Here is a 115,343-nt window from a genome sequence, read left to right as displayed (position 1 = left end):
ACGGCGGCTTTATCCCGTACGACGCCACCTTCCTCGTGTTCTCCGATTATGCGCGCAACGCGGTGCGCATGTCGGCGCTGATCCCGACGCGCGCGATCCACGTCTACACGCACGACTCTATCGGCCTCGGCGAGGACGGCCCGACGCACCAGCCGGTCGAGCATATTTCAAGCCTGCGGTTGATCCCGAACAACCGCGTCTGGCGTCCGTGCGATGCGGTCGAGAGCGCGGTCGCGTGGAAGGCGGCGATCGAGCGCGCGGAAGGGCCGTCGTGCCTCGTGTTCTCGCGCCAGAATCTGCCGCACCAGCAACGCGACGACGAGCAGGTAGGCTTGATCGGCCTCGGCGGCTACGTGCTCAGCGATCCGGCCAGCGCGAAGTTCGACGCGATCCTGATCGCGACGGGCTCGGAAGTCGGCGTCGCGATGGACGCGATGCGCATGCTCGCGCAGGCGAACATCCACGTGCGCGTGGTCTCGATGCCGTGCGCCGAGGTGTTCGATCGCCAGCCGCTCGCCTATCGCGAAGGCGTGCTGCCGTCGTGGTGCCGCAAGCGCGTCGCGGTCGAGGCGGGCGTCACCTCGTATTGGCGTAAATATGTCGGCCTCGACGGTGCGGTGGTCGGCCTCGACCGCTTCGGCGCGTCGGCGCCGGCCGAGGCGCTGTATGCGTATTTCGACATCACCGCGATCGCGGTGGCCGATACGGTGAAAAACCTGAAGTAAGGCAAAGGCGCGGTTTGCACGTACGCGCCGGTAGAAGCTCTCCCTGCGGTCGCTTCACGATAGCTTCCCCCGTGTTGCGCGCAGGGGAAACGAAGAAAATGCGCTGCGCCGCCGGAACCGGCCGGATTCGCGCCGTTCCCGTCGCGGGGAACCGTGTACCATCGCGGCGGCTTTCCAATCCTCGATCCTCGCAGGGAGGCGCTTTGATGAAATCCGTTGTCCGTTTCGCGTTCGCCGCTTCGACGCTGTGCCTCGCCGCCGTCGCGCAGGCCGCGAGCGATCCCGTGCTCGACGCGATGGGCGCGGAACTCGCACGCTCGCAGGCCGCGTATTTCAAGGCCGCGATGCCGGCGTATTTCATCGCTTACCGCATCAACGACGACGAACAGATCGGCGTCAACGCCGAATTCGGCACGCTGACCAATTCGTCCTCGATGCACGTGCGCTCGCTCAACGTCGAATTGCGCACCGGCAGCTACGCCTTCGACAACACGCACGCGGGCGCATCCGACAACCAGCCCGGCAACCTGCCGGGTTACGCGCGCGGCAATGCGACCGCGCGCATCGGCCTCGACGACGACGTGCGCGCGATGCGCGCGGAAATCTGGAGCGCGACCGACGGCGCCTACTGGCGCACGGTCGAGGAATTGTCGAAAGCCAGGGCCGACGCCGCGGTGCAGACCGCGGCCGAGGACAAGTCCGACGATTTCAGCCGCGAAGGCAAGCTCGAACTGATCGAGCCCAAGCTCGACTACGCGATCGATCTCGACCGCTGGCGCGAGAAGGTGAAGGCCTATAGCGCCCCGTTCAAGCGCGATGCGAAGATCTACAACGCGCGCGCCGGCCTCACCGTCGCGCGCACCACGCGCTGGCTCGCCAACAGCGAAGGCACGCGCGTGCGCCACGCGGAGCTGACCTACCTGCTCGACGTCGCCGCCGCGACCAAGGCCGCCGATGGCATGGACTTGCCGGGCATGGTGCGTTTCGTCGCCAGCCGGCCCGACGCGCTGCCCGACGACGCGACCGTGCTCGCCGCGGTCGAGAAGCTCATGGCCGACCTCAAGGCGCTGCGCGACGCGCCCGTGATCCCGGCCTACGAAGGCCCGGCCATCCTCGACAACCGCGCGGCCGGCGTGTTCTTCCACGAAGTCGTCGGCCATCGCCTCGAAGCGCATCGCCTGCGCGACGAGAACGACGCGCAGACGTTCAAGAAGAAACTCGGCGAACGCATCCTGCCCGAATCGATCTCGATCGCGTTCGATCCGACCCGCGCCGAATTCGCGGGACAGGCGCTGATGGGCGGCTACGCGGCCGACGACGAAGGCGTGCGCGCGCGGCCGGTGGCCGTGGTCCAACACGGCGTGCTGAAGAATTTCCTGCTCGGGCGCACGCCGGTCGACGGCTTCGCCCACTCGAACGGCCACGGCCGTTCGCAGTCCGGGTTCCGGCCCGTGTCGCGGCAATCGAACATGATCGTCGACGTGGAAAATCCGATCGACTACGACGCGCTCAAGAAAAAACTGCTTGCCGAAATCGCCGAACAGGGCAAACCCTGGGGCCTCATCATCCGCGATCTCGACGGCGGCTTCACCGAAACCGCGCGCGCCGGCACCGGCGGCGCCAAGCTGCTGCCGACGATGGTCTACCGCCTGTACCCCGACGGCCGCGAGGAGCTCGTGCGCGGCGTCGACCTCGTCGGCACGCCGCTGACCTTGCTCGCCGAGCTCGAGGCCGGCGACGGGCGTTTCGGCGTGTTCCACGGCTGGTGCGGCGCCGAGTCCGGCTTCGTGCCCGTGTCGACCGTGGCGCCCGACCTGCTGATCCGCCGCGTCGAAGTGCAGCGCAAGCCGAAGTCGCAGGATCGCCCGCCGATCCTGCCGGCGCCGGACGCGGAGGGGCGCTGAGATGAAAAGGTCGTTTCTTGCCTTTGCCGTCCTTTTCGTCTGCGCCGGGCTCGCGCGGGCCGACGCCGTGCAGCGCGCGATGAGCGACGAAATGCAGCGCTCGATGCGAAGCCTGCAGCTGCCCGGCGAGGCCAGGCCGTATTTCATCGCCTATCAGGTCGAGCGGGTCGAAATGCTCGACGTGCAGGCCTCGCTCGGCGCGGTCGGCTTTTCCGGCGAGCGCGGCTGGCGTTATGCGCGCGTCGACGTGCGCGTCGGCGACGCGCATCTCGATTCCAGCCGCATGGCCGGACGTGCGCCGATCTACGTCGAATTGCCGGTCGAGGACGACTATGAAGGCATTCGCCGAGCGCTGTGGCTCGCCACCGACGCGGCCTACAAGCGCGCGGTCGAGGACCTCGCCGCCAAGCGCGGCGTGCTCGCCGCGCACGACGAGCCCGACCGCCAGAGCGACCAGACGCCGGTGCCGGCGCTGCACGAAGTCGATGCCGCCGCCGCGCCCGTGCGCTTCGACCGCGCCGCCGCCGAAGCGAAGCTGCGCGAACTCTCGCGCGTGTTCGCCGAGTGCAGCGACCTCGAACAATCGCAGGTGTGGCTGTCGCAGCGCGTGCGCCACAGCTGGTTCGCCAACAGCGAAGGCACGCGCGTCGCCAAGCGCGTGCCCGAAGTGCAGTTCGGCGCCGCCGCGCGCGCCCGCGCGGACGATGGCCTGTCGGTGTGGGATTACGACATGTTGTCCGCGAGCGATCTCGCCGCACTGCCCGCGCAGGCCGACCTCGCCGCGCGCCTGCGCGCGCTCGCCCGGCGCGTCGGCGAACAGCGCCGCGCCGTGCGCCTGAGCGACGACTACACCGGCCCCGTGCTGTTCACCGGCGACGCCGCGGGCAACCTGTTCGGCGGTTATTTCGCGCCGCAGCTCTGGCCCGCGCCGCGCCAGTATTCCAATCAGGCGATCAGCGCGGTCGGCGGCAGCTTCGAACGCCGCATCGGCTCGCCCGTGCTGCCGCCCGGCGTGTCGGTCGACGACGATCCGCTGCGCATGCAGTTCGACGGTCAGGCGTTGCTGTCCGCGTTCCGCGTCGACGACGAAGGCGTGGCCGCGACGAAGAAACCGCTCATCGTCAACGGTCGCCTCAAGCAACTGCTCTGCACGCGCGCGCCGGTCGGCAAGCACTGCAGCGCGGGCAACAGCCGCGGCGGCATCGCCGCCGGCTCGACGCTGGAACTGGCGAGCGAACGTCCGAAGACCGAAGCCGCGCTGCGCGGCGAACTCGCGCGCGCCGCGCACGACGCCGAACTGCCGTATGCGCTCGAAGTCGAGCGCCTGCTGAGCAACGACGCGCTGCAGCGCCTCGTCGCCGGCAGCCCGCCGACGTGGCTCGGCAGCGGCGGCCAGGGCGAGATCGTGCTGCGCGCCACGCTGCACTATGCCGACGGGCACAGCGTGCCGGTGCGCAATGTGCGCCTCGGCAACGTCGACCTGCGCGATTTCCGCACTGTCGTCGGCGTCGGCGATACGCCCGCGCTGTATGCGCGAAGCTTCGGCGACAAGCAGATCACGTTCCTCATCCCGCCGCTGCTGTTCGAGGAACTCACCGCCAGCGACGACCGCAGCAGCACGGTGAAGCCGCCGTTGCTGAAAAGCCCGTTGGTGAAATAGCAGCAGCGGTTCATCGCTGGTTCTTTAGCTCGTCATTCCAGCGAAAGCTGGAATGACGACAAGAGCAAAAAAGCTTGATGAGTCGTGCTCCTGCGGCGCCGCATTCACACGCGGCTGCACGCCCAGCCCAGCATGCGCCCGTCGCGATACGGCATCACGCCATGAAACGCGCGCGCATCGGTATCGAACACCAGCGGCAGGAAATGGCGATCGCCCTCCCATAACGGCAGGTCGAGAATTTTCTCGACGTCCACCCATTCCAGCGTGCCTTCGGCATTGCGCTCCAGCGGCGTGCCCGTGTAGCGCGTGACGACGAAGACGAAGCCGAACCAGTCCTCGCCGTGCTTGCCGAAGCCGGGCCAGCTGATCGTGCCGCGCAGGTGCATGTCGAGGCAGTCGATGCCGGCTTCCTCCATGATCTCGCGGCGCATGCCGGCGACGACGTCCTCGTCCGCTTCGAGCTTGCCGCCGAGGCCGTTGTACTTGCCGAGATGATGGTCGCCCGCGCGCGCGTTGCGGTGGATCATCAGCACGCGCCTGCGGTCCGGCGAAAGCACGTAGCCGAGCGTGGCGAGGATCGGAGTGTATGGCATGGACGCTTTCCCGTGGCAGGCCGCGATTGTAACCGCACATGGCTTGTCGCGCCGGGACTTGACTTCTCCATTTACGCATGTAATCTTTATATCAATTACGAATGTAATTGGAGAGTGCAATGCCGATCAGCGATGCCGAAAGCGTGGTGATGGACGTGCTCTGGCGCAGCCGCGCGCCGCTCAGCGCGGAAGAGGTCGTCGCCGCGCTCGCCGATACGACCGACTGGCAGGAAGCGACGATCAAGACCCTGCTCAATCGCCTGCTCAAGAAACGTGCGGTCGGCGCCGTGCGCGACGGCAAGCGCTATCTCTACAGCGCCCGGCTCAAGCGCGCCGACTACGTGCACAGCGAAAGCAAAGGCCTGATCGACCGCCTGTTCGGCGGTCGCGTCGCGCCGCTGGTCGCGCACTTCTCCGAGAGCGGCAAGCTGAGCAAGAAGGATCTCGCCGAACTCAAGCGGCTGATCGAGGAGCTCGACGATGACGCATGACCTGCTCATGGCTCTCGGCCGCGGCGCGCTCGCCGCGGGTCTCGCCCTCGCTCTCGTGCTGGCCGTGCGCGTGCCGGCGCGACGCCGGCTCGGCGCCGCGTTTGCGTATCGGTTATGGGTGCTCGTGCCGGTCGCCATGCTGGCGACGCTGCTGCCGGCGCCGGTGCGGCCGCTGATTCCGGCGCTGCGGATTGCGCCGTCTGCGCCATCGTCTTCCGCGACGATCGAACTGCAGGCCGCGGTTGCGCAAGCTGCCTCCTTCGATTGGCAGCCGTGGCTGCTCGCGCTGTGGGCCGCCGGCGCGCTCGCGCTCGTCGCCGTGTTCGTGCGCCAGCAGCGCCGCTACCTGAAGAATCTCGGCGCGCTCAGCATCGACGACCACGGTGCGCTGCGCGCGCAGGCGACGGACGGATGTCCGGCGCTGGTCGGCGCCTTGCGCCCGCGCATCGTCGTGCCCAGCGATTTCGAATCGCGCTACACGCGGCAGGAGCGCGAACTCGTGCTCGCCCACGAGCGCACGCATCTCGTGCGCGGCGATGCGCAGATCAATGCGCTCGCCGCGCTGTTGCGTTGCCTCAACTGGTTCAATCCACTTTTCCACTTTGCCGCATCGCGCTTCCGTTTCGACCAGGAAATCGCCTGCGACGCGGCCGTGATGTCCCGTTTTCCGGAAGCGCGCCGGTGCTATGCCGTCGCGATGTTGAAGGCGCAACGGGTCGGCGAGTCGCGGCAGGAGCTGCGACTCCCGGTCGGTTGTCATTGGCCCTCGAGCCATCCCTTGAAGGAGCGAATTGCGATGTTGAAGTTTCCGGCAATGACAGGTGCGCGACGCGCGTTGGCAAGCGCGGCGATCGTCGCGTTGGTGTTCGGTGCGGGCTATGCGAGCTGGGCGGCGCAGCCGGGCAGTGCTCCCGCAACGCAGGCCCGGGCGACGAAAATGCCGGACCAGGTGTCGGCTTCCGCAATGGTGCAAACCGATTTCGTGCTGGTCATCGATGGTGTGCGCGTCGCTGCTACCAAGGCGGCCGGTCAACAAAGCGCCGACTCGACGAGCGACGGTTGGACCACCACTTTCGACGGCGATGTCATTGTTCATAGCGCGCAGGACAGGAGCTTTACGGTTCTCAACCGATTTGGCGAGGTATTCGGGGTTTCCGCTCGCCGCGGCAACGAAACCTACGATCTGGAAGGCGTTGCCAAAGATCTGGGCGACGGCACGATCGAATTCGACGGCACGATCAAGCATAACGGTGCGGTGATCGGCAAACCCAGCCTTGTCGTGGTCGACGGTAAGCAGGCCGCTGTGCGGGTGGGCGGAAGTGCTGCAATGAATCTCCCGGGCGTTGGTGTGTCTCCCACCGGGCTCGCGGCAGTCAAGGTAGGCAACGATGGCTTTGCACAGGGCTTCGAGCTCGAGCTCACGATGCACAAGGTTCCCGATACGGCGCCCTCGGAGAATCTGAGTTATCGCCGCATGTATCCGCCCAAGTATCCGCCCGAGGCCGTGCGCAACCATGTTACCGGCAAGGTGATCTTGAAGGTTGCGGTCGACGAGCACGGCATGCCGACTTCGGCGGAAGTGCAGAGCGTGAAGCCCGAAGAAACCGCGCACGTGCTCGCCGACGCGGCCATCGCCACGGCCATGCAATGGCGCTACAACCCCGGTATGAAAGACGGCATGCCCGTCGGCGGCGAAGTGCTCGTACCGGTGGATTTCGTGCTCACCGACGAGGGCGACGCTCCGGTACCGCAGTCGCAGCAGGCTCCTGCGGATGCCGGCGTCAGTTATCGCAAGATACGGCCGCCGGCGTATCCGCGGGAAGCCATCGCCGCGAAGATCGCGGGCACCTTGTACCTCCCGCACGCATCGATGCGAACGGCAATGTGGCCGATGCCTACGTCGATCAGGCCATGCCAGTTTCGGCGCTGGGATTGAAGGAGACCGCGATTTCTGCGCTGAAATCGTGGCAGTTCAACCCGGCGACGCAGAACGGAAGGCCGGTCGAGAGCGAAGCGCTCGTGCCGATGCAGTTCCGCATCGAAGGCGACGCGACGGAGGTGTCTTCCGGACGTATCCCGCCGTCGCCGACGGCCTATCCTGAAACCGTGCACAAGCTCGAAGCGATCGTCGTTACCGGTGCTGCGAGCTGAGCGGTGCCGATTGCAGGAAGGATATTGTCGCAGCACTCGCGCACATCGCTTTTGCTGGCGTATGCGCTGGTCGCCGCATGCCACCAGGCCGTTCGTCCCGTCGATACGCCACCCGAAACCCGGGTGGCGTATCGCGCCGTCGCCACGCCGGGCGAGGCGCGGTACGAGGAGAAAAACGACGAGGAAAACTATTCGACGCCGACGCTGCTGGACACTCCTTCGCCGCAATATCCGCCGGGTTTGATCGCGCAGCATTTACCGCCTGTGTTCGTGCGCGCGAAGCTGATCGTGGACAAGCAAGGCAAGGTTGGCGAGGTGCGCGTTCAGCCGGACGGCTCACGTGCGCCCGAGTTCGATTCGGCGGTTCGGGGCGCGGTATCGCATTGGCGCTATTCGCCGCTGCGGCACGTGGCATGGAAAGAGGTGAAGGACGCGGAAGGCAGCATCACCGATTCGCAGCAAACACTCGATGAAACCTTGCCTTTCAGCCTCGACTACGAGTTCCGCTTCGAGTTGCGCGACGGCAAGCCCGTGGTCGGAAGCGCGACGCTGCACGAATAGCATCGGTTCGGCGCAGCTCAGCGCAAGTTTCTCGTCTGTATGGGATTCGAATTGGCACGTTCCCGTTCTTCGCGATACGGGTTGGACTTCAGCCAGCCGTCGGTCAGCGTCTTCAGAAAGGCGACGACATCGTCGATTTCGCTGTCGCTCATGCGCGGCGTTGCACCGGGGTGCTGGTCGTCGAACGGTGGGTCGCGATTGATGTTGGCGTGGTATCGCGCGGGCAGGTCGTCGTAAGGCACGGTCTTGCCGCTCGCGTCCTTGCCGTACCAGCGTTCCGGCGTGATGTCGCGCGTGAGGTAGAGCTCGACGACGTCGCGCAAGTCGTGGAATTTCCCATTGTGGAAAAATGTACTCCGCAGTGCGACGTTGCGCAGCGTCGGCGTGCGGAACAGGCCGCAGTAGTCGGCTTGGCCGATTTTGTCCTTGCGCTCGGGGCCGCAGGCGCCGAGGTCGAAGAAGGCCGGGTCGCGGTTGCGCATGATGTTGGCGTTGCGCGGCACGGCGAGCGCGATCAGGCCGTAGTCGGAGAACGCGGGCGGCGTGCCGTCGAGTCCGCGTTGGGAGAGATGGCATTGCGCGCAGTTGCCTTTGCGTTCGTCGTTGAACAGGGCGAGGCCGCGTTGCTCCTGCGCGCTCAGTTGCGCATGGCCGGTCAGGTAGGCATCGTACTTGCTCGTGTAGGGCGCGAATTCGTCGGCGTCTTCCTCGAATGCGCCGAGGGCGCGCGCGATCGCGGCGAAGGCGCGTTCGTCGTCGTCGAGAGCGCCCTTGCCGAGCGCTTTGCGCAGCAGTGCGCCCCACGGCGCGTGGCGCGCGGTGCGCGCGACGCCGGCCTGCGTGTTCGCCATTTCGAACGCCGAAGTCAGAGGAATCGCCGCCTGCGCGGCGCCGGTGTCGACGCGGCCGTCCCAGGTCAGGCCGCCGGTGGGGCCGTTGTCGATCGAGTTGTCGGCTTCGTCTTCCGAATCGTAGTGATGGTTGTCGTAAGGCGGCGCGCGGTCGAGATAGGTCAGCGTCGGCGGCGCGCGCAGGCCCGGGTCGCGCAGCGCGGGGCCGCCCATCTGCACGTCGCGCGCGTTCGGCGGGTTGTAGCGGCGCGCGGGATCGTGGCAGCTCGCGCAGGACTGTCTGCCGGAGGCGGAGAGGGCGGGATCGAAGAAGATCGCGCGTCCCGCCGCGCGCAGCAGGCTGGCGCGTTCGCGCGCCTGCGCCCAGGCCATCGCTGCACCGGCGTCGGCGCGCAAGGCGGTTGTTGCGCTCGCGATTGTGGCAAGAAGTACACAAACAAGTCGGCACATGCGACCATTTTGCCGCAGAACGATCGAACCGAGGTGACGTCCCATGTTCAAGATCCAGAAACTTCCACTCGCCGTCGCGCTGGTCGCGCTGACGGCCTGCCAGACGACTTCGGTGCCGAAAGCGATTGCGCCTGTGTCTGCGGCGAAGCACGAATCCGCGTTCACCGATCCGCGCCTCGCGGCGATCGACACCATCGTCGTGATCTACGCCGAGAACCGCAGCTTCGACAACCTCTATGGCTACTTCCCTGGCGCGAACGGATTGCAGAACCTGAAGCCCGAGCAGTACCTGCAGCGCGACCGCGACGGCAGCGTGTTGAAGGAGTTGCCGCCCGTGCCGAACGCGCTGACGACGGCGTCCGACCCCAGGCATATTCCGTCCGAGGCGACGCGCGGCCGGCCCAACCGGCCGTATGCGCTCGACGATCCGAACGGTTACGCCGTCACGCTCGACTATCAGCTGCACGATCTGATCCACGCGTTCTACAACCAGCAGATGCAGATCGACGGCGGCAAGAACGACATGTTCGCCGCGATCAGCGACGCCGGCGGCGAGACGATGGGCCATTTCGACGGCTCGAAGATGGCGATGTGGAAGATTGCGCAAAAGTATACTCTGGCCGACGATTTCTTCCATGGCGCGTTCGGTTCGTCGTTCCTCAATCACCAGTACCTGATCTGCGCCTGCGCGCCGTTCGGTTTCAAGACCCAGGCCGATCCGGAGAGCTACCGCGGCAACGTGTCCGAAGTGAACGATGCCGGTACGGCGTTGCGCATGGATCCGCGCAGTCCCAAATCCGCGCTCGACGGCCCGCCGAAATACGTGCGCTACGCCACCTTGACGCCGGACTTCTACGCGGTCAACACGATGCAGCCGCCGTACCAGCCCTCGGGCAACACGGCGGCCAAGGGCGGCGATCCGCGTTTCGCCGATGCGGACAAGCGCAACACGCTGAGTCCGCAGGTCGCGGAAACGATCGGCGAGCGGCTGAGCGCGGCGAACGTGAGCTGGGCCTGGTATTCTGGCGCATGGCAGGTCGCGCTCGACGAGGGCAAGGAACTCGCGAAGATCGCGTTCCAGTACCACCATCAGCCGTTCAACTATTACGCGAACTATGCGCCCGGCAAACCGGCGCGCGCCGAACATCTGCGCGACGGCGGCATGGACGGCGCGAAGTTCCTCGCCGACATCGATGCCGGCAGGCTGCCGCAGGTGGCGTTCTACAAGCCGCAGGGCAATCTCAACCAGCACGCGGGCTACGCGACTGTCAGCGCCGGCGACGGGCACATCGCCGACGTGATCGCGCATCTGGAAAAAAGTCCGCAGTGGAAGAACATGGTCGTCGTCGTCACCTACGACGAGAACGGCGGCTGGTGGGACCACGTCGCACCGCCGAAGGGCGATCGTTGGGGACCGGGCCTGCGCATTCCGGCGATCATCGTCTCGCCGTTCGCCAAGCGCGGCTATGTCGATCACACGCAATACGACACCGGTTCGATCCAGCGCCTGATCAACCATCGCTTCGGGCTTAAACCGCTGCCGGGCATCGAACTGCGCGATGCGTCGCTGAAAGCCAACGGCATGGCGCCGATGGGTGACCTGACTGCGGCCCTGGATCTGCCGCGCTAGTTTTCTGCGGCTTGGCGAGTCGCCGCGTCGAGAAAATCCTCGAGCGCGGCGACGACGCCGTTGTCCTCGAACAGCACGGCATTGCGTGCGAGGATCTGCGCGCGCAGCGCTGCGCGATGCGATTCGTCGGCGAGCAGCGCGACGGCCTTGTCGACGTAGTCGTCGTCGTCCGCGGCGATGAGTCCGTCGACGCCCATGAGCGCGAGCATGCCTTGGGTCTGCCGACCGCGCGCCATTGCCCCCTTCCAGGTCAGCACCGGCGCGCCTGCGCTGAACGCGTCGAGGCTGGTCGCGCCGCCGGAAAAGCCGGGCGTGTCGAGGATCAGTGTCGCGCGCGCAACGGCGCCGAGATAGTCCTCGTGCTTCTTCGCCGGCAGAAACGCCAGCGCGCGTGCCGGATCGAGGCCGTGCGCCGCGAACGTCGCCTCGATGCGCCGGCGGAAGCGTTGGGCGACGCCGGTATTGCGTACGAAGAAGCCGATGCGCGCACCGCTGCGCTGCGCGATGCGCGCGAGCACCGCATCGAACGACGGCGCAAGCTTGAGATGATTCTGCAGGCACAGCGTGATCGGCCCGGCGCCTGCGAAAGCGTCGAGCCAGGCGCCGTCGCCCGCTGCGGGCGGTCGCTCGGGCACGGTGCCGAGCGCGGGCAGGCGCACCAGCTTCTCGCAGTAGTGCGCCTGCGCGTTTTCCGGTTCGAGCGCGTCGGCACCGAGGAAGTAGTCGATGTTCGCCAGCCCGCTCGTCGCCGGATGTCCATACAGCACGGCCTGCACCGGCGCGAGCCGCAGCGCGCCGAGTACGTGATGGCGCGGGTCCATGCCGATCTCCGCATATATCAGCGCATCGAGCTGCACGGCGCGAATGCGCTGCGCGCTGGACAGGACATCTTCGCCGACCTGCTCGAACGCGGCGACGCGCGCGCCGATGTACTCGGTGCTGAAATCGCGCGTCTCGCCGCTGTACCACACGCGCACCTCGAAACGCGCGGGATTGAGTCCGGCGATGAGCTTGCGGAAATAGCGCGATACGGTGTGGTGCATCAGGTGGCTGCTGACGATGCCGACGCGGATGCGGCCGGCGTGCGCGCGCGCGCGCCACTCGCATGGCTGTGCGAGCCGCGGCGCGGCTGCGTGCATGACCCGCGTGACGATGTCGCCGAAGCGGCCATGCAGCGCCGTGTTGTCGCGCGCCTGGTAGTCCAGCTGAAACGGCGCGACGCCGCAGGCGGCTTCGCAGGCGTAGTGACGCTGCGCGGGCGTGTCGAGGCGCAGATTCGCGTCGATCTCGTCGAGGCCGCGCGCATAGCGCTCGCGCTCCGCGCCGATCCCGGCCTCGTCGGCATAGACGGACGGCAGCGACAACAGCACGGTCCAACGCAGTCGTTCCGCAACCTGTTCGCCGACCTGCATCGTCGTCAGCAGCGTGCGCGATTCCTCGATCTCGCCCGCTTCGGCGAGGGCGAGGCCGAGTTCGCAGCGCGAGATCCAGTCGTCCGGAGCCAGTTCGATCGCGCGGCGCAGCGAGACGATCGCGGCGCCGACGTCGTGCACGAGGCGTTCGGCCCTGCCGCGCACCGCCCACCACGGCGCGAAGACGGGTTCGAGCGCCGTCGCCGTCTGCGCATGGCCGAGCGCCTCGCGCGCGCGCGCGCGCTCGATCAGCGCTTGCGCCAGCGTGCCGTTCGCGTGCGCATTGTCCGGCTGCAACTGGCGCGCGAGCCGCAGCAGTGGCAGCGCTTCTTCCGATCGTCCCGTGCGATGCAGCAGGCTGCCGAGCGCGTTGGCGGCATTGAAGTCGTTCGCCCTCGTGCGCAACGCCTGCCGGTACATTTTTTCGGCTTCGCCGGGTACGTTGAGCGCTTCGAGGCTGAGGCCGAGGTTGTAGGATGCGCTGGCGTGGTCGGGGCGTATCGCAAGAGCCGCACGGAACGATTCGATCGCTTCCGCGTGCCGGCCGAGCCGGCGCAGGACGACGCCGAGGTTGTTGTGCGTTTCGGCCGAGCCGGGCTCGAGTTTCAGGCAGGTGCGGAAGTGCTTCGCCGCGAGCGCCGGGTTGCCGGTCTGCAGGGCGCAGACGCCGAGCAGGTGCCAGGTCTGCGCATTGGCCGGATCGAGCTTGGCCGCGCGCTGGAAATGGCTCAGCGCGGCGGCGCTTTGCCCGGTCCGCTGTCTGGCGATGCCCTGCTGCAATTGTTCGGCGGCAAGGCGTTTGGGGTCCGCGTTCATCGATGGTCTTGAACCGCGCCGTCCCGCTTTCGCGGGAATGACGACGGGATGGGGCGTTCTAGTCGATGCCGAGCTTCTTCAGCTTGTAGCGCATGGCACGGAAGGTGATGCCGAGTTTCTTCGCCGCCGCGGTCTTGTTGTAGCGCGTTTCCTGCAACACCTTCATGATCGCCTCGCGCTCGATGTTCGAGATGTAGCTGTCGAGGTCGCCCTCGGCGACATTGTCGTTGGGGTCGTCGTCCTCTTCCTCGGGTGCGGCGATCGCCGCGGGCGGCGCAACCGTTGCCGGCGCGCGCGTGACGAGATGCAGGTCGTCGTCGGTGATCGTGTTGTTTTCGCACAGTGCGACGGCGCGCTCGAGCACGTTCTCCAACTCGCGCACGTTGCCGGGGAACGCGTACCTGAGCAGCGCATCGAGCGCGGTCGGGGTGAGCCGCGCAGGCGGGCCGCCGGAGTTTTTCGCGAGCCGTTCGAGGATACGCGCGGCGAGCTTGGGCACGTCTTCGCGGCGCTCGCGCAGCGGCGGCACGCGCAGCTCGATCACGTTGATGCGGTAGTAGAGGTCCTGGCGGAACTGGCCGGCCTCGACGAGGCGGGCCAGATCCTTGTGCGTCGCGCAGAGGATGCGCACGTCGACCGGCAGTTCGGCGCGGCCGCCGATCGGGCGCACGGCTTTTTCCTGGATCACGCGCAGCAGCTTCACCTGCATGTGCGTCGGCAGGTCGGCGACCTCGTCGAGGAACAGCGTGCCGCCCGCGGCGGCCTGGAACAGGCCGATCTTGTCGCTCGCCGCGCCGGTGAAGCTGCCCTTCACGTGGCCGAAGAATTCGCTCTCCATCAGTTCGGAGGGAATCGCGCCGCAGTTGACCGGCACGAACGGCGCCGCGGAACGCGGGCCCTGTTCGTGGATCAGGCGCGCGACGAGCTCCTTGCCGACGCCCGATTCGCCCGAGATGTAGACCGGCGCTTGGCTGCGCGCGAGCTTGGCGATCGTCGCGCGCAGTTGGGTCATCGCGGGGGAGTCGCCGAGCAGGCGCGAGGCGTCGGTCTTCGGCGCGTCGGCGCTCTTTTCCTCGGCGAGCTTGAGCGCGGCCTGGACGAGACGGCGCAGGATGGCGATGTCGACCGGCTTGGAGACGAAATCGAACGCGCCGGCCTTGAGCGCGGTGACCGCCGCGTCGACGTTGCCGTGCGCGGTGATCATCGCCACCGGCGTCTGCGGGTATTTCGCCGCGATCCATTCGACGACCTCGAGGCCCGAGCCGTCGGGCAGCATCATGTCGGTGAAGCAGAGCGTGTAGCGCGTCTCGGCGAGGCGCGCCTTGGCCTGGCTCACGTCGGCGGCGGCGTCCACGACGAGGCCCATGCGGCCGAGCGTGATCGAGAGCAGTTCGCGGATATCGCGTTCGTCGTCGACGATGAGGGCGGCGGGTTGGCTCATGGGGTCGGTCGTTCGGAAATGAGGCGGACGAATCGCGCCGGCGTTCAGGCCGGCATGGGCGGCGGCGGGAAGGTGACGCGGAAACAGCTGCCGCCGCCGGCGAGCGGAAGATATTCCAGCGTGGCGAGGTTGGCCACGCACATCTCGCGCGCCAGGTACAGGCCCAGGCCGGTGCCGAGTTCGTGAGTGGTGAAGAACGGCTCGAAGATCTGCGCCGCGACCTTGGCCGGGATGCCCGGGCCGCGGTCGACGACGTCGAGCATCGGCAGGCCGCGGTCGGTGGACTGGCGCACGGTCAGGCTCACGCGTGCCGGTTCGCCCGGCGCGTGGCCGTAGCGCAGCGCGTTCTGCACGAGGTTCCAGACGACCTGATGCAACTGCTTCGGATCGACCAGCGTCTCCACCTTCGCCTGCTGCGGCTTGCACGCGACGGTGTTCGCGCCGACGTCGATCGTCGCCTTGAAGTCGGCGATGAAGCGTTCGGCCCAGGCGACGAGGTCGACGATCTCCGGCATCGAGCGCTCGCGCCGGGCGAGGTGGAGGATGTTCTCGACGATCTCGTTCACGCGGCCGGCATGGTTGCGGATGATCTCGATCATGCGCCGGTCGGCCTGGTCCAGCGATTCGGATTCGGAGAGCAATTGCGCCGAATAGCTGATCGCCGCGAGCGGATTGCGGATCTCGTGCGCGATCGAGCCGGCGAGACGGCCCATCGAAGCGAGCGTGAGCTGCTCGGCGCGGCGCGAGACGAGCGAGGTGTCGTCGAGGAAGACTAGCACGTTCTCGTCGTCGTTCGCGGCCATGCGCGTGAAGCGCGGGATCACCTCGGGCGCGCCCTCGGCGAGCGAGATCGCGGTGTTGTCGATCTTGCGCGAGGTGCGCCAGTGGTAGAGGCGGCGCGACAGCTCGGGCGCGATGCGGGCGAGATCGTTGCGGCCGTCGGTGGGGTTGCCGATCAGCGCGGCGGCGGATTCGTTCCAGCGATGCACGATGTTGGCGCCGTCGACCACGAGCACGCCGGTCTTCATGCGCCGGATGATCAGTTCGTTGATCTGGGCGAGGTTGCGCAAGTCGCTGCCGCGGCGGCTCGCCAGCGCCTCCGAGTCGCGCATGCGCCGGCCGAGGAACACGCACAGGCCGGTGACGCAGAAATACGCCAGGCCGCAGATGCCCGCCTCGAGGATCTCGCGGTTGTCCTGGTTGATCAGGTTGCCGAAGACGTTCTGCGCGAACACGCCGAACGTCGCCAGCGCGGCGAAGAAGAACGACATGCGCCTTGGCAGCAACGTTGCCGCGCCGCCGATGTTGACCAGCAGCAGCAGCGCCAGACTGATGAACTGGTGGTGGATCGCGAACATCGCCAGCGCGCAGGCGAGGATGTCGACGACGAGCGAAAGGTCTATCCATGCGCGGAAGTAGCGCGTTTCGCGCGTGGCGAACACGGCCGCGAAAATGGCGAAGATCAGGTAGAAGACCGCCGTTTCGCGGCCGAGCAGCGGATGCACGAGGCTCACCCATTCCACCGCGTAGGCGCTGAACATCAAGGCGACGATGATGAACGCCTCGAGCACGCGGAACAGGTTGAAGAAATAGAACTCGCGCGCGACCACTTCGGAGCCGCCCGCGGAACGGGCGGCGATGCGGGTTTGGACGGCAGCAACGGCCACGATCGGGAGTTTCCTTATATTTTGCGCAATGCGCTCCCTGGCGCGAGTATACAAGCGGTTGGGCCCGCTTGGGAGCGTGGGCCGGGCCCGCCGGCGTCTTTGCGTGGGAATGGACCCAAAGGCCCGGCGGACTTTTTTTTGCCACGGCGATTCATCACAATACGCGCCCCACCGGCGTTCGGCGCCGCGTTTTTCCTCACTCCCCCGAGGTGGTTGCATGAATTTCCACGAGTATCAGGCCAAGCAGTTGTTCGCCGATTACGGCATCCCGGTGCCGCCCGGCAAGATCGCGAAGACGCCCGAAGAGGCCGTCGAAGCCGCGCGCGCGCTCGGCGGCGACGAGTGGGTGGTCAAGGCGCAGATCCATGCGGGCGGCCGCGGCAAGGCCGGCGGCGTCAAACTGGTGAAGACGCTCGACGAGGTCAAGGCCGCTTCGGCCAAGATGCTCGGCACGAAGATGGAGACCTACCAGTCGGGTGGCCGCGCGCTGCCGGTCAACGTCGTGCTGGTGACCGAGGCCAGCGACATCGCCAAGGAACTGTACCTGTCGGTGCTAGTCGATCGCGGTACGAAGTCGGTGGCGTTCATCGCCTCGGCGCGCGGCGGTGTCGATATCGAGCAGGTCGCGCGCGAAAATCCCGAGGACATCCACACGCTCGAAGTGAACTTCGTCGAAGGCCTGCAGCCGTACAAGTGCCGCCAACTCGCGTTCGCGATGGGCCTCAACGCCAAGCAGGCGAACCAGCTGACCAAGATCATGCTCGGCCTGTACAAGCTGTTCAACGAGAAGGATCTCGCGCTCGTCGAGCTCAATCCGCTCGCGATCAACAAGGCGGGCGACCTCGTCGCGCTCGACGGCAAGGTCAATTCCGACGACAACGCCGAGTTCCGCCACGCCGACCTCGCCGCGATGCGCGACGAGTCGCAGGAAGACCCGGCCGAGGCGGTGGCGGTCAAGCACAACCTCAACTACGTCACCATGGACGGCAACATCGGCTGCATGGTCAACGGCGCCGGCCTCGCGATGGCGACGATGGACGTGATCAAGCTGAACGGCGCGGAGCCGGCGAACTTCCTCGACGTCGGCGGCGGCGCGACCAAGGAGCGCGTGACCGAGGCGTTCAAGCTGATCCTGTCGTCCGACAAGGTCAAGTGCATCCTGGTCAACATCTTCGGCGGCATCGTGCGTTGCGACCTGATCGCCGAGGGCATCATCGGCGCGGTCAAGGAAGTGGGCCTGACGATCCCGGTCGTCGCGCGCCTCGAGGGCACGAACGTCGAGGCCGGGCGCGAACTGCTCGCCAACTCCGGCTTGAAAATCACTCCGGCGCTCGACCTGAATGATGCGGCGCAGAAAGCCGTGGCCGCCGTCAAATAAACCTGTCCCAGCAAAAACCCGTGTCGTCATTCCCGCGAAAGCGGGAATCCAGTTTTTTCTTTTGATGCTTTTCGACAAGCACGATCAAAATGGATTCCTGCTTTCGCGGGAATGACGAGCAAAAAAGGAATCGCCATGAGCGTTTTGGTCAACAAGAATACGAAAGTCATCACCCAGGGCTTCACCGGCCAGCAGGGCACGTTCCACTCCGATCAGTCGCTAGACTACGGCACCAAGGTCGTCGGCGGAGTCACCCCGGGCAAGGGCGGCACGCAGCACATCGGCCTGCCCGTGTTCAACACGGTACAAGATGCCGTCGACGAGACCGGCGCCGACGCCTCGATGATCTTCGTGCCGCCGCCGTTCGCGGCCGATGCGATTCTCGAAGCGGCCGATGCGGGCATCAAGGTCATCGTCGCGATCACCGAGGGCATCCCGGTGCTCGACATGCTGCGCGTGAAGAACCGCCTCAAGGACTATCCCGACACCGTGCTGATCGGCCCGAACTGCCCCGGCATCATCACCCCGGGCGAGTGCAAGATCGGCATCATGCCGGGCCACATCCACAAGCCGGGCAAGGTCGGCATCGTCTCGCGCTCGGGCACGCTCACCTACGAAGCCGTGTTCCAGACCACGAACGAAGGCCTCGGCCAGTCCACCTGCATCGGCATCGGCGGCGACCCGATCAACGGCCTCAACTTTATCGATTGCCTGAAACTCTTCCAAGATGACCCGCAAACGGAGGGCATCATCATGGTCGGCGAAATCGGCGGCAGCGCCGAGGAAGAGGCGGCCGAGTTCATCAGCGAATACGTCAAGAAGCCGGTCGTCGCCTTCATCGCCGGTGCTTCCGCTCCGGCCGGCAAGCGCATGGGCCATGCCGGCGCGATCATCTCCGGCGGCAAGGGCACGGCCGCGGCCAAGTTCGCCGCGCTCGAGAAGGCTGGCGTCACCACGGTCAAGTCGCCAGCCGATCTCGGCAAGGCGATCGCGGCGCGCCTGCGCAAGTAAGCGCGGCGCCGTTTTGCTACTATCGCGCGCCACGCAAGGCGCGCGGGTGAAGCGATGACGCCGGAAGCAAGGGCACGGGAAGAAATCGATCGCAAGCTCGATGCGGCCGGATGGATTCTGCAGGACGTAGGCCGGATCAATCTCGCTGCCGGCGCTGGCATTGCCGTCCGCGAATATCCGACCGACACCGGCCCCGCCGACTACGTGCTGTTCGTCAACCGCAAGGCCGTCGGCGTGATCGAGGCCAAGCGCGACAGCGCGGGCGAAAACCTGTCCGTGGCCGAAGGCCAATCCGAGCGCTACGCCAGCGCCATGCTGAAATGGCGCAAGGATACCGTCCCGCTACGCTTCCTGTACGTGGCCACCGGGCAGATCGTCTGGTTCACCGACGCCGCCGACCCGCTGCCGCGCGCACGCGAACTGTTCCATTTCTTCAAACCGGAAACGCTGGCCGAATGGGCCGCGCAACCGGATACCCTGCGCGAGCGCTTGCGGCACATGCCCGCGCTGCCAACGGCGAACTTGCGCGACTGCCAGATCAGCGCCGTCACCGGGCTGGAACAATCGCTGGTGAAGAACAAGCCGCGCGCCCTCATCCACATGGCCACAGGCGCGGGCAAGACCTTTATTTGCCGGGCCGATGATGGCCAAGTGTATTTCGTAAAAGGCCGCTTTGCTGGCGTACGCAGCTTGGTTTGCGAATGGTTGGCTGGTTCGTTGGCGAAAACATTCGGGCTGCCTATCGCGCCCTTCGCCATTCTTGATGTTCCGGAGGCGTTGGTGCGGCTGGGCCATGCTGCGGGCGAGCCGCTTTCCGATCTTGGCGCAGGCGCGGTGTTCGGTTCGCAGCGCTGCGAATTTTCCGAGCTGACCATGATCTCGGCCGAGTTGGTCCCGGAGCAGACGCGGGCCGACGTGGCCGTGTTCGATTGGTGGGTGCACAATGAAGACAGAACGCTCAGCGCTCGCGGCGGCAATCCGAATCTGTTCTGGGAAGCGGGCGGTTCGAAACTCTGGGTGATCGATCACAATCTTGCATTCGACGCGGATTTCTCCCGAGAGCGTTTTCTCGACCATCATGTGTTCGCCGATGCCCTGCGCGGTGTGGCTAGCGATTTCGTCGCCCGCAAGCAATATGCCAATCGCCTGTCTGCGACATTGACGGAGTGGCATTCTATGGTCGCTGCGCTGCCAGCGATGTGGCAGACTATCGACCCCGAGCAATCAATACCTCTGGATTTCGATTTCGCTGCCGTACGGACGCAACTTGAGCATTGTACCAGCGATGCTTTCTGGAACTTGAGCTGATGGAAGCTCCCTGTCGCTACGCCATCCTGCGCTTTCTGCCTTATGCGGAAACGGGCGAGTTTGCGAATGTAGGGGTCGTGCTGATCAGCACGACCAAGCGATTTTTCGGTTTCCGTTTGCTTAAGCGCCGGATTGCTCGCGTTACGCATTTCTTCGATCTGCATGAGCACCGGCATTTGCGCGAAGGGCTGACCTTGATGCGTGAGGAACTTGAGCGCATTGCGCAAGAACTGAAACGATTCGGCATGGACCGTCGCCTGAAGAATGTCGACGAGCCAGCGCTTGAGGCGTTCTTCACCGAACTCACACGTCCGCGCGAAACGCTGTTTCGTTTCGATGCCCCGCGAGTTATTTTGACTGACAGCCCGAACGCGACGCTCGATGAATTGTTTGGTAGGTATGTCGAACGGGATTTCGCCACGCGTGAATATCAGGAAACAGTGCTCGAGCGTGGCTTGCGACGCTTGTTGTCAGCCCATCATCTAGGCGATCGGTTCACGCCGCGCACGGTTGGCGACGAGCAGTTCAATGTGAAATTCCCTTTCGTCACGGCGGGAAGCGAGCGTATTCGCATTATCAAGCCACTGCACTTGACCCATGCCGAGCCGGCCAAGGCAATCGATCACGGCTTGCAATGGGCAGGTCGAATTGCCCAATTGCGCAAGCGCAAATTGCTTGCCGGAGAAATACTCGTCACCGTGCAACGCAAGCAAGACAAGGCCCCGTATGAGCAAGCCGCACAAGACGTGAGGGCCATGCTGATCGAGGCGGGTGCCATGGTCGTCGACTACGCGGCCGACAACCAGATCATCGAATTTGCACAAGCTTCTTGAACGAAGCTTGATTCTTCGATGAGCGCATCTACCCTTGTCCAGAAACTCTGGAACTCTGTCACACCCTGCGCGATGGCGGGGGCTATGGCGATTATCTGGAACAGCTCACCTATCTGCTGTTCCTGAAAGTGGCGCACGAATTATGCGCAGTCGCCGTACAACCGCGACACCCGCGTGCCGAAAAGCTGTGACTGGCCAAGCCTGTGCGGCAAGGCCATCGGGTTGCTGGAGCACATCCGCGGCAGCAACCAGCGCGGGCGAGACAAGGCGCAGCCCGCGGCGCGGGCGCTTGTCGTCAAGCAAGGGCCGATTTGCCAACGACAAGCGGCACTGACCTTCATGGATGAGTAACAAGCCGACTTGTCGCTCATGGAAGGGAAATTGCTTGACGACAAAACCAGTTCACCTCCATGCATGGACAACAAACCTCTTTGTTGTTAATATTTTAAATTATTTTATTATCAAAGTTAGTCAGCTCTACAGTTCAGGAATATGGCTCTCGATCTCAGCCAAGCCGTCCGTTACCACCTGGGCAAGTTCCCGCCGTCCGGGCTGGACCATGCCCGCCTGATGCCGGGCCTGCTTGCGGCAACCGCCGCGCTGGCCCGCTACGACCAGATGCTGCGCACCCTGCACAACAGCGAGATCTTTCTGGCGCCGCTGCGCGGGCAGGAAGCGGTGATTTCCTCGCGCATGGAAGGAACGATCAGCACGCTGGACGAAATCCTGCAATTGCAGGCCGAGTTCGACGACGACGACGCGGGCGCCGCGTCGCAATACCGCGCCGATGTCATCGAAACCTCGCTGTATCGGCGGGCTTTGAACACGGCCCAGGTGCGGCTGGAACAGGGGCAGCCGCTATCGGAGTCGCTGCTCAAGAGCATTCATCGCCAATTGCTGTCCTTCGGGCGCGGTGCCAACAAGTCGCCCGGTGCTTACAAGCACGAGCAGAACTACGTCGGCGAACGCGGCAGCCGCAAGGTGAGTTTCGTGCCCATCGCCCCCGAGCATCTGGCCAGCGGCATGGATGCGCTGTTCAATCTGGCGGATGACGCATCCATGCCTGTGCTGCTGCGCACGGCGCTGGCGCATGTGGAGTTCGAGGCATTGCATCCCTTCGAGGACGGCAATGGCCGCGTGGGCCGGATGCTGATTACCTTGATGTTGTGGCGTGGCGGCGTCATCGGCGCGCCGCATTTCTATATCAGTCGCTACTTCGAGGATCACAAGGACGAATATCGCGACCGGTTGCGCGCCGTGTCCGCACAGGACGACTGGGATGGGTGGTGCGAGTTCTTCATGGCGGCGGTGGCGGAGCAAGCCACCCGCAACCTGGAGACGGCGCAGTCCATCCGCCATCTCTACGACGAAATGAAGCCGCGCTTTGCCGAACTGTTGGCCTCCAAGTACGCGGTGGCGGCCCTGGATTACTTGTTCACCAATCCCGTGTTCGCCAATAGCCGCTTCACCCGTGCGGCAGGCATTCCGGTGCAGACCGCGGCACGCTTCACGCGCGTGTTGTCGCAAGCAGGTTTGCTGCAAATCGTGATCGAGGCGTCGGGACGGCGCTCGGCGATTTATCGTTTCGAGCCGCTGATGCAAAGGGTGCGTGTATGAACACCTCCACCCTCGTCCAGAAACTCTGGAACTTCTGCCACACCCTGCGCGATGACGGGGTAAGTTATGGCGACTATCTGGAACAGCTCACCTACCTGCTGTTCCTGAAAATGGCACACGAGTATTCGGGCGAGCCATACAACCGCGACACCCATGTGCCGAAAAGCTGCGACTGGCCCAGCCTGCGCGGCAAGGTCGGCGAGCCGCTGGAGGCGCATTACCTCAAGGTGCTGCATCGGCTCGGCGAGGAGCCGGGTATGCTCGGCGCGATCTTCTTCAAGGCGCAGAACAAGATTCAGGATCCGGCCAAGCTGGCGCGGCTGGTGCAGATGATCGATGCGGAGAACTGGATCGGCCTCGACACGGATGTCAAAGGCGATCTGTACGAAGGGCTGTTGCAGAAGAACGCCGAAGACACCAAGAGCGGAGCGGGCCAGTATTTCACCCCGCGCGTGCTGATCGAGGCGATGGTGGAATGCGTGCAACCGCAGCCGGGCAAGACCATCGGCGACCCGGCCTGCGGCACCGGCGGTTTTTTTCTCGGCGCGTACAACTGGCTGAACCGCGACGGCGCGAGGCTGGACAAGAAGCAGCAGAAATTCCTACGCCACCAGACGTTCTTCGGCAATGAAATCGTCGCCGCCACGCGCCGCTTGTGCCTGATGAACCTGTTCCTGCACAACGTCGGCGACATGGACGGCGAGCCGACCGTGGATCGCGCCGACGCGCTGATTTCCGCACCGACACAAACTTTCGACTACGTGCTGGCCAATCCGCCGTTCGGCAAGAAATCCAGCATGACCATCACCAACGAGGATGGCGAGGAAGACCGCGACGCGCTGACCTACGAGCGGCAGGATTTCTGGCAGAGCACGTCCAACAAGCAGCTCAACTTCCTGCAGCACATCGTGGCCATGCTCAAGACCACCGGACAGGCGGCGGTGGTGCTGCCGGACAACGTACTGTTCGAGGGCGGCGCGGGCGAGAAGATTCGGCGCAAGTTGCTGGAAACCTGCGACGTACACACGCTGCTGCGCTTGCCGACCGGCATTTTCTACGCGCAGGGCGTGAAGGCGAACGTGCTGTTCTTCGACGCCAAACCGAAGGACGGCAACGTGCAGACGAAGGGCGTGTGGATTTACGACCTGCGCACCAACAAGCATTTCACCCTGAAAACGCAGCAATTGCGCAAGGACGATCTACAGGATTTCATCGCCGCGTACAAACCGGGCCATCGGCACAAGCGCGAGGAGGACGAGCGCTTCCGCTACTTTGATTACAAAACGCTGATCGCACGCGACAAGGCCAGTCTCGACATCTTCTGGCTCAAGGACGACAGCTTGGACGATCTGGACAACCTGCCCGCGCCGGACGTGCTGGCGCAGGAAATCGTCGAACATATGGAAGCGGCGCTGACGGCGTTTCGCGAAGTCGCGGCTGGCTTGGCTGCCCCTGCATTGCATGGGAAAGGTTGAGGACGTGGCAATGAGAATCGCCTTGGCACAATTCGATTTCCCCGTCGGGGCGGTCGCGCGCAACGCGGAGCGCATCGCGGCGATGATCGCCGAGGCGCGCGACGTGCACCACGCCGACCTCGTCATATTCCCAGAGTTGGCGATCAGCGGTTATCCGCCCGAAGACCTGCTGATGCGGCCGAGCTTCCTCGCCGAATGTGAAACTGCCTTGAAAAAAGTCGCGGGCGCGACGCGAGATATCGTCGCCGTGGTCGGCTGGCCGCAGGCGGACGGCGCCGTCGTGTTCAATGCTGCCTCGGTGTTGCGCGACGGCGCGATCGCGTCGATCTACCGCAAGCGCCAGTTGCCGAACTATGCCGTGTTCGACGAGCGGCGCTATTTCGAAGTCGATCCGGCGGGCGGATCGTGCGTGTTCGAGGTGAACGGCGTGCCGGTCGGCGTGATCATCTGCGAAGACCTGTGGTTCGCGGAGCCGCTCGCCGACACGGTGAAGGCCGGCGCGCAGCTCGTCGTCGTGCCGAACGCCTCGCCGTTCGAGCGCGACAAGCATGCGCAGCGCGATGCGCTGCTGGCGACGCGCGTGAAGGAAACGCATCGATATGGATCGGGCGCGGCGCTCGCCTATCTCAATGTCGTCGGCGGCCAGGACGCGCTCGTGTTCGACGGCGCCTCGGTGCTTGCCGACGGCGACGGATGCATTCATCCTGCCGCGCGTGCGTTCGAGGATCACTGGTGCGTGGCCGACTACGACGCGGCGGCGCGCAGGTTCACCCCGGTCGCATGGCCCGTCGACGGCGACGAGAGCCGCGACGCGCTGGCCTGGCGCGCGATCGTGCGCGGCACGCGCGACTACTGCACGAAGAACGGCTTCAGGAAAGTCTGGGTCGGCCTTTCGGGCGGCATCGACTCCGCTCTCGTGCTCGCGCTCGCGGTCGACGCGCTCGGCGCGGAAAACGTAACCGGCGTGCGCCTGCCGTCGAAGTACACTTCCGCGTTGAGCAACGATCTCGCCGACGAGCAGGCGCGCTCGCTCGGCGTGAAGCTGCTCACCATTCCGATCGAGGCGCCGTTCGAGGGTTTCGTCGAGGCATTGAGCGCGATCCCGAGTCTCGAGTCTCGAGTCCCGGGCCCCGATCTTTCGCTGGAAAACCTGCAATCGCGCAGCCGCGGCGCGTTGCTGATGGCGTTGTCGAACAAGTTCGGCGGCCTCGTGCTGACCACGGGCAACAAGAGCGAATACGCGGTCGGCTACGCGACGATCTACGGCGACATGTGCGGCGGCTACGCGCCGATCAAGGACCTGTACAAGACCGAAGTCTATGCGCTTGCGAACTGGCGCAACACGGTCGGCGGCGCGCCGGTGATTCCGCCGGAGGTCATCGCGCGCGCGCCGACCGCCGAGTTGCGCGAGAACCAGACCGACCAGGATTCGCTGCCGCCGTACGACGTGCTCGACGCGATCCTTTATCGCTACGTCGATCAGGAGCAGTCGCGCGACGACATCGTTCGCGCCGGCTACGATGCGGCGACCGTCGATCATGTGCTGCGTTTCGTGCGCATCAACGAATGGAAGCGCCACCAAGCCGCGCCAGGGCCGAAGGTGTCGCGGCGCGCGTTCGGGCGCGAGCGGCGCTATCCGATCACATCGGGCTGGCGCTAGCCCGTACGCAGGCTAGACCGCATCGAACGCGTTGCGCGTCCATTCAAACTCGGGCCGCTGCGGCGTGCCGGCGCAGCCGACGACGTCGAAGCGGCAGGGCAACGCGGCGAAGTGTGGATGCGTCTGCAGGAAGATCTGCGCGGTCCGCACGAGCTTGCGCCGTTTCGACGCGCCGACCGACGCGGTGCCGTCGCCTTGCGCGGCATCGTGCCGGTAACGCACCTCGACGAAGACCAGCGCGTCGCCATCGCGCACGACGAGGTCGATCTCGCCGTAGCGGCTGCGGAAGTTGCGCGCGACGAGGCGCAGTCCGGCGTGCCGCAAGTGTACGAGCGCGGCGTCCTCCCACAGTTCGCCGGTCGCACGCGCGGTCATCGCCGATGTAGTTCCGGTTACTGCGCCGGCGCGTTGCTGATGCGCAAGCTGCCGCTGGCTGGCACGGCGACGCCATCGGCGAAGCGTGCCCAGGTCAGCACGCGTTGGATGCGGCCGGCGCCATCGGTGCCGAGCTGGCCGGTCGCGCCGGGCAGGTAGGCATCGCGGTGCTGGCCCATCCAGTCGAGATACGGCCCGAGGGCGTAGGCGTCCATGCCCATCGCGAACAGGCGCGCGCCGGCGCCGCGCGCGCTTTCGAGCGAGTTGGTCACGTCGTCGTGGCGCGGCAGGCCGACGACGGCATCGAACAGCCACGGCGCGTCGCAGAATTCCACGCCGTCGAGATCGCGGTCCATGCCCGGATTGGTCAGCGCGCCGAAGATGTGCGAGGTGGCGAATACCGGCAGGTTCAAGTAACCCGCGAGCTTGAGTTGCGGCACGAACAGGCGCGCTTGCTGCGGCAGCATGCTGATGAACACGCCGGCATTCGCCGTGTCGGGCGCCTTCGACGCGTCGGCCGTCGGCGCGTTCTGCGGCGGCAGGGCGTCGAGTGCGCCATGGATCGCGGCCGAGAAATTCAGCTCGCCGGCCTTGATGCGCGATTCGCCGATCACGACGCCTTGTCCCGCCTCGAACTGCGCGCGAAATGCCGCGGCGGCGCGTTCGGCCCAGTCGGTGTCCGCGGCAACGATCGCCGCGCGCGTGATGCCGCGCTCGAGCAGATGTTGCGCGGCCTGCGCGCCCTCGGTATCGGGATTGAGGCCGAATGCGGCACTGCCCGGCGGCGGCGCCTCGCCGCGCTCGGGCAGGTTCAGCGCGAGCACGGGCGTGGGCAGTGGATCTTGCGCGAACACGGCCGAAACCGCGTCGCGGCGCAGCGGCCCGATGACGCGGTCCGCGCCGTCGGCGACCGCGTGCTGGTAAGCCGCGATCGCATCGGCCGCGCTGTTGCCGGCGTCGTAGACGCGCAGTTGCGGGCGTGGTGCGTGATCGTCGGAAAAGTAGGCGGCGAACACGCCGTCGCGCACGGCCTGGGCGACGCCCTTGAGTTGTCCTTCGATCGGCAGCAGCAGCGCGATCGCGTGCGCCGGGCGATAGCCCTCGCCGCCCACCGCGTTCTGTCCCGCGCCGAGCGTGCCGACCAGCGAACCCGGTTGGGCGAGGATTTGCGGCAGCGCCTCGCCGGAGCGACGCAGCGTCTGGTCGATGTATGGGCGCAGCGCATCGCCCGGCAGCAGCGAGGCGCCCTGCTGCTTGAGCGCGTTCGTGTCGAGGCGGGCGAGCGTGTCGATGATCTGTGCCTCGTTGCGCTCGCGGTCGTGGCCCTGCAGCATGGGATCGAGCGCTACGCGCGTGCGCGCGCTGCCGAACGCATCGCCGCCCGCCAATTGCGCGCGCGCGCGCAGCTCGAGCGCGCGTAGGCGCAGCGGGCGCGGCAGCTTGCCTTCGTCGAGCGTCAACAGGGTCAATGCGCGTTGCGGGTCTTTTTTCGACAGCGCGACTTCGGCTTCGAGCAGGTCGAGCCGCGGCTGCTCGGCCTCGGGCAGGCGGCGTGCCTTGACGCCGTCGAGCGCCCAGGCGACGGCGTTGAGGTTGCCATCCTCACGGAACGCCTCGGCCGCGCGCAGGCGATAGTGGTCGCGGTAGTCGCGGTCGCTGTCGGCGATGTCCATGAAGGCCTGGCCGGCGCGATCGAACTCGCCGTTCTTGAACCACTGCTCGGCATCGGCCGCCGCCGGCACGTCGCCGTGCTGGCCGAACGTCCCAAGTTCGGCGCAGCCGGCGAGCGAGAGGATGAGGCAGATGATGGCGAGAACATGGCGCATCGTGTGCATGGACAAATCCTTCCTGAACATGCGCGCATGATAGCGGATGCACGAACGGCGCAAGCGTGCCGCTACACTATCGACCCCTTTCATTCAGGCGCCGGCATGAGCAGGCAGCACGACAAACCGGCTGTGGCGGTCCCCAAGCTGTTCGTCGTCGCCACGCCGATCGGCAATCTCGACGATTTGAGTCCGCGCGCGCGCGCGACGCTTGCGCAGGTCGATTTGATCGCCGCCGAGGACACGCGCCACAGCGCCGCATTGCTGCGCCACCACGGCATCGCCACGCGCACGATCGCCCTGCATGAGTACAACGAGCGCGAGGCGAGCGCCGAACTCGTGCGCCGCATGCAGGCCGGCGAGAACATTGCGCTGATCAGCGATGCCGGCACGCCGCTGGTCAGCGATCCGGGCTTTCGCCTCGTGCGCGCGGCGCGCGCGGCGGGTGTCGTCGTCTCGCCGATTCCGGGCGCGTGCGCGGCGATCGCGGCGCTGTCGGCCGCGGGCCTGCCGTCCGACCGCTTCGTCTTCGAAGGATTCCTGCCGCCCAAATCCGCCGCGCGCCGCGCGCGCCTGCGTGAGCTTGCGGGCGAGGCGCGCACGCTCGTGTTCTACGAGTCGAGTCACCGCATCGTCGAGGCGCTGGCCGATTTCGCCGCGGAGTTCGGCGGCGAGCGCCGCCTCGTCGTCGCGCGCGAACTGACCAAGCAGTTCGAGACGCTGCTCGACGGCCGCATCGCCGACGTCGCCGCGCGCGTCGCCGCCGACGCCGACCAGCAGCGCGGCGAATTCGTGTTGCTGGTCGAAGGTGTCGGCGACGCAGCCGACGGCGCGAAGCTCGCCGAAGGCCGCCGCGTGTTCGAACGGCTGCGCCGCGAACTGCCGCCGAGCCGCGCGGCGAAGCTCGCCAGCGAAATCACCGGCGCGCCGCGGCGCTTGCTCTACGAAGGATTGGAGGCGTCACATGAGTGATGCGACGGCGACATTGTTGCGCGATACGGCCGAGCGCGCGGCTGCGTATCTCTCGGGCCTGCAGGAACGCAAGGTCGCGCCCGATGCCGACGCGGTCGCCGCACTCGCGGCGCTCGACACCGAGTTGCCGCGCGCGGCCACCGAGCCGGTCGAGGTGCTCGCGCTGCTCGACCGCGCGTCGCCGGCGACGATGGGCATCGCGGGGCCGCGCTTCTTCGGTTTCGTCATGGGCGGCGGCCTGCCGGCTGCGCTCGCGGCGAACTGGCTCGCCTCGGCCTGGGACCAGAACACCGGCTACTACAACATCACGCCGCTGACCGCGCGCCTCGAGCAGATCGCGCTGCGCTGGCTGCTCGAACTGCTGGACCTGCCGCGCGACTGCGGCGGTGCGTTCGTCACCGGCGCGAACGTCGCGAATCTCGTCGGCCTCGCCGCGGCGCGCCATGCGGTACTCGCGCGCGCCGGCTGGAAGGTCGAGGCCGACGGCCTGTTCGGCGCGCCGCCGATCACGGTCGTCGTCGGCGCCGAGGCGCATCCCACGCTGATCAAGTCGCTCGGCATCCTCGGCCTCGGCCGCAACCGCGTCGTGCGCGTACCGGTCGATGCGCAGGGACGCATGCGCGCCGATGCGCTGCCGTCGCCGGCGGGACCGGCGATAGTTTGTGCGCAAGTCGGCAACGTCAACACGGGCGCCTGCGACGACGTTGCCGCGATCCGTGCGCGCATCGGCGGCGCGGCGTGGCTGCACGTCGACGGCGCGTTCGGGCTGTGGGCGCGTGCCGCGCCGTCGCGTGCACCACTCGTGCACGGCCTCGAGTCGGCCGATTCGTGGGCGACCGACGCGCACAAGTGGCTCAACGTGCCTTACGACAGCGGCCTTGCGTTCGTGCGCGACGCGAACGCGCTGAGCGCGGCGATGGCGATCACCGCCGAATACCTGCCGACCGACAGCCCGTGGCGCAATCCATCGGACTTCACGCCCGAGCTGTCGCGGCGCGCGCGCGGCGTCGACGTCTGGGCCGCGTTGCGCAGCCTCGGCCGCGACGGCGTCGCCGAACTGGTCGAACGCAACTGTCGCCAGGCGCGGCGTTTCGGTGAGGCGCTGCGCGCCGCGGGTTTCGACGTGCTCAACGAGATCGCGTTGAACCAGGTGCTCGTCGCGTTCGGCGACGCCGCGCGCACGCAGCGCGTCGTCGCCGCGCTGCAGGCCGAGGGCACGTGCTGGTGCGGCGGCACGGTCTGGCAGGGACGCAGCGCGATGCGCATCAGCGTGTGTTCGTGGGCGACGACCGACGCCGCGTCGACGCCGTAGCGCATGGTCCGCGGACACAACCGCCGGTTCGCGGTAGAATGGCCACGGAGTCGGCCAGACAGTCGCGCGGCGCGATGAGCGTCTCGAGGAAAGTCCGGGCTCCACAGGGCAGGGTGCCAGGTAACGCCTGGGCGGCGCGAGCCGACGACCAGTGCAACAGAGAGCAGACCGCCGATGGCCCGCAAGGGATCAGGTAAGGGTGAAACGGTGCGGTAAGAGCGCACCGCGCGCGGGGACAACGTCGCGTGGCACGGTAAACTCCACCCGGAGCAAGACCGAATAGGGGAGCATGGCGTGGCCCGCGTCGCTCCCGGGTAGGTTGCTTGAGCCATGCGGCGACGCAGGGCCTAGAGGAATGACTGTCCAACGACAGAACCCGGCTTACCGGCCGACTCTTTAGCTTTTCCGCTCTTCCCTGATCGGGAAGATCAAAAAGCGGCCATCCTTGGCCGCACTTCTCAACAAGAGTTCTTGCGTTCATCCCTGAACGCGAAAGTCAAAAAGCGGCCATCCGTGGCCGCACTTTTCAATCAACATCCGTTTCTTTTGCGGCGAATGGGTTGGCTCGGGCGGAGAGCCATGAGCAAGTAGCCGAAAGTGGTGAAACTTGGGGTAGTGCGCGGCGGGAACTATTTCCCGCCGTGGCCGTCCAAGAGCGGTCGATTTTGTTCGTTCGCGTACGCTCGCCTGAAAGTGGAAAAAAATCCTCGCTTCCCATTGCGCCGTTCGTGGCTGATTAATCCTGAGGTAAACCCCCGGATCTGCCGGGGGACTAGTCAAGGTTTGACCGTTCCCACGGTCGGCTTCACCCAATAGATGTCTTGAATGAGGCGAGAAGAAGTAAGAGGACGCAGGTTACGAGGCTTGTGATTTTCGATCGCGAAAAGGCCCCTTTGAGGGGCCAGCGATCGCTAAAGCCCCCGGCTTTGCCGGGGGATACTTACTTTCGGTTCCTGCGCGCTTGCCGTAGCCATGGCGGGGATCGTTGCCGTGCCGTTCGTGTGGAAGCGTGCGCCGGAGACCGTATCTGTTCTGCGGCGCAATCTCGCAACGATTCTCGTGCAGAAGGGCGACCTCGTCGTTCCGGTCTCCGCATCGGGCATCTTCGTCGAGAAGGCGAAGAAACTGCTCGCCTCGCCGTCCTCGGGCACGGTAGAGGAAATTCTCGTTGCGCCAGGGGCGCTGGTGAAGAAGGGCGACGTCGTGTTTCGGCTCAGCAACAGCCGCCTCGACGAGCAGGCGCAGGCGGCGCGCGTCGCGGTCGAGAAAGCGAGCCTGGATCTCAAGGAAGCGGTGCTGAGCGGCAGGATCGACGCGATGGCGCAGTCGAGCCGGCAGAAGGAACTCGAACGCGAATTGGCGATCGAGTCGCGCGAGCGCGACGCGCTGCGCCCGCTGATGGAGCGCGGCATCATCTCCAAGCTCGATATGGCGCGCGCGGACGCGAAAGTCGCCGGTTTGCGCTCGCAGATCGCGGAACAGGCCGATCGCGCCACGCTGGCCGACGACCTCGGCGCGTCACGCATTGCGATCAAGGAGGAGGCCTTGAAGCAGGCCAAGGACAATCTCGCGATGGCGCAGGACAAGGTCGACGAGCTGAAAGTGCGCAGTTCGGTCGACGGCCCGGTGCAGGACGTGTTCGTCGAACTCGGCCAGTCGGTCGCACCGGGCGAGAAGCTCGCGCTCGTGTCGAGCAGCAACGATCTGATCGCGGAACTGAAGATTCCGCAGAACAAGGCGGCGTCGATCGCGCACGGCGACGCCGCGACGTTGTACGTGCTGGGCCGGGCCGTGCACGGCACTGTCGTGCGCATCGATCCGAAGGTGCGCGACGATTCCGTTCAAGTCGATGTCGCGCCGGGCGAGCCGCTGCCGTTCGGTGTGCGTGCGGCGCAGTCGCTGACCGGGGACATCGAAGGCGCGCCGACCAGCGAAGCGCTCTATGTCGAGCGTTCGGACGGCATCGTGCCGTTCAAGGAAAGCGATCTCTATCTGCTCAGCGGCAACGAGCTGCATCGCCATCGCGTGCAGTTCGGCGCGCTCGCCGGCAAGTACGTCGAGATCCGCTCGGGCGCGCGTCCGGGCGACCGTTTCGCGGTCGGTCTCGACCACTCCCTGGACGACAAGGCGACGCTGGTCGTCGCGGATTGACCGCGTTCTCGCGTAGTCGCGGGAATCCATAACTGCATTTCTATACTTTTATACTTTCCGCGCAAACCGGTTTGCGCGGAAGGCGCGCGCGGCTGAATTCAGGCCGGGAACCGGACCGAGGGCGCAAGAATGCTTCTGGGAAAACTTGCGTGAATTCAATCACCTTTTGTCGCTTCCTCAGAAAGCGCACGAAATAGACGCAAATCCCTGCGCTTGTCCTTGATCTGCAAAGCAATTTTTCCTTGACAGCCCGGAATGCCGTCGATATTGTGGCGACTAGTGGGATTTTGTGGTTTTTAGTGGGAATACGCAGATCATGTTTCAGGGCGAAACCGCCGTCACGCTGGATGACAAGGGTCGATTGGCGTTGCCTACCGCCTATCGCGACCTCGTCGCGTCCGCGTGCGCCAATCGCCTCGTGTTCACCTACAACCCGTTCGAGCACGGCTGCCTCTGGCTGTTTCCGCAGGCCGAGTGGGAAAAGGTGCGCGACCAGGTCAACGCATTGTCGAGCGTGAAGCGCGTCCATCGCGACCTGCAACTGAAGCTGGTCGGCGCGGCCGCGCAGGTCGAGCCCGACGGCAGTGCGCGCGTGCTCGTTCCGGCGAGCCAGCGCTCGGCGGCCGGCATCGAGAAGCGCGCGATCCTGCTCGGCATGAACGCGAAGTTCGAGTTGTGGAGCGAGCAAGCGCATCTGAACAAGATTCGCCAGACGATTGGCGAGGGCGACCTCAGCGACGAAATGCTGGATTCTGAAGTTGTGAGCGTAACGACCGCATGCGCCCGAACGACGATGAGTGACGAAGGCGCAGCGGCGGGGGCGGCCCATCGGCCGGTGATGTTGAACGAAGCGGTGCAGGGACTGCGTGTGCGCATCGACGGAATTTATCTCGACGGAACGTTCGGCCGCGGCGGCCATGCGCGCGCCGTGCTCGCGCAGCTCGGCCCGCACGGCAGGCTGCTGTTGATGGATCGCGATCCGGCTGCCGTCGCGCATGCGCGCAGCGAGTTCGGCGGCGATGCGCGCGTCGCGATCCGCCACGGCAACTTCGCCGACCTCGCCGAATGGGAGGCGACGGCGCAGGGACTCGACGGCGTGCTGCTCGATCTTGGCGTGTCCTCGCCGCAGCTCGACGAGGCGCAACGCGGGTTCAGCTTCCGCGCCGACGCGCCGCTCGACATGCGCATGGACACGAGTTCGGGAATCGGCGCGGCCGAGTTTCTCGCGACCGCGGACGAGAAGGAGATTGCGGACGTGTTGTGGCAGTTCGGCGAAGAACGCATGAGCCGGCGCATCGCGCGCGCGATCGTCGCGCGCCGCGCCGAGGCGCCGATCGCGCGCACGCTCGAACTGGCCGAACTGGTCGAACGCACGCTCGGCCGCCGCGAGGGCAACAAGCATCCGGCCACGCGCACGTTCCAGGCGCTGCGCATCCGCGTCAACGGCGAACTCGACGCGGTCGATCGCGGTTTGTGCGCGGCGACTGAGCGGCTCAAGTCCGGCGGTCGCCTCGCCGTGATCAGCTTCCATTCGCTCGAAGATCGCGCGGTGAAGCATTTCCTGCGCGCCGAATCGCAATTGCCGCCGGCGCGCCGCGGCCTGCCGCCGCCGGCGGCGAAGCTGCGCCTGAAGACGATCGGCGCAGCGCAACTGCCGGGCGACGAAGAGATCGCGGCGAACCCGCGCGCCCGCAGCGCGGTGCTGCGCGTGGCGGAGAAGCTCTGATGGCCACGTTCATGGGCGTCGCGCGCGGGGTCGGCTATTTCATCATTCTCGTGCTGCTCGCGGGCGTAGTCGGCTGCGCGTTCGGCATCGTCTGGGCGCGCCAGGAGAGTCGCCGCCTGTTCAGCGAATACAACGAGCTGACGAAGGACCGCGACCGCCTCAACTACGAGTTCGGCCGGCTCGAACTCGAACGCGCGACCAAGGCGGAGATCAACGGCATCGAGAAGGTCGCGCGAGCCGATCTCGGCATGATTTCGCCGAGCGCGGCCAATACTGTGGTGATCAAACGATGACCAAGCGCGAACTGTTCCAATTCGACCTGCCGACGCTGCGCGCGCAGCGCGAAACGCCGCCGGCGGGTGCGGTGCCGAAGGCCGCCCCGGCGCGTGGCGCGAAACGCTGGTTCCCGATCCAGTGGGGCGCGGTCGTCGGCGCCGACGCACCGCGGCTGAAGCCGCGCCAGGCCGTGGTCAACCTCAAGCGCCGCCTCGCCCTGGTGCTGATGGTGCTCGCGCTGGCCGGCGCGGCGTTGATGGTGCGCGCGATCGACCTGCAATGGGTCAGCAAGGACTTCTACCTGGACCAGGGCGACCAGCGCTACGTGCGCGACCTCCGGATCGACGCGCCGCGCGGCACGATCTTCGATCGCAACGGCAATCCGCTCGCCGTGTCCACGCCGGTCGCCTCGATCTGGGCCGATCCGTCGACGCTGAAGGACCACATGGACCGGATTCCCGAGCTGGCCCGCGCGCTCGGCGTCGATGCGGATTCGCTCGCGCAGAAGATCACGCAGCGCTCCGAAAAGCAGTTCGTCTACCTCGTGCGCCATCTCAACCCCGACGCGGCCGAAGCCATCCTCAAGCTCGGCATTCCCGGCGTGGACAAGCAGCCCGAGTTCCGTCGCTTCTATCCGAACGGCGAAGTGACCGCGCACATTCTCGGCAAGACCAACGTCGACGATGTCGGCTCCGAAGGGCTCGAGCTCGCGTTCAACGAATACCTCACCGGCAAGCCCGGCAGCAAGAGCGTGATCCGCGACCTGCACGGGCGTGCGGTCGAAAGCTACGACGTCGACCTCGACGTGCCGCCGAAGCCGGGCCGCGACCTGAACCTGTCGATCGACAAGAACATCCAGTATCTCGCCTACCGCGAGCTGATGGCCGCGATCAAGGACCACAAGGCGGCTTACGGCTCCATCGTCGTGATGGACGCGACCAACGGCGAGATCCTCGCGATGGTCAACCAGCCCTCGTTCAATCCGAATTCGCAGAATCTCAACATCCCGCCGAAGGAATTGCTCGATCGCATGCGCAACCGCGCGGCGACCGACGTGGTCGAGCCGGGTTCGGTGGCGAAGGCGATCACGATTTCGGCTGCGCTCGAAAGCGGCAAGTGGAAGCCGGATTCGAAGATCGACACCAATCCGGGCACGTGGCAGCACTACGACCACATCGTCCACGACACGCACAACCACGGCCTGTTGACCGTGACCGGCGTGATCACGGATTCGTCCAACGTCGGTGCGGCGAAAATCGGCTCGACCCTACAGCGCGACCAGTTATGGGACATGTTCCATCGCTTCGGTTTCGGCGAGACCACCGGCTCGGGGTTTACCGGCGAATCGCCGGGCAACCTGCCGATCGCCAAGCGCTGGGGGCCGGTCGAGCAGGACACGATTTCCTACGGCTACGGTTTTTCGGTCACGCCCCTGCAACTCGCGCGCGCCTACGCGGCGATCGCCAATGGCGGCGTTCTTTACGAGCCGACTTTCGTCAAGGACGGCGGTGGCCAGGGCAAGCGCATCATCGACAAGAAGATCGCCGATGAAGTCCTCGCGATGTTGCGCACCGTCGTCTCGCCGACCTCGACGGCGCCGAAGGCCGCGGTACCGAATTATTTCGCCGCCGGCAAGACCGGCACCTCGCACATCGCGCACAACGGTGGCTATCGCAACGTGTACAACTCGGTGTTCGTCGGCATCGTGCCGGCGACGAATCCGCGGCTCGTCGCCGCCGTCGTCATCTCCGGCGCGACCGGCACCGACATCGTGCAGTACATGGGCGGCACCGTCGCCGCGCCGGCGTTCAGCGGCGTGATGCAGGGCGCATTGCGCCTGCTCGACGTTCCGCCGGACAACGTCAAGAACTGGTATGTCGGCGGTCCCGGCCCCGATCCGCTCGCGCTGCCCACATTGCAGCCGGAACCGGCGCCCGATGGCAACGTGGTCGGCGAAACCGAAACCGCCGATCCATGAGCCCGATCGCGCGCCCGCTCTCGAACCTGCTCGCCGGCATCGCGCCGGCGGATGCGCTTGCCGCGTCCGGCGACATCGTCGTGCGCGGCCTCGCGCTCGACTCGCGGCGCGTGCGCGAGGGCGATGCGTTTTTCGCGCTGTCGGGCACGACGGCGCACGGGATCGCGTTCGCGCCGAAAGCCGTGGCCCAGGGCGCGGTCGTCGTGTTGGCGGAAAGAACGGAAGCCGCGAGTCGCGCATCCGGCATCGGCGTCGTGCCGGAGATCTGGATCGACGATCTGCACGACCGGGTCGGCGAAATCGCCGCGCGCTTTTTCGACCGCCCGTCCGAATCGATGCGCGTGATCGGCGTGACCGGCACGAACGGCAAGACCTCGATCGTGCAATTGCTCGCTGCCGCGCTGCAGGATCTCGGCGCGCGCGCGGCGACGATCGGCACGCTCGGCGCGGGCCTCGTCGGCGCGATCCGCGAAGGCGAGCGCACGACGCCGGATGCGATCAGCGTGCAGGCGCTGCTCGCCGAATTCCGCGATGTCGGCGCGAGCCACGTCGCGATGGAAGTATCCTCGCATGCGATAGAGCAGGGCCGCGTGAATGCGGTGGCGTTCGAGGTTGCCGCGTTCACCAATCTCACGCGCGACCACCTCGACTACCACGGCACGATGGACGCCTACGGCGCGGCCAAGGCCCGGCTGTTCGTGTGGCCGGGCCTGCGCGCGGCGGTCATCAATGTCGACGATGCGTTCGGGCGCGGATTGGTGAAGGATTTGCCGGCGTCAGTGCAAGGCTTGAAGTACGGCGTCGACAACGTTGCTGCCGATATCGTCGCAACGAACGTGGTCACGAGCGGCGACGGATTGCAGTTCCACCTGCGCACGCCGTGGGGCGAAGGCGACGTCGCAACGAGCCTGCTCGGCCGTTTCAACGTATCGAACCTGCTTGCCGTCGCCGGCTGCCTCGGCGCGCTCGGTTTCGATTTCGCGCAGATCCGCGCCGCGTTGACGGACGCGAAGCCGGTCGTCGGCCGCATGAATCGCCTCGGTGGCGGTGCCGCGCCGCTTGTCGTCGTCGACTACGCGCACACGCCCGATGCGCTCGAGCAGGCGCTGACGAACCTGCGTGCGCACTGCGAGGGCCGGCTGATCTGCGTGTTCGGGGCGGGCGGCGAGCGCGACCGCGGCAAGCGCCCGCAGATGGCGGCGATCGTCGAACGCCTCGCCGACCGCGTCATCGTCACCGACGACAATCCGCGCAACGAAAATGGCGACTTCATCGTCGCGCAGATTCTCGAAGGTTTCGCGCATCGCGGTGCCGCCACCGTGCAGCGCGACCGCGCGCGGGCGATCGCGCTCGCGCTGCGCGAGGCCAAGGCCGGCGACGTCGTGCTGATCGCCGGCAAGGGTCACGAACCGTATCAGGAAATCGCCGGCGTCATGCACCCGTTCGACGACCTCGCCGTCGCGCGCGCGGCGCTGGAGGCGAACGCATGATCCTGCGCCTTTCCGAAATCGCCCTGTGGACGCGCGGCACGCTGCAAGGCCGCGACCTGATGGTGCGCGGCGTCGCCACCGACACGCGCGAGGCGATGCCGGGCGCGCTGTTCGTCGCGCTCAAGGGCGAGAATTTCGACGGCCACGATTTCGTCGGTAAGGCGAAGGAAGCGGGGGCGATCGCGCTGCTCGTCGCCAAACCCGTGGCCAGCGACCTGCCCCAGGTCGTCGTCGCCAATACGCTGCTCGCGCTCGGCGATCTCGCCAGCCATGCGCGCGCGCAGCGTCGCGCGCGCGTCGTCGGCATCACCGGCTCGAACGGCAAGACCACGGTCAAGACGCTCGTCGCCTCGATCCTGTCGCTGCACGGCAAGACCCACGTCAACGCCGGCAATTTCAACAACGAAATCGGCCTGCCGTTGTCGTTGCTGGCGATGCCCGAGGACACGCAGTACGCGGTGTTCGAGATGGGCGCTGGCAAGCCGGGCGACATCGACTATCTCGCCGCCATCGCGCGACCCGAAATCGGCCTCGTCAACAACATCGGTCCCGCGCATCTTGAGCGCATGGGCTCGCTCGAAGGCATCGCCGAGACCAAGGGCGCGCTGTACGCCGCGCTGCCGGCGCACGGCGTGGCGGTCATCAACGCGGACGATGCGTTCGCCGGCCTGTTCGAACGAATGAACCGCGCGCAGCGCGTGATCCGCTTCGGCCTCGACGACGCATCGATCAAGAGCGGCGCCGATGTCGGTGCGGAGATTCGCAAGCTCGGCGCCGAGTCCCACTTCGCGCTGCGCACGCCGGCCGGCGGCATCGACGTCGCGCTGCCGCTGGCAGGCCGCCACAACGTCGCCAACGCGCTGGCCGCGGCCTCGGTCGCGCTTGCTCTCGACGTGCCGCTGGCGACGGTCAAGCAGGGGCTGGAGACCGCGCCCGCGGTCAAGGGTCGCCTCGTGCGCCATGCGATGGCGGGCGGCTGGACGCTGATCGACGACAGCTACAACGCCAATCCCGCTTCGACCGCGGCCGCGATCGCGACGCTGGTCGAAGAACCCGCCGAAGCGTGGCTCGTGCTCGGCGACATGCGCGAACTCGGGCCCCGGGCGCGCGAGCTGCACGCGCAGGTCGGCGCGTTGGCGAAAAAGAACGGCATCGCCTGGCTGTACACGGTCGGCGAGCTGTCGCGCGCGGCGGCCGCGGCGTTCGGCGAAGGCGCGCAGCATTTCGCCGACCAGCAGGCGTTGACGCGTGCGCTGGCGGCACAGGTGCGTCCCGGCATCAACGTGCTGGTCAAGGGCTCGCGCGGCTCGGCGATGGACCGCATCGTCAAGGCGCTCCTCGACGCCGCCGGCGGCAACGGAGGGACGCGCCATGCTGCTTGAACTTGCCGAACTTTTCCGCGGCAACCTCAATGCGCTGCACCTGTTCCAGTACCTGACCTTCCGCACGATCATGGCGACGCTGACTGCGCTCGCGTTCTCGCTGCTCGCGGGGCCCGCGGTGATCCGCAAGCTCGCCGAAATCAAGGCCGGCCAGGTCATCCGCAGCGACGGCCCGCAGACGCATCTTGCCAAGGCCGGCACGCCGACGATGGGCGGCGCGTTGATCCTGCTCGCGGTCGCGCTGTCCACGCTGCTGTGGATGGACTTCGCCAACCGCTACGTCTGGATCGTGCTCGGCGTGACGCTCGCGTTCGGCGCGATCGGCTTCTACGACGACTACAAGAAAATCGTGCTCAGGAACAGCGCCGGCCTCGCCGCGCGCTGGAAATATTTCTGGCAGTCGGTGTTCGCGCTGCTCGTCGCGGTCGCGCTGTATCGCACCGCGCAGACGCCGGCCGAAACCTCGCTCTACGTGCCGCTGTTCAAGCAGGTCGCGGTTCCGCTCGGCATGGTCTTCGTCGCGATCGCCTACTTCATGATCGCCGGCTTCTCGAATGCGGTAAACCTGACCGACGGCCTCGACGGCCTCGCGATCATGCCGAGCGTGCTCGTCGTCACCGCGCTCGGCGCGTTCGCCTACCTCGCCGGCAACAAGGTGTTCTCCGAATACCTCGGCATTCCGTCGATTCCCGGCGCGGGGGAGCTTGCGATCTTCTGCGGCGCGCTGGCCGGCGCGGGGCTGGGCTTCCTCTGGTTCAACGCCTATCCGGCGCAGGTGTTCATGGGCGACGTCGGCGCGCTCGCGATCGGCGCGGCGCTCGGCACGCTCGCGGTGATCGTGCGCCAGGAAATCGTGCTGCTCGTGATGGGCGGCGTGTTCGTGATGGAAACCGCCTCGGTGATGCTGCAGGTCGCGAGTTTCAAGCTCACCGGCAAGCGCATCTTCCGCATGGCGCCGATCCACCACCACTTCGAACTCAAGGGCTGGCCCGAGTCGCGCGTGATCGTCCGTTTCTGGATCGTCAGCGTCGTGCTCGTGCTGATCGGGCTTGCCACGTTGAAGGTGCGCTGACCATGTCCCAGGCGAAACGCATCGACGAAACCCTCGGCAACTACGACATCGGCCTGATCGTGCTCGCCGGCGCGCTGGCCGCGTTCGGTCTCGTCATGGTGGCGTCGAGTTCGATCGCGATCAGCCCGGGCGGGCCGTTCTACTACGCGATCCGCCACGCCGTCTTCCTCGCGCTCGGCCTGGCGCTCGCGCTCGTCGTCATGCGCACGGAACTCGAATGGTTCGAGCGCAATGCGTTCCTGCTGCTGCTCGTCGCCGTGCTGCTGCTGCTGCTCGTGTTCGTGCCGGGGCTCGGCGTGCGCATCAACGGCGCGCGGCGCTGGATCCGCCTCGGCATCTCGAACTTCCAGTCCGTGGAGGCGGTGAAGCTGTGCTTCATCGTCTATCTGTCGAGCTACCTCGTGCGCCATCAGGAAGCCGTGCAGACGAAACTGTTCGGCGTGATCAAGCCGATCGGCGTGGCCTGCGCGCTCGTCGGGTTGCTGCTGGCGCAGCCGGATTTCGGTTCGTCCGCGCTGATCATCGCGGTCACCGTCGGCATGATCTGGCTCGGCGGCGCGCGCATGCGCAATCTCGTCTACCTGTCGATCCCGCTGCTGCCGCTGATCGCCTGGGCGGCGACGACGTCGAACTATCGCGTCAAGCGCCTGACCTCGTTCCTCAATCCATGGGAAGACCCGTTCAACCAGGGCTTCCAGCTCACCCAGGCGCTGATCGCGATCGGCCGCGGCGAATGGTTCGGCGTCGGCCTCGGCGGTTCGGTGCAGAAGCTCTATTACCTGCCCGAGGCGCACACCGACTTCATCCTCGCGGTGATCGGCGAGGAGTTCGGCTTCGTCGGCATCGCGCTCGTGCTGACCGTGTTCGCATTGCTCGTCGGGCGCGGGCTGATGCTCGGCATGAAGGCGATCGAGCTGCGCCAGCGCTTCGCCGGCTACTGCGCGTTCGGCATTTCGTTGTGCATCGGCCTGCAGGCGCTGGTTTCGGTCGGCGTCAACATGGGCGTGCTGCCGACCAAGGGCCTGACCTTGCCGCTCATCAGTTCGGGCGGTTCGAGCGTGATGATGACCTGCGTGATGGTGGGCTTCCTGCTGCGCATCAGCTACGAGGTCAGCCGCGCCGAACGCATCCGCGAGGCGAGCCTGATCGAGCCGCGCGACCTGATCGGAGCACCCGCATGAGCGCCGCGCCCGTGCTCATCATGGCCGGCGGCACCGGCGGCCATATCTTCCCCGGCATCGCCGTGGCGAAGGAATTGATGGCGCGCGCCGTGCCCGTGCTCTGGCTCGGCAGCGAAGGCGGCCTCGAGACGAAGCTCGTGCCCCAGGTCGGCATCGAATTGAAGACGATCGCGATTTCGGGCGTGCGCGGCAAAGGCATCGCCAGTCTGCTCGCGGCGCCGTTGAAGATTGTCCGCGCCGTGATCGCGGCGTGGAAGCTGATCGGCGCGGCGCACCCGCGCAGCGTGCTGTCGATGGGCGGCTACGTCGCCGGCCCCGGCGGCATCGCCGCGTGGCTGCGCGGCGTGCCGCTGGTCGTGCACGAGCAGAACGGCATCGCCGGCACGACCAATCGCATCCTCGCGAAATTCGCGAAACGCAGCCTCTGCGGATTCGACGGTGCGTTGCCGCACGGCGAATGGATCGGCAATCCGGTGCGCGCCGACATCGCCGCGCTGCCGGCGCCGCGCGAGCGCTTCGCCGCGCGTTCCGCATCGGCCAACCTGCTCGTGCTCGGCGGCAGCCAGGGCGCGCGTGCGCTCAACAAGCTGCTGCCCGCCGCGCTGGCGACGATGCCCGCGTCGGCGCGGCCGCGGGTTCGCCACCAGTGCGGCGCGAAGTTCGCCGACGAGACGCGCGCCGCGTACGCGCAAGCGGGCATCGAGGCGAGCGTCGAGCCGTTCATCGAGAACATGGCCGAAGCCTACGCCTGGGCCGATTTCGTCGTCTGCCGCGCCGGCGCGCTGACGATCGCCGAGCTGTGCGCGGCGGGCGTCGGTTCGCTGCTCGTGCCGTTTCCGTTCGCGGTGGACGACCACCAGACGCGCAACGCGCAAAGCCTGGTCGCGGTGAACGCGGCGGTGCTGTTGCCCGAGTCCGACGCGAGCGCGGAACGCATCCGCGCCGAACTGGATCGCGTACTGCCGGATCGCGCGCGCATGCTCGGCATGGCCGAGGCGGCGCGCACGCTCGCCAAGCCGCAGGCGACGGCGCAGATCGCCGACGTCTGTCTGCGGGTGGCCGCATGACCCCGCGGATCGCCCACGCCACCTCGGACTGGATTCGCGAAAGCTCCAGGCGGGTGCATTTCGTCGGCATCGGCGGCGCCGGCATGAGCGGCATCGCCGAAGTGCTGCACAACCTCGGTTACAAAGTCACCGGTTCCGACAAGGCCGATTCGGCGGTGACCCGGCACCTGTCCGCGCTCGGCATCAAGATCCACAAGTCGCACAAGGCGACCAACGTCGACAAGGCCGACGCGGTGGTCGTCTCGAGCGCGATCAAGGCCGACAATCCCGAAGTGCTCGCCGCGCGCGAGCGGCGCGTGCCGGTGATGCCGCGCGCCGAAATGCTCGGCGAGCTGATGCGCTTCCGCCGCGGCATCGCCGTCGCCGGCACGCACGGCAAGACGACGACGACGAGCCTCGTCGCCTCGGTGCTCGCCGAGGGCGGCCTCGACCCGACCTTCGTCATCGGCGGCCAATTGCTCGCCGCGGGCACGCACGCGCGGCTCGGCACGGGCGACTACCTCGTCGCCGAGGCGGACGAGAGCGACGGTTCGTTTCTCATGCTCAATCCGGTCATCGCGATCGTCACCAACATCGACGCCGATCATCTGGAGAATTACGGCGGCGACTTCGCCCAGGTCAAGAAGGCGTTCGACGATTTCCTCCATCGCCTGCCGTTCTACGGCGTCGCCGTGCTCTGCATCGACGACGCCGAAGTAGCGCGGCTCGCGAGGACGACGACGCGGCGCATGCTGACCTACGGCACGCACAAGGCCGCCGACGTGCGCGCGAGCCGCATCGTGCAGGACGGCCGGCGCATGCGCTTCGACCTGCATTTGCCGACGGAGCCGCGAATCGGGAAAGGCAACGGAAAAGAACCGAAGCCGATTGCGGTGACGTTGAATCTGCCCGGGCTGCACAACGTCAAAAACGCGCTCGCGGCGGCGGCGGTCGGCTGGCAGCTCGGTGTCGATGCGAAGTCGATCGCGGCGGCGCTCGAGAAATTCCAGGGCGTCGGCCGGCGCTTCCAGATGCGCGGCGAGATTGTATTGGACGGCGCCGGAAAGAATCGGGGCAGGGCGCTGCTCGTCGACGACTACGGCCATCATCCGCGCGAACTTGCCGCCGTCTTTGCCGCGGCGCGCGGCGGCTGGCCGGAACGCCGGCTCGTCGTCGCGTTCCAGCCGCATCGCTACACGCGCACGCGCGACCTGCTCGACGATTTCGCCAACGTGCTCAGCGAGGCCGACGTGCTCGTGCTGACCGAGGTTTATCCGGCCGGCGAGGCGCCGATCGCGGACGCCGACGGGCGCGCGCTGGCGCGCGCGGTACGTGCGCGCAACAAGGTCGTGCCGGTGCTCGTCGAGCACCCGCGCGAGTTGAAAACCATGCTGCCCGGCCTGCTGCGCGACGGCGATCTGGTCCTCGTCATGGGCGCGGGCGACATCGGCGCGGCGGCGGGCGAACTGCTCCACGCGGCGCAGCCGAAGGCCAAAGGGCAGCGGAAATGAACCTGCGCCGCGTTTCCGAATCCCGAATCCCGATTGCCGATTCCCGGCTGTTCGGCCGCGTCGCCGTCGTCATGGGCGGCGTCAGCGCCGAGCGCGAGGTCTCGTTGGATTCCGGGCGCAATGTGTTGGCGGCGTTGCGCGCGCGAGGTGTCGATGCGCAGGCGATCGACGGCATCCCGGCGCTGCTCGATGCGCTGCGCGCCGGCCATTTCGCGCGCGTGTTCAACATCCTGCACGGCGGCGACGGCGAGGACGGCGTGCTGCAGGGCGCGCTGAAGTCGCTGCGCGTGCCGGTGACCGGCTCGGGCGTGCTCGGCTCGGCGTTGGCGATGGACAAGATCCGCACCAAGCAGGTGTGGCTGGCGGTCGGCCTGCCGACGCCGCGCTACGTGCGCTTCACCCAGGGCGACGACGTCCACGCGGCGATCGGCCAGCTCGGTCTGCCCGTGGTGGTGAAGCCTTCGCACGAAGGTTCGAGCGTCGGCATCACGCGCGTGCGCAACCCGGCCGATCTGGTCGCGGCGGTGGAACTGGCCGCGCGCTACGACGGCGAACTCGTCGTCGAGGAGTTGATCGAGGGCGACGAACTCACGGTCGGCATTTTGCAGGGCGAGGCGCTGCCGTCGATCCGCATCGTGCCGAAAGGCGAGTTCTACGACTACCACGCCAAGTACGTCGCCGAGGACACGCAGTACCTCTGCCCCGGTCTCGAAGGCGACGCGGAGAAGGAAATCCGCGCTCTCGCATTGCGCGCGTTCCATGCCGCCGGCTGCTCGGGCTGGGGCCGCGTCGACGTCATGCGCGACCGCACCGGAAAATGCTTCCTGCTCGAAGTCAACACGACGCCGGGCATGACCAGCCATTCGCTCGTGCCGAAGGCCGCGCGCGCGGTCGGCATCGAGTTCGAGGAGTTGTGCTGGCGCATTCTCGAAACCAGTTTCGACGGCGAGGCGGGGCGGCACGCATGAACCGCACCGTCCTCAAGCTGTTCGCCTGGGCGATCGCGCTGAGCCTGATCGGCCTGCCGATCGTCGGCGTGCTCAATGGCTGGTTCGCGCAGGATCGCTGGCCGATCCGCAACCTGCAGGTCGAGGCCGAGTTCAAACACGTCAATGCCGACCAGATCCGCGCGGCGACGAAGAACTATCTGGGCACCGGTTTCTTCGCGGTCCGGCTCGAGGACGTGCGCGCCGCGGTGGCGACGCTGCCGTGGGTCGAGCATGTCGAGGTGCGCAAGCGCTGGCCCGACACGATCGAGATGCGCGTGCTCGAGCAGCAGCCGTTCGCACGCTGGGGCGACAAGCGCCTGGTCGGCCGCACCGGCCAATTGTTCGACGCGCCGGGCGGCGAGGCGATCCCGGACCTGCCGCAGTTGTCCGGTCCCGATGCCGCGCTCGCCGACGTGATCGGCTTCTACCAGAAGGCGCTGGACACGCTCAGCGGCAGCGGTCTCGCGCTCGGCGGCGTAACCCTGTCCAAGCGCGGAAGCTGGACGATCAGCCTCGCCGACGGCGCGGAAATCCTGCTCGGCCAGCGCGACGTCGACGACCACTTGCAGCGCTTCCTCGACGTCTTTCCGCGCCTCGCCGCCGGCCGCGGCACGAACACGTTCGCGCGCGCGGACCTGCGCTACGCGAACGGTTTCGCGATCCGCTGGCTGCCCGCCGTGGCGCCGGCCGGCGCACCGCCCGCGGACAAGCCCGCCGCGCCGGCAAAGCCGTCGCAAGCCAATGCACAGGCCGCATCGCCGGATGGCTTTTCGCCCCTCGTCCCCCACCCCTCGTCTCTCGGGAGCAACGCATGACCCGCCCAGAGTACTTCACGATGAAACACAGAGCCGAAAAATCGCTGATCGTCGGGCTCGACGTCGGCACTTCGAAAGTGGTCGCGATCGTCGGCGAATACGCGCCGGGCGAGCCGGTCGAAATCATCGGCATCGGTTCGCACGCCTCGCACGGCCTCAAGCGCGGCGTCGTCGTCGACATCGAATCGACCGTGCAGTCGATCCAGCGCGCGGTCGAGGAAGCCGAACTGATGGCCGGCTGCGAGATTCGTTCGGTTTACGCCGGCATCAGCGGCAGCCACATCCTCGGCCGCAACTCGCACGGCACCGCGCCGATCCGCGAGCGCGAAGTGACTCAGGGCGATATCGACCACGTGCTCGACGCGGCCTGCGCCGTGGCGATCCCGGCCGACCAGCGCGTTCTGTACAAGGAACCGCAGGAATTCGTCATCGACGGCCAGGAGGACATCCGCCATCCGATCGGCATGAGCGGCGTGCGCCTCGAAGCCAACGTGCACATCGTCACCGGCGCGGTCAGCGCGGCGCAGAACATCACCAAGTGCGTGAACCGCTGCGGCCTGCAGGTGGACGATCTGATTCCGGGTGCGATCGCCTCGAGCAAGGCGATCCTCGTGCAGGACGAGCGCGAGCTCGGCGTCTGCCTCGTCGACATCGGCGCGGGCACGACCGACATTTCGATCTTCACCCAGGGCGCGATCCGCCACACCGCGAGCCTGCCGATCGGCGGCGACCAGGTGACCAACGACATCGCCCAGGGCTTCCGCACGCCGACCGCGCACGCCGAGGAGATCAAGGTCAAGTACGCCTGCGCGCTCGCCCAGCTCGCGCACGCCGAGGAGACGATCCAGGTGCCGAGCGTCGGCGACCGTCCGCCGCGCCGTCTCGCGCGGCAGACGCTGGCCGAGTGGGTGCAGCCGCGCTACGAGGAACTGTTCGGCATGGTCCAGGCCGAGCTGCGCCGCTCGGGCTACGAGTCGCTCGTCGCCGCCGGCATCGTGCTGACCGGAGGCGGCGCGAAGATGGAAGGCGTCATCGAACTGGCCGAAGAAGTGTTCCACCTGCCCGTGCGCGTCGGCCTGCCGCAGCACGTGACCGGGCTCGCCGACGTGGTCAGCAATCCGATCCATGCGACCGGCGTGGGCCTGCTGCTCTACGGCAGCCGGCAGGACGGCATGGCACGCGGTGGTGGCAGTTCCGTCGTCGGCAACGTCGGCAGCTTCTGGGGCAAGGTGAAGCACTGGGTGAAGGGCGAGTTTTAGCTTCCCTTCTCCCATCGGGAGAAGCCGCGTCACTAAAGCGCCGGATGAGGGAAGAGCGTTGCACTGATGAACGAGGTTGATGGTCCGCAAAGCCTTTCCCTCGTCCGCCCTTCGGGCACCTTCTCCCGATGGGAGAAGGGAAGAAAAAGCCAAGCGGTGCGCCGGGATGCGTGCCGCGGATCCGAAACGGATCCAACGTTGCGGCGGGCGTGTGCCTGCACGCCGCAAGGCCGGGTCGGCGCGGAGCGCCGTAGCCGGTGATCGACAACGACATCCAGCAACACTACTCGCGGAGGTAAGGGAAATGTTCGAACTCGTGGAAAAACTTGCGCCGAATGCGGTCATCAAGGTCATCGGCGTCGGCGGCGGCGGCGGCAACGCGGTCAGCCACATGGTCAATTCGCAGATCGAGGGCGTCGATTTCGTCTGTGCGAACACCGATGCGCAGGCGCTGAAGAAAACCGGCGCAAAGTTGACGTTGCAGCTCGGCGGCAACGTGACCAAAGGCCTCGGCGCGGGCGCGAATCCGGAAGTCGGCCGTCAGGCCGCGCTGGAAGATCGCGAGCGCATCGTCGAGCTGCTGCAGGGCGCCGACATGGTGTTCATCACCGCCGGCATGGGCGGCGGCACCGGTACCGGCGCGGCGCCGGTCGTGGCGCAGCTCGCCAAGGAACTCGGCATCCTCACGGTGGCCGTGGTGACCAAGCCGTTCCCGTTCGAAGGCCGCCGCCGCATGCAGGTGGCGATGAAGGGCATCGAGGATCTCTCCCAGTACGTCGACTCGCTGATCACGGTGCCGAACGAGAAGCTGCTGAGCGTGCTCGGCCACGACGTGACGATGGTTTCGGCGCTCAAATCGGCGGACGACGTGCTGCTCGGCGCGGTGCAGGGCATTTCCGACCTGATCACGCGTCCGGGCTTGATCAACGTCGATTTCGCCGACGTGCGCACGGTCATGAGCGAGATGGGCTTCGCGATGATGGGCACGGGCATCGCGCGCGGCGACGACCGCGCGGTCGCGGCGGCCGAGGGTGCGATCAACAATCCGCTGCTCGAAGACGTGAATCTTTCCGGCGCCTGCGGCATCCTCGTCAACGTCACCGCCGGTCCGAACCTGACCATGCGCGAGTTCGACGAGATCGGCCAGGTCGTGCACCAGTTCGCCTCGGAAGACGCGACCGTCGTCATCGGCACGGCGATCGACCAGGAAATGCAGGACAACGTGCGCGTCACCGTCGTCGCCACGGGCCTCAACCGCAACGCGGCACGCCAGCACGCGCGGCGCGAGGAAGCCGTCGTCGTCCAGCGTCCGACCCTCGTCAAGCGCACGGGCACCGATAACCTGCCGATCCACGATGACTACCTCCAGCCGGTGCGCAGCGTCTCCGTGCGGGCGGCGCTGAGCGAGGCGGCACCCGCCGCCGACGCGCAGGTCGACTATCTGGACATTCCGGCCTTCCTGCGGCGTCAGGCGGACTGACTGACCGCAACCACCAGCCGGCTGGGTGCGGTGTGGCGGCGGGGCAGCCGCCCGCCGCCGACGGCCTGTCCCGGGCGGCCATGCGCAAGATGGCGCTCGATCACCGCCTGTCTCCCGGCTTCCGCGATCCCCGGGCTCGTTACGCGACGGCACAGTCGCGTAACGAATCCTTAATGAGATTCCGCAGATCCCCGTTGTGTCGGAGTGACGCTGCTACCATCTCCGGCAAGACGTAGACTTGACGTTGTATTTTTACAACGCCCGTCGGATTTTTACGTCGCTTTGACTTTGCGCGGCAACATCCCTGTGTTAGGATTCTTGCCGTTTTTGTCCGCTCCTGCCCCAGGGGTCATAAGAAAAATGATCAGACAACGTACGCTCAAAAACATCATCCGGGCGACGGGCGTTGGTCTGCATACGGGCGAGAAGGTTTACATGACGCTGCGTCCTGCAGCCGTCGACACCGGCATCGTATTTCGCCGCGTGGACCTTGCGCAACCGGTGGAGATACGCTCGCGCAGCGAAAACATCGGCGACACACGCCTCTCCAGCACCCTCGTCAAGGACGGGGTGCGCATCGCGACCATCGAACATCTTCTTTCCGCTTTCGCCGGACTGGGCATCGACAACGCCTATGTCGACCTGTCCGCGCCGGAAGTGCCGATCATGGACGGCAGCGCCGGTCCGTTCGTATTCCTGCTGCAATCGGCGGGCATCGAGGAACAGGCCGCCGCCAAGCGTTTCATCCGCATCAAGAAGCCCGTCGTCGTGCGCGAAGGCGACAAGTGGGCGAGCTTCGAGCCGTTCGACGGATTCAAGGTCGGTTTCTCGATCGACTTCGATCATCCCATCTTCACGCGCCGCACCTCCAAGGCCGAGATCGACTTTTCCACGACCTCGTTCGTGAAGGAAGTCTCGCGCGCCCGCACGTTCGGCTTCATGCGCGACATCGAAATGCTGCGCGAGAAGAACCTCGCGCTCGGCGGCTCGATGGACAACGCGATCGTGCTCGACGACTACCGCGTGCTCAACGAGGACGGCCTGCGCTACGAGGACGAATTCGTCAAGCACAAGATCCTCGATGCGATCGGCGATTTGTATCTGCTCGGCCACAGCCTGATCGGCGCGTTCTACGGCCACAAGTCCGGTCATGAATTGAACAACAAGCTGCTGCGCACGCTGATGGCGGATGTGAAGGCGTGGGAAGAGGTCAGTTTTCCGGATCAGGCCAAGGCGCCGATCTCGTACGCACACCCCGCGCAGGCTGTATGAATGCAATCGTCCGTGATTGCGAAAGTCAAAAAGCGGCCATCCATGGCCGCACTTTTCAATAACAGCAGCCTGCTAATGAGGTTGCTCCAGTTTGGAAAAAGCTACTCGGCGAGGGATGCCAGTTTGAGGTAAGCGGCCCGGAGTTCCGGGTCGGAAAGGGACCGAGCCACCTGCCGCAGATGTTCGGCGCTGGCTTTGGAAAGAGGTTTGGGTTTTGCCGGTTCTCGGGGAACGGGAGGCAGGGCCGCCACTTTCACCGCGAATTTCTCGATGGGTAGGCCCGAAGTGGTACGGGCATGGGCAAGAATCGCGTTCTGATGAAGACGCAGTTTCGCCGCCCAGGTCGGGGAACTCGCCAGAAAGACAATCCGCCCGGATTGCACGGTCGCCAGACGGCATTGGCGGCGCAGCGCATCCGGCAGCGGTTGGCGCAGTTGACGATCGAGCGCATCCAGGGCGCGCGCCCGCGCGAGCAGGGCGGCGACGGGGGCGGATTCGCTTATGGCACGGGCGGTAGGCCCGGCCTTGGCGGATCGTGCGGTGGCGGCCTTGTCGCGGGCCGGCGATCGATGGTCTGGCTGCATGGCGTAAACGAAGCGCGACGGGCGAAATGCCCGGCTGTCGCTCCCCAAGACATTCTGCGAAACGATGAACATCATAATCGTCGCAAGCTCCAACGCAACGCCGACCACGTTCGACCTCAAGAGCTGGCGCGTGCGCAGCCCCATCGCCGCCGCCGTGGCGGGGTTCGCGATCCTCTGCATCGGCATCGGCGTCGTCGCCACCTGCGCCGTTTCCAGCAGCCGCGACGCGGCGCTGCGCAAGCTCGCCGCGCTGCACGAAACGATTGCCGTGCAGAAAACCGCACTGGACGGCCTCGAAACGGCCTCGCGCCGCGACATGGACGCGCTGGCGCTGCAACTCGGCTCGCTGCAGGCGCAGGCGACGAGGCTCAACGCGCTCGGCGAACGCCTCGCCGAAATCGGTAAGCTCGGCGACGGCGAATTCGATTTCACCAAGGCGCCCGCGCTCGGCGGCCCGGAGGACGCGTCCGCGGCCCCGCACCCGCTCGATTTCGACCTGGCCGGCAACATCGGTGCGCTACGCGATCAATTCGCCCAGCAGGAAACCGAGCTGACCGTACTCGAAAACCTGTTGCTCGACCGCAAGGCGCGCAACGAACTCGTGCCGAGCGGTTATCCGGTCTCGACCAGTTACATCGGTTCGCCGTTCGGCACGCGCGTCGATCCGATCAATGGCCAGATCGAAACCCATCTGGGCCTCGACTTCGCCGCCGAGATAGGCAGCGAGATCAAGGCCGTCGCTCCTGGCGTGGTCGTCTTCGCCGGCGACAGGCCGGGTTACGGGCACGTCGTCGAGATCGACCACGGCAACGGCTACATGACGCGCTATGCGCACAATTCGGCCAATCTCGTGCAGGTCGGCGACCGCGTGAAGTTCGGCCAGGTCGTCGCCAAGGTCGGATCGAGCGGCCGCTCGACCGGCCCGCACTGCCACTTCGAGGTCTGGCTCGGCGGCAAGCCGGTCAACCCCTATGCCTACGTGAAGGGCAAGATCAAGCCGGTGTAGCTCTGCTTCCCTTCTCCCCGTGGGAGAAGGTGCCCGAAGGGCGGATGAGGGAGAGACGCAGAGATTTGCGGAAACGTTGCGAAAATTCGCGATGCTTTCCCTTCATCCGGTGCCATGCGTCACCCTCCCCCGCCGGGAGAAGGGAAGCAAGAGCTTGAAAGCGCCCCTCCGACGCCCAATTCCACTATAATGCGCGCAGGCCGCCTGTAGGCGGCTTTTGTTTTCCAGGGTTTGTTTTTTGCGCTCATCCGTGAGCGCGGGAGCAAAAAGCGGCCATTCGTGGCCGCACTTATCGATAAAGCTTCCAATTCACCAGCTCACAGTATTTCTCGCATGTTCAACCGCATCCTCACCGGCATTTTCGGCAGCCGCAACGAACGTCTGATCAAGCAGATGCAGAAGACGGTCGCGAAGATCAACGCGCTCGAGCCTTCGCTGCAGGCGCTGTCCGACGAGGCATTGCGCGCGCGCACCGACGCGCTGAAGGCACGCCTCGCGGCCGGCGAAACGGTGGACGATATCCTGCCCGACGCCTTCGCCACGGTGCGCGAGGCGTCGAAGCGGGTGCTCGGCATGCGCCATTACGACGTGCAGCTGATCGGCGGCATGGTGCTCAACTCGGGCCGCATCGCCGAGATGCGCACGGGCGAGGGCAAGACCCTCGTCGCCACGCTGCCGGTCTACCTCAACGCGCTCGAAGGCAAGGGCGTGCACGTCGTCACCGTCAACGACTACCTCGCGCGCCGCGACGCGGCGTGGATGGGCAAGGTCTACAACTTCCTCGGCCTCACGGTCGGCGTCGTCTATCCGGGTATGGACCATGCCGACAAGCACGCCGCCTACGCCGCCGACATCACCTACGGCACGAACAACGAATACGGCTTCGACTACCTGCGCGACAACATGGCGCTGTCGAAGGAACAACGCTACCAGCGCGGCCTGCACTACGCGATCGTCGACGAGGTCGACTCGATCCTGATCGACGAGGCGCGCACGCCGCTGATCATCTCCGGCCCGTCGGACGATTCGCCGCAGCTTTACGCGCGCATCAACCGCATCGTGCCGAAGCTGACCCGGCAGGAGACCGAAGAAGGCGCCGGCGACTATTTCGTCGACGAAAAGCAGAAGCAGGTGCACCTGTCCGAAGAGGGCATGGAGCACGCGGAGGAAGTGCTGCGCGCCGACGGCATCATCGGTGCGGACGAATCGCTCTACGACTCCAAGCACCTCGCCGTCGTCCACCACCTCAACGCCGCGCTGCGCGCGAACGCGCTGTACCGCCGCGACCAGGAATACATCGTGCGCGACGGCGAAGTCATCATCGTCGACGAGTTCACCGGCCGCACGCTGGCCGGGCGGCGCTGGTCCGACGGCCTGCACCAGGCGGTCGAGGCCAAGGAGGGCGTGCCGATCCAGCGCGAGAACCAGACCCTCGCCTCGATCACGTTCCAGAACTACTTCCGCATGTACAAGAAGCTGTCCGGCATGACCGGCACCGCCGACACGGAAGCCTACGAATTCCAGCAGATCTACGGCCTCGAGGTCGTCGTCATCCCGACGCACAAGCCGATGGTCCGCAAGGACAACCAGGACATCGTCTTCCTCAAGCAGCCGTACAAGTTCGAGGCCGTCATCGAGGACATCAAGGACTGCTTCGGGCGCGGCCAGCCCGTGCTCGTCGGCACGACCTCGATCGAGACCTCCGAACTGCTGTCGAGCCTGCTCGACAAGCAGAAGCCGCCGATTCCGCACGAAGTGCTCAACGCCAAGCAGCACGAGCGCGAGGCGCAGATCGTCGCCCAGGCCGGCCGCCCGGGCGCGGTGACGATCGCGACGAACATGGCCGGCCGCGGCACCGACATCGTGCTCGGCGGCTCGCTCGAGGCAGAGCTCGCCGCGCTGCCCGAAGAGGCGACCGAGGCCGACCGCGAAAAGCTCAAGGCCGACTGGAAGCAGCGCCACGACCAGGTGCTCGCTGCCGGCGGCCTCCACATCATCGGCACCGAGCGCCACGAGTCGCGCCGCATCGACAACCAGCTGCGCGGCCGCTCCGGCCGCCAGGGCGACCCGGGTTCGAGCCGCTTCTATCTCTCGCTCGAAGACCAGCTCATGCGCATCTTCGCGCCCGACTGGGTCACGCGCTGGATGCAGTTGTTCGGCATGAAGGAGCACGAGGCGCTCGAGGACAAGATGATCACGCGCGTGATCGAGAAGTCGCAGCGCAAGGTCGAAGCGCACAACTTCGACATCCGCAAGAACCTGCTCGAGTTCGACGACACCTCGAACGACCAGCGCAAGGTCGTCTACCAGCAGCGCAACGAGCTGCTCGACGCCAACGACGTCAACGAGAACATCGTCAACATCCGCTACGACGTCATGAGCGACCTCGTGCGCCGTTTCGTGCCGGCCGACAGCGTCGACGAGCAGTGGGATCTCGCCGGCCTCGACCGCGCGCTGCAATCCGAATTCGGCATCCCGCTCGACGTCAAGCATTGGGCCGAGAGCCAGCACGACCTCAGCGCCGACGGCATCCGCGACCACGTCATCGACGAGGTCGACCGTTTTTTCCGCGAGAAGGAAGCGCAGTACGGTTCGGAAATCATGCGCGCGGCCGAGAAGTTCTTCCTCTTGCAGGTGCTCGACCAGCACTGGAAGGAACACCTCGCGAGCATGGACTACCTGCGCCAGGGCATCTACCTGCGCGGCTATGCGCAGAAGCAGCCGAAGCAGGAGTACAAGAGCGAAGGCTTCACCCTGTTCCAGGCCATGCTCGAGCGCGTCAAGACCGAGGTGATCCAGCGCCTCGCCATGTTGCGCATCCGCAGCGAGCAAGAAGTCGCCGCGCTCGAGGAGCAGCAGCGCCGCGAACAGGAGCGCCGCGCGCTGGAATTCCAGCACGCCGAGGCGGCTTCGCTCGCGGCGGAAAGCGCGGCGGCGCAGCCGGGCGAAGGCGTGCCGCCGCCGCCGAGCCAGGTCGTGCGCGACACGCCCAAGATCGGCCGCAACGATCCGTGTCCTTGCGGTTCGGGCAAGAAATTCAAGCAGTGCCACGGGCGCTTGGCTTGATCTTTCCCTTCTCCCACCGGGTCGAAGTCGGCGACAGCCGACTGAGGGTGAGGCAGGATGCCGAACGGGGCGGGTGCCCGAAGGGCGGATGAGGGAAAGGACAAACACGCCGTCATGTCGCACCAATCTTGCGACGCTTCTCCCTCACCCGGCGCGCGGCGCGCGCCGACCTCTCCCGAGGGGAGAGGTGAAGATCGCATCCACGTCGTCGCCGCAGTATTGAGCGATCGCGATGGCCGCGTGCTGATCGCGCAGCGACCGTCCGGCAAGCATTCCGCCGGTCTGTGGGAATTCCCCGGCGGCAAGGTCGAACCGGGCGAAACCGCGCATGCGGCGCTGAGCCGCGAGTTGCACGAGGAAATCGGCGTGCATGTCGGCGCGATCGAGCCGTTGATCGGCATACCTTGGGATTTCGCGACAAAATCCATTTTTCTCGACGTGTACCGGGTACTCGATTTTGCGGGCGAACCGCACGGGCGCGAAGGTCAGGCGCTGGCCTGGCATCGCATCGACGAGCTTGCGGATATCGCGATGCCGCCGCCCGACCGGCCGGTCGTCGCCGCGCTCCGGCTGCCAACCGGCTACGCGATCACGCCCGAGCCGGCAAGCGACGATGCGGCTTTCCACGCCCGCATGGACGCCGCGCTCGCGAACGGCGTGCGCTTGCTGCAATTGCGGGCGAAGGCCGTTTCGGCCTCGCGCCTGTGTGCGCTCGCGCGAGCCGCGCAGGCGCGGGTGCGTGAGGCAGGCGCCGCATTGGTGATCAACTCGAACCTCGCGCTTGCGCGCGAGCTCGATCTCGACGGCGTGCACCTTCCGGCATCCGAACTGATGGGGCTGAACGATCGTCCTTTGCCGCGCAGCCGTTGGCTCGCCGCTTCCTGCCACGATGCGCGCGAGCTTGCGCATGCGGCGTCGATCGGCGTCGATTTCGCCGTGCTCGGCCCGGTGCTGGCCACGCGCAGCCATCCCGGTGCCGCGGCGCTGGGCTGGCGGCGCTTCGCCGAACTCTGCGCCGCGGCGCCGTTGCCGGTCTATGCGCTCGGCGGGCTCGCCGCCGCCGATCTGCCCGCCGCGAAAGCCGCCGGTGCGCAAGGCATCGCCGGCATCTCGGCGTTTTTCGGAGCGTAAGCGGGCTACGCGCGAAGGCGCGATGCGAGCGCGAGATAACGCGCGTGCAGCCGTGCGACGATGCGCGGCAGGGCGTCGATGGCGCCCGTGTTGTCGATCACGTCGTCCGCGAGCGCGAGGCGCTGCGCGCGCGTCGCCTGCGCGGCCAGCGCGCGCTGCGCGTCGTCTTCGGTCATGCCGTCGCGCTGCATCAGCCTGGCCAACTGGACCGCGCGAGCCACGTCGACGACGAGCACGCGGTCGGTCCAGTCGTAGGCGGTCCGCGGCGACTCGGCGAACAGCGGAATCGCGAGCAGGCAATACGGCACCGCGCAGGCGCGTGCGCGCGCCTGCAACGCTTCGCGCACGCGCGGATGCAGGATCGCCTCGAGCCGCCGCCGCGCCGCGTCGTCGCCGAAGATGTGCTCGCGCATGCGGCGGCGGTCGAGTCCGCCGTCCGACGTGAGCAAATCCGGGCCGAACGCGGCGCCGATTTCCGCGAGCGCCGGCTGTCCCGGCGCGACGAGCTCGCGCGCGATCGCATCGGCGTCGAACACCGGCACGCCGAGTTCGAGGAAACCATTCGTCACCGTCGTCTTGCCGGAGGCGATCCCCCCTGTGACGACGACGGCAAGGCTGCGATTGAAGGCGGTAGGCATTCGCGAAGCGTACGGTTTCCGTCATTATTCCCGCCGCGACGGGCAAAGAGAACTACGGGAACGCGAACAGGTGCCGATACAGCGCCAGTATCTGCGAGCCGAACACGAACTGCACCCAGCCCGCCGCGGCGAGGAACGGACCGAACGGAATCGGCGTGGCGCGGTCGCGGCCTTGCACAGCGAGCAGGCCGCCGCCGACCACGGCACCGATCAGCGAGGACAGCAGGATGATCGGCAGCAGCGCCCACGGCCCCATCCACGCGCCGAGCGCGCCAAGCAGCTTGAAGTCGCCGTAGCCCATGCCTTCCTTGCCGGTCAGCAGCTTGAAGCCCCAATACACCGACCACAGCGCAAGGTAGCCGATCGCCGCGCCGAGGATGGCCGACGGCGCATCGACGAAGAAAGGCACGAGCGCGATCAGCAGGCCGAGCCAGAGCAGCGGCAGGGTGATCTGGTCGGGCAGCAACTGCGTGCGCACGTCGATGCCGGCCAGCGCGACCAGCGCCCAGGTGAACAGCAGTCCCGCCGCCGCCGGCCAAGTCGCACCGAATTTCCATACGACCAGCAGCGAGCAAACGCCGGTCAGCAGTTCGACCAGCGGATACTGCACGGAAATCCTCGTGCCGCAATGCTTGCAGCGGCCGCGCAAAGCCAGCCAGCTCACGAGCGGGATGTTCTCCAGCGCGCCGAGCGCGTGCTTGCATTGGGGGCAATGCGACGCCTGCCAGACCAGCCCCGGCGGCGCGGGTTCGGCGGCAGGGCCGAGTTCGAGCACCTCGCGGCTCTGCTCGCGCCACTGGTGCATCAACCGCGCCGGCAGGCGCAGGATGACCACATTGAGAAAGCTGCCGACCAGCAGGCCGAGCAGGCCGGCCAGCGCCATGGCCACGCCGGGAATCGCGAGCAGTTCACCCATCCGGCGGTGCGCTCAGCCGACCACGTTGCCGAGCTGGAAGATCGGCAGGTACATCGCCACCACCATGCCGCCGACGACGATGCCGATGATCACCATGATGAACGGTTCGAGCAGGCTCGACAGCGCGTCCACCGCGTTGTTCACCTCCTGCTCGTAGAACTCGGCGACCTTGAACAGCATCGTGTCGAGCGCGCCGGCTTCCTCCCCGATGCCGACCATCTGCACGACCATGTTCGGAAACAATCCGGTCTGCTTCATGGCGAACTGCAATTGATGGCCCACGGCGACGTCGTCGCGAATCTTCTTCACCGCCTCGTTGTAGATCGGGCTGCCGGTGGCCGTGGACACCGAATCCAGCGCCTCGACCAGCGGCACGCCGGCCTTGAAGGTCACGCCGAGCGTGCGCGCGAAGCGCGCGATCGCCGACTGGGTGAGAATCTGCCCGACGATGGGAATCTTGAGCGACGCGCGCGCGATGAAGCGGGCGAATTTCGGCGAACGCTTGTACACGAGCATGATCCCGCCGATCGTGCCGGCCATGATGACGAGCATGATCAGCCAGTGCTGGGTGACGAAGCGCGACAGGTTCACGTACAGCAACGTGAACGCCGGCAGCTTGGCGCCGAAGTTGGCGAACACCGATTCGAACTGCGGAATGACGAAGATCAGCAGGATCAGCGTGACGATGAAGGCGACCGCGAGGACGGCGGCCGGGTAGAACATCGCCTTCTTGACCTTGCCCTTGATCGCCTCGATGTTCTCCTTGTAGGTGGCCACCGTGTCGAGCACGGTATCGAGTACGCCCGCGGTTTCGCCGGCCTTGACCAGATTGGTGTACAGCTCGTCGAACTGCACCGGGTACTTGCGCATCGACTCGGCCAGCGAAGCGCCGCCCTCGATGTTGGTCTTGACGTCGAGCAACATGTTCTTCATGCGCGGATTGGCCTGGCCGTTGGCGATGATGTCGAGGCCCTGCACCATCGGCACGCCGGCCGACATCATCACCGCGATCTGGCGGCTGAACACCGCGATCTCGCGCGGCTTGATCGTGCGCCCGGCCGATCCGAACAGCGGCTTGGGCTTGGGCTTGATCGTGGTCGCGTTGATGCCGCGGCGGCGCAGGTCGGCCTTGAGCAGGGTGGCCGACTTGGCCACCTCTTCGCCCTTGAGCTTCTTGCCGCGCGCGTCGGTGCCGTACCAGACGAAGGTCACGGTCTGGTTCACCTCGGCGCGCGCGCGGCCCACCTGGGCAGCGTTCGGCTTGTTGCGGGCGGTGGTTGCGGCTGGGGCCATGGTCGGTGCTCGAGCTTGCCGAAAGTCGGTTAAGAGTACATTAGGAACGGCGGAAAAAATGCGCGCAAGTACGTAAAATTCCGGCACGTCTTCCCCTCTCCCACCGGGAGAAGGGAAGAGCATCAATCCTTGGTCACGCGGTTGATCTCGGCCAGGCTGGTGACGCGCTGTTTTACCTTGAGCAGGGCCGATGCGCGCAAGTCGCGCACGCCCGAAGCCTTGGACGCCGCGGCGATGTCGAGCATGTTGCCGCCCTTCAAGATGATCTTGGTGATCGGCTCGTTGATCGGCATCACCTGGTAGATGCCGGTGCGGCCCTTGTAGCCCTCGTTGCACATCGCGCAGCCGATCGCGTCGAAAACCTGCATGTCCTTGATGTCGTCCTGAGTGAAGCCCTCGGCGAGCAGGGTTTCCGGCGGCAACGCGATCGGCTTCTTGCACTCGTGCAGGCGCCGCGCAAGGCGCTGGGCGACGACCAGCGACAGCGCCGAAGTGATGTTGTAAGGCGCAATGCCCATGTTCATGAGGCGCGACACCGTCTGCGGCGCGTCGTTGGTGTGCAGCGTCGACAGCACCATGTGGCCGGTCTGCGCCGCCTTGACCGCGATCTCGGCGGTTTCGAGGTCGCGAATCTCGCCGACCATGATCACGTCCGGGTCCTGGCGCAGGAACGAGCGCAGCGCGACGGCGAACGTCATGCCGCGCTTCGCGTTCTGCTGCACCTGGTTGACGCCCTGCAGGCGGATTTCGACCGGGTCCTCGACCGTGGAGATGTTGCGCCCCTCGACGTTGAGGATGTTGAGCGCGGTGTACAGCGAGACGGTCTTGCCCGAGCCGGTGGGGCCGGTGACGACGACCATGCCGTAGGGCTTCTGGATCGCGTTGAGGAACAGTTCCTTCTGGTCTTCCTCGTAGCCGAGCTTGTCGATACCGAGCCTCGCCACCGAGGCGTCGAGGATGCGCAGCACGACTTTCTCGCCGAACAGCGTCGGACAGGTGGACACGCGGAAATCCACCGACTTGGTCTTGGACAGGTTGAGCTTGATGCGCCCGTCCTGCGGAATGCGGCGCTCGGAGATGTCCAGGCCCGACATCACCTTGAGGCGCGAGGAGATGCGCGCGGCCATGCGCGGCGGCGGCGAGGTGACCGCGCGCAGCATGCCGTCCATGCGGAAGCGCACGCGGTAGGTGTTCTCGAACGGCTCGAAATGGATGTCCGAGGCGCCGCGCTTGATCGCGTCCACCAGCACCTTGTTGACGAACTTGACCACGGGCGTGTCGTTGCCCTTGGCGTCGATGCCGGTGTCGGTCTCTTCGTCGCCGTCGCCGATGACGAGCTTTTCCAAGCCGCCCGCCACGTCGTCGAGCGCGTCGAAGCTCGACGTGCCCATGCTGTAGACCTGGTCGATCAGGCGCGACAGCTGGTCGGAGTCGATCAGCACCGCTTCCACCGCGCTCTTGGAGTGGAACTTCACGTCGTCGAGCGCGCGCGTATTGGTCGGGTCGGAGATGGCCACGTACACGCGCGGCCCGCGCTTGTAGATCGGCAGCGCCTGATGCCGGTTGGCGAGGTCTTCGCTGATCAGGTTCTGCGGCACCTGGGCGAGATCGATCGCCTCGGCATCGAGCAGCGGCACGCCGAATTCCTCAGCGTTGGCAAAGGCAAGTTGCTGGCTGTCGACCAGATTGCGCTCGATCAGCAGGCTGGAGACCGGAATCTTCTGCTTCAGCGCCGCGTCGCTGGCGCGCCGCGCGTCGTTCTCGGACAGCAAGCCTTGCATCACCAGGCGCTTGACGACGCCGCTCAACCCGGTCAGGGATGAGCTGGTGGCGGCATCGGGTGCGCTCATCGTCGTAGTCATTCAGGCCCCTGAAGGGTTTTGCTGAGTATACAGCATGCGCGATCCCGACGAGGCCGCAGGGGTACGCCTTCCCCCCGCGCCTCGCGGGGGGAAGGGTAAATATACTGTCCGCGCCTCGCGCGGGGGGAAGCACAAACAACGTGCGCCGTTTGCCCTTGATGCCGTTTCAGCCGATGCGCGCGGAGAGCGCGCTCGCGAATTGTTTTTTGCGCTCGACGATCAGCCGATCCATGCCCGCTTCCTTTCGTGCAGTATGCGCCGGGCGTAAGGCAGAAAATCTTCTGCGTCGAACAGGTGGCGGCGGATGAGCGCTGCGTAATCCGTGTTGCTGCCCAGAACGCGCTGGCCGTATTGCGGTATCTGGCCGAGCAGGGGTTCGCCCACGGTTTTCAGATCGATCAGGTCGACCGGCCGTCCGATTGCGGCCGCAAGGTCTTCGATGAGCCGCATCTTTTCCGCTGCGGACAACGGGCGCTCGGCTTCGATGGCGATGTCGAGATCGCTCCGGCGAAAAACGAATCGGCCGCCTTGGTTGGCGTGCTTCAACGGGCGCGAACCGATGCCACATCGAATCCGCGCAATTGCAGCCATGCGACATCGGCCGTGACCGCTCGTGCACCGCGCAAGCGCGCCAGCGCCAAGCAACAGCGGTCGCCTAGGGAAAGGCCGAGCTTGCTCGTGACCGGGCGCAGCGCCGCCGCCAAGGCCGCCTGCGCCGCGTCGAACGGAACAACATCGAGGCCGAAGGCGGCCAGTTCCCGCGAGAACTCCGCTTCCTTGAGTCCGCGTTCGGCGAGCTTGGCGCCGACTTCGGACCAGTTCACCGCACTCACCTCGCCGCCGGGGCGGGCGAGATATTCCATCGCCTCGCTCGCGCCGGGTTCGTCGAAAATCACCGCGAGCAGCGCGGACGCATCGTAAACGAGCGCACTCATTCCCTTGCCGCGGCGGCACGCCGTTCGCGCAGCAAAGACTCGACGGCCGGATGCTTGGGATCGCGCAGGCGTGCGAGCCGCTTCTGCATGCTGCGGATCGCGTTCAATCGGCGCGTGATTCGTACCTCGCCGTTGACCACGGACAACGTCAATGCCTCTCCTGCATTGAGATCCAATTCGTTGCGGATCGCCGCCGGAATGAGGATACGGCCTTCCTTGCTCAGGCTGGTCGTGTGTTCGAGCATGTCAGGTTTCTTGAGATTGACAATTCTTTGAATTTTGTCCTTTATTGTGCTGTTTGTCAACTCCAAGCGGGCATTGCGCCGCAAGCCAGCCAACGAAACCCGCCGGATTTCCGCTACTATCGAAAAAGCTGGCGCAGGCGAACAATCGATGGGGCAATCGCCCGCCACGTCTCAACTCCAGGAGGTCGTCTTGCTCAGCATCATCCTGCCGGCGAAAAACGAATCGGCCGCCCTGGCCGATCTGCTTCCCGAATTGCGCGCCGCGCAGTCGCAGGCGGAAATCATCGTCGTCAACGACGGCTCGACCGACGACACGGCCGCAGTTTGCGCCGCGAACGGCGTCAAAATGCTTACGCAGCCCTATTCGATGGGCAACGGCGCGGCGATCAAGCGCGGAGCCCGCGAGGCGCAGGGCGATGTATTGGTGTTCATGGACGGCGACGGCCAGCACGACCCCGCCGACATTGCGCGCCTCGTGGCCAAGCTCGACGAAGGCTACGATATGGCCGTCGGCGCGCGCGACTGGGAAGGGCAGGCCGGCGTCGGTCGCGGCGTCGCCAACACGATCTACAACTGGCTTGCCAGCCGCATGACCGGTTTCAAGGTAGCCGACCTGACCTCGGGATTCCGCGCTGCCCGCGCCGACAAGTTTCGCGAATTCCTGCACCTGCTGCCGAACGGATTCTCGTATCCGACCACGAGCACGATGGCATTCTTCCGCAGCGCCTATGCGGTGGCTTATGTGCCGATCAAGGCTGCGCAGCGCATTGGGAAAAGCCATATCCGACCGTTGCGCGACGGCGTTCGCTTCCTATTGATCATCTTCAAGATTGCCACGCTCTATTCGCCTCTCAAGCTGTTTGCGCCGGCGAGCGTCGTCTTCTTCGTGCTCGGGCTTGCGCGCTACCTGTACACCTTCATCAACGACCACCGACTTACCAACATGAGTGTGCTGCTGTTTTCCGCATCGGTTATCGTGTTCCTGATCGGGTTGATCTCCGAACAGATCACGGCGTTGATGTACAAAGCGCAGGCTTGAGGATGGTTTCGGTAGCCGTAATGCGTCGCTGGCTGCAGCCGTTGCGTAATACGGTTCTGCACCCGCAATGGTTTGCTTTGCGGGACGAGCGTCAAGTCCGACGATGGGTGAAGGCGAATGCCAACGGTCGCGTCCTGGACATTGGTTGCGCGGATGAATGGGCTCGCCAAGTGATATCCGCACAATGCGAATACATTGGTCTTGATTATCCGCTTACCGCACAGGGTGCCTACGGAACGCGTCCCGATGTATTCGCCGATGGTGGATTGCTGCCGTTTCGCGACGGCACATTCGATACGGTTCTATTGCTTGAAGTTCTGGAGCATGTCGCCGAGCCTGCGCGGGTACTCTCCGAAATCGAACGCGTGTTGAAATCGGGTGGGGTACTCTTACTCAGCATGCCTTTCCTTTACCCCTTGCATGATGCTCCTCACGACTATCAGCGTTATACGGCGCCTGGCCTGAAATACGCCGTCGTTCGTGCCGGCTTGGATTGCATCGAACCGTTACCACGCAACACCGGATTTCGTACCGCTGCATTGTTGTTGGCCATTGCCTGCGCGGACTGCGTACTGAGTGCCACGCGAACGCGACATTGGCGCTTGGCCTTTGCCCCATTTCTCATGGTGTGCATCCCGATCATCAATGGGTTGGGTTGGTTGCTCGGGTGGCTTGGGGATTCGGGAATGATCGCGTCAGGCCATTCCATTGAGGCACGCAAGCCTTGAATTCGCTTCCAGCCACGCAAGACACCTTCACGCAAGACACCTTGTTGTTGATTACGACATCCTACCCGCGCAGCGGAGACGGGAGCGAAGCGGCAGGCTCGTTCATGGCTGACTTGGCAATGGAACTTGCTCACCGCGTTCCGGTTCGGATTCTTGCGCCAGGTAACGCTGCATCGATGGAGAACGCAGCGCCGAATGTATCGGTTTGGCGTTTCCCGGCTCCGCAAGGCGGTTTATCGAACTTGCGGCTTGGCAATCCCCTTGATGTATTGCGCATTTTCGCCGTGTTGCGATCAGGCCGCCGGGCTGCCATGCGTGCGACCCAGGATGGCCGCGTGAAACATGCCATGGCATGTTGGGCGCTACCGTCCGGAGCTTGGGCGAATCGCTTGCTGCGCAAACGCCGCATTCCGTATTCGATATGGGTGCTGGGCAGTGACGTTTGGTCGTTGGGGCGTGTTCCAATTATTCGAAGAGTTCTGGCGTTCGTCATGCGCGCAGCAAGCCACCGCTATGCCGATGGCTTGAAGTTGGCACAAGATAGCAAGCAAATCTGCGGGCGACCCGTCGAGTTCTTGCCGACCACCCGCAAGTTGGAAACCACCGATCCGCCTCCGCCTGCTGTTGTGCCCCCATACAATCTGGTGTTCATCGGTCGCTGGCATCCGAATAAGGGTATCGACCTGCTTCTCGATGCCTTGATGATGCTGGACGATGCGGATTGGAAGCGTATCGACCGAGTGGCGATTTATGGGGGCGGTCCCATGCAGAATCTTGTGCATGCAAAATCCAAGGCGTTGGTCTTCGCTGGCCGGCCGCTCGATGTGGGAGGTTTCATTCCAAAACTACAGGCCGAACAAGCCATCATGCGCGCGGACTACCTGATCATTCCCTCACGTATCGAAAGCATACCGGTAGTTTTTTCTGATGCGATGAAGCTCGGTCGACCCGTCATCGCCACGCCCGTAGGCGACTTGCCGAAATTATTGGGGCAATCTGAAGAATGCGGCATTCTGGCGGCGAGTGTCGATGCGGACGGTATCGCAAATGCGTTGCGCAAAGCGCTTGCAACGAAGCCCGACACCTTTGCAAATGGAGTGCGGCGGCAGGCAGCGAATTTCGATCTTTCGCGTATTGCTGATCGCATCGTTAATGAGGTGATGGGTAACTGACGCGATGCACAACCCGAACGATCCGCGCTGGGGGCAGGAAGGACGCGAGTCCAAGGCCGAAGCAATCCTCAAGACCATGCAGATGCATACCGGGCAGAATTTGACGGATGCGGTGTGGCTGGATATCGGTTGCGGCAGCGGGGGTATCGCTGCGACCCTGGCCGAGCACGTCAGGCAGGTGGTTGCTGTGGATCCTGAGAGCTGGGCGCGTTGGGAGGCGTTTCGCAATGCGCATCCCAATCTCGTTTTTCATAAAGGTACATATTGCAGCCTCGGCCGATTGCTGAAATCCAATTCAGTCGACGTCGTGGTATGCAATCAGGTTTACGAGCATGTCGACGACCCGGTTGCCTTGCTCCGCGCGATACATGTTGCATTGAAGCCGGGCGGCTTGTGCTATTTCGCCGGCCCCAACCTGCTTTGGCCGATCGAGCCTCACGTTTTCTGGCCGTTCGTACACTGGTTCCCACGCCAGTTCGCACAACGCGTGATGCATTTTTTCGGATCAAAACGCGCGCACGAGTTGGATGCGTGGTCGTGGTCGTACTGGAGACTCACACGGGCATTCGCAAAGACTAGCTTCAGTTGGAAATTGGTAGTGGTGGAACGCATTCGCGCCGAAGCGGCCTTGCATGATTCGTGGCTCTTGCGGCTGGCTGCACGGGTCCCTGCCTCCCTCATCGTCTGGCTGATGCCGTTGGTGCCTGCGTTCATATTCGTCTTAACCAAGCCGAGTGCTGCTTCGCTCTCGGGCAACGTATGACCGTCCTTGGCTGGCGCAGGCATCTCCATTGGTTGCTTGCGCTGGTTTGCGCTGGCACGCTGGCTTGGACGATCCATCTGCTCTGGCAGGCATGGCCGACGTTGCAAGCGAACCTGCTCCAGATGCGGTCGAAGTGGCTGGCGTTTGTCTTCGCCGGCAACCTGCTTGCGGCGTACCTCGCATTCGAGGCATTCCGCGCCTTGTTCGTCCATGTATTACCAGGGCGCTATGGAAGGTTGCGCCTTGCGCACCTGTATTTCGTTGGCCAGTTGATGAAGCACCTTCCCGGGCGTATATGGGGCACGGCCTACCAGTCGGCCAGCGGCAACGAAGCGAGCATGGCGCAATGGGTCGGCGTGAATTCGGTGTTCATGGTGCTCAGCACGGCAGTGGCGATCTGGATTGCGGCTATCGTGCTCGGTTTTTTCCATGCTTGGCTCACGGGGTTTGCGGCGACTGCGGGCGGTTTGTTGGTCTATTTCGTTACCTGGCGGAAAACCGCCTTATCGCCATTGCTTGGGTTGCTGCGGCGCCTACCGATGCGCGCGGCGGGCAGACTTGCCGACGCGCTTGCCGGATTCGCCGATGCAAGCTCGGGATTCAAGCTCGAAGTGCTCGGCTGGCTTGTACTGGTCTGGCTTTGTTACCTGGCTGCATGGGCCGGATACGGGCTTGCATGGCCCGGATTGCGTGTAACCGATGCGGTCGTTTTGTGTGCAATCTATACTTTTTCCTGGTTCGTCGGATATATCAGCCTCATCTCGCCGTCCGGCATGGGTGTGCGCGAATTGGTGTTCGTACTGCTTGCACGCGATTTTCCGCCGGATGCTGTTGCCGGCTTGGCCGTCATGGGCAGGATGGCGTTGCTGGCAGTGGACGTGGTTCTCGGCGTGGCGTTCGTGCCATTCCGGCGTTGACGGCTGTTCAGTCCGGTCTGTCAGACACGACAATCGTTTTTTTCACTACGGCGGGCGATCCGGCCACGACCGAGGCGGCCGGCACGTCCGTTGTCACTACTGCGCCAGCTGCCACCACGGCCAGATTACCAATCTTGGTTCCCGCGAGCAGCACGGCATGGGCTCCGATCCAGCAGTCTTCGCCGACCGCCGTCGGCGCTGCGTGGGGTGCATAGTGTTCGATCATGGCGGAGTTCTGCGAGGCACCCGGGTCGGCATGCGTGAGCACGGTGACGCCTGGGGAAAGGGTGCTGCGCGCGCCGATGGTCAGGACCTCTTTAAGATCGAGACGGCAACCGGTTCCGACATGTACGCCATCGGCGAGATACAAGTGGCGGAAACCCTGTTGCAGGTTGAAGAACTGCGTTTCATAGACGCGCACATTGCTTCCTATGTGCGCGCCAAGTAAACCCAGCAGCCGCGCGCGCAGCCGCGGATGGATGCACCAGCGCAGTAATTTCTCGATCAGCAGGAATAGGCCGTGGCGTAACGCAGGCAACAGGCTGTCCCTATGGGGCTCGGATGGCCGTGATTCGTTCATTGGGCGCTATGTCCGTGGATGCCCAGTGAGGTTGCGTCATGGCAGTGACCACTATCAGCTCGCATGTACGATCTGCCTCACAGCATCTATGACACGCCGGACATCTGCGTCGGTGAGCTTAGGCGACAACGGCAGACTGGCCGTCTGTCGGCCAATGCGCATCGCGTTCGGCCACTGCTCAGGCCGCCAACCGAAGCGCTGCTGATAGTAAGGATGCTCAGCTACCGAAAGATAATGCACACCAGTACCGATGCGGCGGGTGTTCATCGCATCAAGAAAAGCGTCACGTGAAATACCGCAGCGTGTTTCGTCGAGCATGATCGTGAACAGATGGTACGCATGTCGGGTATCCAGAGCCGGTGGCTCGGGCAGTCCGATCGGCAGCTCTGCGAAAGCATCCATGTATTGGTTCCAGATCGCCTCGCGGCGTGCCCAATTCGCTTCGACACGGGCAAGTTGATGAATGCCGATGGCTGCCTGCAAATCCATCATGTTGTACTTGAAGCCTGCCTCGACCACGTGATAGTGCTTGTAGCCCTTGTCGCCGAAGCGATGCCAGGCGTCTTTGCTCATGCCGTGCAGCGCCAGTACCTTGGCGCGTGCGATCATTGCCTCGTCGCGCCCGACGATCATGCCACCTTCGCCGGTGACTACGTTCTTGGTGGCATAGAAGCTGAAGCAGCCGAAATCGCCGAAGCTACCTGCCCTGCGTCCCTGAAATTTGGTTTCGATCGCATGCGCGCAATCCTCGATCACGATGAGTCCGTATTTTTCGGCGATTGCCATGATGCGGTCCATCGCACAGGGTCGCCCCGCGAAATGCACGGGCAGGATCGCACGCGTGCGCGGCGTGATCGCGGCTTCGATTGCGTCGGGGTCGATGTTCTGCGTGAGGGGATCGACGTCGGCCAGTACCGGCGTTAGTCCGGCATGGATGATCGCATTAGCCGTCGCACAGAACGTCAGTGGTGTGGTGATGACTTCGCTGCCAGGCTCGAGCCGCGCGGCGACCATACTCACGTGCAACGCCGCGGTGCAGGAATTGACTGCCGCCACCTGCGTCGTCGCTAGGTGCTGGTAAGCGGCGAAGTCGCGCTCGAACCGTGCCACACGAGGGCCGGTGCCGAGCCATGACGATTGCATGCAGGCGACGACTTCGTCGATTTCAGCTTGCTCGATCAAAGGCGAGCCAAAAATCAGGAAGGGCTCTTCGTTATAGTCTGGAAGTGAGGTCATGGAGAAGAAGACGTATCGTTTTTCAGATTGGGTGGTTGTTGTAACCTGACCGTGAAAGCACGAATGGGGACCAACAGGCTGTCGAGACCGCAGTTGATCGAGGAAAGGCCTCGACAGGGCGAGCGTTTCAATCGCGAGTTCAAGTCTTAAGGACAACAAGGTTGAGTATACGAAGCTGCATGATCTTCGTCATGTTGCTTCGGCCTGGAATTTCTTCTTCTTTTTTTCTCCTTTTCACGCATCGCAATGAGCGACTCCTCGAATACCTCGCATGGGGTGCAGTATCCCAGTACCTTGCTCGGCGCGTACTGCCGGATCAGTCCGTTGGTATTCTCATTTGTATCCCGCTTCCCAGCTTGTGTACGCGCACGCGAAGTAGATAGTGCTGCCCAGCCCCTGGAAGGACACTCTGATGCGATTGCGGCGCACCTGATCTACCTTCCTTTCGTATGCTTTCTCATTGTTGCGCTTGCAGCCTGCGTTCGGCTTCGGTGATGTCTGCAGCAAACCGGCCCAGGTGGTCATGTTGCTTGAGAATAGAAAGTTGAGTAATGGCGGCGTCTTTTTTCTTCAGGTCGATGAGGTAGTTGGCGAGGTTCAGTCGATATTGCGGATCGTGCGACTGATTCGCCGCGTCTTCTGCAAGGCGCAGGGCTAGCTCCGCGTCGTGCAGACGGTTGAAGGCGAATATCGCGTAACTGTAAAGGATCGCAGGTGTTGCGGCGCCGGTGCCGACGGCGGCGAGAAACGATTGCAGCATTTCGTCGTCGTCGACCGGGCACAACCCTCGCACGACGCAATCGGTCAGTGTCTTAATCGCCGCATCGTTTTCGGCGGATGGAACGCCAGTGGCCAGTTTGGCTCTTACCGATGCCCACCATTCAGGATTGACAATGTGACGCGTGCGCGAAGCAAACATGATCTGGGCAACATCCGCAAGCACATCGGTACGTTTGACGAGAACAGCTTTTTGCAGGGCATCGAGGGCTTTGGACGTGAAGGGCGAATCGGTCTCGTAGTTACTCATCACGACAAGCGTACGTGCATATTCGTATGTCGCACGGGGCGAATCGGGATGTCGGGTTGCTTCGACGAGAGCCAAGGAAAGGGGGTTGCTCCATTCCTCCGCCCGTAAAAAAAGTGAGAAGCAGCAAAGGCCGAGAAATGCCGCCAAGACGCCCTTTCTCGGCAACGCGAGAAAGGCTACAGTTTGCTGCGGCAAAATCAGGTCCGTGGTGGTGAGCAGCAATCCGGTCGATGCAAAATAATTGCGATGCTCGAATGCGAGTTCCAGCGGAATGATCGTGGCCGTCATGGCATGCGCCGCGAGGAACCAAAGAATTCCAAGCGCGACGAGCGGACGTGATCGACGCACCATCATCGCGGCGATGGCTATGAGCAGCACCATCGACAGTGCAGGCAGGGTTGTCCAGGGCGACAAGGGGGAAGTCGAAACCGGAATCGTGTCGTGATAGAAGCTGAACGCACTAGGCAAAGGAGCGAGGATCCAGCCGATGTAGTCGATCAGAACTCTTGGTTCGGTCAACAGCCGTTGCGTGAGCGTAAAGGGTCTGCTTGCATAGGCGCCTGGCGACAGGACATGCGGGAGGAGCCAAGCCAAGCCGACAACGGAGGGCAGAAGCAGGAATACTCCAAAAAAGGCTGCGAGGCTACGTGGGCGCGGTTTCGATATCCCGGGTCGAGGAAGAACCAACTCCAGGATGAAAGCGTAGAGCGGCAGCATCGCGGCAGATTCTTTCGTCGACATTCCCAGAAGCAGCATGAGTGGGAAAGCCACCCACAAGCGCCAGCCACTGCCGCGTGTATTCGCGTCTTGGCGAGCTCGCGCCTCGACATAGAACAACAATCCCGCGAGCACGAAGACCTGGGCCAGGCTTTCCATGCGTTGCACAACGTACAACACGGGTGTCAGGTTGATCGGGTGCAGCAGCCATATCGCGCTGACGATTGCAGCGAGCAACCTGTTGCGCGACGAATGCGTTTGTTCAGTCGGCAAGCGCGCGATGATGCGCAGCATAAGCAGGTACAGCAGGCAACCGTTGAGCAGATGGATGCCGAGATTGACGGCCTTCATTGGCCACGGGGCGAGACCACTCGTGAAATAGTTGAGTGCGAAACTCAACGAGGCGAGTGGGCGCTGCAAATCGCTCGACGGCGATGACCAGATCGCTTGGGCCCACCGTTGCCAGTTCATCGAATCGACGTGCAGGCGGCTGTTGTCGACGATATTCGGATAGTCGTCGAAAAAGTAGCCGCCACTGAGCCCGGGGAAGTACAGGGCTACAGTGATGAGTATGGCAACGAGAAAAACCGCGCTTCCGCGGAAGTGCCCGAAGATAGTTCCTGTTCGCTTCGGCGAATTCATTGGGTAAAGGCTTCAAAATGGACGGAGTGTGATTTCAGGAGTTTGGCCGGCTGATCAAGTCTGGTTTGGGAGAGTTGCTCTCATGTTCGTCTTTCTCCAGCGCAGCCCGGAGATGAGCGAATTCCTTGTCCCAATATCCGTCGTGAATCAGCAACCACGCATGCACATCCTGCATATTGCGGATTGGCCGGGGCGTTTCTCGCGGAATCAGCTGCCTGTAGTGGTCGAGATGCTCGATGCCTGCTTGTGGCAGTCCATTGGATCCAAGTGTCGCTGCCTGCCGCAAAGCAATATCCGGATTGGGGTCGCGCTCAAGGGCTTCGTCGAATTTTCTCCGCGCAAGTGCCGCGTCGTTCTTGAGTAAGGCAATTCGTCCATAGAGATCTAGGAGATTTTGTTGATAAGACTTGTCATCTCTCGCCTGCGCATTCTCGTTTGCCGCATCGATCAGCCGCTGGAGCGTATCGGCATCCAGCCCTCTGCAACGACCGCTATGCACCAGCGCCATCGCATCATTGACCCACTTGAACGTCAGTGGGCCCGGGCTCGTCCCATCACGCAAAGCGGTCTCCGCGAGAGAAAGATCGTTTTTGTCAACCGAACCCTGTGCGCAGCGCACGCCGATCAGATTGATTGCAAGTTGAACTTCCGAAGGCTGACTGGCCAAGGCCTTGCGCAAGCGGGCTTCCGCTTCCGCATATCGGCCCATTGAGCGTTCCATGCTCGCAGCAAGAGCTTGCGCTCGTGCAGACGTCGGATTTTTCTCGGCCCAGACCAAGGCCTGCGACGCGGAGTCGCCCCACAGTTTGGCTGCGAAGAACGTTTCCGTAGCGAGCAACGTCATCGCGCCGAATGCGAGGAATGGTTTGGTGCGGGCGTAGGTTTCGGTATTCGTCATCCAGATGGCCAACGGCCAAAACAGCAGCATTGCCGGTACGTAGTTTCGATGCTCGAAATACAATTCGAGCGGTATGGTTGTCGATTCCATGCAGTGTCCGGCGAAATAGAACAGGATCGCCAGCGCGAAGTAGCGATTACGCTTGCGGCGCATGATTGCGGCGGCGATCAGCGCGGCCACGACCAGCAGCGCGGGAATAGTGCTCCACGGATGGAGCCAATCGCGCGATACCACGAGACTGTCGTTGAACAACCCGATCGAATAGGGGCGAGGGGAAATCAGGAGTTGCAGGTACTCGACCAACACCCTCGGCTCGGTAAGCAGGCGTTGCCGCAGCGTCCAGGAACGGTGCGGCATGGGAGTGCCGAGCAGGATGCCATGGATGCCCCAATAGATGAGATACGTGAGTATGGCGATGACGGCGGGATACACCGCGATGGCGAGGCACCGTGCCAGCGTGCGGGATGCGTGTGGTGAAGTCGGCGTGCCGCGTAAGTAAAACCACTCGACGACAAGCACGTACACGGGAAGAAGGATTCCATTCGCCTTTGCCAGCAGCCCGAGGATGTTGCATAGGCCGATGCCGCCGATGATCCAGAAAGTGCCGCTACGTGGGCGATGGGCCAGTTGTCGCCGCCCATGAACATAGCAAAGCAAACCGAGCAAGACGAAGGTGCCGCTCAGCATGGTTTCGCGCTGCACGATGTACAGAGTAGTGGACGCCCAGAGCGGATGCAGCAGCCACAAACCGGTGCCGAGCAATGCGGCCATGGCCGTCTGTTTCCGTGACAATGCGCCAGCTGCCCCGAGCTGCAGCAGGAGACCGCACAACAGCACGCCGTTGAGCAGGTGCATGAGCACATTGGTGCGCTTGAACGGAGCCGGGTCTGCCGGCCAATTTCTGGCATCGACAAGAAAGGTCAGCATCGATAGCGGCCGGCCGGTCGGGTCGGCGAATCCCGAAGTGATATAGCGCAGGAATGCAGTCCAATTATCCACGCTACCATAGTCGCCCAGTGGCGGCAGGCTGCCGAAATCATCGAACACGAAACCGCCGCGCAGGCCCGGGGCGTAGACGATCCAGCCGATTGCCAGAAGCGTGACGATGCCGCATACCAGCAGGGACGATCTACTAAGCATGTCGATAGGGTGGTGGGGGAGGAGACGACGGCCGACCGGCAGCCATTATCGGATGATGACCCCGGCAAAGAAAAAGGCCACCCGAAGGTGGCCTTTCCCATGCAAACGCTTTGTGCTTAATTGCGGCAGCTGGTCGGCAAATACTTTTCGGGGGTGGTCGCTTTTTTGCACGTCCACTTGACCGAGCCGGTGGTCGTATAGGCCGACAACTGAATGGTGTCGGTCGCAACCGCGGCATTGACCTTGTTGCCCAAAGTCACAGTGATCAAGCCAGCAACGTTATCGACGCTGGTGACATAATTGCCCTGAATGCTGGCAGCGGTAGCGAGACCCGCTGAACCGTTGTTGGCGGGCCAAGTGCCGTTGTTCGCTTCGAACTCGGCAACCGAGGTCTTCGCGCCGTCCGCGAGAACGAGGCCTTCGGAGACCTGTGAGCGGATCAGGTAATCCTGGTACGCCGGAAGCGCGATGGCGGCCAGGATGGCGATGATCGCGATGACGATCATCAACTCGATCAGGGTAAAGCCTTTCTGCATGGTTTTCATGGAATGTTCCTTGGGTTTGGGTCGAGAAGTCCGCATTCGATCGTACTCGGCTCGGCCGTTGGTCCTTGGCCCCCGGCCAAGAGCGATCGAATGCGCAGGATTTGTTCAGCAAGCGTCGTGCCAAGCGATGCCGTGAGGCTTGGATTGTTTGGAATAACAGGCAGTTGGCGGTTTTTTGCCGTTGCGCGTCGCGAATCGCACACCGCGTCGGCGAAAGCCTGCGTCGCCGCGCGGGGTGACGTATTGCGTCACAAACCGCCGCTGCGGGGCAGGTGGGGTGCGTGACTCCGTCGCCCGGTCCTCGCTGATCGTGTTGCGGGAGGCCGCATCCAACGCCGGAAACGCGCTGATTTCGTGAAGCCGCGTCGCTCAGGCGCCGGATGAGGGAAGAGCCTTGCACGGATGCGGGCCGATCCAATCTGCAAGGTCTTTCCCTCATCCGCCCTTCGGGCACCTTCTCCCGGTGGGAGAAGGGAAGCATGGTCGGGGTTCGCTGCGCTCACCGCCAACCTGTGTGCTGTCTTGCGCAATGTGGCACATTGCCACATACTCGCCGCATGGCTAAGAATGTCCGCATCTCCGATGAGCTTTATGCTCTGGCCCAATGGGAGTCCATGCTGCAAGACCGCAGCATTGCCCAGCAGTTGGAGCATTGGGCCAAGCTCGGCATTGCGGCGGCAGAGGGCGTGGAGGCGAACACCGGCCGCGTCAGCGAGGTGGAGGCCGCGGTGGCCATGACCCGCAAGCTGGATGCGCTCGATGTCTTGAGCGGCAAGCGAAGTCCCGATTATTTTTATTTCATTCCTCGGTGGATGGCGCAGCAGAGCAAGCGGGTTTTCCCGCTCAAGTATCGGTCGTGAGCCGGAAGAACGAAGCCTACATGCCGCCGGAGCTGGTTCAACGCGTGTTGGATCATGCACCGCCCGACGTGATGCTGATCGGCGGCCAGGCCTTGGCGTATTGGATGCAGGTCTATGATGTCGGCATGCCGGCGGACAGTGGCGCACCGGCCATTTCCCGCGACGTGGATCTTTTCACGCCCAACGCTGCCAACAGTGGCCCGCTCAGGCAATTCGCACGTGCTCTGCGAGGCCGTGCAGAAATTTCACATGCCCGATCCTTGTCTGCCCTCATCGGAAGCGCGGTGGCTCCCGCAGAGGACGGACGCGTCTACAACGTGGACCTGCTGCATAGCGTCGTCGGATTGCAGCGTGATCGCCTCGAAGCCAACGCAGTTGTCGTGTCCTTGCCCGGCACCGGCAAGGTGCTCCGGGTGATGCATCCGCTCGATGTGCTGCAGAGCCGAAATGCCAATCTGCATACGCTGATCGAGAAGCAGGACGAAACCGGTCGACTCCAACTGCGTCTCGCGATCGAGGTGGCGAGGGCGTATCTGGAAGAACAGATCGAAGCGATCGCGCAGGGCAATGAGGGCTCCGAACCAGTGCGTCGACGCGCCATTCTCGATCTGATCGGTACCGTAAGCGACATGTCGGCGAAAGATGCGGCCAGGAAAAATGCCGAGCGCTATGGCATCCACTTGGCCGATGCGATTCCCGCGTGGCGAATCGAGTCCGACACGTTCTGGAAAAAGCAGTGGCCCCGCTTGCGCGAACGCATGTCGCCTGAATATGCGGACCGATGCGAGCAGCGGGCGCGTCGAAATTCCGCGCCAAGGTCGTAGTTGCGGTTGCCTCGGTCGCTATAGCAAAGGTTGGGGAGCCTCTGAAAATGTCGTCATCCCGCGATGAACTGCGCGGAGCGAACTGACGTCAGCACGTTAGATGTCCAGATCCTTGAACAGGGCGTCGGCTTTCTTGAACCTCTTGCCTTTGCCGCCTTCGAGTTCCGCCATTGCCTTGCGCGTGGTGCGGTTTGGCACCTCGACGGCGAATGGCAAGCGGCCTTCTTCGGCTACACGCAAGAACGTCAGTCGGATCAGGTCCGACGCACTCAAACCCATACGCGCCAGGGCATCCATGGCACGATCTTTCATCTCCGCCGGGATGCGCGCGCGGACAACGGAATCGGCTCTCATGATGGTGGTTCCTTGGGGTTCATCGTGGCCTTATTTTGGCCACAAGAGGTCACGGAGAAATCTGCTTCGATGTGAAGTTCAGCATAGTTTTCCCTTCTCCCACCGGGAGAAGGTGGCGCGAAGCGCCGGATGAGGGAAGAGCCTTGCACGGATACGGGCCGATCCAACCTGCAAGGTCTTTCCCTCATCCGCCCTTCGGGCACCTTCTCCCGGCGGGAGAAGGGAAGCATGGTTGGGGTTCGCTGCGCTCACCGCCAAGCCGTCATGCGGTCGACAAGCGCGCCGCGGTTCAGCGAGTGAAGGTTGTCAGGATGTATTGACAATATAAATACGATTGCGTACCCTGTCCTAGATGGATATTCATTACGAACTCAACGGTGTCGCGTTCGTCTGGAACGACGAAAAAGCCCGGTTGAACGTGGTGAATCACGAGGGCATCGCCTTCGAGCAGGCGGCAGCGGTGTTCTTCGTCCGTTCTTCCGGCTGGTGGACGCCAGTCGCGACGACGAGGCCCGCGATGCCGTGATCGGCTACGATGCGGCGGCCGGTCGCCTGCTGTTCGTCGTCCACGTCGTTTTCGAAGACGAAACCATCCGCCTCATTTCGGCCCGCAAGGCCACTGCACAGGAGCGCCGCGATCATGATTCCTGACAAGCTGAAAACCCGGTTGAACAAAGACCGCGAGATGACCGTCATCACCGTGCGCATGCCGGTGGACGTGGTGGATTCGCTCAAGGCCATTGCGCCGCTCAAGGGTATGAGCGGATACCAGGCATTGCTCAAGATGTACGTGGGCGAAGGTCTGCGTCGCGATGAAGCCGCCCATGTGTTCGGCCCTGCCGCACGCCTGGCCGAAGCCCTGCGCAAGCGCGGCGTGCCTGTTGAATTGATCGAGGCGGCGGCGCAAGAAGCGGCGGCGGCATAGTGGAGATGCGAATCGTAGCCTTGAAGACGACGCGGTTCGATGTGCAGCCAGCAGGGCGCAACAAGCGCAACGCACATTACGCCGCAAGCCGTCGCGCGGTCGACAAGCGCGACGCGGTTCAGTAGCTCGCGCCGCCCGCCTTGCGATAGCGCACGAACACCTCGCGCGAGGAATCGCGCAGGATGTCGCGCTTGACGCGCACGCCGCGCTTTTCCAGTTCGCCGATCCAGTCGGCGGGCAGCGGGCCTTCGTCGAATTCGGAGAGTTCCTCGACGTCTTCGGAGCGCGCGCCGATCAGCAGTTCGTCGATGCCGGCCCAGATCGTCGCGCCGTAGCATTGGCAGCACGGCTGCGCGCTGGTGGCGAGCGCGAATCGTTCGCGCGTTCCATCGGGCGCGGCTTCGTTGAGGCGGAAGCGGCCGAGCTTCGATTGCGCGAGCATGTAGGCCATCATTTCGGCATGCGCGACCGAGCAGTGGTGCGGCACGACGCGATTGACGCCGGCCGAGACGAGCCGGCCTTCGTGCGTGAACACGGCGGCGCCGAACGGGCCGCCGCTGTTCTCCTCGACGTTGCGGTTGGCGAGTCGGACGGCCAGTGCAACGCGCTCTTCGTCGCTCGGGTAGAGTTTGGCCGAATCGACTTCGCGGAATACCCATTCGGGCAGCGAGAGATTGACGAGCGAGGGAAGTGCATTCATGGGGCGATCGGACTTTCGTGAGGAGATCCTTCTCCCCGCGGGAGAAGGGAAGAACATTACTTCGCCGCTTTCGCGAACGAATCGCGCAGCGTGACGATGCGGTTGAACACGGGCCGGCCCGCTGTGTGGTCGCGGCTGTCGGCGACGAAATAGCCCAGGCGCTCGAACTGGAATGCGGTGCCCGCCGGCGCGGCGGCGGCCGGCTCGACGAAGCCGCGCACGACGCGGCGCGAGTTCGGGTTGAGGCAGTCGCGAAAGGTCTTGCCGGCGCTGTCGTCGTTGGGATCGGCGACGGTGAACAGGCGCTCGTACAGGCGCACTTCGGCCTCGATGGCATCGCGCGCGCCGACCCAGTGGATGGTGCCCTTGACCTTGCGTTCGGCGCCTTCGCGCCCCGGCCGCGAGGCGAGGTCGAGCGTGCAGTGTACTTCGCTCACTTTTCCACTCGTATCCTTTTTCGTCTCGATGCACTCGACGATGCCGACGCCGCGCAGGCGCACCTCGCCGCCCGGCACGAGGCGATGGAAGCCCTTGACCGGTTCTTCGAGGAAATCCTCGCGCTCGATCCACAGTTCGCGCGCGAACGGCACGGCGCGCGTGCCGAAGACCTCGTTCTTCGGATGATTGGGGAACGTCAGCGTTTCGGCGTGGTCGCCGGGCAGGTTGGCGATGACGAGCTTGAGCGGGTCGATCACGGCAAGGCGCCGCGGCGCGCTCGCGTCGAGTTCCTCGCGCACGCAGGCTTCGAGTACGGAATATTCGATCGTCGAGACCTGCTTGGAAATGCCGGCGCGTTCCCAGAAATTGCGGATCGCCGCGGCCGGGTAGCCGCGCCGGCGCACGCCCGCGAGCGTGGGCATGCGCGGGTCGTCCCAGCCGTCGACGAGGCCGTCCTCGACGAGCGCGGCGAGCTTGCGCTTGCTCGTCACCGTGTAGTCGAGGTTGCCGCGCGCGAACTCGATCTGCTGCGGCGTGCTGACCGGCATGTGCAGGCCGGCGTCGACGAGCGGCTGCACGAGTTCGGGATGGTTGGGCAGGTCGATCTGCGCGAGGCACCAGTCGTAGAGCGGGCGATGGTCCTCGAATTCGAGCGTGCACAGCGAATGGGTGATGCCTTCGACCGCGTCGGAAATGCAGTGCGCGTAGTCGTACATCGGATAGATGGGCCAGGCGTCGCCGGTGTTCTGGTGCGCGGTCTTGCGGATGCGGTACAGCGCCGGGTCGCGCAGGTTGATGTTGCCCGAGGCCATGTCGATCTTGGCGCGCAGCGTCTTGGCGCCGTCGGGAAACTCGCCCGCGCGCATGCGCTGGAACAGGTCGAGGTTCTCTTCGACGCTGCGCTCGCGGTACGGCGAGTTGCGCCCGGCTTCCGTCAGCGTGCCGCGGTATTCGCGCACTTCGTCGGCCGACAGGTCGCAGACGAACGCCTTGCCGTCGCGGATCAGCTTCAGCGCGCAGAGATAGAAGACTTCGAAGTAGTCCGAGGCGTGGCGCAGCGCGTCCCAGTCGAAGCCGAGCCAGCGCACGTCGGCCTTGATCGCTTCGACGAATTCCGGGTCTTCGCGGGTCGGATTGGTGTCGTCCAGGCGCAGGTGGCAGACGCCGCCGTAGTCGCGCGCGACGCCGAAATTCAGGCAGATCGACTTGGCGTGGCCGAGGTGCAGGTAACCGTTCGGTTCGGGCGGAAAACGCGTGACGACGCGGCCGCCGTGCTTGCCGCTTTCCCGGTCGCCGGTGACGATCTGGCGGATGAAATTGTTCGGAATCGGGGGATTGCTGCTCATTTATATACCGGCTGGATGCGGCTCTGCGGCCGTTTCTCGGGCAGGGTTCTGGAGTATACCGATCCGGCGCCGGAATTCGACAGGCTTTGCCCGCGCCGGGCGAATGCGCTAGCGTGCCCTCGTATGCAGATCGTCTACCGGGCCGAAAACATCATCGACGCGAATCTCGTCGGGAACGCGCTGGCGGATGCGGGCATCGGCGCCTTTGTCAGCGGTCATTACCTGACCGGCGCGGCAGGCGAATTGCCGGTATCTGGCTTGGTCAATGTCATGGTGACGGAATCCGAGTGGCGGCGGGCGCGGGCGATCGCCGAGCGCATCGACGTCGAGCTGGCCGAGCGGCGCGCCGCACCCGAATTCGACGGCGACTGGGCCGCCGACGCGGTGTGAAAGCGGTACTTTGAGTTTTGCCGTCATTCCCGCATGCTTCCAAGGAGCCTTTGCTTAATCTGCTCTTGACGTCATTCCCGCGAAAGCGGAAATCCATCTTGATCTTGGAGCCTTGAAAGCAAAGCAAAAATGGATTCCCGCTTTCGCGGGAATGACGGCTTTTTCAGAGGTTTCCTGGAAGCGTGCGGGAATGACGAGCAAGAGCGATCCGTGCGGCCGAGTTGTTTTTCATCACCATAGATATCCATGAACGCCAAACCGACACTCGTCTGGGTCGATGCGCTGCTCGCATTGCCCGCCCTGCGCGAATGGCCGGCCGAGGCGGCCACGGAAGAACTCGCGCCGGAACACGAGCAAGACACGCCGTGAGCGCCGCCGCCATGGCGGGGGCTGCGGCTTATCGCACCGCTTTCCTGAAAATGCTTGCGGGCGCCGCGCTGATCTCGACCACGAGCATCTTCGTCCGCTACGCGCACGTCGCGCCGACCGTGTCGGCGTTCTATCGCCTCGCCTTCGGCGGCGCGATGCTGGCCGCATTGCTGATCGTCCGCGGCGAGTGGCGTGCCTGGAATTGGCGCGACGCCGCGTGGCTCGTCGTGCCGGCGCTGGCCTTCGCCGTCGATTTGACCATCTGGCACCGGAGCATCCATTACGTGGGGCCGGGGCTGGCGACGTTGATCGCCAATTTCCAGGTGTTCGTGATGGCGCTGGCCGGCGTCGTGCTCCATCGCGAGAAGCTGGGCTGGCGCTTCGCGTCCGGCCTCGCACTCTCGATCTTCGGCCTGTGGCTGATCGTCGGGCGCGGCTGGGCGGCGCTGAGCGACGATTATCGCCTCGGCGTCCTGTTCGGCGTGCTTTCCGGCATCGCCTATGCGGTGTACATGCTCACCCAGCGGCGCGCGCAACTGCGCCGGCCCGCGTTGACGCCGCAACGCGCGCTGTGCGGCGTCACGTTGATTTGCGCGGCGATGCTCGCGGTTTCGGTCGTCGTCGAAGGCCAGAGCTTCGCGATTCCCGACGTCCAGTCCTGGGCCGCGCTGCTTGCGCTCGCGTTCGTCGGCCAGGTGCTGGGCTGGGTGCTGATTTCGCAGGCGATGCCGGCGCTGCCCGCGTCGCTGGTCGGCCTGTTGCTGCTGTTGCAGCCGGCGCTGTCGTTCGTGCTCGACGTGATTCTGTTCGCGCGGCCCACCGCGGCGGCGGACTGGATCGGCCTTGTGCTTTCGCTGCTCGGCATTTTTGTCGCCAGTCAACGGAGTCGCGGGTAGGTGCGGTCGCTACCGCTCGTCATTCCCGCGAAGGCGGGAATCCAGCGACTTGTTCTTTAATTGGCATCGACGACACGAAGCGAAAGACACTGGATTCCCGCCAGAAGCACGCGGGAATGACAGAAAAAAACTTGCGGCTATTTAGCCGTCTATACGCCTAAACGTCTTGACATCCAAATTTTCCCCCCTTAACATATGCCCGTACTCATCGAGACCGGCTGAGGGACAGGCCCAGCGACGCCGGGGCAACCGTTGCGGAATCCGATCGAATCGGGCTTCGCGATTGGTGCCAAATCCTGCGAGGTCCGCGGAAGCTTCGATCCGCGGTGGACCCCGTAAAGATGAGGCGAGCGCAAGGTTTCCGCTGCATTCGTCTCGTTGGGGCTGTAGATGAAAGACGAGACCGAAATGAGCGCCGAACCGAAACTCCACTTCGCCCCCGAGGCCGCGGCGCCGGCCGTGCAGTGGCTCGAAGGCGAACTCGCGCTACCACACTCCTTCACGCTCGAATCGGGCGCGACGCTGGACGATGCCAGGCTCGCATGGACTTGCGTCGGCCCGGCCGAGGCGCCGGTCGTCGTCGTGCTCGGCGGCATTTCCGCGCATCGCCGTCCGGTTGCGCGCGACGGCCGCGGCTGGTGGGAATCGCAATGCGGCGCCGGCAAGGCGCTCGACACGAACCGCTATCGCCTCGTCGGCATCGACTGGCTGGGCGGTTGCGATGCCTCAACCGGTCCGCGTTCCAGCGGAACCGAAGCATTTCCCGAGGTTTCCACGGGCGACCAGGCCCGCGCGCTGCTCCTGCTGCTCAACCGCCTCGGCGTGCGCCGCGTGCATCTCGTCGTCGGCGCGTCCTACGGCGGCAACGTCGCGCAGCATCTCGCCGCGCTGCTCGGCGAGCGCCTGCGCCATCTCGTCCTGCTGAGCGCGGCGCACAAGGCCGCGCAGTTCGGCCTCGCGCTGCGTCACGTGCAGCGCGCGATCCTCGATCTCGGCAGCGATTCGGCCGAAGCGCTCGCGCTGGCCCGCTCGCTCGCCGTGCTCGGCTACCGCACGGCCGAAGGCGTCGAGCGGCGCTTCGGCGGCGAGTCGCCGGTGGATGCGCACGACGACGGCGTGATCGGCTGGGTCGAACATCACGGCCGCAAGTTCGTGCGCCGCTTCGACGCCGACGCCTACCGCTGCCTGGGCCGCTCGCTCGACAGGCACGAGATCGATCCCGCCGCGGTGCGCGTGCCGACCACGCTGTTCGCCGTGCGCGAAGACCTGACCGTGCCGCTGTCGCTGTCGCGCGAATACGTCGCGCATGCCGGTGCGCCGTGCGAACTCGTCGAAATTTCCTCGGACTTCGGCCACGATGCCTTCCTCAAGGAAGAGGCGGTCGTGAGCGCGTTGTTCGAACGCTGTCTGCAAGCCTGAAGTCCGGAGAAGTACCGTGAGTCACGCCGCCGAGAACAACGCCCGCCACGCCGCCACGATCGCCGCCCGCGCCGGCGTCGACCGGGACGCCGCGCACGGCGCCGTGATGCCGCCGTTGTATCTGTCGACGAACTACAGCTTCGAGGGCTTCGGCAAGAAGCGCGCCTACGACTATTCGCGCTCGGGCAATCCGACGCGCGACGTGCTCGCCGGCGCGCTCGCCGAACTCGAAGGCGGTGCGGGCGCGGTCGTCACCGCGACCGGCATGGCCGCGGTGACGCTGGTCACCTCGCAGCTCGGGCCCGACGACCTCATCGTCGTGCCGCACGACTGCTACGGCGGCAGCTACCGCCTGTTCGTCAACCAGGCGAAGCGCGGGCTGTATCGTTGCGCAGTCGTCGATTTCAACGATACCGTCGCGCTCGCGACCGCGCTCGCCTGCCGGCCGAAGATCGTCTGGATCGAGACGCCGAGCAATCCGCTGCTGCGCATCGTCGACGTCGCCGCCGTGTCGCGCCTCGCCCATGCGGTCGGCGCGCTCGTCGTGGTCGACAACACGTTCCTGTCGCCGGCGCTGCAGCAGCCGATCGCGCTCGGCGCCGATATCGTCGTGCATTCGACGACCAAGTACCTCAACGGCCACTCCGACGTCGTCGGCGGCGCGGTGGTGTGGAAGGACGCGGCGGTCGGCGAACAGCTCGCCTGGTGGTGCAACTGCCTCGGCGTGTCGGGCGGCGCGTTCGACAGCTATCTCACGCTGCGCGGCCTGCGCACGCTGCAGCCGCGCCTGCGCGCGCACCAGGAGAACGCCGCCGCGATCGTCGAATTGCTCGATGGCCACGTGGCCGTGGAAAAAGTATACTTTCCTGGCCTGGTCAGCCATCCGCAGCATGCGCTCGCCGCGCGCCAGCAGAAGGGATTCGGCGCGATGGTCAGCTTCGATCTCGCGGGCGGCGTGCCTGCGGTCGAGGCGTTCGTCAACGGCCTGCAAAGCTTCACGCTGGCCGAGTCGCTCGGCGGCGTCGAGAGCCTGGTCGCGCATCCGGCGTCGATGACGCACGCGGCGATGGATGTCGAGGCGCGCCGCGTCGCCGGCCTCGGCGACGGCCTGCTGCGCCTGTCGGTCGGCATCGAAGCGATCGAGGATCTGAGCGCGGACATCGCCGGTGCGCTGGAGCGCGCCGCGTCCGTGGTGGATACGCGCGCGGTCGCCAACGCGCGTTGATCGCTTCGCGTCGTTACAGCAGTGTCGGCGGCGAATGCGCCGAGATCACCTTCGCCATCGCCGCGGCGACGAAGTGGTTGCCGGCGATGAGGTTGCCGTTCTCCGGCATGCCCCCCTTGCCGGCGAAGTCGCTGCACTGGCCGCCCGCTTCGCGCACGAGCAGCACGCCGGCGGCCATGTCCCAGGGATTCAGGCCGATCTCGAAGAAACCGTCCAGGCGTCCGGCCGCGACGTAGGCGAGGTCGAGCGCGGCCGAGCCGGTGCGGCGGATGTCCTCGGCTTCCGCGAGCAGGGCGCGCGTCATTTCGAGCTGCGCGTCTAGGTGGCGGCGCTGGCGGTACGGGAAGCCGGTGCAGAGCAGCGCGCCGGCGAGGCTTTCGCGCTTGGTCACGCGGATGCGGCGGTCGTTGAGGAACGCGCCGTCGCCCTTGCTTGCGGTGAACATCTCGTCGCGCAGCGGATCGTAGACGACGCCGTAGACGAGGTCGCCGTGGTCGCGGAAGCCGATCGACACGCAGAAATGCGGGAAGCCGCGCAGGTAGTTGTGCGTGCCGTCGAGCGGATCGATGATCCAGACCTTGTCCTTGCCCTTGCCGGTGGCGCCGGATTCCTCGCCGAGGAAGCCGTGGTCGGGATAGGCGCGGCGCAGTTCCTTGATGATCTCGGCTTCGGCCAGCTTGTCCACTTCGCTGACGTAGTCGTGGCGCGATTTTTCCTCGACGGCGAGTCCCTCGACGCGATTGAGATGGCGCAGGATGACATTGCCGGCGGCGCGTGCGGCCTTGACCGCGACATTGACGGCGGGGCGGGGCATGGTGGAACTCCGGGTATGGCTGGTAAAGAGCATTCCGCCGTGCGGCGGGCGCGCAGGGTAGCACGAGAGCCGGGAATCGGGAATTCGGCTGCTTCCCTTCTCCCACCGGAGAAGGGGGCGCGGCAGCGCCGGATGAGCGAAGAGCGTTGCAGGGATGCAATGTCTTTCGGGCTGGCGAGGCTTTTCCCTCATCCGCCCTTCGGGCACCTTCTCCCGGCGGGAGAAGGGAAGCTATGCTTTCCCGATTCCCGATTCCCGATTCCCGATTCCCGATGCAGCCGATCCGCTTCGTCCTCGTCCGCACCTCGCATCCCGGCAACATCGGCGCCGCGGCGCGCGCGATCCGCACGATGGGCTTTACGCGGCTCGTGCTGGTCGCGCCGCACAAGTATCCGCATGCCGAGGCCACGGCGATGGCCGCGGGTGCGGACGACGTGCTCGAGAACATCGTCGTCGTGCCGACGCTGGCCGACGCGATCGCCGATTGCCGTTTCGTGCTCGGCTGCACGGCGCGGCGGCGCGGCGTGTCGTTGCCCGAGATTGCGCCGCGCGAGGCAGCGGCGCGCGTGCGCGAGGTACCGGGCGAGGTCGCCGTCGTGTTCGGCAACGAGCGTACGGGCCTGGAGAACGACGAGCTGATGCGTTGTCAGGTCGCCGTGCACATTCCGGCCGATCCGACTTATTCTTCGCTCAATCTCGCCCAGGCGGTGCAGGTGCTCGCCTACGAACTGCGCCTTGCGCAACTCGAAGCGCAGCCGCCGGACGACGCGGGGCCGAAGTCCGATCCGCCGGCCACGGCCGAGCAGATGGAGTATTTCTTCGGCCATCTGTTCCAGACGCTGGGCGACATCGATTTCCACAAGGGCCGTTCGCCGGTGACGATCGAGAAGCGCCTGCGGCGTCTTTTCGCGCACGCGAATCTGGACCAGCGCGAGGTGCGCATCCTGCGCGGCATCTTCGACGACGCGCAGCGGATGGCGAGGATGGCGAAAGGCCGGTGAGAGCGGGAAATCGGGAATCGGGAAAGCATAGCTTCCCTTCTCCCGCCGGGAGAAGGTGGCGCGAAGCGCCGGATGAGGGAAGAGCCTCACAACTCCTTGCGCCCCTTCCGCGAGTCGAAACGCTTTTCCCTCATCCGCCCTTCGGGCACCTTCTCCCGGTGGGAGAAGGAAAGCTGGCTGGTTCCCGATTCCCGGCCTCAACCCGTTTCGTCTTTGGACGCCGCCGATTCCCCGAGCCTGCTCACCAGGATCTTGTCGATCCGCGCGCCATCGAGGTCGACGACCTCGAAGCGGTAGCCGTTCCAGTCGAAATGTTCGGCGCATTGCGGGATGCGGCCGAACCGGGCGATGACCATGCCGGCGGCGGTGCGGTAGTCGTCGTCCTCCTCGTGCGGAAAGGCGGCGATGCCGGTCAGCTCGCGCAGATCGTCGATGGCGAGCGCGCCGTCGATCAGCCAACTGCCGTCGTCGCGGGTGACGATGGGGGCGTCGTCGCTGGCATGCGCCTCGTCCGCGGGCAGCGCCGCCTTGCCGACGACCGCGCCGAGCAGGTCGTTGAGCGTGACCAGGCCTTCGATGTCGCCGTATTCGTCGACGATGAACGCCATCGGCGTGGCCGCGTCGCGCAGTTCCTCCAGCAGGTCGAGGGCGCGCGCGGTGCCGGGCACGTAGACCGGCTTGGCCAGCGTGCGGAACAAGGCCTGCCCCGGGTTGGATGCGGTGCCGGGTTTGGGCGCGTCGGCGGCGGATTTTTCCAGAATCTCGATCAGGCTCTTGACTTCGAGGATGCCGAGCACGTCCTTGTCGCTGCCGCGCATGACCGGGTAGCGCGAGTGCGAGGATTCGCGCATCGTCGCGAGGTTTTCGGCGAGCGGCGCGGTCACGTCGAGCCAGGCGATGCGCGGACGCGGCGTCATCAGCGAATCGACGCTGCGGTCGCCGAGGCGCAGCACGCGGTTGACCATGTTGTGTTCGTCCGAGTCGATCACGCCCTGTTCGGCGCCTTCGGAGACGAGCAGGCGGATCTCTTCCTCGCTCACGCGTTCGCCGCTGGCCTGGTCGAGCCGGAACAGGCGCAGCAGCCGACGCGTGATCCAGATCAGGACGAAGCTGAAAGGCATCGCGATCCAGGTCAGCACCCGCATGGGAATGGCGACGGCGGTGGCGAATTTCTCCGGCGCGACGAGGGCGAGCCGTTTCGGAATCAGCTCGCCGAGAAGCATGTTGGCGAAGGTGATGCCCGAGACGCTGAGCGCGACGCCGACCGGCAGCGCGTACTCGGCGACGGCCGGCAGGTTCAGCGAATCGAGCCAGTGCGCGATCTGCTCGCCGATGCTCGCGCCGAGCGCGGTGCCCGTGCCGATGCTGAGCAGAGTGATGAACACCTGCACGGTGGAAAGAAACCGTTCGGGCTGTTGCGCCAGGTCGAGCGCGATGCGCGCGCGGGCGCTGGTCTGTGCGAGCTGCTTGAGGCGCAGCTTGCGCGAGGTCATCAGCGCCATTTCGCTCAGGGCGAAGAAACCGTTGAGCACGGCGAGAAAAACGACCAGGACGATTTCGGCGATCATTCCGCGACGGATGGAGAGTCGAGCGGCAGTGTAGCAGGCTTGCGGCAACCGCTATGTCCGCAACAAGTAATGTCCGGAAAATCAAAAAATTAACTTGCGGGTCGTTGGGCTGGGTCAACGGCATGGGCTAGAATGCTTGTCCGCGTCGCCGCCGCGGCGCAATGGAAACCTCGTCAGCGCATGAAAACTCTTCTGGTCACCGGCGGCGCCGGCTTCATCGGCGGCAACTTCGTGCTCGGTGCGGTAGCGGACGGCCAGCGCGTCGTCAATCTCGACAAGCTCACCTACGCGGGCAATCTCGACACGCTCGCCGCGCTCAAGGGCAATCCGCATCACATTTTCGTCCATGGCGACATCGGCGACCGCGATTTGGTCGGCAAGCTGCTCGCCGAGCATCGGCCCGACGCGATCGTGAATTTCGCCGCCGAGTCGCACGTCGATCGTTCGATCGACGGCCCTGCGGCTTTCATCCACACCAACGTCGTCGGCACCCTTGGGCTGCTCGAAGCGACGCTCAAGCACTGGCGCGCGCTGCCCGAGGTGGAAAAGGCCGCGTTCCGCTTCCTGCATGTTTCGACCGACGAGGTCTACGGCTCGCTCGGCGGCGAAGGCAAGTTCACCGAAACGACCGCGTATGCGCCGAATTCGCCGTACTCGGCGTCGAAGGCCTCGTCCGACCACCTCGTGCGCGCCTTTCACCACACCTACGGCCTGCCGACGCTGACGACGAACTGCTCGAACAATTACGGTCCGTACCAGTTCCCCGAAAAGCTCATCCCGCTGATGATCCACAAGGCGCTCGTCGGCGAGAAGCTGCCTGTCTACGGCGACGGCAGGAACGTGCGCGACTGGCTCTACGTCGGCGACCATTGCAGCGCGATCCGCCGCGTGCTCGACGCGGGCCAGGCCGGCGACGTCTACAACGTCGGTGGCGACGCCGAGCGCGAGAATATCCATGTCGTGCGCACCATCTGCGCGCTGCTCGACGAGCGCCGGCCGCTGGCGAACGGTGCCCGGCGCGAATCGCTGATTTCGTTCGTCAAGGATCGCCCCGGACACGACCGGCGTTACGCGATCGATGCGTCGAAACTCAAGCGCGAACTGGGCTGGACGCCGGCGGAAAGCTTCGAGTCCGGTATCGCCAAGACCGTCGATTGGTATCTCGCCAACGAAGCGTGGGCACAGCGCGCGCTCGACGGCAGCTATCGCATGGAGCGTCTCGGCGCCGGCTGATTTCTGCCCGTCCTTTTCGCGAAAAGGGGAACGGCGGATGGATCAAAGGGAGTATAAAATGCAGCAAACTGGAAAAGGCATCATCCTCGCGGGCGGCTCGGGCACGCGCCTGTATCCGCTCACGCAGGTCATCAGCAAGCAGTTGCTGCCGGTGTACGACAAGCCGATGATCTACTATCCGCTGTCGACGCTGATGCTTGCCGGCATCCGCGACGTGCTCGTGATCAACACGCCGCACGAGCAGGCGCTGTTCCAGACACTGCTCGGCGACGGTTCGCAGTGGGGCATCTCGATCCGCTACGCGGTGCAGCCTTCGCCCGACGGCCTGGCGCAGGCCTACCTGATCGGCCGCGACTTCGTCGACGCCAAGCCGAGCTGCCTGATCCTCGGCGACAACATCTTCTACGGCCACGGTCTGACCGACATGTTACGCCGCACCGCCGCGCGCGACCGCGGCGCAACCGTGTTCGGCTATTGGGTGCGCGATCCACAGCGCTACGGTGTCGCCGAATTCGATGCGGACGGCAAAGTGTCCGGCCTCGAAGAAAAACCCCGGAATCCGAAGTCGAATTACGCCGTCACCGGCCTGTACTTCTACGACGGCCGCGCGAGCGATTTCGCGGCCGCATTGAAACCTTCGGCACGCGGCGAGCTCGAGATCACCGACCTCAACCGCTGCTACCTCGACGACCGCTCGCTGATGCTCGAAAAGCTCGGCCGCGGCTACGCCTGGCTCGACACCGGCACGCACGAATCGCTGACCGAAGCGTCGAACTACATCGAGACGATCGAAAACCGCCAGGGCCTGAAAGTCTGTTGCCCGGAAGAGATCGCCTACCTCGGCGGCTGGATCGATGCGGAACAGGTCCTGCGCCTTGCCGCGCCGCTGGCGAAGAACGGCTACGGGCAATATCTGCAACAACTGGTGAAGCAGGGACGCAGAAATGAAATGGATTGAAACCGATCTGTCGGGCTGCATGATCGTCGAGCCGCAGGTGTTCGGCGACGCACGCGGCTTTTTCTATGAAAGCTACAACGCGGAAAAGTATAAAAATGCCGGGATAGACCGCAACTTCGTGCAGAGTAACGTTTCGCGCTCCGCGCGCGGTGTGCTGCGCGGCCTGCACTACCAGTGGCCGAACCCGCAGGGCAAGCTGGTCAGCGTGCTCGAGGGCGAAGTCTACGACGTCGCCGTCGACATCCGCCGCGGCTCGCCGACGTTCGGACGCTGGGCCGCGGTGGTGCTGAGCGCGGAGAACAAGCGTCATTTCTGGATACCCGAAGGTTTCGCCCACGGTTTCGCCGTGCTATCGGATTTCGCCACGTTCACCTACCAGTGCACCGCGCTCTATGATGGCGCGGCCGACGCGGGCATCCGCTGGAACGACGCCGACATCGCGATCGACTGGCCGCTCGGCGCGCCGCAAATGTCGGCGAAGGACGAAAAGGCGCCGTTCCTGCGCGAAGTGTCCGCCGAAAAACTGCCGGCGTACTTGCCGTGAAGATCCTTCTGCTCGGCGCGAACGGCCAGGTGGGATTCGAACTGCAGCGTGCGCTCGCGCCGCTCGGCGACGTCGTCGCGGCGACGCGAGGCGGCAAGTTGCCCGGCAACATCGATTGCCTGCGCGTGGACCTCGGCGATGCGGATTCGCTCGACCGCGCATTGCGGGCCGAACGTTGGAGCGTCGTCGTCAATGCGGCGGCCTACACCGCCGTCGACCGCGCCGAGGACGAGCCTGCGCTCGCACAGCGCATCAACGGCGAGGCGCTGGCGCAGATCGGACAATGGGCCGCGCGCAACGTCGCGTTCGTCGTGCACTATTCGACCGACTACGTGTTCGACGGGCAGGGCGCGCGGCCGTATCGCGAGGAAGATGCGCCTGCGCCGCTCGGCGCCTACGGCCGCAGCAAGGTGGCCGGCGAGGTCGCCTTGCGCGAGTCCGGCTGCGATCACCTGATCCTGCGCACGGCCTGGGTCTACGGCGCGCGCGGCGGCAATTTCCTGCGTACGATGCTGCGCCTGGCGCGCGAGCGCGGCGAATCGTCGAACGGCGGCCTGACCGTGGTCGACGATCAGCGCGGCGCGCCGACGTCGAGCCGGCTGATCGGCGCGACGACGGCCGCGATCCTCAAGCAATGGCGCGACGACGATGCGGCGCGGCGCGAGAGATACAATGGCGTCTGTCATCTCGCAGCGGGCGGCGAGACCACGTGGTGCGGATTCGCGCGCGCCATCGTCGCGCGCGCCGCGGCGGCGGGATGGATTCCGCGCGAAGTCGAAGTGATGGCGATCCGCACTGCGGATTTCCCGACCAGGGCGCGAAGACCGGCGTATTCGGTGCTGGACGCGTCGCGGCTGCGCGAGCGCTTCGGCCTGACGATGCCGGAGTGGACGAAGGGGCTGGACGCGGTGATCGGCGAACTGGCCGAAGCCGCCGGCGGCAAATAGCAACGGGGCGGAAGGAAACGGGCCGGTAGAGGGCGCCGTCGAGTCGACCCCGCGATCGGCGACGATCGCGCAACGATGGAGGTACAGCAATGTTGATCCCCGTAATCCTTTCCGGCGGCGCCGGCACCCGCCTCTGGCCGGTATCGCGCAGCGCATACCCGAAGCCGTTCATGCGCATGGCCGACGGCGAATCGCTGCTGTACAAGACCTTGACGCGCGCTTTGCGCGTGGCGAGCACCGGCGACGTGCTCACCGTCACCGGGCGCGATTTCTACTTCCTCAACCGCGACGAGTACGCGCGCCATCCCGGCGCCGACATCGACCGCATGCGCTTTCTGCTCGAACCCGCGGGGCGCAACACGGCGCCGGCGATCGTGCTTGCCGCGCTGCACGTGCGCGAGCATTTCGGCGCGGACGCGACCCTGCTGGTCCTCGCCGCCGACCATCTGATCAACGACGTCGACGCCTTCGTCGCCGACGTCGCGCGCGCGCAGGCGCTCGCGCAGGACGGCTGGCTGGTCACGTTCGGCATCCCGCCGCAACATCCGGATACCGGCTTCGGCTATATCAGGCAGGGCGAGCAGATCGGAACGAGCGGGCAACGCCGGATCGAAGCCTTCGTCGAGAAGCCCGATCTGGAAAAAGCCAAGCAATATCTCGCCGGCGGCAATTACGTCTGGAACTCGGGCATGTTCTGCTTCCGCGTCGATGCGCTGCTCGAAACCGCCGCGCAGACTTGCCCCGACGTGCTCGCCGCCGCGCAGGCCTGCCACGCCGGCGCACGCACGCACGAAAGCCCGGTCGAATACGACAAGGACAAGTTCCTCGGCCAGCCCGACATCTCGATCGACTACGCAGTGATGGAACGCGCGCAACGCCGCGCTGTGGTCGCCGCCGGTTTCGACTGGAGCGACATCGGTTCGTGGAAGGCGGTCAGCGAGATTCCGTCCGCGGCCGAACCCGACGCCGCGGGCAACCGCGTGCTCGGCAAGGCCGTCGTCGTCGGCAGCGAGAACTGCTACATCCAGAGCGACAAGCGCATCGTCGCCGCGGTCGGGGTCAAGGATCTGGTCATCGTCGACACCGCGGATGCCGTGCTCGTCTCCGATCGCGAGCACGCACAACAGGTCAAGCAGGTCGTCGAGCAATTGCGCGACGACGGTCACGAGAGCACGCGCCATCACCAGACCGTGCGCCGGCCGTGGGGCAGCTACACGATCCTCGAGGACGAGAACGACTGCAAAGTCAAACGCCTCACGGTCAAGCCGGGTCAGGTGCTGAGCCTGCAACTGCACCATCGCCGCAGCGAGCACTGGACCGTCGTCCAAGGCACGGCCAAGGTGCGCGTCGGCGACAGGGAGTTCCTGCTCGAACGCAACCAGTCCTGCTACATCCCGGTCGAGACGCTGCATCGCCTGGAAAACCCGACCGACGCCGACATCCACCTGATCGAAGTGCAATGCGGCGACTACTTCGGCGAGGACGACATCGTCCGGCTCGAGGACAAGTACGGACGCGTGCCGGCCGCAGCCTCGTAACGCTGCGTCCATCCGGGCTGCAGCCCGGTACCTTCGCCAGCGGCGCCGCTTCCGGCTCCGACCGCGGATGCGGATGCCGCATTCGCTAATCGGTCGTTCTCGGCCGATTGTCCGACAGCGTCACATTCCGACCCACTTTAATTAATCCTGAGGTAAACCCCCGGATCTGCCGGGGGACTAGTCAAGGTTTGACCGTTCCCACGGTCGGCTTCACCCAATAGATGTCTTGAATGAGGCGAGAAGAAGTAAGAGGACGCAGGTTACGAGGCTTGTGATTTTCGATCGCGAAAAGGCCCCTTTGAGGGGCCAGCGATCGCTAAAGCCCCCGGCTTTGCCGGGGGATACTTACTGTGGACTGCATCACTTTTTCTGCTATTCTTTGTTCTTTGTAATGTGGTTGACGATTGCTTCATGCATGCGGCTTACGCCAAGGCATGCACGTATGGGTTTTCGGATCATTCGCGCAAGATCGTGCCGCAATGGCACGAGTATTGCTGAAGCGCTGCAAATGACTCGTAAACCATAGCCTTGTCGCGCGGCCGAACGGTCCGCATCGGCACAGGTTGGTTTGTGTCGGACTTTGTCAGGGGGGCATGGCAAACATGTCGTGGACAACGCTCGTAGAAGGTGTCGTTGCATGCCGTGACGATTCGCGCCGCTGCGCGCATCGATCGCGACGAGTTCAAGCGTCGTTTCAAACAGGCTCATCCGAAAAGATTGCCGCATCAGCGGCGATTGCGGCTCCACCCTTTCTGCCCACGACCGCGCGAGCAGGCTGCTCGGCGCGTCCGGGCGCCAGTGAGATGCAAATCATGCGTGTGAACGTTTCGGCCAGCCCGGCAAAGAAAGCTTTCGGCTGCATGGCATTTTTGCTGGGCTGCATTGCCGCGCCGGCCTTTGCCCAGGTACAGCGCAGCTTCGCCAATCCCGGATTCGAGACGCCGGACTTGGTCACGGCCGGCTGCCGCGTCTACATCAACCAGTCGCAAGTGCCCGGGTGGAGCACGACGCATGCGAACTATGCAACCGAGAATTCCGGCGGCTGCGTGGTGAACGGCAGTGCGGGCACGACCAACCTGGGCACGTCGCCCGGACCCATCATCGAGTTGTGGAAAACACCTCGCAACAACTCATCCGGCGGCGAGGTCGACGCGCCGGGCGGCACGCAGATCGCGGAACTCAATGCAGCGCTCGCGTCGCGCCTGTATCAGAGCGTCTGCCTGATGAACGGCGAGCAGGTCAACTGGCAGTTCGACCATCGCGGCCGTGGCAGCGCCACCACGCCGGACGTTGCCAACGTCGTGATCGGCGGCAGCACCGTCGTGGCGACGGTGGATACGACCAACAACGGCACGTTCACCACGCCGACAGCGAATCTGGGCACCGCGACCGGAGCAAACATCTCGGGCAACGCGACCTGGGTCAAATACTCCGGCAGCTTCAACTATCCCGGTGTGACCGGCCTGACCAACTTCGGCTTCGAGGCCGTCGGCGGAACCACGAGCGGCAACCTGCTCGACGACGTCCAGCTTGCGCTGGCGCCGGTCGTGGATTTCGTCAGCCCGAGCAGCTCCGATCTGGAAGGCGACAGCGGCAGCAATCTTCTCGCCAACCGGCCGACGCTGCGCGTCAACGGCACCGTCACGGCCGCTTTCACCGTCACGGTCACGATCACCGGCGGCACGGCGGCGAACGGCACGGACTATTTCACCAACACCGCCACGGGGACCAGCAATACGCTGAGCGTGAGCGTGCCGGCGGGCGTCTACGACGGCGTCACCACCGGCTTGTTCCAGTTGCCCGTCTATGTCGCCGGCAACACCACGGTGCAATCGAACCGGGACATCCAGTTCACGATCCAGTCCGGCACGGACTATCTGCTGTCTTCCAACACGACCTGCGGCGGTACGGCGCAGACCACCTGGGACTACACCATCATCGACGACGACGGCGCGCTGGCCGTGACGAAGACGGCGTCGGCGCCGGTGCTCGTTTCCGGGGCGCAGTACGACATCACCTATACGATCGTCGTCGACAATTCCTCAGGCGTGTCGAGAACCTATTCGTTGACCGACACCCCTTCTTTCGATGCGGATGTGACCATCAACAGCCTGACGGCGCTGTCGTGCACGAGGACTGGCGGCAGCACTTGCGGAGGAACTCTGCTCGGCACGCCCGTGAACAGCGCCGGTCCGTGGGCGCTCGATACCAGTCATGCGCTGGCCGACGGCCAGACCGAAACCTATACGATGACCGTGCGTTTCACCGTCAACGCGGGCCAGACCGGCAACGACAGTTGCGGCGCGAGCGGCGCCGGCTTGTTCAACAGCGTAGCCGCGACCGTAACCGGCTCCGGTGCCGGAACCTTCACGGCCTCCGCCTGCCAGAACACGCCGACGCTGGTCTGGGTGACGTTGAACAAGCAACTGCCCAATCGTGCCGCGACGACCGACCAGATCCAGGTCCGCATGTTGTCGGGCGGCATCGCGGTGACCAACGGCAGCGCCACCACCAGCGGAACCGGAACGAGCGCGAGCACGGGACAGATCGTGCTTCCCGCCGGATCCACGCTCCAGTTCACCGAAGCGCTCAAAGCCGGCGGCACGGGCACCGATCAGGCGCCGAGCAACTACATTGCGTTGTTGTCCTGCACCAACGCCACGACGGGTTCCGCCACCGTGCCGCCGAGCGGCAGCGGTACCGCCCAAGCCACCCAGCAGGCATGGCCGGAATTCACGCCTGCCGCCGGCGATGTGCTGAATTGCACCATCACGAACACGCTTGCCCCGGGCACGCTGACGGTGACGAAGAACATCACCGGCGGCCCGGCGACGACGAGCGCGATGGCATTCCCGTTCAGCGTGGCGTGCTCGACCCCCGACGCGACGTATTCCGGCACGGTGGACGTGGCCGCGAACGCGACGACCGGTTCGACGACTGTGAGCATTCCGGCCGGTTCGACGAACTGCACGATCAGCGAAGGCACGCAGCCGACGGCACCGACGAACTACACCTGGGGTACGCCGACGTACACGCAGCCCGCGGCGACGGCGATGGCGGCGGGCGGTACGGCGAGCGGCACGATCGTCAATCCGCTAAATACTCTGCCGAGCATCGCCGTGACAAAGACGGTGAAGACGGTAAATGGTAGTCCGGCCAACTCGTCGACGGTAGTCGGCGCGGGCGATCAGATCGTATACACACTGACCTACAGCAATAGTGGTCAGACGGCCGGTGTGGGCACGGCGTATGAAGTCGTGCCGCAGAACACGATACTGACAGCGGTAGCCGCGACGGGCACGACGGCATGCACCCTGAGTGCGGCGGCGGGCACGGCATGCCAGATCGACACGGCCTCGGCAGTTCCGGGGAACGGCACGACGACGGTAGACGTAACGGTGCAGGTAAACAGCCCGTTGCCGGCGAACACGACGAGCATCTACAACCTGGCCTCGACCGCACTGCCGAATACGTGCACGGCGAACGGCGCCTGTACGACGCCACCGACGGGTCCGAGTTGCACGGCGCCTGCCAGTTGCACGAACAATCCCACCAGCATTCCGAGCGTCACCGTGGCGAAGACGGTGGACGCGACCACGCCGAATCCGATCGGCGCAAACCAGGATGCGGTGTTCGATCTGACCGTGACCAACACGGTGACGGGCACGACGCAGGCCGCGGGCTATCAGTTCTATGAAGTCGTACCGCAGAACACGACGTTCACGGCGATTTCGAATGGCACGACGGACTGCACGCTGCCGGCGGCCGCGGGCACGCTGTGCACGATCACGGTGACGAACGCGGTGGTGGCGGGCACGGACCAGGTGGTGGAAGTGACGTTCACGACGCTGACGCCGCTTCCGGCGGGACTGACGAGCGTGTACAACGTGGCGACGCAGGACCTGACGGTGCCGCCGGGAGCGGGCTGCACGACGAGCGGCACGGTCTGCACGACGCCACCGACGAATACGTGTCCGAGCGGCGACACCTGCGCGAGCGTGACGACGGTGTCGCCGTCGATCACGGTGACGAAGACGACGAGTGCGACGAGTGCGAGCGCGGGGGCGCCGATCAGCTACACGCTGACGGCGGCGAACGGGACGGGGACGAACCAGGCGGCGGGCTACGTGACGTATGAGGTGGTGCCGCAGAACACGACGTTCACGAGCATCAGCGGAGCGACGAGCGACTGCACGGGCGGTGAGGCGGCGGGCACGCTGTGTGCGATCACGTGGCCGGCGATCACCGCGAACAGCAGCGTGGTGGCGACGGTGGTGGTCACGCCGGTGAACCCGCTGCCGGCGGGGACGACGACGATCTTCAACCTGGCGACGAGCGACGACACGCCGCCGACGGGATGCACGGCGGGGACGCCGGGGACGTGCGCGACGCCGCCGACGAGCTGCACGGGCACGCAGAGCTGCGTGAGCACGCCGGTGACGGCGCCGTCGATCACGGTGACGAAGACGACGAGTGCGACGAGTGCGAGCGCGGGGGCGCCGATCAGCTACACGCTGACGGCGGCGAACGGGACGGGGACGAACCAGGCGGCGGGCTACGTGACGTATGAGGTGGTGCCGCAGAACACGACGTTCACGAGCATCAGCGGAGCGACGAGCGACTGCACGGGCGGTGAGGCGGCGGGCACGCTGTGTGCGATCACGTGGCCGGCGATCACCGCGAACAGCAGCGTGGTGGCGACGGTGGTGGTCACGCCGGTGAACCCGCTGCCGGCGGGGACGACGACGATCTTCAACCTGGCGACGAGCGACGACACGCCGCCGACGGGATGCACGGCGGGGACGCCGGGGACGTGCGCGACGCCGCCGACGAGCTGCACGGGCACGCAGAGCTGCGTGAGCACGCCGGTGACGGCGCCGTCGATCACGGTGACGAAGACGACGAGTGCGACGAGTGCGAGCGCGGGGGCGCCGATCAGCTACACGCTGACGGCGGCGAACGGGACGGGGACGAACCAGGCGGCGGGCTACGTGACGTATGAGGTGGTGCCGCAGAACACGACGTTCACGAGCATCAGCGGAGCGACGAGCGACTGCACGGGCGGTGAGGCGGCGGGCACGCTGTGTGCGATCACGTGGCCGGCGATCACCGCGAACAGCAGCGTGGTGGCGACGGTGGTGGTCACGCCGGTGAACCCGCTGCCGGCGGGGACGACGACGATCTTCAACCTGGCGACGAGCGACGACACGCCGCCGACGGGATGCACGGCGGGGACGCCGGGGACGTGCGCGACGCCGCCGACGAGCTGCACGGGCACGCAGAGCTGCGTGAGCACGCCGGTGACGGCGCCGTCGATCACGGTGACGAAGACGACGAGTGCGACGAGTGCGAGCGCGGGGGCGCCGATCAGCTACACGCTGACGGCGGCGAACGGGACGGGGACGAACCAGGCGGCGGGCTACGTGACGTATGAGGTGGTGCCGCAGAACACGACGTTCACGAGCATCAGCGGAGCGACGAGCGACTGCACGGGCGGTGAGGCGGCGGGCACGCTGTGTGCGATCACGTGGCCGGCGATCACCGCGAACAGCAGCGTGGTGGCGACGGTGGTGGTCACGCCGGTGAACCCGCTGCCGGCGGGGACGACGACGATCTTCAACCTGGCGACGAGCGACGACACGCCGCCGACGGGATGCACGGCGGGGACGCCGGGGACGTGCGCGACGCCGCCGACGAGCTGCACGGGCACGCAGAGCTGCGTGAGCACGCCGGTGACGGCGCCGTCGATCACGGTGACGAAGACGACGAGTGCGACGAGTGCGAGCGCGGGGGCGCCGATCAGCTACACGCTGACGGCGGCGAACGGGACGGGGACGAACCAGGCGGCGGGCTACGTGACGTATGAGGTGGTGCCGCAGAACACGACGTTCACGAGCATCAGCGGAGCGACGAGCGACTGCACGGGCGGTGAGGCGGCGGGCACGCTGTGTGCGATCACGTGGCCGGCGATCACCGCGAACAGCAGCGTGGTGGCGACGGTGGTGGTCACGCCGGTGAACCCGCTGCCGGCGGGGACGACGACGATCTTCAACCTGGCGACGAGCGACGACACGCCGCCGACGGGATGCACGGCGGGGACGCCGGGGACGTGCGCGACGCCGCCGACGAGCTGCACGGGCACGCAGAGCTGCGTGAGCACGCCGGTGACGGCGCCGTCGATCACGGTGACGAAGACGACGAGTGCGACGAGTGCGAGCGCGGGGGCGCCGATCAGCTACACGCTGACGGCGGCGAACGGGACGGGGACGAACCAGGCGGCGGGCTACGTGACGTATGAGGTGGTGCCGCAGAACACGACGTTCACGAGCATCAGCGGAGCGACGAGCGACTGCACGGGCGGTGAGGCGGCGGGCACGCTGTGTGCGATCACGTGGCCGGCGATCACCGCGAACAGCAGCGTGGTGGCGACGGTGGTGGTCACGCCGGTGAACCCGCTGCCGGCGGGGACGACGACGATCTTCAACCTGGCGACGAGCGACGACACGCCGCCGACGGGATGCACGGCGGGGACGCCGGGGACGTGCGCGACGCCGCCGACGAGCTGCACGGGCACGCAGAGCTGCGTGAGCACGCCGGTGACGGCGCCGTCGATCACGGTGACGAAGACGACGAGTGCGACGAGTGCGAGCGCGGGGGCGCCGATCAGCTACACGCTGACGGCGGCGAACGGGACGGGGACGAACCAGGCGGCGGGCTACGTGACGTATGAGGTGGTGCCGCAGAACACGACGTTCACGAGCATCAGCGGAGCGACGAGCGACTGCACGGGCGGTGAGGCGGCGGGCACGCTGTGTGCGATCACGTGGCCGGCGATCACCGCGAACAGCAGCGTGGTGGCGACGGTGGTGGTCACGCCGGTGAACCCGCTGCCGGCGGGGACGACGACGATCTTCAACCTGGCGACGAGCGACGACACGCCGCCGACGGGATGCACGGCGGGGACGCCGGGGACGTGCGCGACGCCGCCGACGAGCTGCACGGGCACGCAGAGCTGCGTGAGCACGCCGGTGACGGCGCCGTCGATCACGGTGACGAAGACGACGAGTGCGACGAGTGCGAGCGCGGGGGCGCCGATCAGCTACACGCTGACGGCGGCGAACGGGACGGGGACGAACCAGGCGGCGGGCTACGTGACGTATGAGGTGGTGCCGCAGAACACGACGTTCACGAGCATCAGCGGAGCGACGAGCGACTGCACGGGCGGTGAGGCGGCGGGCACGCTGTGTGCGATCACGTGGCCGGCGATCACCGCGAACAGCAGCGTGGTGGCGACGGTGGTGGTCACGCCGGTGAACCCGCTGCCGGCGGGGACGACGACGATCTTCAACCTGGCGACGAGCGACGACACGCCGCCGACGGGATGCACGGCGGGGACGCCGGGGACGTGCGCGACGCCGCCGACGAGCTGCACGGGCACGCAGAGCTGCGTGAGCACGCCGGTGACGGCGCCGTCGATCACGGTGACGAAGACGACGAGTGCGACGAGTGCGAGCGCGGGGGCGCCGATCAGCTACACGCTGACGGCGGCGAACGGGACGGGGACGAACCAGGCGGCGGGCTACGTGACGTATGAGGTGGTGCCGCAGAACACGACGTTCACGAGCATCAGCGGAGCGACGAGCGACTGCACGGGCGGTGAGGCGGCGGGCACGCTGTGTGCGATCACGTGGCCGGCGATCACCGCGAACAGCAGCGTGGTGGCGACGGTGGTGGTCACGCCGGTGAACCCGCTGCCGGCGGGGACGACGACGATCTTCAACCTGGCGACGAGCGACGACACGCCGCCGACGGGATGCACGGCGGGGACGCCGGGGACGTGCGCGACGCCGCCGACGAGCTGCACGGGCACGCAGAGCTGCGTGAGCACGCCGGTGACGGCGCCGTCGATCACGGTGACGAAGACGCTGACGAGTGTCAACGGCAGTGCGCCGGGTGCGGGCGTGAAGGCGGGCGACGTCCTGGTGTACACGATCACGAGCGTCAATTCGGGCGGCGCGACCGCTTCGGTCGGGCTGACCGAGACCGTGCCGGCGCAGACGATCTACGCCGGCGGTGGCTCCGCTGAGGGAACATGGACGGGATGCACGGCCGGAACGACGACGAACCCGACTACCTGCACGCAGACGCAGTCGGTGGGCGCCGGGGCGAGCGTGTCGACGACGTTCACCGTGCAAGTGAACGCACAGGTGACCGCGGGCGCGATCGTCAACACGGTGATGACGGATACCGGCGATTGCACGTCGTGCTCGCCGAGCATTCCGGTGGTCACGTTCGATCCGCCGTTCATCGCCAAGTCGGTGGATGCGACCGGCCTGCCGACCCTGACTTGGACCATCGTGGTCGACAACGATGCGAACGCGGCGGCGCAGTACACCGAAGTGCGCGATGCGGTGCCGGCGGGCCTGAGTTACGTTTCGGGCAGCATCACCTGCACGCAGTACGGATCGTCGGCGATATCGAGCTGCGCGTTCGATTCGGCCAACAACCGCGTGCTAGTCGATGCCACGCTGGCTTCCGACGTGGGTGCCGCGAACCCGGCGACCGCGCCGAACCGTGTGGTCATCGTTTTCCAGGCCAAGTACACGGCGGCCACGCCGTCCGCGGTGACGAACACGGCACTGGCCTGTTACGACCCGAACGACAGCCAGGGCGCCGTGAGCGCGTGTACGCAGTCGGTGTCCGCAGCGGCAAGCTATGTGCCGCAGACGACGCCTTCGGTTCCGACACAGCCGGTTCCGCTAGATGCGCGCTGGATGCTGGTATGGATGGCGTTCCTGCTCTCTGCCGCCGCGGCGATGGCGATGCGCGGGCGCGCATCGTCGTAGAGCGGGGGCGGTTCGGGTCGCACCAAAGCCCGGGTTCATCGAACCCGGGCTTTTCCCGATCGGCTCGCCGGGCCCCGGCAGGCCGGCGGCGCGGGGCGCGTTGGCTCGCGCCTCTACAACCGTGCCGCGAGATCGGTCAGCGGCATGATCGCGAGCAGGCGCACCAGGATCAGTACGACCGAAGCGATCAGGAATGACAAATCCATTCCGCCGACCGGCGGCACGAGCCGACGGAACGGACGCACGACAGGCTCGGTGAGCTGCACGAGCACGCGCGCGTTCGGATGCGCGCGTTCGTCGGCGAAGAAGCTCAGCAGCGCGCGGATCAGCAGCGCCCAGAACACGATCCACACGGCGATGCCGAACACGGCGACGAAGGCGCCGAGCAGCCAGCCGAATGCGCCGACGCGCAGACCGAGGGCGGCAAGCAGGGCCAATTCGACCAACGCCAGCGCATAGGCGATGGCGATCGAGGCGATTTCGATCTTGCCGACGCGTGGCAGCAGGCGACGGATCGGCGCGACGACCGGATTGGTGAGTTTGTAGACGAATTGGCAGACCGGGTCGTAGAACGCGGCGTTGACCGCGATCAGCATCGCGCGCACGAGAAACACGCCGACGAGAAAATCGAAAATCGTCTGGATCAGGAATGCGGCGGCGTTGAACAGATAAGGCATGTCGGTCATTACTCTGCACGCGCCCGCGATGGGCGTGGTGGCGTTACTTCCCTGCGACGGGATTCCGGCAATCCCGGCCGGAACGACGATGGAAGTTTCGTTGTCGGTGGAGCGCTATTCGAACTGCGCGGAAAGCGCCTGTCCGCGTTGGGTCGCGGCGGCGACGGCGCGCGCGACGACGGCGCGCAGCGCGTCGGCCTCGAAACTGTCGAGCGCGGCCTGGGTGGTGCCGTTCGGCGAGGTCACGCGCTGGCGCAGCACGGCCGGCGCTTCCCCATCCTCGCGCAGCATGCGCCCGGCGCCGAGGCAGGTCTGTGTCGCCAGTGCGCGTGCGGCCTCGCGCGGCAAGCCCTGGGCGACGGCCGCGTCTTCGAGCGCCTCGACGAGCAGGAAGAAATACGCCGGACCCGAGCCCGACAGCGCGGTGACCGTATCCATGAGCCCTTCGTCGGCGATCCATACGGCGAGGCCGGCGGCGTCGAGGATGCGCTGCGCCAATTCGCGCTGACTCGCATCCACGCGCGCATTCGCGACGAGGCCGGCGGCGCCGGCGCCGATCAGCGCGGGCGTGTTCGGCATGCAGCGCACGACGGCGAGGCCGCCGCCGAGCCAGGCGTCGATCTGGTCGAGGCGGATGCCGGCGGCGATCGACACGATCAGCGGCCGGCGCGCCTGCACGACCTCGCGCAGCGCGGCGCAGACGGTTTTCATTGCCTGCGGCTTGACCGCAAGCACGATCGCATCGGCGTCGCGCGCGGCATCGGCGCCCTCGGCGTGCGCGGCGACGCCGAAATCGCGCGCGAGCGCGGCGCGCAGGTCGGCATTCGGCTCGGCGACGGCGATGTCCGCGCCCGCGCTGCCGGCGCGAACGAGCGCGCCGATCAGGCTGCGCGCCATGTTGCCGCCGCCGACGAAGGCGATGCGTGATGCGCTGCCCGTCATGGTGCGACCAGCGCCGGCTGGCGCGGTGAAGCGGGGATGCGTGCTTGCATGGCGGTTTTCTTCGTTGCGAACGGGAGAGGATACGACGGAGCGGGGGTTTTGTTCGATGGCTATATGGCGCTGTCGGTGGCGGGCTGGTCCGAATTCGCCGGCTCCAGCGTGCCCGGCGTCCGGTTCGCCTGCCAGTGCGTGACCCGGCCTTGCCCGTAGCGTCGGCTCTTGGTCGCGTACATCGCCCGGTCGGCGAGATGGAGAAGGTCCTCGGCGTCGCGCGCCGCGTCGGGATAGACCGAAATGCCGACGCTTGCGCTCGGGTGGATCGTCAGCCCATGGTATTGCATCGGCAATTCGAGTTGCGCGTGCAGCTCGGCGACGAGTCCGTCGAGATCCGAGTCGTTCGCCAGCGGCGAAAGCAGCACGATGAATTCGTCGCCGCCGATGCGCGTGGCAGTGGTCTCGTGAGGTCGCCACGCGCGCAGGCGGGCCGCGATGCGGCTGAGCAACTCGTCGCCGGCCGCGTGGCCGAGGCCGTCGTTGACCGACTTGAACGCATCGATGTCGAGATAGAACAGGGCGGCGCGGGTGCGGTCGCGGTCGCATGCCGCGATCGTCTGCTGCAGCATCGGTTCGAACATCGCGCGATTCGGCAAGCCGGTCAGCGCGTCGACGTAGGCCACGCGCTGCAAGGCGGCGTTGCTCTGCGTGAGGAGACGGTCGCGCAGACTGATTTCGTCGAGCAGGGCGTTCAATTCCAGGCGCAGGTCTTCGATTTCGGCGAGCGAAGACGACGGCGCGCGCCGGCGGAAATCGCGTTCCTGGATCAGGTGTTCCACCACGGCGCGCAATTGCCGGATGGGTTGGGTGAAGCGTCGTGTGTAGGCGCGCGCGAGCGAAAGCGCGCACAGCGCGACGACCGACCCGCCGAGCACGAACCAGACGAGCAGACTGCGCAGCGCGCGCAGCACCGGCATGCTGCCACCTTCGAGCGCGATGCTGCCGATGGGGCCGCCTTCGCCGATCACGTCCTGTTCGATGTGTTCGTTGCCGATCCATTCCCCGAGCCGGTCGGCCCAGCCGTTCGTGCGCCTGTCGATGCGTGCGAGTGTGGTGCCTGCGCTGTCGCGAATCTCGGCGTAGACGATGCCTTCGTCCTTCGGAATCGACTGCAGGATTTCCTCGGCCGCCTTCGTGTCGCGGGACTCGATCGCGCTGCGGCTCTCCCTCGCTGCGAAGCCGGCCAGCGTTTGCAGATGGCGTGCGGTCTGCTCGTGCAGGAAATGGTAGCTGAGCAGGAACGCGCCCGCGCCGACGACGATGATCGCGAGCGCCGAAATCGACAGCAGCGCGCGGCCGATGTGCGCGAACGATGCCGTGGCCGGCAGGCTTTCGCGTGCGCCGGGCGCGGAGTTCACGGCGAGCCCTCGTCTTGCCGGCGCGGACGGGGCGCGGAGCCGGCGGCGGATTCGGCGGATCGCGGGCACGCCGATACCGTCACGGCCGGGAACCCGGTCCGGACGAGGCTTCCACGGAAGAGAAACACCCTGTCCATCTCGGAACGAAGAATTGTGCTGGAAGACGGCCTGCGTCAAGCCGCAGGGCGCGAACTTCTCGCTTCTACGGTTGGTTTGCGAGAAGCGCGAATTGTGGCACAAAATTCACCGGCGCGGCCCGAACAGGGCGGAACCGAGGCGTACCAGCGTCGCACCGTGCGCGATCGCGGCTTCGAAGTCGTCGGACATGCCCATCGACAAGGTGTCGACGCCGGCGTGGGCGCGGCGCAGGTCATCGAACAGCACGCGCATTCGTGCGAATGCGGCTTCGCGGCGACGCGGGTCGGGGTGCGGCGCCGGAATCGTCATGAGGCCGCGCAGGGTCAGTCGCGGCGCCGCGCGCACGGCTTCGGCGAGCGCGCCGATGTCCGCAGGCCGGCAACCGGACTTGCTCGCCTCGTCGTCGATGTTGACCTGGATCAGCACCTGCAGCGGCACGGCGTCGGCAGGACGATGGCGGTCGAGCGCGGCGACCAGCTTGGTCCGGTCCAGGCTTTGCAGCCAGTGGAAACGCGCCGCCACCTCGCGTGCCTTGTTCGACTGCAGCGGGCCGATCATGTGCCATTCGAGACCGAGACCGGCGAGTTCGCGCTGCTTGGCCAGCGCCTCCTGCACGTAGTTCTCGCCGAACGCGCGCTGACCGAGCGCGGCCAGTTGGCGTAGCGCCGAGGCCGGTTGGGTCTTGCCGACCGCGAGCAGCGTCACCTCGTGCCCGGCGTGCCGCGCGGCGGCGGCGACGCGTTCGCACACGACCCGGTAGTTTTCGCTCGAATCCATGCCTGTGCCACACATCGTTGCCCGTCGCCCACGTTATACTCGCCGCCAGCGGGCCGGCAAGCGGCCGACGACAGGGGTAGGGATGTGGACATAGCGGAACTCTTGGCCTTCTCGATCAAGAACAAGGCATCGGACCTGCATCTCTCGGCCGGCCTGCCGCCGATGATCCGCGTCGACGGCGACGTGCGCCGCATCAACATGCCGGCGCTCGAACACAAGCAGGTCCATTCGCTCGTCTACGACATCATGTCGGACAAGCAGCGCCGCGACTACGAGGAATTCCTCGAGATCGACTTTTCGTTCGAGATCGCCGGGCTGGCGCGTTTCCGCGTCAACGCGTTCAACCAGAACCGCGGTGCCGGCGCGGTGTTCCGCACGATTCCCTCCGAGGTGCTCACGCTCGACGACCTCGCCGCGCCGAAGATCTTCAAGGAACTGATCGACCAGCCCGTGGGCCTGATCCTCGTCACCGGGCCGACCGGCTCGGGCAAGTCGACCACGCTCGCGGCGATGGTCGACCACATCAACAAGAACGAGTACGGCCACATTCTCACGATCGAGGATCCGATCGAATTCGTCCACACCGCGAACAAGTGCCTGGTCAACCAGCGCGAGGTGCACCGCGACACGCACGGTTTCAACGAGGCGCTGCGCTCGGCGCTGCGCGAGGATCCAGACTACGTGCTCGTCGGCGAGTTGCGCGACCTCGAAACGATCCGTCTTGCGTTGACCGCGGCGGAGACCGGCCACCTCGTGTTCGGCACGCTGCACACCTCGAGCGCGGCGAAGACGATCGACCGCATCATCGACGTGTTCCCCGCGGGCGAGAAGCCGATGGTGCGCTCGATGCTGTCGGAGTCGCTGCGCGCGGTCATTTCGCAGTCGCTGCTGAAGAAAGTCGGCGGCGGCCGCATCGCCGCGCACGAGATCATGGTCGGCATCCCCGCGATCCGCAACCTGATCCGCGAGGACAAGGTCGCGCAGATGTATTCGACGATCCAGACCGGCAGCGCGTTCGGCATGCAGACGCTGGACCAGTGCCTGCTCGACCTCGTCAAGCGCGGGCAGGTCACGCGCCAGGAGGCGGCGACTTATGCGAAGAACAAGGATGTGTTCAAGTGATCGCCGCGTCGTTCGTCAACGTGTGAACGAGGAATCGCCATGAGTCCAGCCGATTTCAACTCCTACCTCAAGTTGATGGTGCACAAGAAGGCATCGGACCTGTTCATCACGGCCGGGTTGCCGCCTTCGATCAAGATCGCCGGGCGCATCGCGCCGATCACGCAGGAGGCGCTGACCGCGCAACAGTCGCGCGACCTCGTTTTGAGCGTGATGACGCCCTCGCAGCGCGAGGAGTTCGAGAAGACGCACGAATGCCAGTTCGCGATCGCGCTCGCCGGCGTCGGCCGCTTCCGCGTGAGCTGCTTCTACCAGCGCAGCAACGTCGGCATGGTGCTGCGCCGGATCGAGGGCAAGATCCCGACGCCCGAAGAACTCAACCTGCCGCCGATCATCAAGCAATTGGCGATGACGAAGCGCGGCATCATCATCTTCGTCGGTGCGACCGGCACCGGCAAGTCGACTTCGCTCGCGGCGATGATCGGCTACCGCAACCAGAATTCGACCGGCCACATCATCACGATCGAGGACCCGATCGAATACGTGCACAATCATGCCGGCTGCATCGTCACCCAGCGCGAGATCGGCATCGACACCGACAGTTGGGAGAACGCGCTGAAGAACACGCTTCGCCAGGCGCCCGACGTCATCATGATCGGCGAGGTGCGCGCGCGCGAGACGATGGAGCACGCGATTGCATTCTCCGAAACCGGCCATCTTTGCCTGTGCACGCTGCACGCGAACAATGCCAACCAGGCGATGGACCGCATCATCAACTTCTTCCCCGAGGATCGCCGCTCGCAGTTGTTCATGGACCTTTCGCTCAACTTGAAGGGCGTGGTCGCGCAGCAGCTCATCCCGACGCCGGACGGCAAGGGCCGGCGCGTCGCCATCGAGGTCATGCTCGGCACGCCGCTCGTCTCGGACTACATCCGCAAGGGCGAGGTGCACAAGCTCAAGGACGTGATGAAGGAGTCGACCAACCTCGGCATGTGCACGTTCGACCAGAGCCTCGTCGCGCTCTACCACGCCGGCGAGATTTCCTACGAGGACGCGCTGCGTTACGCCGACTCGTCCAACGAGGTGCGCCTCAAGATCAAGCTCGCACAGGGCGGCGACGCGCGCACGCTCGCGCAGGGCCTGGGCGACGTGGACCTGGTCGAGGACGAGAAAACGCGCGGCGGATTTTCGTTCCGCGGCTGACGCACGCCGCAGCGGCGGCGCGATTCATCACGCGGCTACAGGCGCGCGCGCAAACGGCGGAACCAGCGTGCGCGCACGAGCGCGGCGACGCCGACCGTGGCGAAGAAGAACCCGAACGCGAGCAGCGTGGCGAGCACCTGCCGCCACAGCGCGCCGCCGACGCCCGTCGCCGCGCGGAAGCCCCAGCGCATCGCGGCGATGCTCGCAACGGCGGCGAGCGCGAGCACGGCCAGGTCGGCGATCCGACGCGGCGCACCGCGCGGCGCGCGCGGATAGAAGCAGTACAGCGCGCCGACGATGCAGAACGCCGGCAGGAACAGGATGAAGGCGAGGTCGGTCTGGATCGCGGTGGGCACGTGCGCTTCCTTCCATGCTTATCTGATCAATTAACAAACGTCCGAAAATCAACAGAGTTACCACGAAGACACGAAGATCACGAAGGTCACGAAGGAAAAGTCACGAAGAAAATCGGAGAAAAATCACGATCTTGTTCTGTTCGCTTTTCTTCGTGTCTTCGTGGCGACTCTTTTGATCTGCTCTGCGGATTGTCAACTGATCATATAAGCATGTTTCCTTCAATCGAGCACGATGCCGTGCATCGCCTCCACATCGGCGGCGGTCAACTGCGAGCGCTGGCCACCGAACGTTTCGCGCACGTAATGAGTGACCGCGGCGATCTCGGCCGCGCTCAACGTCTGCACGAACGGCGGCATCGAATACGGCTGCGGATTGCGCGCGGTCGCCGCGGCGAAGCCGCCGTAGAGCACCATGCGCACGGCGTCGATCGGATCGGGCGCGCTCGCCGCGACCGCGTCGCGCAGCGCAGGAAACTGTCCGCTTTTGCCTTCGCCGTCGTCGACGTGGCAGTCGCCGCAGTGGCGCCAGTAGATTTCCGCGCCGTTGCCGGCGACGGGCTCGCGCGGCGGCTCGGGCAGCAGCGTGAACGCTGCCTTGCGCGCGGGCCGCGCCGGCACGCTCTTGAGATAGCGCGCCATCGCCACGGCGTCTTCCTCGTCGAGGAATTGCAGGCTGCGGTACACGACTTCGGCCATTGGCCCGTAGGCGGCGCCGTAGTCGCCTGCGCCCGAGCGCAGATAGTCCGCGAGTTGTTCGATCGAATAGCGTTGCAACCGTTTCGCGTCGAGCGGCGGCGCATACCAGCCGCTGACCGGAATGCGCCCGCCGGCGAGATAGCCGTCGGCGGCGAGCGCGCCGTTCGCCTCGCGCGTGCTGTGGCACATCGCGCAATGGCCGAGTCCGTCGACGAGATAACGGCCGCGATCCTCGTTCGCTGGCGCGGACGGAACGGGCCGGTAGTGCAGCATGCGCCAGAGCACGAGCGCCGGACGCCAGCCTGCGGGGAAGTCGAGGTGGTTCGCCGGCGGCACGTTTGCGCTTGCGGGCAGGCTGCGCAGCCAGGCGAAGATCGCCTCGATGTCCGCGTCGGCGAGCGTTGCGAAATGCTCGTAAGGAAACACCGGATACAGCGGGCCGCGCCGGCTGACGCCGTGGCGCATCGCATGTGCGAATTCGTCGATCGACCAGGCGCCGATGCCGTGTTCGCGGTCGCTCGTCAGGTTCGAGGAATAGATCATGCCGTAGCCGGTGGCGAAGCCGCGGCCGCCCGCGAACGGCGCGCCGCCCGGCGCGGTGTGGCAGGCCGCGCAGTCGCCGATGCGCGCGAGGTATTCGCCGCGCGCGAGCGTTTGCGCGTCGTTCGCGACGACGCGGCCGCTGGCGTGCGGAATGCGATACGGCGCAAGGCCGCCCTGTCGTTCGAACAGGAAGAATCCGATCGCGAGCGCGGCGAGCACGAACGGGACGGCGGCGAGGCCGGCGATGCGCCACGCTTTCATTTCGCCACCTGCGCGTGCGGCAGCGATCCGCAGGCTTTCGGCGGCACGAAGCTGCCGGCCGGCGCGGGACGCACGCCATCGACGTTGGACTGCTGCGAGAGGTACGCCGCGATCGCGCGGATGTCGTCGCTTGCGACCTTGCCGGCGACGTCGTGCATGCAGTCGGGCGGCGCGCCGTTGCGCACGCCCTCGCGCCACGCGCCGAACTGGGCGATGACGTAATCCGCCGGCAAGCCGAGCAGCGCGGGCACGCCCGGCTCAAGCCCGGCCAGATTCGCGCCGTGGCAGGCGCTGCACGCGGGCACGTCGTGCGCCGGGTCGCCGTGTTCGACGAGGCTCTGCGCGACGCGGCGGCGTTCCTCGGTCAACTGCGCCGCGCCTGTGTCCGCGCTGCGCGTGCGCGGCGGCAGCGCCGCGTAGAAATCGGCGATGCGCCGCAGGAAGGCGTCGTCGGCGAAACGCACATACCAGGCCATCTGCGCGCTGGCGCGGCGGCCGTCGCGGAACCCTTTCAGCTGCTCGAACAGATAGCCGGCCGGCTTGCCGGCGAGATGCGGATAGTACTCCGCGCCACGCACGCCCTCGCCGTGCTTGCCGTGGCAGGCCGCACAGGCGGCGGGCGTGCGCCGAAATCGTTCTCCTCCTGCGCGGACGCGCGCGACGCCAGCGCGAGCAGGCAGGCGAGGAGGATCGCGGGCAGGCTCGCGACGACGGTTTTTCCGGGCATGGGTCGATTTTTGGCTGAATCCTTTTCGTCTCGCGCGCATTCTACGCGGCGAGGCGGCGCGCGTGCCGATCGAACGCGGCGAAAAGAACCTCGGCGCACGTGGACACCGTGGTGTTTCGCCGCGGTACGTTCCGGGCCGCCCGGGCCGCGCATGGGCACATCCGGTATCGGTGTCGTCGTGGTCGAGCCGCGCGCGCTACCCAATTTTCCTTCTTCGGCGCTCAATTTGAGGGATGATTGGAATTTCCTGGAGTTCACGCGTGCACAGCCGCTCGAAGACAGGGTTCGTTGGAAGCATCGCCGCGCAGTACGGCCGGCGGCTGCAACGATTTTTGGCCGCCCGGCTGCGAAATTCGGCGGATGTGCCGGATTTGGCGCAGGAGGTCTTCCTGAGGCTCTTGCGGGTCGAGGATCACGGCCAGATACGGAACCCGGAAGCCTATCTTTTTACCGTTGCGAGTCATGTGGTGCATCAGCACCGGGCCCAGGAATCCGTCGACACTGCAAGCGGAGACATTGCGGAAATTCTGGCCGGAAGCGCGCTCGTCGCGCCGGACGATCCACAAGCGTCCGCGGCATTCGATCAGCGGCTCGAACAGTTGCAGGCATTGTTGAAGGATTTGCCGCCGCGAGTGGCCACCACTTTGGTACTCGCGCGTGTTCACGGGGAGTCGCTCAAGGAGATCGCCCAGAAGCTGGGGGTTTCGCGAGAAAGTGTCAAGAAGTATCTGGCGCGCGCCATGGAGCATTGCCGTCAGCGTGCTGCAGAAACAGGAAGTGACGTCAAATGAAGCGCAGAGAACATCCCGTTTCCAATCACCAGATCCTCGCGGAGGCCTCCGAGTGGTTCGCGGCTTTTCGTTTCGACGACGTCGATGCGACGGCGCGAAAGCGGTTCAGCGAGTGGCTGCGTAGTTCGCCTGTGCACATCCATGCCTATCTCGAGCTTGCGCAGCTATGGGCGGAGATGCCTGGCGGTGAGGCGCGCGGCCAAGTAGGCATAGAGGCATTTCTAGAAGCGCCGAAGACCGCCGATGCGGAGATCATTCCCCTCGACACATCGTCGCCTGCGCCCGCGCGAATTCCGACGAGAACGCCGCGACGGATACTGAAAGTTGCTTTCGCGGCTGTGGCCTCGCTCCTGATCGCTTTCGTCGGCTGGTGGTCTCTTGGCGGCTACACGGAGTATCGCACCGACAAGGGCGAGCAGCGCTCGATCACCCTCGCGGACGGTTCGTTTCTCGATCTCAATTCGGAAAGTGCGGTGCGCGTGCATTTTACGCGGCAGGTGCGCGAAGTGAATCTGCTGGCGGGGCAAGCATTGTTCCGGGTGGCGAAAGACAAGCAGCGTCCGTTCGTCGTTGTGGCAGGTACACGCGAAGTCATCGCCGTCGGGACGCAGTTCGATGTCCAGCGTCATGATGGCAGCACAATCGTGACCGTTATCGAAGGCCGGGTTGCAGTCACGTCTCCGGGAAGCGACTTCTCACGCGTTCTGTGGCCGAATTCGAGCGTTGATCCCAGTGTCCTTGCGGGCGGCATGCCAGCCGATTTGCTGTTGATCGGCGCTGGCGAGCAGGCGATTGTGACGCCTCAATCCGCAGTCAAGCCCAAGCATGCGGACATCGTTACGGCGACCGCGTGGGTTCAGCAAAAACTGGTCTTCGAGGCGACGCCATTGTCGGAGGTCGTCGACCAATTCAACCGCTACAGCGCACGGCATCTCGTCGTCGACGATCCGCGCTTGGCCACGCTGGGCATCAGTGGCGTGTATTCCTCGACGGATCCCGGCTCGCTTTTGCTCTTCCTGCGCAGTCAGCCAGGAATCCGCATCGTGGAGTCCGAACAAACGGTCCGTATAACGTCGGCCACGCCTTGACTCAAGGCCACCTCGAAAAATTCCGCCACTTCGGCGAAGGTCGGAATCCGGCGACTTTCAAACCTTTGAAACTTCAGGCGCTGGATCCCGGCTTTCGTCGAATGATGAGCAAAGAGGAATTTTGCGCGGTGCCCGCAAGATTTGGGACATCCGCCATTTACCCAGTTTCGTTCCCGTGACGCTCTATCGTTGGATGGGGTCGTCGTCTTCTCGAGGCTGCGACGGATAGGCAAGGTCTGCTAACACGATTGGGAGAATCTATGCGAGTCGTTTTCGTTTCTGCGGTGTTGGCTCTTGGTGTGTGGAATCCGGCAGTGGCTGGAAAAGTCAGCGCCGCGGTCCAGCAGTATACGCACATCGAATCCCAACCTCTGGGGCAGGCGCTGAAGAAGCTTGCTTCGCAGCGTGGATTTCAGGTGCTTTATCTGAGTTCCGTTGTCGGCGATGCTCGAACACCTGGCGTGAATGGGTCTCTGACGACTGCAGAAGCACTCGCCGGCCTGCTCTCGGGAACCGGGTTTTCCTACAAATATGTCGACGAAAAGACGGTGACGATTTACCGCGATGCTGCGGGACCGGCGCCGTCGTCATCATCACCTGCGGCTCCTGCATCGCAATCACGGGACCAAGGCAATACAAATGTCCCGGGAGATCCGGCAGACAATGGACTTCTTCCGGCTCAGGCGGATCAGCGGAAGAATTCCGCCTCCATGCATGCACAGGATCCGCGGAGCCCATCGAATTCCAGAAGGGCATATCCGGAATCGGGTGCGAGCTCGGGGCCGTCCGAACTGGGAGAGGTTGTCGTCACGGCGCAGAAGCGGCAGGAGCGGCTCCAGGACGTGCCTGTGGCGGTCTCGGTTCTCGAGACGGACGCACTGGCGGCAAACAATCAACTGCGCATCCAGGACTATTACGCACAAATCCCGGGCATGAGCCTGTCGAGCAACGCCAATTTTGGCGGCACGCAATTCATCACGTTGCGAGGTTTGAGCACCACCGCCTACAGCAATCCGAGTGTTGCCTTCGTCATCGACGACATTCCCTTCGGGTCGAGCCTGGGATGGAATTTCGGCGGCGTCACCTATCCGGACATCGATCCGAGCGATCTCGATCACATCGAGGTGCTGCGCGGACCGCAGGGCACGCTGTACGGTGCGGACAGTCTCGGCGGCGTCGTCAAGGTCGTCACCCGGGATCCTTCGACCGAGGGGATCAGCGGTCGTGTCCAGGTTTCTGCAGGCACGGTCGATCACGGAGGCAATGGCTATGGTGTACACGCGGCGGTCAACCTGCCGGTCAACGACGTTCTTGCCGTGCGATTGAGCGGCTTCACCCGCCGTGACGCGGGTTATGTCGACAACGTCACGACCGGTCAGCAGGACGTGGACCGGGCGCAGTATCACGGCGGCATGGGGTCCGTGCTGTGGGCTCCCTCCGAGAATCTTTCGGTGAAGTTCAACGTGATGTTGCAGAGCGGCGTGGGCACCGGCTCGGCGGAAGTCAACGCCGACGAAAATCTGAAGCCGACGATCGGTGACTACAGCCAGACCGGAATGCGGGGCGTGAACAGCTATACCAACTCGCTCAAGGTCTACTCGCTCAGAGTCCTTGGCAAGATCGGGGATGCGGACCTGACCTCCCTGACCGCCTACAACACCAACAGGTACTGGGCGCTGTACGACTTCAGCCAACTGTTCGGTTCGTTCTCGCAGAGCATGTACGGCGTTTCCGGATCTCCCTTGAGGAATCTCTATCTGACCAAGAAATTCTCGCAGGAGGTACGTCTGACCTCGCCGCAGGATCAGAAACTGGAGTGGATGATCGGCGGGTTCTACACGCACGAAGACGATGGTGCGAGCTATCAGAACTTTTATGCAGCCGACATTCTGAGCGGCGCAAACGCGGGGCCGCTGGCGGACAACTTGTACACGCCGAACACGATGGCGGAACGCGCCATATTCGGCAACGTCACTTGGCACTTCACCGACGCGTTGGACTTGCAACTGGGCGCGCGCGAGAGCTCGAATCGTCAAGCCTTGGGCAGCACCAGTTTCGGTCCGCTGGATGATCCGTATACGCAGGTGACGCCGACCATCCGCGCCGAGGGCAATGCCTTCACTTATCTGATCACACCGCGCTTCAAGATCACGCCTGACATGATGTTCTATGCGCGTTTCAGCACGGGATATCGGGTCGGCGGCACCAACCTCGCATACATGCCGGGAAACGGGGTGCCCGAGCAGTTCGATCCGGACCGGACGACGAACTACGAGTTCGGTTTCAAGGGCGACCTGTTCGATCGCATGCTTACATTGGATGCCGCCCTCTACTACGTGGATTGGAGGAAAATGCAGATCACCGAGATTTACAAGGCGAATAATATTTCGTATACCGCCAACGGCGGCAAAGCGACGAGCCAGGGACTGGAGCTTTCCGCACAGTGGCGTCCCTGGCAGGGCACTACCGTCTCCCTGGTGACGGCATTCAACGACGCGGAACTGGCGGAAGATCTTCCGTCGTCATCGACCGCTTACGGCCTCAAGGGCGATCAGTTGCCTTACAGCAGCAAATTTTCGGGATCGTTGCGAATCGAGCAGAAATTTTCCTTGGCTGGTGGCTGGGAGGGCGCGCTGAACGCTTCCGTCAGTCACGTCGGCGTTCGTTACGCGGAGTTCGGCGGCACGTTCACGGATACGCGACTGCGTTACCCGGGCTACAGCTTCGTCGATACAAATTTCTCGGTGATGCGCGGCCCCTGGGATATCAACCTGTACATCAACAACCTGACCGACTCGCGTGGTGTCCTCGGCGGCGGGCCGGCGATCAACTACGACAATCCCACGCAACATTTCGTGTCGTACATGCAGCCACGCACGATAGGCGTCTCCGCATCGTATTCATTTTGAGAACGAGCTGGCGCAGATGGCCTGTTTCGGCGTAGTTGGGGGGCGACTCTGGTTCGGAGCCAGGATGTGCCTGGCATCCGTGCTGCTGCTCATGGCTGGGGCGATGCCGGCAGCGGTGCCGGAGAAGCCCTGGTTCGATCCCGCCACGCATCACGAGCGTTTTGTGTCGGCGAATGGAGTACGGTTCGAAGTGCTCGATTGGGGCGGCTCCGGCCCGGCGCTGATCTTCCTGCATGGGCTGGGCGAGAATCCGCACATCTTCGACGACATCGCGCCGGCGTTCGCCAATCGTTACCGGGTCATCGCGTATGCGCGCCGCGGGCATGGCCGCTCGGACGCGCGAGGCCCTTACGATCTGCCGGTTCTGACCGAAGACTTGCGCGGCCTGATGGATGCGCTGGGTATCGCGAAGGCGACGCTGGTCGGCTGGTCGATCGGTGGCAGCGAGATCACCTCGATGGCGATCAAATACCCGCAGCGCGTGGAAAGCCTCATCTACTTCGACGGCTTGTTCGACTACGACGACCCGGTGTTTGCGCAAGCCGTCAAGTCGGCGCCGGCGGAATTGGACGGGCTCACGCCAGACGCGATGACCTCGCTGGATGCCTATCGCGATTACCTGCGGACGGTGGTTTTCGCAGGTCTCGACGACATCGGCCGCGTCGAGGCGTATCTGCGCGACGAGGTCGTGGCATTGCCCGACGGCACGGTGAAACCCGTCACTCCGGATTCCGTACAGGACGAGATATTGAAGTCCGCGCGCCTGCCGCGCGAATACGCGCGCGTGCAGTGTCGAGCGTTGGCGTTCGTCGGCACGACGGGTTTCAGCGAGCCGATCGCCGACCCGAAAAGAAGGGCCGTGGTGCAGGCATTCGAAGCGAATGCCCTGGGTCCGTTCCGCGCGCGATCGATCGAACACGCGCGGCGCGAGCTGCGCAATCTGAAGATCGTCGTCGTGCCGGGCGCGCATGCGACGTTCTTCCTCGTATCGCGGGCGCAGGTCGTGCAGGCGATGCGCGAGTTTCTTCTGGCCATCACACGGCACAAGACATCATGACGATCTCGCCTTTGCACAAACTCGCTGCCATGACGATGCTTGCGCTCGCCTCTGTCACGGCCGATGCCGGTACGGACACGGACGCGGCGGCGAATCCGTTCGCCATGACCGATCGCATTTTCGAGGAGTTTCGTCTCGACGCGCATGTTCCCGGCCTGGTCTACGGCGTTGTCGTCGATGGCCATCTGGTCCATGTCGGCGCGTCCGGCGTCCAGGATGTCGACCGGCACCGGCCCGTCGGCGCGGATTCGCTTTTCCGCATCGCTTCGATGACGAAGGCGTTCACGGCGCTCACCGTGCTGAAGCTGCGCGACGACGGACTGCTGCGCCTCGACGAACCCGCCGAGCATTACGTGCCCGAACTGCGCCACTGGAAATACCCGACCGGCGATTCGCCGAAAATCCGCGTCAGGGACTTGCTCAGCCACTCGGCCGGGTTGGTGACGGACGATCCTTGGGGCGACCGGCAACTGCCGCTGTCCGAACAAGAGTTCACGCGGTTTTTGAGCGCAGGCGTTCCGTTTACGCGCGCACCGGGCCTCGCCTACGAATATTCCAATCTCGGCTATGCGCTGTTGGGACGCAGCATCACGAATACTTCCGGGCATCCGTATGCGCAGACTAT

96 protein-coding genes, 1 other RNA gene, 1 pseudogene and 1 riboswitch (2 of these 99 only partly in view) are annotated in these 115,343 nt (G+C 65.3%); of the genes and pseudogenes, 66 read left to right on the top strand and 32 right to left on the bottom strand.

What is annotated here, in order from left to right; all coding sequences use genetic code 11:
* From tkt to QM741_RS01985, 3 genes are all read left to right on the top strand, one after another.
* Positions 1-725, top strand: the final stretch of a protein-coding gene (tkt, locus tag QM741_RS01995) for a transketolase (protein ID WP_415206076.1). Its footprint begins 1,273 nt before the window's first position; the window shows 725 of its 1,998 coding nt (coding positions 1,274-1,998); the start codon falls outside the window, past its left edge; it ends in the stop codon at positions 723-725.
* Between the two features lie 206 nt (positions 726-931).
* Positions 932-2,629: a metallopeptidase TldD-related protein gene (locus tag QM741_RS01990; protein ID WP_415206075.1), complete on the top strand. Its 1,698-nt coding sequence runs from the start codon at positions 932-934 to the stop codon at positions 2,627-2,629.
* Position 2,630: 1 nt separating this feature from the next.
* Positions 2,631-4,289, top strand: coding sequence for a metallopeptidase TldD-related protein (locus QM741_RS01985; protein ID WP_415206074.1), 1,659 nt, complete (start codon positions 2,631-2,633; stop codon positions 4,287-4,289).
* A 104-nt stretch (positions 4,290-4,393) separates the two neighbouring features.
* Here the strand turns inward: QM741_RS01985 and QM741_RS01980 are convergent, their stop codons facing one another.
* Positions 4,394-4,882: an NUDIX hydrolase gene (locus tag QM741_RS01980; protein WP_415206073.1), complete on the bottom strand. Its 489-nt coding sequence runs from the start codon at positions 4,880-4,882 to the stop codon at positions 4,394-4,396.
* A 119-nt stretch (positions 4,883-5,001) separates the two neighbouring features.
* Here QM741_RS01980 and QM741_RS01975 point away from each other — a divergent pair, with 119 nt between their 5' ends.
* From QM741_RS01975 to QM741_RS01960, 4 genes are read left to right on the top strand one after another with little or no spacing between them, the layout of a single operon-like run.
* Positions 5,002-5,373: a BlaI/MecI/CopY family transcriptional regulator gene (locus QM741_RS01975; protein WP_415206072.1), complete on the top strand. Its 372-nt coding sequence runs from the start codon at positions 5,002-5,004 to the stop codon at positions 5,371-5,373.
* Complete coding sequence (locus tag QM741_RS01970) at positions 5,363-7,309, top strand: TonB family protein (protein WP_415206071.1); 1,947 nt, start codon at positions 5,363-5,365, stop codon at positions 7,307-7,309. The genes QM741_RS01975 and QM741_RS01970 overlap by 11 nt, the downstream gene beginning before the upstream one ends.
* Positions 7,258-7,524: an energy transducer TonB gene (locus QM741_RS01965; RefSeq protein ID WP_415206070.1), complete on the top strand. Its 267-nt coding sequence runs from the start codon at positions 7,258-7,260 to the stop codon at positions 7,522-7,524. The genes QM741_RS01970 and QM741_RS01965 overlap by 52 nt, the downstream gene beginning before the upstream one ends.
* A 3-nt stretch (positions 7,525-7,527) precedes the next feature.
* Complete coding sequence (locus tag QM741_RS01960; RefSeq protein ID WP_415206069.1) at positions 7,528-8,085, top strand: energy transducer TonB; 558 nt, start codon at positions 7,528-7,530, stop codon at positions 8,083-8,085.
* A 17-nt stretch (positions 8,086-8,102) separates the two neighbouring features.
* On the opposite strand, the gene QM741_RS01955 is transcribed toward QM741_RS01960, so the two are convergent.
* Positions 8,103-9,332, bottom strand: a complete 1,230-nt coding sequence (locus QM741_RS01955) for a cytochrome-c peroxidase (protein ID WP_415206068.1) — start codon at positions 9,330-9,332, stop codon at positions 8,103-8,105.
* Between the two features lie 97 nt (positions 9,333-9,429).
* Between QM741_RS01955 and acpA the strand changes: the two genes are divergently transcribed.
* Positions 9,430-11,016 (top strand): acid phosphatase, encoded by a 1,587-nt coding sequence (gene acpA / locus QM741_RS01950; protein ID WP_415206067.1) that lies wholly within the window; start codon positions 9,430-9,432, stop codon positions 11,014-11,016.
* Here the strand turns inward: acpA and QM741_RS01945 are convergent.
* The 3 genes from QM741_RS01945 to QM741_RS01935 are packed head-to-tail and all read right to left on the bottom strand — an operon-like array spanning position 11,013 to position 16,352.
* The gene (locus QM741_RS01945; RefSeq protein WP_415206066.1) at positions 11,013-13,244 is read right to left on the bottom strand and encodes a tetratricopeptide repeat protein; all 2,232 of its coding nucleotides are present in this window, start codon (positions 13,242-13,244) and stop codon (positions 11,013-11,015) included. The two genes, acpA and QM741_RS01945, sit on opposite strands and share 4 nt — an antisense overlap.
* 58 nt (positions 13,245-13,302) lie before the next feature.
* The gene (locus QM741_RS01940; protein WP_415206065.1) at positions 13,303-14,685 is read right to left on the bottom strand and encodes a sigma-54-dependent transcriptional regulator; all 1,383 of its coding nucleotides are present in this window, start codon (positions 14,683-14,685) and stop codon (positions 13,303-13,305) included.
* Positions 14,686-14,729: 44 nt separating this feature from the next.
* Positions 14,730-16,352 carry a sensor histidine kinase gene (locus tag QM741_RS01935; protein WP_415206064.1) on the bottom strand — a complete coding sequence of 541 codons (1,623 nt, stop codon included), beginning with the start codon at positions 16,350-16,352 and terminating at the stop codon, positions 14,730-14,732.
* Positions 16,353-16,569: 217 nt separating this feature from the next.
* On the opposite strand from QM741_RS01935, the gene sucC reads away from it, so the two are divergent.
* The 8 genes from sucC (at position 16,570) to QM741_RS01895 (ending at position 25,634) form a co-directional block, all read left to right on the top strand.
* Positions 16,570-17,730, top strand: coding sequence for an ADP-forming succinate--CoA ligase subunit beta (sucC, locus tag QM741_RS01930; RefSeq protein ID WP_415206063.1), 1,161 nt, complete (start codon positions 16,570-16,572; stop codon positions 17,728-17,730).
* Positions 17,731-17,865: 135 nt separating this feature from the next.
* Positions 17,866-18,741 carry a succinate--CoA ligase subunit alpha gene (gene sucD, locus QM741_RS01925; RefSeq protein ID WP_415206062.1) on the top strand — a complete coding sequence of 292 codons (876 nt, stop codon included), beginning with the start codon at positions 17,866-17,868 and terminating at the stop codon, positions 18,739-18,741.
* A gap of 54 nt (positions 18,742-18,795) precedes the next feature.
* Positions 18,796-20,049: a HipA family kinase gene (locus QM741_RS01920; protein ID WP_415206061.1), complete on the top strand. Its 1,254-nt coding sequence runs from the start codon at positions 18,796-18,798 to the stop codon at positions 20,047-20,049.
* The gene (locus tag QM741_RS01915; RefSeq protein WP_415206060.1) at positions 20,049-20,882 is read left to right on the top strand and encodes a DUF3037 domain-containing protein; all 834 of its coding nucleotides are present in this window, start codon (positions 20,049-20,051) and stop codon (positions 20,880-20,882) included. The genes QM741_RS01920 and QM741_RS01915 overlap by 1 nt, the downstream gene beginning before the upstream one ends.
* Positions 20,883-21,056: 174 nt before the next feature.
* Positions 21,057-21,233, top strand: a complete 177-nt coding sequence (locus QM741_RS01910) for a hypothetical protein (protein ID WP_415206059.1) — start codon at positions 21,057-21,059, stop codon at positions 21,231-21,233.
* A 141-nt stretch (positions 21,234-21,374) separates the two neighbouring features.
* Entirely contained in the window at positions 21,375-22,499 is a 1,125-nt protein-coding gene (locus QM741_RS01905; protein WP_415206058.1) for a Fic family protein, read from the top strand.
* Positions 22,496-23,974 carry an N-6 DNA methylase gene (locus tag QM741_RS01900; protein ID WP_415206057.1) on the top strand — a complete coding sequence of 493 codons (1,479 nt, stop codon included), beginning with the start codon at positions 22,496-22,498 and terminating at the stop codon, positions 23,972-23,974. The genes QM741_RS01905 and QM741_RS01900 overlap by 4 nt, the downstream gene beginning before the upstream one ends.
* Before the next feature lie 10 nt (positions 23,975-23,984).
* Complete coding sequence (locus QM741_RS01895) at positions 23,985-25,634, top strand: NAD+ synthase (protein WP_415206056.1); 1,650 nt, start codon at positions 23,985-23,987, stop codon at positions 25,632-25,634.
* A gap of 12 nt (positions 25,635-25,646) precedes the next feature.
* Here the strand turns inward: QM741_RS01895 and QM741_RS01890 are convergent, their stop codons facing one another.
* Together QM741_RS01890 and QM741_RS01885 are read right to left on the bottom strand one after the other, a co-directional pair.
* Positions 25,647-26,009, bottom strand: a complete 363-nt coding sequence (locus QM741_RS01890) for a YraN family protein (protein ID WP_415206055.1) — start codon at positions 26,007-26,009, stop codon at positions 25,647-25,649.
* Between the two features lie 17 nt (positions 26,010-26,026).
* Positions 26,027-27,844 (bottom strand): penicillin-binding protein activator, encoded by a 1,818-nt coding sequence (locus QM741_RS01885; RefSeq protein WP_415206054.1) that lies wholly within the window; start codon positions 27,842-27,844, stop codon positions 26,027-26,029.
* Positions 27,845-27,940: 96 nt separating this feature from the next.
* Between QM741_RS01885 and rsmI the strand changes: the two genes are divergently transcribed.
* From rsmI to lpxC, 19 genes and pseudogenes are all read left to right on the top strand, one after another.
* A complete protein-coding gene (gene rsmI / locus QM741_RS01880) occupies positions 27,941-28,807 on the top strand; it encodes a 16S rRNA (cytidine(1402)-2'-O)-methyltransferase (RefSeq protein ID WP_415206053.1) in 867 nt (288 codons plus the stop codon).
* The gene (locus QM741_RS01875; RefSeq protein ID WP_415206052.1) at positions 28,800-30,119 is read left to right on the top strand and encodes a pyridoxal phosphate-dependent decarboxylase family protein; all 1,320 of its coding nucleotides are present in this window, start codon (positions 28,800-28,802) and stop codon (positions 30,117-30,119) included. Before rsmI ends, QM741_RS01875 begins: the two co-directional genes overlap by 8 nt.
* Positions 30,120-30,165: 46 nt before the next feature.
* An RNA gene (rnpB, locus tag QM741_RS01870) (RNase P RNA component class A) lies at positions 30,166-30,519 on the top strand.
* Positions 30,520-31,091: 572 nt separating this feature from the next.
* Complete coding sequence (locus QM741_RS01865; protein ID WP_415206051.1) at positions 31,092-32,270, top strand: HlyD family secretion protein; 1,179 nt, start codon at positions 31,092-31,094, stop codon at positions 32,268-32,270.
* Between the two features lie 316 nt (positions 32,271-32,586).
* Positions 32,587-33,021 (top strand): annotated as a pseudogene (gene mraZ / locus QM741_RS01860) (division/cell wall cluster transcriptional repressor MraZ); the annotation flags it as partial.
* Between the two features lie 42 nt (positions 33,022-33,063).
* Positions 33,064-33,996 carry a 16S rRNA (cytosine(1402)-N(4))-methyltransferase RsmH gene (gene rsmH / locus QM741_RS01855; protein ID WP_415209062.1) on the top strand — a complete coding sequence of 311 codons (933 nt, stop codon included), beginning with the start codon at positions 33,064-33,066 and terminating at the stop codon, positions 33,994-33,996.
* Complete coding sequence (gene ftsL / locus QM741_RS01850) at positions 33,996-34,289, top strand: cell division protein FtsL (protein ID WP_415206050.1); 294 nt, start codon at positions 33,996-33,998, stop codon at positions 34,287-34,289. The genes rsmH and ftsL overlap by 1 nt, the downstream gene beginning before the upstream one ends.
* Complete coding sequence (locus QM741_RS01845; RefSeq protein ID WP_415206049.1) at positions 34,286-36,250, top strand: peptidoglycan D,D-transpeptidase FtsI family protein; 1,965 nt, start codon at positions 34,286-34,288, stop codon at positions 36,248-36,250. The genes ftsL and QM741_RS01845 overlap by 4 nt, the downstream gene beginning before the upstream one ends.
* Complete coding sequence (locus QM741_RS01840; RefSeq protein ID WP_415206048.1) at positions 36,247-37,740, top strand: UDP-N-acetylmuramoyl-L-alanyl-D-glutamate--2,6-diaminopimelate ligase; 1,494 nt, start codon at positions 36,247-36,249, stop codon at positions 37,738-37,740. The genes QM741_RS01845 and QM741_RS01840 overlap by 4 nt, the downstream gene beginning before the upstream one ends.
* Entirely contained in the window at positions 37,740-39,122 is a 1,383-nt protein-coding gene (locus QM741_RS01835) for a UDP-N-acetylmuramoyl-tripeptide--D-alanyl-D-alanine ligase (protein ID WP_415209061.1), read from the top strand. The genes QM741_RS01840 and QM741_RS01835 overlap by 1 nt, the downstream gene beginning before the upstream one ends.
* Positions 39,112-40,194 carry a phospho-N-acetylmuramoyl-pentapeptide-transferase gene (gene mraY / locus QM741_RS01830; RefSeq protein ID WP_415206047.1) on the top strand — a complete coding sequence of 361 codons (1,083 nt, stop codon included), beginning with the start codon at positions 39,112-39,114 and terminating at the stop codon, positions 40,192-40,194. Before QM741_RS01835 ends, mraY begins: the two co-directional genes overlap by 11 nt.
* Before the next feature lie 2 nt (positions 40,195-40,196).
* Positions 40,197-41,375 carry a putative lipid II flippase FtsW gene (ftsW, locus tag QM741_RS01825; RefSeq protein WP_415206046.1) on the top strand — a complete coding sequence of 393 codons (1,179 nt, stop codon included), beginning with the start codon at positions 40,197-40,199 and terminating at the stop codon, positions 41,373-41,375.
* A complete protein-coding gene (gene murG / locus QM741_RS01820) occupies positions 41,372-42,442 on the top strand; it encodes an undecaprenyldiphospho-muramoylpentapeptide beta-N-acetylglucosaminyltransferase (RefSeq protein WP_415206045.1) in 1,071 nt (356 codons plus the stop codon). Before ftsW ends, murG begins: the two co-directional genes overlap by 4 nt.
* Positions 42,439-43,932, top strand: a complete 1,494-nt coding sequence (gene murC / locus QM741_RS01815) for a UDP-N-acetylmuramate--L-alanine ligase (protein WP_415206044.1) — start codon at positions 42,439-42,441, stop codon at positions 43,930-43,932. Before murG ends, murC begins: the two co-directional genes overlap by 4 nt.
* Positions 43,929-44,900: a D-alanine--D-alanine ligase gene (locus QM741_RS01810; protein ID WP_415206043.1), complete on the top strand. Its 972-nt coding sequence runs from the start codon at positions 43,929-43,931 to the stop codon at positions 44,898-44,900. The genes murC and QM741_RS01810 overlap by 4 nt, the downstream gene beginning before the upstream one ends.
* Complete coding sequence (locus tag QM741_RS01805) at positions 44,897-45,736, top strand: cell division protein FtsQ/DivIB (RefSeq protein ID WP_415206042.1); 840 nt, start codon at positions 44,897-44,899, stop codon at positions 45,734-45,736. The genes QM741_RS01810 and QM741_RS01805 overlap by 4 nt, the downstream gene beginning before the upstream one ends.
* 20 nt (positions 45,737-45,756) lie before the next feature.
* Complete coding sequence (gene ftsA, locus QM741_RS01800; RefSeq protein WP_415206041.1) at positions 45,757-46,995, top strand: cell division protein FtsA; 1,239 nt, start codon at positions 45,757-45,759, stop codon at positions 46,993-46,995.
* A gap of 304 nt (positions 46,996-47,299) precedes the next feature.
* Positions 47,300-48,475: a cell division protein FtsZ gene (gene ftsZ, locus QM741_RS01795; protein WP_415206040.1), complete on the top strand. Its 1,176-nt coding sequence runs from the start codon at positions 47,300-47,302 to the stop codon at positions 48,473-48,475.
* 360 nt (positions 48,476-48,835) lie between these two features.
* Positions 48,836-49,747: a UDP-3-O-acyl-N-acetylglucosamine deacetylase gene (lpxC, locus tag QM741_RS01790; RefSeq protein WP_415206039.1), complete on the top strand. Its 912-nt coding sequence runs from the start codon at positions 48,836-48,838 to the stop codon at positions 49,745-49,747.
* A 101-nt stretch (positions 49,748-49,848) separates the two neighbouring features.
* Here lpxC and QM741_RS01785 read toward each other — a convergent pair whose 3' ends face one another.
* Complete coding sequence (locus QM741_RS01785; protein ID WP_415206038.1) at positions 49,849-50,403, bottom strand: DciA family protein; 555 nt, start codon at positions 50,401-50,403, stop codon at positions 49,849-49,851.
* Between QM741_RS01785 and QM741_RS01780 the strand changes: the two genes are divergently transcribed.
* The 3 genes from QM741_RS01780 to QM741_RS01770 all read left to right on the top strand — a co-directional run bounded on the left by QM741_RS01780 (position 50,396) and on the right by QM741_RS01770 (position 55,534).
* A complete protein-coding gene (locus tag QM741_RS01780; RefSeq protein WP_415206037.1) occupies positions 50,396-51,337 on the top strand; it encodes a M23 family metallopeptidase in 942 nt (313 codons plus the stop codon). The two genes, QM741_RS01785 and QM741_RS01780, sit on opposite strands and share 8 nt — an antisense overlap.
* Positions 51,338-51,670: 333 nt before the next feature.
* Complete coding sequence (gene secA, locus QM741_RS01775; RefSeq protein ID WP_415206036.1) at positions 51,671-54,403, top strand: preprotein translocase subunit SecA; 2,733 nt, start codon at positions 51,671-51,673, stop codon at positions 54,401-54,403.
* A 114-nt stretch (positions 54,404-54,517) separates the two neighbouring features.
* The gene (locus QM741_RS01770) at positions 54,518-55,534 is read left to right on the top strand and encodes a Nudix family hydrolase (RefSeq protein ID WP_415206035.1); all 1,017 of its coding nucleotides are present in this window, start codon (positions 54,518-54,520) and stop codon (positions 55,532-55,534) included.
* Positions 55,535-55,539: 5 nt separating this feature from the next.
* On the opposite strand, the gene coaE is transcribed toward QM741_RS01770, so the two are convergent.
* From coaE to QM741_RS01735, 7 genes are all read right to left on the bottom strand, one after another.
* Positions 55,540-56,172: a dephospho-CoA kinase gene (gene coaE, locus QM741_RS01765; protein WP_415206034.1), complete on the bottom strand. Its 633-nt coding sequence runs from the start codon at positions 56,170-56,172 to the stop codon at positions 55,540-55,542.
* 52 nt (positions 56,173-56,224) lie between these two features.
* The gene (locus tag QM741_RS01760) at positions 56,225-57,088 is read right to left on the bottom strand and encodes a prepilin peptidase (protein WP_415206033.1); all 864 of its coding nucleotides are present in this window, start codon (positions 57,086-57,088) and stop codon (positions 56,225-56,227) included.
* A gap of 12 nt (positions 57,089-57,100) precedes the next feature.
* Positions 57,101-58,381 carry a type II secretion system F family protein gene (locus tag QM741_RS01755; RefSeq protein WP_415206032.1) on the bottom strand — a complete coding sequence of 427 codons (1,281 nt, stop codon included), beginning with the start codon at positions 58,379-58,381 and terminating at the stop codon, positions 57,101-57,103.
* 122 nt (positions 58,382-58,503) lie between these two features.
* Positions 58,504-60,231 (bottom strand): type IV-A pilus assembly ATPase PilB, encoded by a 1,728-nt coding sequence (gene pilB, locus QM741_RS01750; RefSeq protein ID WP_415206031.1) that lies wholly within the window; start codon positions 60,229-60,231, stop codon positions 58,504-58,506.
* Positions 60,232-60,462: 231 nt separating this feature from the next.
* Positions 60,463-60,711 (bottom strand): hypothetical protein, encoded by a 249-nt coding sequence (locus QM741_RS01745; protein ID WP_415206030.1) that lies wholly within the window; start codon positions 60,709-60,711, stop codon positions 60,463-60,465.
* Positions 60,712-60,785: 74 nt separating this feature from the next.
* Positions 60,786-61,178 (bottom strand): type II toxin-antitoxin system VapC family toxin, encoded by a 393-nt coding sequence (locus QM741_RS01740; protein WP_415206029.1) that lies wholly within the window; start codon positions 61,176-61,178, stop codon positions 60,786-60,788.
* On the bottom strand, positions 61,175-61,591 hold the full coding sequence (locus QM741_RS01735) for an AbrB/MazE/SpoVT family DNA-binding domain-containing protein (protein ID WP_415206028.1): 417 nt from the start codon (positions 61,589-61,591) through the stop codon (positions 61,175-61,177). Before QM741_RS01735 ends, QM741_RS01740 begins: the two co-directional genes overlap by 4 nt.
* Positions 61,592-61,613: 22 nt before the next feature.
* On the opposite strand from QM741_RS01735, the gene QM741_RS01730 reads away from it, so the two are divergent.
* The 5 genes from QM741_RS01730 to QM741_RS01710 are packed head-to-tail and all read left to right on the top strand — an operon-like array spanning position 61,614 to position 66,042.
* Positions 61,614-62,462, top strand: a complete 849-nt coding sequence (locus QM741_RS01730; protein ID WP_415206027.1) for a glycosyltransferase family 2 protein — start codon at positions 61,614-61,616, stop codon at positions 62,460-62,462.
* 20 nt (positions 62,463-62,482) lie between these two features.
* Positions 62,483-63,190 carry a class I SAM-dependent methyltransferase gene (locus QM741_RS01725; protein WP_415206026.1) on the top strand — a complete coding sequence of 236 codons (708 nt, stop codon included), beginning with the start codon at positions 62,483-62,485 and terminating at the stop codon, positions 63,188-63,190.
* Positions 63,187-64,362 carry a glycosyltransferase gene (locus QM741_RS01720; protein ID WP_415206025.1) on the top strand — a complete coding sequence of 392 codons (1,176 nt, stop codon included), beginning with the start codon at positions 63,187-63,189 and terminating at the stop codon, positions 64,360-64,362. Before QM741_RS01725 ends, QM741_RS01720 begins: the two co-directional genes overlap by 4 nt.
* A gap of 4 nt (positions 64,363-64,366) precedes the next feature.
* Entirely contained in the window at positions 64,367-65,125 is a 759-nt protein-coding gene (locus QM741_RS01715) for a class I SAM-dependent methyltransferase (protein WP_415206024.1), read from the top strand.
* Entirely contained in the window at positions 65,122-66,042 is a 921-nt protein-coding gene (locus tag QM741_RS01710; protein ID WP_415206023.1) for a hypothetical protein, read from the top strand. Before QM741_RS01715 ends, QM741_RS01710 begins: the two co-directional genes overlap by 4 nt.
* Before the next feature lie 7 nt (positions 66,043-66,049).
* Here the strand turns inward: QM741_RS01710 and QM741_RS01705 are convergent, their stop codons facing one another.
* The 5 genes from QM741_RS01705 to QM741_RS01685 all read right to left on the bottom strand — a co-directional run bounded on the left by QM741_RS01705 (position 66,050) and on the right by QM741_RS01685 (position 72,827).
* The gene (locus QM741_RS01705) at positions 66,050-66,580 is read right to left on the bottom strand and encodes an acyltransferase (protein ID WP_415206022.1); all 531 of its coding nucleotides are present in this window, start codon (positions 66,578-66,580) and stop codon (positions 66,050-66,052) included.
* Between the two features lie 96 nt (positions 66,581-66,676).
* A complete protein-coding gene (locus QM741_RS01700) occupies positions 66,677-67,858 on the bottom strand; it encodes a DegT/DnrJ/EryC1/StrS family aminotransferase (protein WP_415206021.1) in 1,182 nt (393 codons plus the stop codon).
* A gap of 457 nt (positions 67,859-68,315) precedes the next feature.
* On the bottom strand, positions 68,316-70,244 hold the full coding sequence (locus QM741_RS01695) for a hypothetical protein (protein ID WP_415206020.1): 1,929 nt from the start codon (positions 70,242-70,244) through the stop codon (positions 68,316-68,318).
* Positions 70,245-70,278: 34 nt separating this feature from the next.
* Positions 70,279-72,282 carry a tetratricopeptide repeat protein gene (locus QM741_RS01690; RefSeq protein WP_415206019.1) on the bottom strand — a complete coding sequence of 668 codons (2,004 nt, stop codon included), beginning with the start codon at positions 72,280-72,282 and terminating at the stop codon, positions 70,279-70,281.
* A 116-nt stretch (positions 72,283-72,398) separates the two neighbouring features.
* A complete protein-coding gene (locus QM741_RS01685) occupies positions 72,399-72,827 on the bottom strand; it encodes a pilin (RefSeq protein WP_415206018.1) in 429 nt (142 codons plus the stop codon).
* Between the two features lie 557 nt (positions 72,828-73,384).
* Between QM741_RS01685 and QM741_RS01680 the strand changes: the two genes are divergently transcribed.
* Positions 73,385-73,687: a TA system antitoxin ParD family protein gene (locus QM741_RS01680; protein WP_415206017.1), complete on the top strand. Its 303-nt coding sequence runs from the start codon at positions 73,385-73,387 to the stop codon at positions 73,685-73,687.
* Complete coding sequence (locus QM741_RS01675) at positions 73,684-74,511, top strand: hypothetical protein (protein WP_415206016.1); 828 nt, start codon at positions 73,684-73,686, stop codon at positions 74,509-74,511. Before QM741_RS01680 ends, QM741_RS01675 begins: the two co-directional genes overlap by 4 nt.
* Positions 74,512-74,607: 96 nt before the next feature.
* Here QM741_RS01675 and QM741_RS01670 read toward each other — a convergent pair whose 3' ends face one another.
* Positions 74,608-74,865 (bottom strand): type II toxin-antitoxin system RelB/DinJ family antitoxin, encoded by a 258-nt coding sequence (locus QM741_RS01670; RefSeq protein ID WP_415206015.1) that lies wholly within the window; start codon positions 74,863-74,865, stop codon positions 74,608-74,610.
* Between the two features lie 486 nt (positions 74,866-75,351).
* Between QM741_RS01670 and QM741_RS01665 the strand changes: the two genes are divergently transcribed.
* Together QM741_RS01665 and QM741_RS01660 are read left to right on the top strand one after the other, a co-directional pair.
* The gene (locus QM741_RS01665; protein ID WP_415206014.1) at positions 75,352-75,516 is read left to right on the top strand and encodes a BrnT family toxin; all 165 of its coding nucleotides are present in this window, start codon (positions 75,352-75,354) and stop codon (positions 75,514-75,516) included.
* Entirely contained in the window at positions 75,506-75,790 is a 285-nt protein-coding gene (locus QM741_RS01660) for a hypothetical protein (protein WP_415206013.1), read from the top strand. The genes QM741_RS01665 and QM741_RS01660 overlap by 11 nt, the downstream gene beginning before the upstream one ends.
* A gap of 118 nt (positions 75,791-75,908) precedes the next feature.
* Here the strand turns inward: QM741_RS01660 and QM741_RS01655 are convergent, their stop codons facing one another.
* Positions 75,909-76,490: a nucleoside deaminase gene (locus QM741_RS01655; protein ID WP_415206012.1), complete on the bottom strand. Its 582-nt coding sequence runs from the start codon at positions 76,488-76,490 to the stop codon at positions 75,909-75,911.
* 56 nt (positions 76,491-76,546) lie between these two features.
* On the bottom strand, positions 76,547-78,274 hold the full coding sequence (locus QM741_RS01650; RefSeq protein WP_415206011.1) for a glutamine--tRNA ligase/YqeY domain fusion protein: 1,728 nt from the start codon (positions 78,272-78,274) through the stop codon (positions 76,547-76,549).
* A gap of 123 nt (positions 78,275-78,397) precedes the next feature.
* Here QM741_RS01650 and QM741_RS01645 point away from each other — a divergent pair, with 123 nt between their 5' ends.
* The 5 genes from QM741_RS01645 (at position 78,398) to metB (ending at position 82,573) form a co-directional block, all read left to right on the top strand.
* Positions 78,398-78,664 carry a DUF2007 domain-containing protein gene (locus QM741_RS01645; protein WP_415206010.1) on the top strand — a complete coding sequence of 89 codons (267 nt, stop codon included), beginning with the start codon at positions 78,398-78,400 and terminating at the stop codon, positions 78,662-78,664.
* 246 nt (positions 78,665-78,910) lie between these two features.
* Positions 78,911-79,033, top strand: coding sequence for a hypothetical protein (locus QM741_RS01640; RefSeq protein WP_415206009.1), 123 nt, complete (start codon positions 78,911-78,913; stop codon positions 79,031-79,033).
* Positions 79,030-79,929, top strand: a complete 900-nt coding sequence (locus tag QM741_RS01635; protein ID WP_415206008.1) for a DMT family transporter — start codon at positions 79,030-79,032, stop codon at positions 79,927-79,929. The genes QM741_RS01640 and QM741_RS01635 overlap by 4 nt, the downstream gene beginning before the upstream one ends.
* 202 nt (positions 79,930-80,131) lie before the next feature.
* Positions 80,132-80,277, top strand: a riboswitch (SAM riboswitch).
* 60 nt (positions 80,278-80,337) lie between these two features.
* The gene (locus QM741_RS01630) at positions 80,338-81,348 is read left to right on the top strand and encodes an alpha/beta fold hydrolase (protein WP_415206007.1); all 1,011 of its coding nucleotides are present in this window, start codon (positions 80,338-80,340) and stop codon (positions 81,346-81,348) included.
* 16 nt (positions 81,349-81,364) lie between these two features.
* Entirely contained in the window at positions 81,365-82,573 is a 1,209-nt protein-coding gene (metB, locus tag QM741_RS01625; protein WP_415206006.1) for a cystathionine gamma-synthase, read from the top strand.
* Positions 82,574-82,586: 13 nt separating this feature from the next.
* Here metB and QM741_RS01620 read toward each other — a convergent pair whose 3' ends face one another.
* The gene (locus tag QM741_RS01620) at positions 82,587-83,387 is read right to left on the bottom strand and encodes an inositol monophosphatase family protein (protein ID WP_415206005.1); all 801 of its coding nucleotides are present in this window, start codon (positions 83,385-83,387) and stop codon (positions 82,587-82,589) included.
* A gap of 233 nt (positions 83,388-83,620) precedes the next feature.
* Here QM741_RS01620 and QM741_RS01615 point away from each other — a divergent pair, with 233 nt between their 5' ends.
* On the top strand, positions 83,621-84,388 hold the full coding sequence (locus QM741_RS01615; protein WP_415206004.1) for an RNA methyltransferase: 768 nt from the start codon (positions 83,621-83,623) through the stop codon (positions 84,386-84,388).
* A gap of 197 nt (positions 84,389-84,585) precedes the next feature.
* Here the strand turns inward: QM741_RS01615 and QM741_RS01610 are convergent, their stop codons facing one another.
* The gene (locus tag QM741_RS01610) at positions 84,586-85,956 is read right to left on the bottom strand and encodes a hemolysin family protein (protein ID WP_415206003.1); all 1,371 of its coding nucleotides are present in this window, start codon (positions 85,954-85,956) and stop codon (positions 84,586-84,588) included.
* A 180-nt stretch (positions 85,957-86,136) separates the two neighbouring features.
* Between QM741_RS01610 and rfbB the strand changes: the two genes are divergently transcribed.
* From rfbB to QM741_RS01580, 6 genes are all read left to right on the top strand, one after another.
* Positions 86,137-87,189: a dTDP-glucose 4,6-dehydratase gene (gene rfbB / locus QM741_RS01605; protein WP_415206002.1), complete on the top strand. Its 1,053-nt coding sequence runs from the start codon at positions 86,137-86,139 to the stop codon at positions 87,187-87,189.
* 58 nt (positions 87,190-87,247) lie between these two features.
* Positions 87,248-88,147 (top strand): glucose-1-phosphate thymidylyltransferase RfbA, encoded by a 900-nt coding sequence (rfbA, locus tag QM741_RS01600; protein WP_415206001.1) that lies wholly within the window; start codon positions 87,248-87,250, stop codon positions 88,145-88,147.
* Entirely contained in the window at positions 88,134-88,691 is a 558-nt protein-coding gene (gene rfbC, locus QM741_RS01595; protein WP_415206000.1) for a dTDP-4-dehydrorhamnose 3,5-epimerase, read from the top strand. The genes rfbA and rfbC overlap by 14 nt, the downstream gene beginning before the upstream one ends.
* Positions 88,688-89,638, top strand: coding sequence for a dTDP-4-dehydrorhamnose reductase (gene rfbD, locus QM741_RS01590; protein WP_415205999.1), 951 nt, complete (start codon positions 88,688-88,690; stop codon positions 89,636-89,638). Before rfbC ends, rfbD begins: the two co-directional genes overlap by 4 nt.
* A gap of 89 nt (positions 89,639-89,727) precedes the next feature.
* Positions 89,728-91,176, top strand: a complete 1,449-nt coding sequence (locus tag QM741_RS01585; protein WP_415205998.1) for a mannose-1-phosphate guanylyltransferase/mannose-6-phosphate isomerase — start codon at positions 89,728-89,730, stop codon at positions 91,174-91,176.
* Between the two features lie 860 nt (positions 91,177-92,036).
* A complete protein-coding gene (locus QM741_RS01580; protein WP_415205997.1) occupies positions 92,037-100,022 on the top strand; it encodes a hypothetical protein in 7,986 nt (2,661 codons plus the stop codon).
* 113 nt (positions 100,023-100,135) lie between these two features.
* Here the strand turns inward: QM741_RS01580 and QM741_RS01575 are convergent, their stop codons facing one another.
* The 4 genes from QM741_RS01575 to QM741_RS01560 all read right to left on the bottom strand — a co-directional run bounded on the left by QM741_RS01575 (position 100,136) and on the right by QM741_RS01560 (position 103,968).
* The gene (locus tag QM741_RS01575) at positions 100,136-100,699 is read right to left on the bottom strand and encodes a YggT family protein (RefSeq protein WP_415205996.1); all 564 of its coding nucleotides are present in this window, start codon (positions 100,697-100,699) and stop codon (positions 100,136-100,138) included.
* Between the two features lie 114 nt (positions 100,700-100,813).
* A complete protein-coding gene (proC, locus tag QM741_RS01570; protein ID WP_415205995.1) occupies positions 100,814-101,641 on the bottom strand; it encodes a pyrroline-5-carboxylate reductase in 828 nt (275 codons plus the stop codon).
* Between the two features lie 110 nt (positions 101,642-101,751).
* Positions 101,752-103,053, bottom strand: a complete 1,302-nt coding sequence (locus QM741_RS01565; RefSeq protein ID WP_415205994.1) for a diguanylate cyclase domain-containing protein — start codon at positions 103,051-103,053, stop codon at positions 101,752-101,754.
* 243 nt (positions 103,054-103,296) lie between these two features.
* A complete protein-coding gene (locus tag QM741_RS01560) occupies positions 103,297-103,968 on the bottom strand; it encodes a YggS family pyridoxal phosphate-dependent enzyme (protein WP_415205993.1) in 672 nt (223 codons plus the stop codon).
* Between the two features lie 84 nt (positions 103,969-104,052).
* Here QM741_RS01560 and QM741_RS01555 point away from each other — a divergent pair, with 84 nt between their 5' ends.
* Positions 104,053-105,090: a type IV pilus twitching motility protein PilT gene (locus QM741_RS01555; protein WP_415205992.1), complete on the top strand. Its 1,038-nt coding sequence runs from the start codon at positions 104,053-104,055 to the stop codon at positions 105,088-105,090.
* 39 nt (positions 105,091-105,129) lie between these two features.
* Complete coding sequence (locus tag QM741_RS01550; protein ID WP_415205991.1) at positions 105,130-106,290, top strand: PilT/PilU family type 4a pilus ATPase; 1,161 nt, start codon at positions 105,130-105,132, stop codon at positions 106,288-106,290.
* A 35-nt stretch (positions 106,291-106,325) separates the two neighbouring features.
* Here QM741_RS01550 and QM741_RS01545 read toward each other — a convergent pair whose 3' ends face one another.
* The 3 genes from QM741_RS01545 to QM741_RS01535 all read right to left on the bottom strand — a co-directional run bounded on the left by QM741_RS01545 (position 106,326) and on the right by QM741_RS01535 (position 108,913).
* A complete protein-coding gene (locus QM741_RS01545; protein ID WP_415205990.1) occupies positions 106,326-106,646 on the bottom strand; it encodes a hypothetical protein in 321 nt (106 codons plus the stop codon).
* Positions 106,647-106,865: 219 nt separating this feature from the next.
* Positions 106,866-108,146: a c-type cytochrome gene (locus tag QM741_RS01540; RefSeq protein ID WP_415205989.1), complete on the bottom strand. Its 1,281-nt coding sequence runs from the start codon at positions 108,144-108,146 to the stop codon at positions 106,866-106,868.
* Positions 108,143-108,913: a c-type cytochrome gene (locus tag QM741_RS01535; protein WP_415205988.1), complete on the bottom strand. Its 771-nt coding sequence runs from the start codon at positions 108,911-108,913 to the stop codon at positions 108,143-108,145. Before QM741_RS01535 ends, QM741_RS01540 begins: the two co-directional genes overlap by 4 nt.
* Before the next feature lie 220 nt (positions 108,914-109,133).
* Between QM741_RS01535 and QM741_RS01530 the strand changes: the two genes are divergently transcribed.
* The 5 genes from QM741_RS01530 to QM741_RS01510 form a co-directional block, all read left to right on the top strand.
* On the top strand, positions 109,134-109,664 hold the full coding sequence (locus QM741_RS01530; protein ID WP_415205987.1) for an RNA polymerase sigma factor: 531 nt from the start codon (positions 109,134-109,136) through the stop codon (positions 109,662-109,664).
* Entirely contained in the window at positions 109,661-110,752 is a 1,092-nt protein-coding gene (locus tag QM741_RS01525; protein WP_415205986.1) for a FecR family protein, read from the top strand. Before QM741_RS01530 ends, QM741_RS01525 begins: the two co-directional genes overlap by 4 nt.
* 260 nt (positions 110,753-111,012) lie before the next feature.
* Complete coding sequence (locus QM741_RS01520; RefSeq protein WP_415205985.1) at positions 111,013-113,661, top strand: TonB-dependent receptor domain-containing protein; 2,649 nt, start codon at positions 111,013-111,015, stop codon at positions 113,659-113,661.
* A gap of 64 nt (positions 113,662-113,725) precedes the next feature.
* Positions 113,726-114,718 carry an alpha/beta fold hydrolase gene (locus tag QM741_RS01515; RefSeq protein WP_415205984.1) on the top strand — a complete coding sequence of 331 codons (993 nt, stop codon included), beginning with the start codon at positions 113,726-113,728 and terminating at the stop codon, positions 114,716-114,718.
* Positions 114,715-115,343: the 5' portion of a serine hydrolase domain-containing protein gene (locus QM741_RS01510; RefSeq protein WP_415205983.1), read on the top strand. Its footprint extends 889 nt past the window's final position; only the first 629 of its 1,518 coding nucleotides appear in the window; it begins with the start codon at positions 114,715-114,717; the stop codon falls past the right edge of the window. The genes QM741_RS01515 and QM741_RS01510 overlap by 4 nt, the downstream gene beginning before the upstream one ends.

The sequence above is a fragment of the Rudaea sp. genome, assembly GCF_047601565.1.
Lineage (GTDB): Bacteria > Pseudomonadota > Gammaproteobacteria > Xanthomonadales > Rhodanobacteraceae > Rudaea.
The sequence above is the reverse complement of the archived record's forward strand: the minus strand, read 5'-3'. Positions and strand labels throughout refer to the sequence as shown.

Coding starts and splice junctions, on each gene's coding strand:
- QM741_RS01990 (WP_415206075.1), top strand. CDS start 932: ATGAAATCCGTTGTCCGTTTCGCGTTCGCCGCTTCGACGCTGTGCCTC.
- QM741_RS01985 (WP_415206074.1), top strand. CDS start 2,631: ATGAAAAGGTCGTTTCTTGCCTTTGCCGTCCTTTTCGTCTGCGCCGGG.
- QM741_RS01980 (WP_415206073.1), bottom strand. CDS start 4,882: ATGCCATACACTCCGATCCTCGCCACGCTCGGCTACGTGCTTTCGCCG.
- QM741_RS01975 (WP_415206072.1), top strand. CDS start 5,002: ATGCCGATCAGCGATGCCGAAAGCGTGGTGATGGACGTGCTCTGGCGC.
- QM741_RS01970 (WP_415206071.1), top strand. CDS start 5,363: ATGACGCATGACCTGCTCATGGCTCTCGGCCGCGGCGCGCTCGCCGCG.
- acpA (WP_415206067.1), top strand. CDS start 9,430: ATGTTCAAGATCCAGAAACTTCCACTCGCCGTCGCGCTGGTCGCGCTG.
- QM741_RS01945 (WP_415206066.1), bottom strand. CDS start 13,244: ATGAACGCGGACCCCAAACGCCTTGCCGCCGAACAATTGCAGCAGGGC.
- QM741_RS01940 (WP_415206065.1), bottom strand. CDS start 14,685: ATGAGCCAACCCGCCGCCCTCATCGTCGACGACGAACGCGATATCCGC.
- sucC (WP_415206063.1), top strand. CDS start 16,570: ATGAATTTCCACGAGTATCAGGCCAAGCAGTTGTTCGCCGATTACGGC.
- sucD (WP_415206062.1), top strand. CDS start 17,866: ATGAGCGTTTTGGTCAACAAGAATACGAAAGTCATCACCCAGGGCTTC.
- QM741_RS01920 (WP_415206061.1), top strand. CDS start 18,796: ATGACGCCGGAAGCAAGGGCACGGGAAGAAATCGATCGCAAGCTCGAT.
- QM741_RS01915 (WP_415206060.1), top strand. CDS start 20,049: ATGGAAGCTCCCTGTCGCTACGCCATCCTGCGCTTTCTGCCTTATGCG.
- QM741_RS01905 (WP_415206058.1), top strand. CDS start 21,375: ATGGCTCTCGATCTCAGCCAAGCCGTCCGTTACCACCTGGGCAAGTTC.
- QM741_RS01900 (WP_415206057.1), top strand. CDS start 22,496: ATGAACACCTCCACCCTCGTCCAGAAACTCTGGAACTTCTGCCACACC.
- QM741_RS01895 (WP_415206056.1), top strand. CDS start 23,985: ATGAGAATCGCCTTGGCACAATTCGATTTCCCCGTCGGGGCGGTCGCG.
- QM741_RS01890 (WP_415206055.1), bottom strand. CDS start 26,009: ATGACCGCGCGTGCGACCGGCGAACTGTGGGAGGACGCCGCGCTCGTA.
- QM741_RS01885 (WP_415206054.1), bottom strand. CDS start 27,844: ATGCACACGATGCGCCATGTTCTCGCCATCATCTGCCTCATCCTCTCG.
- rsmI (WP_415206053.1), top strand. CDS start 27,941: ATGAGCAGGCAGCACGACAAACCGGCTGTGGCGGTCCCCAAGCTGTTC.
- QM741_RS01875 (WP_415206052.1), top strand. CDS start 28,800: ATGAGTGATGCGACGGCGACATTGTTGCGCGATACGGCCGAGCGCGCG.
- QM741_RS01865 (WP_415206051.1), top strand. CDS start 31,092: ATGGCGGGGATCGTTGCCGTGCCGTTCGTGTGGAAGCGTGCGCCGGAG.
- rsmH (WP_415209062.1), top strand. CDS start 33,064: ATGAGTGACGAAGGCGCAGCGGCGGGGGCGGCCCATCGGCCGGTGATG.
- ftsL (WP_415206050.1), top strand. CDS start 33,996: ATGGCCACGTTCATGGGCGTCGCGCGCGGGGTCGGCTATTTCATCATT.
- QM741_RS01845 (WP_415206049.1), top strand. CDS start 34,286: ATGACCAAGCGCGAACTGTTCCAATTCGACCTGCCGACGCTGCGCGCG.
- QM741_RS01840 (WP_415206048.1), top strand. CDS start 36,247: ATGAGCCCGATCGCGCGCCCGCTCTCGAACCTGCTCGCCGGCATCGCG.
- mraY (WP_415206047.1), top strand. CDS start 39,112: ATGCTGCTTGAACTTGCCGAACTTTTCCGCGGCAACCTCAATGCGCTG.
- ftsW (WP_415206046.1), top strand. CDS start 40,197: ATGTCCCAGGCGAAACGCATCGACGAAACCCTCGGCAACTACGACATC.
- murG (WP_415206045.1), top strand. CDS start 41,372: ATGAGCGCCGCGCCCGTGCTCATCATGGCCGGCGGCACCGGCGGCCAT.
- murC (WP_415206044.1), top strand. CDS start 42,439: ATGACCCCGCGGATCGCCCACGCCACCTCGGACTGGATTCGCGAAAGC.
- QM741_RS01810 (WP_415206043.1), top strand. CDS start 43,929: ATGAACCTGCGCCGCGTTTCCGAATCCCGAATCCCGATTGCCGATTCC.
- QM741_RS01805 (WP_415206042.1), top strand. CDS start 44,897: ATGAACCGCACCGTCCTCAAGCTGTTCGCCTGGGCGATCGCGCTGAGC.
- ftsA (WP_415206041.1), top strand. CDS start 45,757: ATGAAACACAGAGCCGAAAAATCGCTGATCGTCGGGCTCGACGTCGGC.
- ftsZ (WP_415206040.1), top strand. CDS start 47,300: ATGTTCGAACTCGTGGAAAAACTTGCGCCGAATGCGGTCATCAAGGTC.
- lpxC (WP_415206039.1), top strand. CDS start 48,836: ATGATCAGACAACGTACGCTCAAAAACATCATCCGGGCGACGGGCGTT.
- QM741_RS01780 (WP_415206037.1), top strand. CDS start 50,396: ATGAACATCATAATCGTCGCAAGCTCCAACGCAACGCCGACCACGTTC.
- QM741_RS01785 (WP_415206038.1), bottom strand. CDS start 50,403: ATGTTCATCGTTTCGCAGAATGTCTTGGGGAGCGACAGCCGGGCATTT.
- secA (WP_415206036.1), top strand. CDS start 51,671: ATGTTCAACCGCATCCTCACCGGCATTTTCGGCAGCCGCAACGAACGT.
- QM741_RS01770 (WP_415206035.1), top strand. CDS start 54,518: ATGTCGCACCAATCTTGCGACGCTTCTCCCTCACCCGGCGCGCGGCGC.
- coaE (WP_415206034.1), bottom strand. CDS start 56,172: ATGCCTACCGCCTTCAATCGCAGCCTTGCCGTCGTCGTCACAGGGGGG.
- QM741_RS01760 (WP_415206033.1), bottom strand. CDS start 57,088: ATGGGTGAACTGCTCGCGATTCCCGGCGTGGCCATGGCGCTGGCCGGC.
- QM741_RS01755 (WP_415206032.1), bottom strand. CDS start 58,381: ATGGCCCCAGCCGCAACCACCGCCCGCAACAAGCCGAACGCTGCCCAG.
- pilB (WP_415206031.1), bottom strand. CDS start 60,231: ATGAGCGCACCCGATGCCGCCACCAGCTCATCCCTGACCGGGTTGAGC.
- QM741_RS01740 (WP_415206029.1), bottom strand. CDS start 61,178: ATGAGTGCGCTCGTTTACGATGCGTCCGCGCTGCTCGCGGTGATTTTC.
- QM741_RS01725 (WP_415206026.1), top strand. CDS start 62,483: ATGCGTCGCTGGCTGCAGCCGTTGCGTAATACGGTTCTGCACCCGCAA.
- QM741_RS01715 (WP_415206024.1), top strand. CDS start 64,367: ATGCACAACCCGAACGATCCGCGCTGGGGGCAGGAAGGACGCGAGTCC.
- QM741_RS01710 (WP_415206023.1), top strand. CDS start 65,122: ATGACCGTCCTTGGCTGGCGCAGGCATCTCCATTGGTTGCTTGCGCTG.
- QM741_RS01700 (WP_415206021.1), bottom strand. CDS start 67,858: ATGACCTCACTTCCAGACTATAACGAAGAGCCCTTCCTGATTTTTGGC.
- QM741_RS01695 (WP_415206020.1), bottom strand. CDS start 70,244: ATGAATTCGCCGAAGCGAACAGGAACTATCTTCGGGCACTTCCGCGGA.
- QM741_RS01690 (WP_415206019.1), bottom strand. CDS start 72,282: ATGCTTAGTAGATCGTCCCTGCTGGTATGCGGCATCGTCACGCTTCTG.
- QM741_RS01685 (WP_415206018.1), bottom strand. CDS start 72,827: ATGAAAACCATGCAGAAAGGCTTTACCCTGATCGAGTTGATGATCGTC.
- QM741_RS01680 (WP_415206017.1), top strand. CDS start 73,385: ATGGCTAAGAATGTCCGCATCTCCGATGAGCTTTATGCTCTGGCCCAA.
- QM741_RS01670 (WP_415206015.1), bottom strand. CDS start 74,865: ATGAGAGCCGATTCCGTTGTCCGCGCGCGCATCCCGGCGGAGATGAAA.
- QM741_RS01660 (WP_415206013.1), top strand. CDS start 75,506: ATGATTCCTGACAAGCTGAAAACCCGGTTGAACAAAGACCGCGAGATG.
- QM741_RS01655 (WP_415206012.1), bottom strand. CDS start 76,490: ATGAATGCACTTCCCTCGCTCGTCAATCTCTCGCTGCCCGAATGGGTA.
- QM741_RS01650 (WP_415206011.1), bottom strand. CDS start 78,274: ATGAGCAGCAATCCCCCGATTCCGAACAATTTCATCCGCCAGATCGTC.
- QM741_RS01645 (WP_415206010.1), top strand. CDS start 78,398: ATGCAGATCGTCTACCGGGCCGAAAACATCATCGACGCGAATCTCGTC.
- QM741_RS01640 (WP_415206009.1), top strand. CDS start 78,911: ATGAACGCCAAACCGACACTCGTCTGGGTCGATGCGCTGCTCGCATTG.
- QM741_RS01630 (WP_415206007.1), top strand. CDS start 80,338: ATGAGCGCCGAACCGAAACTCCACTTCGCCCCCGAGGCCGCGGCGCCG.
- QM741_RS01620 (WP_415206005.1), bottom strand. CDS start 83,387: ATGCCCCGCCCCGCCGTCAATGTCGCGGTCAAGGCCGCACGCGCCGCC.
- QM741_RS01615 (WP_415206004.1), top strand. CDS start 83,621: ATGCTTTCCCGATTCCCGATTCCCGATTCCCGATTCCCGATGCAGCCG.
- QM741_RS01610 (WP_415206003.1), bottom strand. CDS start 85,956: ATGATCGCCGAAATCGTCCTGGTCGTTTTTCTCGCCGTGCTCAACGGT.
- rfbB (WP_415206002.1), top strand. CDS start 86,137: ATGAAAACTCTTCTGGTCACCGGCGGCGCCGGCTTCATCGGCGGCAAC.
- rfbA (WP_415206001.1), top strand. CDS start 87,248: ATGCAGCAAACTGGAAAAGGCATCATCCTCGCGGGCGGCTCGGGCACG.
- rfbC (WP_415206000.1), top strand. CDS start 88,134: ATGAAATGGATTGAAACCGATCTGTCGGGCTGCATGATCGTCGAGCCG.
- QM741_RS01585 (WP_415205998.1), top strand. CDS start 89,728: ATGTTGATCCCCGTAATCCTTTCCGGCGGCGCCGGCACCCGCCTCTGG.
- QM741_RS01580 (WP_415205997.1), top strand. CDS start 92,037: ATGGCATTTTTGCTGGGCTGCATTGCCGCGCCGGCCTTTGCCCAGGTA.
- QM741_RS01575 (WP_415205996.1), bottom strand. CDS start 100,699: ATGCCTTATCTGTTCAACGCCGCCGCATTCCTGATCCAGACGATTTTC.
- proC (WP_415205995.1), bottom strand. CDS start 101,641: ATGACGGGCAGCGCATCACGCATCGCCTTCGTCGGCGGCGGCAACATG.
- QM741_RS01560 (WP_415205993.1), bottom strand. CDS start 103,968: ATGGATTCGAGCGAAAACTACCGGGTCGTGTGCGAACGCGTCGCCGCC.
- QM741_RS01550 (WP_415205991.1), top strand. CDS start 105,130: ATGAGTCCAGCCGATTTCAACTCCTACCTCAAGTTGATGGTGCACAAG.
- QM741_RS01540 (WP_415205989.1), bottom strand. CDS start 108,146: ATGAAAGCGTGGCGCATCGCCGGCCTCGCCGCCGTCCCGTTCGTGCTC.
- QM741_RS01535 (WP_415205988.1), bottom strand. CDS start 108,913: ATGCGCGCGAGACGAAAAGGATTCAGCCAAAAATCGACCCATGCCCGG.
- QM741_RS01525 (WP_415205986.1), top strand. CDS start 109,661: ATGAAGCGCAGAGAACATCCCGTTTCCAATCACCAGATCCTCGCGGAG.
- QM741_RS01520 (WP_415205985.1), top strand. CDS start 111,013: ATGCGAGTCGTTTTCGTTTCTGCGGTGTTGGCTCTTGGTGTGTGGAAT.
- QM741_RS01515 (WP_415205984.1), top strand. CDS start 113,726: ATGTGCCTGGCATCCGTGCTGCTGCTCATGGCTGGGGCGATGCCGGCA.